We start from the raw sequence: 115,343 nt of genomic DNA, 5'->3' as shown, positions 1-115,343 counted from the left end.
TATTATCATTCAATGAAACAAATTACAATATTGCTACATTTCTAATGTTTTTATTTAAAATCAAATACATAAAAACAACGCAAGCGGAGGTGTCTGAAAGTGCCGGCCAAATGCAATGTATTTTTGTGAACTCGATCACTCTAAATCGCCATAAACCCCTGTAACCCGTCATATGATTAATAGCTTCCAGAAATAAGAGACGACGCGTCCTCTGAACGGCCTGCGGGATCGCTACCGCTGACAAGCCAACCGCTGATAAGTAAGGAACTATTCTTTATAAACAAGGAACTATGCGTGATGAACAAGAGAAAACTGGCGTTCGCTGCCCTCGTTCTTGTCCTGCTCGGTGCGGGTTATGGCTTTTATCACCACCAGCAACAGCAGGAAAAACCGTTAACGCTCTACGGCAATGTGGATATCCGCACCGTCAATCTGGCCTTCCGCGTCGGCGGCAGAGTGGCCGAGCTGCACGTTGATGAAGGCGATGCTGTGCAGGCAGGACAATCGCTGGCAACTCTGGACGCCGCACCTTATCTGAACGCACAACATCAGGCACAGGCGAACCTCGCCAGCGCGCAGGCACAGCTTCAACTGTCGCAGGAAGGCTACCGACAGGAAGAGATCGCGCAGGTGCGATCTCAGGTTGCACAGAGTCAGGCAGCCTATGATTACACCAACAGCTTCTACCAGCGTCAGCAAGGGCTGTGGGACAAACGCGCGATTTCCGCCAACATGCTCGACGACGCCAGAACGTCACGTAATCAGGCGCTTGCAACACTACAGGCCGCGAAAGACAAGCTGAGCCAGTTCGAAAGCGGTAACCGACCGCAGGAAATTGCCGCCGCGCAGGCGGCGGTGGCACAGGCCGAAGCCGGACTGGCGCAGGCGGAGCTGAATAAACAGGATGCCGAACTGCTGGCACCGTCTCCCGGCGTGATCCTCACCCGCGCCGCCGAAAAAGGCAGCATGCTGGCGGCGGGCAGTACCGTTTTCACCCTTTCACTCACTCGCCCAGTTTGGGTACGCGCCTACGTGAGCGAGAAAGATCTCGGGCGTGTCGTGCCCGGTAGCCAGATGCTGATTTACACCGATGGCCGCCCCAATCAGCCCTATCATGGCAAAGTCGGCTTTGTCTCACCTAGCGCCGAATTCACACCGAAAAGCGTCGAAACGGAAGATCTCCGCACCGATTTGGTTTATCGCCTGCGCATTGTCGTTAACGATCCCGATGATGGCTTACGGCAAGGGATGCCGGTCACGCTACGTTTTGAAGACGCAAGCACCGAGGATGCCAATCGCGCTCACGAGCCCGTTCGCCATGACTAATTCTCCCGCGCAGATCGCGTTGGACGGGCTGGAAAAACGCTTTACTGGACAGGATAAACCCGCGCTTGCCAGCCTCACCGCCGAGATACACAGCGGTGCGGTTACCGGATTGGTTGGCCCCGACGGCGCGGGTAAAACCACCCTGCTGCGCATGCTGGCCGGATTATTAACCCCCAGTAACGGAACACTGCGCGTGGCGAATCTGGATCCCATCAAAGAAGATCGTCAGCTGCATGCCATTTTGGGCTATATGCCGCAAAAATTCGGGCTGTATGAAGACCTGACGGTGATGGAAAACCTGACGCTGTATGCCGACTTGCGCGGTATCACCGGCGAAGTACGCAGAGAAACGTTCGCGCGCCTGCTGTCATTTACCGATCTGACCCGCTTTACCGACAGGCTAGCAGGCAAGCTGTCCGGCGGCATGAAACAGAAGCTGGGGCTGGCCTGTACACTGCTGGGGCAGCCTAAGATACTCCTGCTGGATGAGCCGGGCGTGGGCGTCGACCCGATCTCTCGCCGCGAACTGTGGCACATGGTGCACGAACTGGCCGACGACGGTATGTTGATCCTGTGGAGCACGTCTTATCTTGATGAGGCGGAACAGTGTCGGGATGTGCTGCTGCTGAACGAAGGTGAGCTGCTGTATCGCGGTGCGCCGCGCGATCTGACCGCACGCATGGCCGGACGCTGTATCCTGATGGATACTGGAACGCGCCGACATCGGGATGTGTTACAGGAAGCGCTGCGTCTGCCACAGGTCAGTGACGGTGTGATTCAGGGGCAATATGTCAGGCTGATGCTAAAACCCGATGCGGATCGCGCATCACTGCTCTCCGCCTTGAATCTGGGAGCAGACAGCCTGCATGACACCGATCCGCGCTTTGAAGATGCCTTTATCGACCTGCTGGGCGGCGGCCCGGCCAGTGATTCATCGCTGGCGAGCATCATGCCGCAGATTGACGTTAGCGGCGGTGAAACGGTAATTGAAGCCCAGGCGCTGACGAAAAAATTTGGCGATTTCGCGGCAACCGATCACGTCAGTTTTCAGGTGAAGCGAGGCGAAATCTTCGGCCTGCTCGGCCCGAACGGCGCGGGAAAATCGACCACCTTCAAGATGATGTGCGGCCTACTGGTACCGACTGACGGCAAAGCGCTGGTGCTCGACATGGATTTGAAAACCAGCTCCGGTAAAGCCCGCCAGCATTTGGGTTACATGGCGCAAAAGTTCTCGCTCTACGGCAACCTGACCGTCGAACAGAACCTGCGCTTTTTCTCCGGCGTCTATGGACTCAAGGGCAAGGCACAGCGCGATAAAATGGCCGGAATGACCGACGCCTTCAATTTCCAGCCCATTTATCGCCAAACGCCGGACGCCCTGCCCTTGGGGTTCAAGCAGCGGCTGGCGCTAGCCTGTGCGCTGATGCACGAACCCGACATTCTGTTTCTCGACGAACCAACCTCCGGCGTCGATCCGCTGACCCGGCGCGAGTTCTGGATACATATCAACGGTATGGTCAACCGTGGCGTCACGGTGATGGTCACCACGCACTTCATGGACGAAGCCGAATACTGCGATCGTATCGGGCTGGTGTACCGCGGCAAGCTGATCGCCAGCGGCACGCCGGACGAACTGAAGCATCAGGCGGCCAGCACACAGACGCCATCACCGACGATGGAGGAAGCGTTTATTGCGCTGATTCAGGCGTACGACGGGGAGGCGGAGCATGGCTGAACAGAATAGGTCAGAGCAAGATAAAACGAGCCAGCATGGCAGCACGCATTTTTCCACGCGTCGCCTGCGGGCGCTGTGCCTGAAAGAAACCCGCCAAATTTTGCGCGACCCCAGTAGCGGGCTGATTGCGTTCGTCATTCCGCTGCTGTTGCTGTTTATCTTTGGCTACGGCATCAATCTGGATTCCAGCCGCCTACACGTCGGTATCCTGATGGAACAGCAGAGCGAAGACGCGCGCGATCTGGCGAATACCTTCGCGGCGTCGCCGTTTATCGAGCCGACCATCAGCAATAATCGTCAGTACCTGATTCAACAGATGCAGGCCGGCAGCATTCGCGGGCTGATCGTCATCCCCACCGACTTTGCCGAACGGCTGGCGCGGCCGGGCGATCGTGCACCGATCCAGGTCATTACCGACGGTAGCGAACCCAACACGGCGAATTTTGTGCAGGGATACGCAGAAGGCATCTGGCTGCTGTGGCAACAGCAGCGGGCGGAAGATCGCGGCGAGACGTTCGAGCAGCTTTTCGACGTGCAATCGCGCTACTGGTTTAATCCGGCCGCCATCAGCCAGCATTTCATCATCCCCGGCGCGATCACCATCATCATGACGGTGATTGGTGCCATCCTCACCTCGCTGGTGATTGCCCGCGAGTGGGAGCGCGGGACGATGGAGGCGCTGCTCTCTACGCAGGTCACCCGTGCCGAGCTGCTGCTGTCCAAACTCATCCCTTATTACTTTCTTGGGATGGTCGCCATGACGCTGTGTATTCTGGTCTCCACCTTCATTATGCAGGTGCCCTATCGCGGTTCACTGATTTTGCTGTTTGTTATTAGCAGCCTGTTTCTTGCCAGCACGCTGGGCATGGGGCTGCTGATCTCCACCCTCACCCGCAACCAGTTCAACGCTGCGATGGTGGCGCTGAATGCGGCATTCCTGCCGGCCATCATGCTGTCCGGCTTTATTTTTGAAATCGACAGCATGCCGGAATTTGTCCGCGGCGTGTCGTACATCATCCCGGCGCGCTATTTTGTCAGCACGCTGCAAACGCTGTTTCTCGCGGGGAATATCGGTACGGTGCTGATGACTAACCTGCTGTTTCTCATTCTCTCCGCGCTGGTCTTTATTGGTCTGACGGCCTGGCAAACCCGTCGCAGGCTGGATTAGGGAGCGACTATGCTGCATCGTCTGTGGACGTTGATTATTAAGGAGCTGCAATCGCTGCTGCGCGATCCGCAAACGCGCTCCATTCTGGTGCTGCCCGTTATCCTTCAGGTTTCGCTGTTTCCTTTCGCCGCGACGCTCGACGTCACCAATGCGACTATTGCGATTTACAGCGAAGACAGCGGCCCTCACTCGGTAGAACTGACACAGCGCTTTGCCAAGGCCAAGTCCTTTTCCCACGTGCTGATGCTGCATAATTCGCAGGATATTGCACCGACGCTGGACAATCAGCACGCGCTTCTCATTCTGCGTTTCCCCCCGCAGTTCTCGCGCGATATCGCCAGCGGGAACAGCGCATCGCTCCAGCTTATTCTGGACGGCAGACGTTCCAACAGCGCGCAGATCGCCGCCAACGCCGTGCAGCACATCGTGCGTGATTATCAGTTGGCATTGCTAGCAGCCAGGCCGGCTCAAAGCGGCGTGAATCAGAACACGTCCAATCCAAACAACAGCGAGCTGGTAGTACGCCACTGGTATAACCCGAATCTGGACTACAAATGGTTTGTCGTGCCGTCGCTGATTGCCATGATCGCCACCATCGGCGTGCTGATTGTCACGGCGCTCTCTGTGGCACGCGAGCGGGAACAGGGTACGCTGGAACAGCTGCTGGTTTCGCCGCTATCCACCAGCCAGATATTTATTGGCAAAGCGGTACCCGCGCTGATTGTCGCCACGTTTCAGGCCACGATCGTGCTGCTGGCAGGCATACTGATTTTCCATATCCCTTTCGCCGGATCGCTGCTGCTGTTTTACACCACGATGCTTATCTATGGCCTGTCGCTGGTGGGTTTCGGTCTGCTGATTTCTTCACTCTGCTCAACGCAGCAACAGGCGTTTATCGGCGTGTTCGTCTTCCTGATGCCCGCGATTCTGCTTTCAGGCTATGTGTCACCGGTTGAGAACATGCCGATCTGGCTGCAGCACATCACCTGGGTTAACCCAATTCGTCACTTCACCGACATCACTAAGCAGATTTACCTCAAGGATGCGGATTTCAGCATTATCTGGGGCAGTCTATGGCCGCTGTTCATCATCACGCTGACCACCGGCTCGGCAGCCTACGCCATTTTTAGACGGAATATCGCGTAATAACAGGTAAGAGGGAAAGATAGGTAGGAAGCTATCTGGCGCAGGGAGTCGCGCCAGATAGATGAGCAAGAATTAACGACGATTACCGAAAATACGCAGCAGCATCAGGAACAGGTTGATGAAGTCGAGGTACAGCGTCAACGCGCCCACGATGGAGTATTTACGGAAGCTGTCTTTGTCATCAACAGACAGCTGCTCGCCGATATTTTTCAGCTTCTGGGTGTCATACGCGGTCAGACCGACAAACACCACAACACCGATATAGGTCACAGCCCACATCAACGCTTCGCTTTTCAGCCACAGGTTCACCAGCGAGGCCAGCACAATTCCGATCAGCGCCATGAACAGCATGCTGCCAAAGCCGCTCAAATCACGCTTCGTAGTGTAGCCGTACAGGCTCATCGCTCCGAACATCCCCGCCGTAATAACAAAGGTGCTGGCGATGGATTCACCGGAGTACATGATGAAAATGCTAGAGAGCGTCAGGCCCGTCAGCGCGGAATAGAGCATAAACAGCGATGTGGCGACCGTACCGCTCAGGCGCTGTACCATGCCGGAAATCACGAAGACCAGCCCCAGTTGGGCAATGATCAGACCGAAGAACGTAATCTGGCTGGAGAAAACAAAATTCAGTACGGCGGGCGTATTCGCCGCGTACCAGGAGACGAACGCCGTCAGCAGCAGGCCGCAGGTCATCCAGCCATAAACCTGTGCCATATAGGCCTGGAGACCCGTCTGCGAGCGTTCAACAATCGAACCCGAGCGTGGATATCTGTCCATGATGTTACCTTTGCATAAAGTTATCTGATTAACGCGGCGCGAACCGCCCGTTTGAGGATCGAGATTAAATATTCTCTCCCCACCATCCTTTTATCCTAACACAGAAATGGACTACCAGCGTTGCGCGGCCTGCTTATCACTGTCGCGTGATTCCACCCAGCGTTCACCTTCCGGCGTCGCTTCGCGCTTCCAGAATGGCGCGCGGGTTTTCAGGTAATCCATAATAAATTGGGCGGCATCAAACGCCGCGCTGCGGTGAGCGGCACTGACACCAACGAACACAATTTCATCGCCCGGATAGAGTGCGCCCACCCGATGAATCACGCTCACACGCGGCAGTTCCCAGCGCTCGCGAGCCAGTTCAACAATCTCCGCCAGCGCCTTTTCCGTCATGCCGGGGTAATGTTCCAGCGTCAACGCGCTGACGTTTTTCGCCAGATTGTGATTACGCACCTTACCGGTGAACGTCACGACCGCGCCGTCTTCATCACACTGCGCCAGCCACTGATATTCATCCCCTACGTTGAAGTTCTCTTCGCCGACCAGAATACGCGTCTCTGCCACGATCAACCTCCCGTTACCGGTGGGAAAAACGCCACTTCATCGCCGTCCTGTAGCGGGTGGGTCAGCTCAACCAGCGACTGGTTCACCGCGGCCAACAGCTTGCCCGACTCCAGCGCCAGCGCCCAACGTGCACCGCGTTGGCATAGCGCCTGCCGGACGTCCTCTACGGTGGCATATTCGGCAGGCAGCGACAGGCTGTCTGTCTCGATCAGTTCACGGACTTGTGCAAAAAACAGAATCTTGATCATGCTCCCTCCACGGTAAAGTCGCCGGATTTGCCGCCGCTTTTCGCCAGCAGACGCACTGGACCAATCACCATGTCTTTCTGCACGGCTTTGCACATGTCATAGATAGTCAGCGCAGCGACAGAGGCCGCTGTCAGCGCTTCCATCTCCACGCCAGTTTTCCCCGTCAGGCGACACACGGATTCAATACGAACCCGATTGTGCTCCGGCTGTGCTTCCAGCTCGACAGCAACTTTGCTCAGCAGCAGCGGATGACAAAGCGGAATCAGTTCCCAGGTGCGTTTCGCCGCCTGAATCCCAGCGATGCGCGCGGTGGCGAACACATCGCCCTTGTGGTGGCTGCCGGCAATAATCATCGCCAGCGTCTGCGGTGCCATTTCAACGAAGGCTTCCGCGCGCGCTTCGCGCACGGTTTCAACTTTGGCGGACACATCCACCATCGCGGCTTCGCCAGCGGCGTTAATGTGGGTCAATTGTGGCTTAGATGATGACATAGTGAGTAAGGCTTACCGTTAAGAGGATTTTTTCACGTGCGGATAAAAATTGCACGGCTTCTGGCGCGCATCCAGCTGTTCCTGAATGATGCGTTCCCATGCGGTTCGACAGGCACGAGTCGAACCCGGCATGGCGAAAATCACCGTCTGGTTAGCCAGACCGGCAAGCGCGCGGGATTGCAGCGTCGCCGTACCAATATCTTCGTACGACACCATGCGAAACAGCTCGCCGAAACCTTCAATTTCCCGGTCGAACAAGACGCCAATGGCTTCCGGCACCACATCCCCTGCGGTAAAGCCAGTCCCGCCATTAATCAGAATGCCCTGTACCTCGTCGCTGGCAATCCACGCCGAGACCCGCGCCCGAATCTGGTACAGGTTCTCTTTCACGATAGCGCTGTCGACAATACGGTGCCCCGCAGACTGCGCCGCTTCGCGCAGATAGTCGCCGGAGGTGTCATCTTCCGCCGTACGGCGTTCGGAAACGGTCAGAACCGCAAGATTGAGCGAAACAAATTCGCTGCTGACTTTGCTCATGTCAGGCTCCTTTAAGAATCAGTGATGTCGCGGATTAACCGCCGATAAATGACAGGTTTTGCGTGATGCCGCTATTCCCTTCATGCAGGAAGTGAGTCTGCTTTTTCGCCGACAGCCCGCCCGAGATACGCATTTTCAAATCATCGAGGTGACGATCGTCAGCCAGTAAATCGCGCAGCGGAATACCCTGTTCGCCAAAGAGACACAGATGGAGATTCCCCACGGCAGAAACCCGCAGGCGGTTGCAGCTCAGGCAGAAATCTTTCTCATACGGCATAATCAGCCCGATTTCGCCCTGATAGTCAGGATGGCTGAACACCTGTGCAGGACCGTCGCTGCGTGCGCGTTGTTGTTGCTGCCAGCCTTGTCGCAACAGTTGCTGGCGGATCACCTCGCCGGAAACGTGGTGACGGCGGAACATGTCGCCCCCTTCCCCCGTTTCCATCAGTTCAATAAAGCGTAGTTGAATCGGGCGGTGTTTAATCCAGTCGAGGAAGGTTTGCAGGCTGCCCGCGTTCACATCACGCATCAGCACCGTGTTAACTTTGACCTTGGCAAAGCCACAGTCAAAGGCGGCGTCGATGCCGTCCATCACCTGCCGGAATTTGTCCTGCCCGGTAATCGCGTGAAACTGGCGTGCATCCAGACTGTCCACGCTCACGTTCAGCGCCGTTAGCCCCGCATCACGCCACTGTGCGGCATCCCGTGCAAGGCGATAGCCGTTGGTGGTGACCGCCAGCGTACGAATCGCGGGGTTTTCACGGATGGCAGCAATGATATCGACAAAGTCACGGCGCAAAGACGGTTCACCGCCGGTGAGACGGACTTTTTCCGTCCCTAATTCGGCAAACGCGCGGCTGACGCGACGAATTTCATCGAGTGATAAAAAGCGATGCGGATTGGTGCCATTGGCCTGATAACCATCTGGCAGACAGTAGGTACAGCGAAAATTGCAGACGTCTGTGATAGACAGACGCAAATAGTAGAACTTGCGCGCAAACGCATCAGTCAGTTGACTCACCATAAACACCTTTCCAAATACGGGAGATGCAGGCATTTCTGCCTCGCACCCTGGTGACCGCGAAGGTCACGGCCAGGGCACCGTATCACGCGCAATAAGCGCATCACTTAGGCACCAAGGCTAGGAGTTTGATTCCTATCAGTTATCCGTTAAACCGCAGCGAGATAACCGGTCAAGAATCGTGATTTCATTAAGCAGTCTACTGCGAAAAAGCACAGTCAACCACTCTCAAAATCGATATATAAATAAATATATAACGAATTTTCAATATCTTATGGTGTACAGCATACGGAAAAATACGCGGCAGAAATTGTCTCAGGTCATGCCTACGTGAGGATTTTTCGCGTTTTAAGGTGAAATCAGCTACCTTAGCGACAATTCTTATACCCTAAATAATTCGAGTTTCAGGCAGGCGGCAAGAGAAGGCATCCCGATGAGCTTACTCAGGTAAGTGATTCGGGTGACAAATCTGCCGGGAGCAGATTTGAACGCTGCTTGCAGCGGCCCTTCAGGGCGAGGCCCACGATGGGCCGAGTATTTGAACGCAGCCAACGCACATGCAACTTGAAGTATGACGGGTATACACGTTATTCATATTCCTCTGGCTCATTCATAAGGTTTTCTATGCGCAATCGCACGTTGGCCGACCTCGACAGGGTTGTCGCACTCGGAGGCGGACACGGTTTAGGTCGTGTGATGTCTTCGCTCTCTTCCCTGGGTTCACGGCTAACCGGCATTGTCACGACGACAGATAACGGTGGTTCGACTGGCCGCATCCGTCGCTCTGAAGGAGGCATTGCCTGGGGCGATACCCGCAATTGCCTGAATCAACTTATTACGACGCCCAGCGTGGCATCCGCGATGTTTGAGTATCGGTTTAACGGTAACGGTGAACTTGCTGGGCACAATCTGGGTAACCTGATGCTAAAAGCGCTCGATCACCTGAGCGTGCGGCCGCTGGAAGCCATTAACCTGCTCCGTAACCTGCTCAAAGTGGATGCCTTTTTAATTCCGATGTCCGAGCATCCTGTCGATTTGATGGCAATTGATGAACAGGGCAACCCCGTTTATGGTGAAGTCGAGATCGATCAGCTGGCAGCCTTGCCGCAGGATTTGATGCTGTACCCGACGGTGCCGGCCACGCGCGAGGCGATTGATGCCATCGCAAAAGCCGACCTGATTTTGATTGGTCCCGGCAGCTTTCTGACCAGCCTGATGCCGCTACTGCTGCTGGAAGATCTGACACAGGCACTCCGCCGCACGCCCGCTCCTATGGTGTACATCGGCAATCTGGGCAATGAGCAGAGCAACCCCGCCGCCCGTCTGACGCTGGTGGAGAAGCTATCCTGGATTGAACACAAGGTAGGGAAACCCGTGGTTGATGCCGCGATCGTCGGTCCAAAAGTCGATATCAGCCAGATTGGCGACCGGCTGGTCGTACAGCAGGCACTGGCCGCAGAAGATGTTCCTCACCATCACGACCGTGAGTTACTGCGCCAGGCCATCGATCGTGCGCTACAGCTGTTGGGCTCTCAATCCCGCAGCCACGGCGTATAAGTTACACCAATCAGAATGCCTTCGGGACTCAGGAAACGCGTGACCTGCTGTCCCCAAGGCTCAAGACGGTTTTCCACCAGTAACACATAGCCTTGCGCTTTCAGCGTGCTGGTCGCCTCCACCATGTCAGCCACTTCGAACTCCAGCCAGCTTTGCGGTTCAGGAAGATCCGCAGGCCAACTTTCGTGCCCGAAACAGGACTCACTAGCCTGCGACAGCGGCCACAGCGCGAAATGCTTCACGCCATCTATCTCGTCGCTCACCAGATAGTCGCTCCCTTCCGCAACAGGCTTCAGCGGCAACTTCAGCGTATCGACATAGAGCGCATGGCTGGCAGAAAGGGATTTCACGATCGGCCCGAAACCCGCCACAAACAGCACTTCTACTCCCGGTATAGTCTGATCCATCATTGATCCTCAGCGAGTGCTTGCATCGTTAGGATACGGCGATAAATTGTGCGCGCAGTGCGTGTACTTCATCGCGCAGAGCGGCCGCCTCTTCAAATTCAAGGTTCTGCGCGTGCGTCAACATCTTGCTTTCCAACTCGCGGATTTTCAGCTCCAGCGCCTTCGGCGTCATGAGTTCATAACCTGCTGCTGGCTCTGCCGCTTTACGACTGCCACGCCCTTTACCTTTGTTCGTCGGCTTACCGAGTTGCAGGATATCGGAGATCTTCTTATTGATTCCCTGCGGCACAATCCCGTGTTCGGTGTTGTAGGCTTCCTGCTTCTCGCGGCGACGCTCCGTTTCACCAATCGCTTTCGCCATCGACGCCGTAATCCTGTCGCCGTAGAGAATGGCTTTGCCACGCAGGTTACGTGCCGCACGCCCAATCGTCTGGATCAGGGAACGTTCAGAACGCAGGAAACCCTCTTTATCGGCATCCAGAATCGCCACCAGCGACACTTCAGGCATATCCAGCCCTTCACGCAGCAGGTTGATCCCCACCAGCACGTCGAACTCGCCAAGACGTAAATCACGGATGATTTCCACACGTTCGACGGTATCGATATCCGAGTGCAGATAACGTACCCGCTCGCCGTGTTCTTCCAGATATTCAGTGAGATCTTCCGCCATTCGCTTGGTCAGCGTGGTTACCAGTACCCGTTCATTAATTGCAGCACGCAGGCGAATTTCGGAAAGCAGATCGTCCACCTGGGTTGCGACAGGTCGTACTTCGATGATCGGATCGAGCAGCCCGGTGGGACGCACCACCTGATCGATCACGTCACCGCCCGATTTTTCCAACTCATAGTTACCCGGCGTCGCAGATACATAGATCGTCTGTGGAGCCAGTGCTTCAAATTCTTCAAATTTCATCGGTCGGTTATCCAGCGCTGAAGGCAGCCGGAAACCGTATTCGACCAGCGTCTCTTTACGCGCGCGGTCGCCGCGATACATACCGCCGATCTGAGGCACGGTGACGTGGGATTCGTCAATGACCAGCAGCCCGTCCGCAGGCAGATAGTCAAACAGCGTCGGTGGCGACTCGCCAGGGCCGCGACCGGAAAGGTAGCGTGAGTAATTTTCGATACCGGAGCAGTAACCCAGTTCGTTCATCATCTCCAGATCAAACTGCGTGCGCTGGCTCAATCGCTGCTCTTCCACCAGTTTGTCATTGGCCAGCAGCACCCTTTTACGGTCGACCAGTTCAACCTTGATCTCTTCCATCGCCTGCAAAATACGCTCACGCGGCGTGACGTAGTGCGTTTTTGGATAGATGGTATAGCGCGGCACCGTCTGGAGGACGTGGCCCGTCAGCGGGTCAAACAGCGACAACCGCTCGACTTCCTCATCGAACAGTTCAACACGCAGCGCGATTTCGTCAGATTCCGCAGGGAAGATATCGATCACCTCACCGCGCACGCGGAACGTACCGCGCTGAAACGACTGATCGTTGCGGGCATACTGCAATTCGGCCAGACGTCGCAAAATAGCGCGCTGGTCAATCAGCATCCCCTGCGTCAGGTGCAGCATCATTTTCAGATAGAGATCGGGATCGCCCAGACCATAGATCGCGGATACCGAGGCCACGACGATCACATCGCGCCGCTCCAGCAGCGCTTTTGTTGCAGAAAGACGCATCTGTTCGATATGTTCGTTAACCGACGCATCTTTTTCAATAAAGGTGTCCGAGCTTGGAACGTAGGCTTCTGGCTGATAATAGTCGTAGTACGAGACGAAGTACTCGACGGCATTATCAGGAAAGAATTCTTTCATTTCGCCATACAGCTGGGCTGCCAGCGTTTTATTCGGTGCCAACATCATCGTCGGCCGATTGAGGTCGGCAATTACGTTGGCGATCGTGAACGTCTTACCTGAGCCCGTCACCCCAAGCAGCGTTTGGTGCGCTAACCCGTCTTCCAGACCCTCTTTTAAACGACGAATGGCCTCAGGCTGATCGCCTGCCGGTTTAAAGTCGGAATTCAGTGTAAATACTTTACTCATCGTTAAGCACGCTACTTATCGTTATTACCCATCGCGCAATGCGACGTTCGTGGGTGGATGCTCGGAACTTGATTTTGAATGCCAATGACATTTTGAATGCCAATGACGAAATTCGCCACCGCAATGATACTGGATATAAAAACAGCATCAAGGAAATTATCGCTGGATTGGATGATTAATCGACAAATGAATTTGCTAGCACATTCATATTCAATCTACCAGATAAAATCATCATGATTTATCCCCAGATTTGGTAAAAATGTAACATACGGGGATGACCGGTGACGTTAATTTATGCAACTACGCCCCATTGATGTTCAAGACGCTTGATTTTACTTAAGCATATGATAATAAATAGATTAGCAAAACCGTGGAGAATAGCGTCAACCTGGCGACAGGCCGCGCCAGCTCTCGGTTAGGCCGTGTTGTCTATCCATAATTCACATAGTTATCCACAGAAATGGTGGATAACTCCCACAACCCCGCATCAGCACTGAGTTAGAGAAATACCCGCTTCATTCGCGATCCCCCCTGATATGGATTTTCTTCACACTCTTTCTGTGATTTATCGCATAAGTATTAGACGGAAAAAGACTAAAAACAGCAGAGGGCTAAATTGCAACAATTCAGGCATGGCGGGGAGTTAGGGGAAAACTCAAGAAGGTTTTAGCTATTAATCGGCATAAAAATGTAGGTTTTACAGTCGTGAAACAAACGGTGGTAAAAAACAACAAAAACCGTTGCTTGATTAGACGCAGGCGAAGGGTTGCTAAAATGATTACTCCGCTAATAACCCAATATCAATATACTGCCCCAAATCATGCAACTGAAGATCCGATATATAAGGAATTTCGCCCAGCATCGGCGCGGGTAGGTGCTGTTGCAGCGTTTGCAGATACGGCTGGTGCCATTTTCCGGGTGGCGTGATGTCATTAGCAATCCAGCCGCCAAGGCGCAGGCCCGCGTGTTGAATCGCGTGGGCCGTTAGCATCGCGTGGTTGATACACCCCAGCTTGATGCCGACCACCAAAATCACGGGAAGCTGCTCCTGAACCACCCAGTCGGCAAACGTATCTTGCTCTGACAACGGCGTAAACCACCCGCCAGCGCCTTCGACCAGCAGCCAATCCGCCTGCGTTTCTAATGCCCGTAGCCCTGCGGACAACGCTGGGAGATGGATAGGCCGCAGTTCCACCGCACTGATAATGTGCGGTGACGTCGGTTCCATAAACGCCAGCGGGTTCACCGCCTGATACTCCAGCCGGACACTGCTATTAGCTTGAAGCGCCAGCGCATCGCTGTTGCGAATGCCATCGGCCGTCATTTCACAGCCGGACGCCACAGGTTTATAGCCTGCGGTACGATATCCAGCCTGATTAGCAGCCTGAAGTAACGCCGTACTCGCGACCGTTTTCCCAACCTCGGTATCCGTGCCCGTCACAAACCAGCGCTCAATCACGATAAATCACTCCATAAACCAATTGATAGCTGAGCGGGTAGCCGCCCTGTTCTTGCGGATAGTGGGCAGACAGCGCCGCCAGACGTGCCCGGCTCAATAGCCCCGGCGTACGCCCTTCGTGCAGCCAGGTCGCGCCAATCCCCTTCAGAGATTTCATCAACGTCAATACATCAGGGAAAAGGCAGACCTCACGTTCTTGTACTAAATGATGTCGATAAGGCTGACAGGCCGCGTCGATAGCGGAGAGCGGCAGAAAGCGATTGGTCCGCTGCGTGCCGTCCAGCCGCTGCCACGCCTGTGATAGTTCGCTTAAGGAGCCGTCCGCCAGCGTCGCAAACGCAATCACGCCCCCCGGCCGCGTAACCCGATACAGCTCGGCCAACGCACGCGGTAACGAATCACACCACTGCACGGCCAGATTGCTATAGCTGATGTCTACACAGCCATCCGCCAGCGGCAGGTTTTCGATATCCCCTTCCTGATAGCAGTCTGCTGCGTCCAGTTCACGGGCATACGCCAGCATGTCTACCGACAAATCCAGCGCGGTCACATAGTTACCCGCCTGACGCCAGTGGCGGCTAAAATGCCCGGTTCCGCACCCCGCATCCAGCACCTGTAGACCGCTGTGTGGCGGCATCAGCGCTAGCAGGCGTTCTCCGCTAGTACGTTGCAGCTCGGCAAAGCGATCGTAACACCCCGCAGCTCGCCCAAACGCCTGCGCAATCGCCTGCTTGTTATAGTTTTCTGTCAGCATGGTGCAATACCGTAAGCAAGCGACTGATATCATCCGGCTGATGTTCCGCCGTCAGCGTAATCCGCAGACGCGCGCTGCCGACAGGCACTGTCGGCGGGCGCATCGCACTGACCCACACGCCCTGTTCACGCAGTTGGCTCATCAGCGCCATTGCCCGCGCGTTCTCACCAACAATCAGCGGCTGAATCGCGCTCTGTGAATCCATCAGTTGATAGGAGGAGTTGGAAAAGCCCGCGCGAAACTGGGCGATGTTGCGTCGTAGCGCATCACGCCGCGCGTCGCCCTGTCGGACACCGTTGACCGCCGCGCTCAGCGCACAGGCCTGTGCGGCAGGCATCGAAGTGCTGTAAATCAAATGACGAGCGAATTGCAGGAAGTACTCGGCCAACGGTTCGGCGCACAGTACCGCCGCGCCGCTCACACCGAACGCCTTACCAAACGTGACAATCAGCAGTTCAGGCTTGACGCCCTGCTGCCAACAGCTGCCGCGACCTTCATCACCCAGCACGCCAATCCCGTGTGCATCGTCCACCATCAGCCAGGCATCGTGCGCTCGGCACAGGGCTTGTAGCGCCGACAGCGGCGCGGTATCGCCATCCATGCTGAAAACGCCTTCGGTCACCACCAGCGTCTGACCATCCGCAGGCTTTTCCAGCAGCGCTTGCAGGCTATCGACCTGATTGTGTTTAAAACGGCGCAGCGTCGCGGGCGACTGTGCAGCTGCTTCCAGCAGCGAAGCGTGGCTGAGTTTATCGGCGAAAATACGGTCTTCCGCCTGTGCCAGCGCGGCCACCACCGCCTGATTCGCGGCATAGCCGGAAATAAACAGCAGCGCACGCGGATAGCCCAGCCAGTCGGCAAGCTGATCTTCCAGCGCGGCATGGGCATCGGTATACCCCGTCACATGCCCGGAACCGCCGCTGCCAATACCGTATTGCTCAGCGCCCTGCTGCCAGGCGCGCACAATCTCTGGGTGGTGGCTCAGCCCCAGATAGTCGTTGCTGGAAAAATTCAGGTAGCCGCGATCGCCCTGCATCAGCCAGCGCCCGCTACCGCCTTGATTCACCCGTCGCACACGGTAAGCATCATCGCGCTGGCGTTGTACCAGCGCGGCGTCAATACGTTGCTGCCAGCTCATGATGCAGCACGCCTTACCCGACGGTTTGCAGGCTGGACGTCATACCGCAGCATTATAAAATTGCTCACTATCGGCATTAATCAGCTGTTCCGCCAACCGCTGCTGCTGTTGGTTATCCCCGAATTCAGTCCCCGTCTGCTGCGGATTCAGACCTAATTTGAGGAACAGCGCCAGATCTTTGTCTTCTTTCGGGTTTGGCGTGGTAAGCAGTTTGCAGCCGTAGAAAATGGAGTTCGCCCCCGCCATAAAGCACATTGCCTGCGTTTGCTCGCTCATCTGCTCGCGTCCGGCGGACAGGCGCACATAGGAAGCCGGCATCATGATGCGCGCAACGGCAATAGTCCGAATGAAATCAAATGGATCAACATCATCGTTATCCGCTAGCGGCGTGCCTTTCACCTTAACCAGCATGTTGATCGGCACGCTTTCCGGCGGCGTCGGCAGGTTAGCCAATTGCACCAGCAGCCCGGCGCGGTCGCGCACGGTTTCACCCAATCCAACGATGCCGCCCGAGCAGACTTTAATGCCCGCACCGCGCACTTTATCCAGCGTATCCAGACGCTCTTGATACGTGCGGGTGGTGATGATGCTGCCGTAAAATTCCGGCGAGGTATCGAGGTTATGGTTATAGAAATCCAGTCCGGCAGAGGCCAGACGCGCGGCCTGATCGTTGTGCAGCGTTCCCAGCGTCATACAGGTTTCCATCCCCATCGCTTTCACGCCTTGCACCATCTGTTCCAGATACGGCATGTCACGCTCGTGCGGGTTTTTCCACGCCGCGCCCATACAAAAGCGCGTCGACCCTGTGGCTTTCGCCTGACGAGCCGACTCCAGCACTTGCTCAACCTGCATCAAGCGTTCGGTATCAATACCGGTGCGATAGCGGGAGCTCTGCGGGCAATATTTACAGTCCTCAGGGCAAGAACCGGTTTTTATCGACAGTAACGTACTGACCTGTACCTGACGGGGATCAAAATGCTGACGGTGGATCTGCTGCGCTTCAAACATCAGTTCCAGAAATGGTTTATTAAATAAGTCTTGCGCTTGCTCAAGCGTCCAGTACATGCGGTCAGCCATCTCGGCATCTCCAAACTAAAAACGTTTCGCCAGTGTAAATTAACCCGATATACTGTCAACCAAATAGAGTCCATTTTGGTTTACGAAAGATCACCATGAACCCAGAAGACCTTGCTTTTGACCAGCGCCACATCTGGCACCCCTACACGTCAATGACCGAACCGCTGCCCTGCTATCCGGTCATATCAGCCAGCGGCGTAGAGCTTCAGTTGAACGACGGGCGTCGCCTGATTGACGGTATGTCGTCGTGGTGGGCAGCGATTCACGGTTACAACCATCCGGTAATCAATCAGGCGGTACAGGCTCAGCTCAGCCAGATGTCGCACGTGATGTTCGGCGGGATCACCCATCCGGCGGCGGTGACGCTGTGCCGCCAACTGGTGGATATAACGCCAGAAGCGTTGGAATGCGTATTTCTGGCGGATTCCGGCTCGGTAGCCGTCGAAGTAGCGATGAAAATGGCGCTGCAATATTGGCAGGCACGCGGTGAAGCCCGTCAGCGCTTTCTCACCCTGCGTCATGGCTATCACGGTGACACCTTCGGTGCCATGTCCGTGTGCGATCCGCAAAATTCGATGCACAGTCTGTATCAGGGCTATCTGCCTACCCACCTGTTTGTCGATGCACCGCCCTGCGCCGCGATCAACGAAGGTGGTTTTACCGACGAGTGGCAGGAAGCGGAGATCGCACCGCTACAGGCGATGCTGTCAGCGCATACTCATGAGATCGCGGCCGTGATTCTGGAACCCATCGTACAGGGTGCAGGCGGCATGCGTTTCTACCACCCGGCCTACCTGCGTCGGGTTCGGGAACTGTGCGATCAATGGGGCATTTTGCTGATTGCCGATGAGATCGCCACCGGATTTGGCCGCACCGGCAAGCTGTTTGCCTGTGAGCATGCGGGAATTTCACCCGATATTATGTGCCTGGGAAAAGCGCTGACTGGCGGTTATATGACGCTCTCCGCCACAATAACCACCCGAATAGTGGCGGAAACCATCAGCAACGGCGCGGCAGGCTGTTTTATGCACGGCCCCACATTTATGGGCAATCCGCTCGCCTGCGCGGCAGCCAACGCCAGTTTATCGATCCTGGAGGAAAACCGCTGGCAGGAGCAGGTCAAACAGATTCAACGGCAGCTGCAAGAAACCCTGCAACCCTGCGCGGATTCGCCGCTGGTGGCGAACGTTCGCGTGCTGGGCGCTATCGGCGTAGTGGAAACACGGCGTCCGGTTAATATGGCGCGGCTACAGCGCTTCTTCGTCGAGCGCGGCGTGTGGATTCGCCCCTTTGGTCGACTCATTTATCTGATGCCGCCGTTTATCATTCAGCCTGATGAACTGCGTAAGCTGACCGACGCGGTCTGTGCCGCGATTCGTGATGAACGGCTATTTGACTAACGACTATTTGGATCAATAAAGTATTTGGAACAACAAAAGCCTGGGTGCGGCACGTTTGCTGTCGCTCTCATGCTATTCATCACATCTCCCCTGCCATGAGTTGCCGCATAACGTTAGCAATGTGCGCTGTAGCACGTAAATTCCATTAGCGTTATGATAATCCCCTCAGCTAATCAGGAATTTCCCATGCGTAATACGTTCATCGTGTGCTGGCAGTATTTACGCGCTTTCGCATTGATTTATCTCTGCCTGCTGGCAGGCAATGCGGTATCCGCGTTACTTCCGTTCACTATCCCCGGCAGTATCATCGGCATGCTGGTCTTGTTCATCCTTCTCGCCTCGCAAATTCTGCCCGCGCAGTGGGTAAAACCGGGTTGCCACCTTCTTATTCGCCACATGGCGCTGCTGTTCGTCCCTATCGGCGTCGGCGTGATGAATTATTACGATCTGGTCAGCCAACAGTTTGGCCCCATCGTGGTTTCCTGCCTGATCAGTACCTTTATTGTGATGTTGGTTGTGGGTTTCAGTACCCAGATAATGCAGCGTGAACGAGCCGTGGCTGGCGATCGCACGCCGCCGAAGGATAATGAATAATGTTCAGCTATTTGTGGTGGTCACTGCCCCTCACTCTGATTGTCTTTTTCGCCGCGCGTAAACTGGCCGTGCTGACCCGAATTTCCCTGTTGAACCCGCTGCTGGTATCGATGGCGATTATTATTCCGCTGCTGCTGGTATTGAAGATTCCCTACGAGCACTATTTTCAGGGCAGCAAAGTCCTTAACGATCTGCTGCAACCGGCGGTGGTCGCGCTGGCGTTCCCGCTTTATGAACAGCTGCACCAAATTCGCGCGCGCTGGAAGTCGATCATCAGCGTGTGCTTCATCGGTAGCCTGACCGCCATTATCTCCGGCACGCTGGTGGCGCTGTGGATGGGTGCATCGCCAGAAATTGCCGCCTCGGTGCTACCGAAATCCGTCACCACGCCGATTGCGATGGCCGTCGCCAGCTCGATTGGTGGGATTCCTGCTATCAGCGCCGTCTGCGTGATTTTTGTCGGTATCCTCGGCGCAGTCTTAGGCCACAGTGTGTTCAACCGTATCGGTATTAAAACCAAAGCCGCACGTGGGCTGTCGATGGGCACCGCCTCACACGCACTTGGTACGGCACGCTGTGCGGAGGTTGATTATCAGGAAGGCGCATTCAGTTCGCTGGCGCTGGTCATCTGCGGGATCATCACGTCGCTGATTGCGCCGCTCATTTTCCCTCTGCTCTTACACGTCGCTGGCTGAATCTCGCGGGGACGGTGCGTACCTCGCTTCGCCCTGCCATAAAATTGAGATACATCTCGCATTTAACAGTTAATTTGCATTCCTTTCATTCAACAAAGAGATTTTGATCACAATTTATTGCTACTCTGCTCCCTAACATGACGTCATTGACGGGTAAAAAGAGTACGCCGATATGCATCCACGATTTGAAAACGCCTTCCAGCAATTACCTGCCAGTCTGCAAGCCGCGATCGGTCCTTTGATCGATAAACCAGATTTTGCCGCCATGCTCACCGCAGACGACGTGAATGCCGTCTGCGAAGCCAGCCAGCTAGACGCCGATGCGTTGGCCTTTGCGCTGTTGCCTCTGGCAGCGGCCTGCGCACAAGCACCTATCTCGAATTTTCAGGTTGGTGCGATTGCGCAAGGACTCAGCGGCAATTTCTACTTTGGTGCCAACATGGAGTTCAGCGCGGTTCAGTTGCAGCAAACGGTGCATGCCGAACAAAGCGCCGTCAGCCACGCCTGGATACGCAATGAGCGTGGGTTGCGGGCCGTGACCGTGAACTACACGCCATGTGGCCACTGTCGTCAGTTTATGAACGAATTACGTAATGCCGCCTCGCTGCGCATTCAATTGCCGGGTCGCCAGCCTGCCGTGCTCAGCCACTATCTGCCGGATTCCTTTGGCCCCGTCGATCTGCACATCGATACCTTGCTGATGGATGACGTCAACCACGGCGCAACCTTGCAGAATGTGAACGCGCTTGCGCGTCGGGCGCTGGATGCCGCCAACCGTAGCCACGCCCCCTATAGTAAAGCCATCAGCGGCATTGCGCTGGAAACCTCAAGTGGCAACATTTATACCGGACGCTACGCAGAAAATGCGGCATTCAACCCTAGCCTGCCGCCTTTGCAAGTCGCGTTGAATCTGATGAACCTTGCTGGCGAAGATACGTGCACCATTAAACACGCGGCTGTCGTTGAGCGTCGTAATGCAGTTGTCAGCCACTGGGCCATTTCGCAAATTATGCTGGCCGAGTTAGGCTGCACCGACATTGAACATCACTTTATTGAGGAATAACGGCAGAGGTCAGCAAAGAATTTCAGCAAAGGGAAGAGTTAGAAACGAGAGGTGAATCGATAAAGCCTGCATTTTGACTAAGATGCAAGCCATCTGTAACTATTTAAATTAACAATTCCTGTACATATTTTCTGGGTAATTTAAGATCCGCAACAGTTTTGATCGACAACACCTGAGTTTTTTCTGTTATCCGAGAGTAAAAAGTCATGGAATTAGAATACGAAAGCAAACGTCCTCTCCATATTCCCTACGCTGGCCCAATATTGCTTGAATTTCCCCTGCTGAATAAAGGCAGTGCGTTTACTGAAGAAGAACGCGCTAACTTTAACCTGCATGGTCTGCTGCCTGAAGCCGTCGAAACCATCGAAGAACAGGCAGAACGCGCCTGGCGTCAGTACCAGGAATTCAAACACGATATTGAAAAACACGTGTACCTGCGCAACATTCAGGACACCAACGAGACGCTGTTCTACCGCCTGCTGGACGGTCACCTCAGTGAGATGATGCCTATCATCTACACCCCGACCGTTGGCGAAGCCTGTGAACACTTCTCCGATATCTATCGTCGCGCACGCGGCCTGTTTATCTCCTACCCTAACCGCGCACATATCGACGATATGCTGCAAAACGCCACCAAGCAGAACGTGAAAGTCATCGTTGTGACCGACGGTGAGCGTATTCTGGGTCTGGGCGACCAGGGTATCGGCGGCATGGGGATTCCAATCGGTAAGCTGTCGCTGTACACCGCCTGTGGTGGCATCAGCCCGGCCTACACCCTGCCCGTCGTTCTGGATGTCGGCACCAACAACCCGCAGCGCCTGAACGATCCGCTGTACATGGGCTGGCGCCACCCGCGTATCACCGACGACGAATACTATTCCTTCGTTGACGAATTCATTCAGGCCGTTAAGCGCCGCTGGCCGAACGTGCTGTTGCAGTTTGAAGACTTCGCACAGAAAAACGCCACACCACTGCTGAACCGCTATCGTGATGAGATCTGTAGCTTTAACGATGACATTCAGGGCACCGCCGCCGTTGCCATCGGCAGCCTGATTGCCGCCAGCCGTGCAGCAGGGACTCAGCTACGCGATCAGACCGTTACCTTCCTGGGTGCGGGCTCCGCAGGCTGTGGTATTGCTGAGCAAATCGTCGCGCAGATGAAGTCTGAAGGGCTGAGCGAAGAAGAAGCACGCGCACGCGTCTTCATGGTTGACCGCTTCGGTCTGCTGACGGACAAACTGCCGAACCTGCTCGATTTCCAGAGCAAGCTGGTGCAGAAAAGTGAACTGCTGGCTGACTGGGATTGCAACAGCGATGCGATTTCACTGCTGGAAGTGGTACGCAATGCCAAGCCGACCATCCTGATCGGTGTATCCGGCCAGCCGGGTCTGTTCACGGAAGAAATCATCCGTGAAATGCACAAGCACTGCGCGCGTCCTATCGTGATGCCGCTGTCTAACCCGACATCCCGCGTGGAAGCCCGTCCAGAAGATATCATTCGCTGGACAGAAGGCTCAGCGCTGGTCGCCACCGGCAGTCCGTTCGCTCCGGTTAACTATCAGGGCAAAGTCTTCCCTATCGCCCAGTGCAACAACTCCTACATTTTCCCAGGTATCGGGTTAGGTGTTCTGGCGTCGGGTGCCAAGCGTATCACTGACGGCATGTTGATGGCCGCCAGCCGCGCACTGGCTGACTGCTCGCCGCTGGCGAATAACGGTGAAGGCGCTCTGCTGCCGGATCTGTCCGATATCCAGCAGGTGTCCAAGCGTATTGCTCTGGATGTGGGTAAAGCCGCACAGCTGCAAGGCGCAGCCGTAGTGACTTCAGCCGATGCATTGCAGAAGGCGATTGACCATAACTTCTGGCAACCGCAGTACCGCAGCTACAAACGCACCTCGTTCTAACTGTCTGACTGCTAAAAAGCGCGGTATTTACCGCGCTTTTTTTATCACTGCTTTTTATTCAGCTTTTCAATTTCGGGTCGAGCGCATCGCGCAGGCCATCACCCAGCAAATTAAACGCCAAGACCGTCAGAAAGATCGCCAGACTAGGGAAGATCGCGACGTGCGGGGCAATCACCATATCCGACCGCGCTTCGTTCAGCATCGCTCCCCACTCCGGCATCGGCGGCTGTGCGCCCAGCCCTAAAAATGACAGGCTGGCTGCCGTGATGATCGACATTCCAATGCGCATCGAGAAAAACACCACGATGGAAGACACCGAACCGGGCAGAATATGCCGAAAGAGGATCGTCCGGTCGCTGGCACCAATGCTGCGGGCCGATTCAATATAGGTAAGTTGCTTCAGCACCAGCGTATTGCCGCGCACCAGACGGGCGAAAGCCGGGATGCTGAAAATCGCGACGGCGACAATCACATTCGCCATCCCACTGCCCATAATCGCCACAACGGCAATCGCCAGCAGAATACCGGGGAAGGCAAACAGTACGTCGCAGAGGCGCATGATGATCCTGTCTGCCCACCCTTCGTAGTAGCCCGCCACCAGACCGAGTGTCGTACCGATAATCATCCCGACCAGCACCGAGAGAATGCCCGCCGCCAGCGAGATACGCGTCCCCATCAGGATCCGACTGAAAATATCACGCCCTAATGAATCCACCCCTAGCCAATGCGCCGCCGACGGGCCTTCATTCAGGCGGTCATAATCGAAGTAGGTCTCGGCATCATAGGGCATCAGGTACGGTGCCAGAAACGCGATCGCAATCAGCAGCAGCACAAACACACCTGCGGTGACCGCGACATGCTGCCGAAGAAAGCGCCGCCAGAATTCACGCCACGGCGTACGAACCGATTTATCCCTAATGACAGGGAGCGTCGCCAGCATAGCGTTACGTCGCCAGTGTCTCATTCCCTTTCCTTATTTATAACGAATGGCTGGGTTAATCGCGGCATACAGCATATCCACCAGCAGATTGATCAGAATAAACTCCAGCGAAAACAACAGCACTTCGGCCTGAATCACCGGATAGTCGCGCATCTCCACCGCATCCACCAGCAGCCGTCCTAGCCCCGGCCAGTTGAAGACCTTCTCCACGACGATTGAGCCACCGAGCAAGAAACCAAATTGCAGCCCCATCATCGTAACTACCGGAATCAGCGCATTGCGCAGCCCGTGTTTCACCACCACCAGCGATTCGCGCACGCCCTTTGCCCGTGCCGTACGCATATAATCTTCTTGCAAGACATCAACAAACGATGCACGGGTAAACCGCGCCATCACCGCCGCGACCGCCGCACCCAGCGTCAACGAGGGCAAAATGTAGTGTAGCCAGGTGTCTGCCCCCACCGTCGGCAGCCACCCCAGTTCGACGGAAAAAACCTGCATTAACAGCATGCCGAGCGCAAACGCAGGGAAAGAGAGACCGGAGACCGCCAGCGTCATCCCGATTCTGTCCGGCCAGCCGTTGCGCCACACGGCGGACACGATGCCGATCGCCATGCCAAAAATCACCGCCCACACCATACTGCACACCGTCAGCCAAAACGTCGGCATAAAGCGCATGGCGATCTCTTCGGTGACGGGGCGTTTCGATACGATCGACGTGCCAAAATCCCCTTGCAGGACATTAGTAAAGAAGTGCCAGAACTGGTGCGGCAGCGGTTTATCCAACCCCAAATCCTGCCGCACCATCTCAATAACAGCAGCATCCGCTTCCCGCCCGGCGGCTAAACGCGCCGGATCGCCGGGTAACAGATGAACGAACAGGAACACCAGCACCATCACAATCAGGAGCGTGGGAATCAGTCCCAGTAGTCGTTTGATAAAATAATTCAGCATGAACAGTTTTCCACAGACATGCGTCGGACTCCCTATGAGTGAACGTGTGTTGACCACTGCGGGCAGCCTCACGGCCACCCGACTCCCTGGTCATTCTTTTGCGGCGGATTATTCCGCTAGATCGGCATCCTCAAAACTGAATAAAGTATCCGGCATCACGTAGAATCCGGTCAGTTTTTTGCTGTTCGCCGACACCAGGCGCTCTGTCGCCAGGAAAATCCACGGCGCATCCGCCCAGATTTTGTCCTGAGCATCTTTGTACAGCTTCTGCTTTTCCGTCCGATCTGTCGTTTTCAGCGCATTCGCCAGATCCGCATCGACCTGCGGATTGCTGTAAAACGCCGTATTGAACTGCGCGGGTGGCCAGGAAGCTGTCGCAAACAGCGGCGACAGCGCCCAGTCGGCTTCACCCGTTGAGGCTGACCAGCCGGTGTAGAACAGGCGAACCCCCGTTTCTTTCACGCTCTTACCTTCCACTTCCGCCGCGCGCTGTCCCGCATCCATCGCCGTCACCTGCACTTTCACGCCAACCTGTGCCAGCTGTTGCTGCGTGAACTGCAAGACTTTCTGCGCTGTACTGTGGTTATGCGACGACCAGAGCGTCGTGGTGAAGCCGTCCGGGTAGCCCGCTTCTTTCAGCAGCTCACGCGCCTTGGCTGGATCGTAAGGCCACGGGTGATATTTTACTGAATAATCAATGCTGCTCGGCAGTGGCCCTTCGGCTGGCGTCGCATAGCCGGAGAACGCCACTTTAATCAGCGCCTCTTTGTTGATCGCGTAGTTCAGCGCCTCGCGTACTTTTGGGTTATCAAACGGCTTCTGCGTGACATTCATACTGATGTAGCGGTGCAGAATCGACGGCGACGCCACCAGCGCCAGCTTGTCATTTTTCTCCAGCACCTTGGCCTGCTCGAACGGTATCGGATAAGCGAACTGCGCTTCACCGGTTTGCAGCAGCGCCGCACGTGTGTTGTTATCGACGACCGGACGCCAGGTGATGCTGTCCAGTTTCGGCAACCCGGCCTTCCAGTAGCCGTTGAATTTCTCGACTTTGACAAAGTCGGTCTGATTCCAGGCCACAAAACGGTACGGGCCCGTACCGACCGGATGGAAACCAATCTCCTTGCCGTACTGCTTTAACGCCGCCGGAGAAATCATCACCGCGGCCGGGTGCGCCAGATTATTCACGAACGCGGAGAACGGCGTCTTCAGCGTAATTTTCACCGTCAGATCGTCAACCGCCTCGGTTTTGTCGATCATCTTGAACAGGTTATATCGCTTCAGGCGATTGTCAGGATTACTGGCGCGATCCAGATTCACTTTCACGGCAGCGGCATTAAAAGCCGATCCATCGTGAAATTTGACACTTGGGTGCAGCTTGATGGTATACGTCAACCCATCCGGACTCACGTCATAGCTGTCCGCCAAGACGTTCACCAGCTTCATATCTTTATCGAAGCCAAAGAGCCCCTGATAAAAGGACTTCGCCACCGTCTGCGATAGCGAATCGTTGGCATCATACGGGTCCAGGCTGGTAAACGTGGAACCCACGGCGATAACCGCATCTTTGGCTGCCCAGACGGGTGAAGTCGCCATGGCAGCGGTTACTCCTGCGGCCACTAACCAGCGCCGCTTTATCGTCATTACGCTCATGCTACGTTCTCCTTGTGAATCCCTGTCAATACGCGCCAGCTATCGGATGGTGCGCAACAAAATGCCGCTCACCGACCTGAACCAGAGGCGCCGTGATCGGCTCATCGCCAAGCGCCCGAATCGGGCTGGGTATTTCATCAACCAGCAGCACCTGCTCACGCTGGCGGCGTGAGGGATCGGCAACGGGTACTGCCGACATCAGCTTGCGGGTATAAGGATGCCGAGGCCGCTCGAATACATCTTGCCGTGAGCCGATCTCGACAATCTGCCCCATGTACATCACCGCCACGCGATGGCTAATACGCTCAACCACCGCCATATCATGTGAAATAAACAAAAATGCGATGCCGAATTCACGTTGTAGTTCCAGCATCAGGTTGATGATTTGTGCCTGAATCGACACATCCAGCGCTGATACCGCTTCATCCGCAATCACCACTTTAGGGTTCAGCGCCAGCGCTCTGGCGATGCAAACGCGCTGACGCTGGCCACCAGAAAATTCATGCGGATAGCGTCGGGCGTGCTCCGGCTCCAGCCCGACGCGCGACAGCAGCCACTCAACACGCTTTTCCGCTTCCTGCCGACGGCAAATGTTGTGCACCAGCAGCGGTTCCATAATCGAGAAACCGACCGTCAAACGAGGATCCAATGACGCATAGGGATCCTGAAAAATCAGCTGAATATCACGCCGCAGGTGCTGTAACGCAGCACCTTTCAGTTGATGGATCCGCTGACCGTTAAAGGTAATCTCGCCCTTCTGGCTTTCAACCAACTGGAGCAACGCACGGCTGGTGGTGGACTTGCCGCATCCCGATTCGCCGACCAGCGAGAGCGTTTCGCCCGGCCAGAGATCGAAGCTGACGTTTTCTACCGCATGCACCTGCCGGGTTACGCGGTTCAATAAACCAGTGCGTATAGGAAAACGCGTCACAAGATTGCTGACCTGCAAGATCGGCTCCGCCTGCGCGGGAACGGTATCCTGCGGGACATTGTCCGCAATACGTCCTGAATGTTGATCCAGCAGCGGAAATTTTTCCGGGAACGGTTGACCGCGCATAGACCCTAACGTCGGTACCGCCGCCAGCAGCCCTTGAGTATACGGATGCTGCGGTGCAGTAAAGATCTGCCCAACGCTCCCCGCTTCGACGCTTTCCCCACGGTGCATAACCAGTACACGCTCGGCCATTTCCGCCACCACGCTCATGTCATGGGTGATGAAAATCACGGCCATTTCCATTTCACGCTGTAGCACACGGATAAGTTGCAGAATTTGCGCCTGAATGGTGACATCCAGCGCGGTCGTCGGTTCATCGGCAATCAGCAGAGACGGCTTGCAGGAGAGCGCCATCGCAATCATCACCCGCTGGCGCATGCCGCCAGAAAGTTGGTGGGGATAGCGATCCAGTACGTTGCGCGCTTCTGGTATTCTGACCAGATCCAGCATGCGCAAGGTTTCTGTTCGCGCGGCGCGTCTGTCCATCCCCTGATGCAAACGAATCGACTCGGCAATCTGTTCGCCGACAGGGAAGACCGGATTCAGCGATGTCATCGGCTCCTGGAAAATCATCGCCAGATCCGCACCGCGTAACATGCGCATCGCACGCTGGCGGGCGCCGCGGAGATCCAGCACCTGCCCATCGCGGCGGCGAAACAGCATATCGCCTTGGTGAATCACGCCGCCCGCATGCTCAACCAACCGCATCAGCGCCAGCGACGTCACCGACTTACCCGACCCCGACTCTCCGACGATAGCCAGCGTTTCGCCGCGATCGACAGAGAACGTCAAATTACGCACCGCGTCGGTCCGCTGCCCCTGCTGCTCAAAATAGACACTCAGGTTGCGCACCTCCACCACCCGTTTTTCAGGCAAAATCAGTCCCGGAACAGGGGAAGATAGCGAGGCATAATGATCCTGTGTGGGCAACATGAACGGCGAATCTCCATATAAATGCGGCTGGAATCAGCGCAACGCGGTCAGGGACAAATTATCAGCGATTTTCGACTATATTTAGCGCAAGGTATGATGTAAAGCGGAAACTGAACTCGACACAGTGAAAAATTTCTTTTTATAACATTAAGTTAATTGTCATAAAGACACGCCATCAGGGGCAATATGTCCTGCAAATCCACCCACTTTTGCCCGAAATGTTTCGACTTGTGGGAAAAAAGTGACGCTTTCGCACCCATCCTTGTCGTTTGATACCTGACGGGATTCACAAGCCAACAATCCTATTCCTTGACCTGCATACATTCACCCACGTTACGAACTCTGACATAATTAATACTGGCATAGGAAACAGGTTTTCGCCTATGAACGGCGCGTTGCCGGAACACGATTCTTACTGATGAAATAAATCATATTAATGAAATCAGTCGTATTGATAAAACAAGCTGTGGAGTGAAGATGGAAAGCGTTAACGCAGGTTTACTGACTCTTGAACAAGCTCTGGAAAACATGTTTTCTCAGGTTCCTTCCCTTACCGAGACAGAGCGCGTATCCCTGTTCGACGCCGCAGGACGGATTACCGCCCATGCTATCACCTCCCCGATTAACGTCCCGCCTTTCGCCAATTCCGCGATGGATGGCTATGCCGTACGCTGTGCCGATTTGTCTACTGCTGCCTCCCTGCCGCTGGCTGGAAAAGCCTTCGCGGGCGCGCCATTCACCGGTGAATGGCCTGCGGGAACCTGCATTCGCATCATGACTGGTGCGCCGATTCCCGCAGGCGCCGACGCCGTCATCATGCAGGAACAGGCTGACGTCAGCGAGGACGGCATCCGCTTTCCACATGAGGTAAAACCCGGCCAGAATATTCGTCTGGCGGGAGAAGATATTCAGGCTGGTGCCAGCGTGTTATCCGCAGGTTGCAAGCTTGGCGTAGCGGAGCTGCCGCTGCTGGCGTCACTGGGGATTGCGCAGATTGACGTGGTGCGCTGCCTGAAAGTCGCGGTGTTTTCAACCGGTGATGAACTGCAACCCGTCGGCGAACCGCTGGCAGACGGCCAGATTTATGACACTAACCGTTTCGCCGTCCGTTTGATGCTGGAACAGCTGGGCTGCGAAGTGCACGATCTGGGGATTATCCGCGACGATCCGGCCGCGCTGCGTGCCGCGTTCCATGAGGCTGACCAGCTTGCCGATCTGGTGATTAGCAGCGGCGGCGTTTCCGTTGGCGAGGCGGATTACACCAAGCAAATGCTGGATGAACTGGGCGATATCCACTTCTGGAAGCTGGCGATCAAACCCGGTAAGCCCTTCGCCTTTGGTAAGCTGCAACACGCCTGGTTCTGCGGCCTGCCGGGGAATCCGGTTTCTGCTGCGCTGACGTTCTATCAACTGGTTCAGCCGCTGCTGGCTCGCCTGTCTGGCTATACGCAATGGCGCCTACCGCCACGGGTTCGCGTCAAAACCACCAGCGCACTGAAAAAGACGCCGGGGCGCACCGATTTCCAACGCGGCATTTTCAGCCGTAACGCGCAGGGTGAACTAGAAGTGAGAACCACCGGGCATCAGGGTTCACACGTTTTCAGCTCGTTCAGCCTCGGTAACTGCTTCATCGTACTGGAGCAAGATCGCGGTCGCGTCGCCGCTGGCGAATGGGTCGAAATCGAGCCCTTCAACACGCTGCTGGGGCACTGAGTATGTTGCCGGAGCTGAGCGATGAAGAGATGCTGCGCTACAATCGACAGATTGTGCTGCGCGGCTTTGATTTTGACGGACAGGAAAAGCTGAAGGCTTCGCGTCTGCTGATTGTCGGGCTGGGTGGGCTAGGCTGTGCCGCTGCGCAGTATCTGGCCGCGGCGGGCGTTGGCCATTTAACGCTGCTGGATTTTGACACCGTCTCTCTGTCTAACCTGCAACGTCAGGTTCTGCATCGCGATGCCCGTATCGGCATGGCGAAAGTCGAATCTGCGCGCCTGACATTATCCGATATGAATCCGCATCTTTCGCTCGATACGGTTGATGGCGATCTCGATGACGAGGCGTTGAGCGGACTGGTCAACCAACACGATGCCGTGTTGGACTGTACCGACAACGTCGCCATTCGCAACCGTCTAAACCGCATTGGCTTTCAGCTCAAGAAGCCGCTGATCTCTGGGGCGGCGATTCGGATGGAAGGCCAAATCAGCGTCTTTACCTATCAACCCAATGAACCTTGCTATCATTGTCTCAGCCGTCTGTTCGGCGCCAATGCGCTGACCTGCGTCGAGGCTGGTGTAATGTCGCCGCTGGTGGGCACCATCGGAAGCTTGCAGGCGATGGAGGCCATTAAGCTGCTGACCGGTTACGGCAGACTAGCGACAGGTCGACTGCTGATGTTCGATGCGATGACGCTGCAATTTCGCGAAATGATGCTGCCGAAAAACCCACACTGTGACGTCTGCGGCGGATCAGGCTGAAAAAGGAAAGATTGGCATCCGGCACGATAAGCCATTGAATACGGCGAAAATCAGTGACACATTATCAAGGCAAATCATCACGTAAACTGAGGAACACACCATGAGTAATGCTTTTTTGCAGTCAATCAAGGCCCGTCGTTCAATCTATGCCATCGGTAATAAGTTACCGATATCAGAAGATCAGGTTACCGCCCTCATTACCGAAGCCGTTAATGAAAGCCCCTCCTCTTTTAATTCACAAAGCTCACGCGTTGTGATTCTGTTCGGCGAACAGCATCATAAAGTGTGGGATATTGTTAAGCAGCAGTTGAAGAAAATTGTACCGGCGGACGCCTTTGCCGCAACAGAAAACAAACTGGCTTCCTTTGCCGCTGGCGCAGGTACTGTCCTGTTCTTTGAAGACACCGCCGTGATTGACGCGCTACAGGAAAAATTCGCGCTTTATGCCGATAACTTCCCGGTCTGGTCTGAACATTCAACCGGTATTGCCCAGTTTGCCGTGTGGTCTACGCTGGCGCAGGAAAAAATTGGCGCCTCACTCCAGCACTACAATCCGCTGATTGACGATGATGTTAAAGCACAGTGGAACCTGCCAGCCAGTTGGAAGCTGCGTGCTCAAATGCCATTTGGCTCAATCGAGCAGCCAGCCGGTGAGAAAACCTATATTTCCTTTGAAGAGCGTTTCCGCGTATTTAAATAATCCGCTGAATCACCCTTTATAAACAAACAGGGACACCATGCGGTGTCCCTGTTTGTTTTAGGTTCAGGTTCTAATCTGGCACTGGTGGCGCAAAAACCTGAATCGCCTTTTCTCTGATCCCGAATACCGCTGGCGTTTTGCCAATCAGTTCGCCGTCGGCATTGATATCGTGCGGCCTCGTCGTATTCAACGTCAGTTGTTTGGCGGAAAAAGCGCGAACTTTACGCCAGCGACCGTGCGTTCCCCTGCGGATAAAGGGAATCAGTGCCACCATTTCCCACCAGTGGGAAACCTCCAGGCTATACACATCCAGCAGACCATCATCGGGCGCGGCACTGTCTGCTACCGCCATGCCGCCGCCGTAGAAACGCCCATTCCCCACCGACACTTGCACGGTTCTCACCCGCTCTTTGATACCGTCATGCTCAATCTCCACGCGGAAAGGACGACTTTGCTTCAAGAGCTTAAAGGCCGCCAGCGCATAACCCAATGTGCCCCACCGTTTCTTGGATTTCGCTGACAGCCCGCGCGCCAATGCCGCCGAAAACCCAATACTGGAAACGTTAAAGAACAGATGCCCGTTGACCTCACCCAAATCAACAACACGCCTCTGCCCGTTAGCGATAACCTGCACGGCCTGCCGAATCTCTCTGGGGATCCCCACCGTACGGGCAAAATCATTCGCCGTCCCTAATGGCAGCACGCCCAACGGCAATCCGGTATCTACCAGGCCGGGTGCGGCAGAATTCAGCGTGCCATCACCACCGCCGATAATCACAAAATCCACCCGATCCGCATACGCACGTATAATGTCGCTGCACGAACCTGTGTCGTTTTCATCCGGTTCGACGATGCTGATCTGGCTTTGCTGTAATAGTTCTTTCACATAGCGTGCTGAGGAATCGCCATTCCGCGCCTGTTTATTAATCAATAAAAGCGCTGTTGGGCCTGATTCTTTCGTTGCTGAATAATGGCTCATGGTCATCCACCCAACATCATTGATTGATGAAATCTAACCATAGGGATAATCAAACCGACAAGGGAGCTTTAACAAGCCCACAATAAAATACAAAACATTACGTTCCGGCCACCTGCCGCTAATACTTCCACACAAGAACCACTATACTGAATCTCACAGACGAGCCATTTTTTGTCCAACGATACAACGCCGCCTATTTGGTGCTACAACGTAAATCCAGTAAAATATAAATCCTAATTTTTAAGGTGAAACAGTGACTTACTCACCTATCTCATCAATGATTCTCTGGGGAGATTACTTTGCAGACTGGATTCATCAATAACGCACGCTGGCTGGATAAAACACGCGCAATCATAATACTCGGTTCCATGCTGCTCACCGCCTTTCTGGTTATCAGTTGGACCAGCTATGAAGTCGCTAAAGAATCACTGGAAGAAGAGATCGAAGAAAATACCCTGCCGCTGACCAGCGATAACGTTTATTCGGAAATCCAGCAGGATTTGTTAAAGCCTATCTTTATTTCATCTCTGATGGCGCACGATACCTTTTTGCGTGACTGGGTACTAAAAAATGAAAGCGATCCGCAGGCTCTATTCCGCTATCTGAAAGAGATCGATCGCCGCTTCAACACTGTATTTTCTTTTTTCATCTCTGATAAAACGGGGCTTTATTACGATCAGCAACGCATCCTAAAAACCGTCTCAGAAACATCCCCCGACGATCAATGGTATTTCCAACACAAAGCCCTATCGGATGACATGCCCTACGTTGTCGATCTCCGCGTCGATCCTGAAGAACGCACTCGTCTGGACATCTTCATCAACCATAAAGTCATGGATTATGAAGACAATTTTATTGGTATTACCGGCGTAGGCATCCCAGTTGATCGCGTTAAACATCTTATTGAAAAATACGAGCAGCGCTATAACCGGACCATCTATTTCATTGATAAAGAAGGTAACATTACGCTGCATGGAGAAAACTACGCGCGCCCGCTGCAAATTCAGGAACAACAAGGACTAAACCGGATCGCAACCGCGATTTTAACCGCCCCTGGCGGCGCTTATGAATATCAGTCAAACGGGGAACATATCTTCCTCAACACCCGACTCATCCCTGAATTCGGCTGGTATTTGATGGTAGAGCAAACCAGTCACCCCAGTGAAAAACGGCTGTTCACCACGCTGCTTAAAAATCTGGGTATCAGCACATTCGTCAGCGTCCTTTTCCTATTCCTGCTGTGGTTGACGATTGGCGGATATCAACGCCGTCTGGAACAGATGGCAACGACCGATAAATTAACCGGCCTGATGAACCGTCAGGCATTTGATTATTTATTTCGCCGTCTCGGGTCGAAAAATGCCTTACAGCACAAGCCACTCTCCATTATTCTGATTGATATTGACCACTTCAAAAAAATCAATGACAAGTACGGCCACAACGTCGGGGATTTGGTTTTAAGAGAGGTTTCCTCTACCTTGTCGACCAACACTCGCTCTAGCGATCAATCCTGCCGTTGGGGAGGTGAGGAATTCGTGATTTTACTCGACGATTGCGATATCAACGCCGCGCAGCAGCGTGCCGAAGCCCTACGCCACAGCATTGAAATAACGCACCTCCCTTACCGTGAAGGGATAATTCAGGTAACAGTCAGCTGCGGCGTTGCTGAATATCGGGCAGGCGAGACACTGAGTATGCTGATTAACCGCGCCGATATCGCGCTCTATCAGGCAAAACAGCAAGGGCGTAATCAGGTGGTGAGTGCTGCACAATAGCGCGCCATCAATAAAAAGGTAACGGGGAGCGCTATGTCTCCCCGTTATTTCATCCGAATCGTCGAACAGGCTTTTCAGCCATTAAATACCATCATCTTTCGTCTGCACCCAAAACGCATGCACCAACCCAGGAAAATAACCTAACAACGTCAGAATAATGTTCAGAATAAATGCCCCACCGATGCCTTTCCCCAATAACACGCCCAACGGTGGCAGGAGAATAGTCAGTACAATACGCCAAAATCCCATATCAACCTCCGTAACGTGATGATTCCTTATGAAAGTAGTTCAGCGCACAGGATTTGTCAGTACGGAACGAGATCATTGAGAGTAATCTTTGCTGAGTCGTTCCCCCATCACATGTGCACCTGCATGCAGGTGCCGACTCACAGAGGATCAATAATGAAAAAGCGAGCCATTGTTCTTTTTGCTCTACTGCCCATCACTCAAGCCGCCGCCACAGACTGTGGCAACGCCAACACACAGCTGGAGATGAGCCAGTGTGCTGCTAATGAATATAAAAAAGTGGATGGCGAGCTTAATCGGCTTTATCAGGATGTCGTAAAACGCCTGGTGATTGAAGAACACAAGGCGTTGCTCAAGTCAGCGCAGAGAAAATGGATCGCGTACCGCGACGCTGACTGTGAGTTTCAGACCTTCCCGACAACCGGAGGATCGGTGCATGGCATGGTGTATTCCCAGTGCCTGACGCAGAAAACCGCCGAGCGCGTAGAAGAATTCAAAGGCATGCTACGTTGTGAAGAAGGGGATTTGAGCTGTCCGCTTTAAGCCACTGCCAAGTGTGGAAAGCGTCACAGACTAAACGCGGGGTAAGTGTTTGAATAGCGGTGGAGAGACGGGGGGATTTGAACCCCCGGTCGCGTTGCCCTACTCCAGTTTTCGAGACTGGCCGTTCAGCCGCTCCGGCATCTCTCCGTTTAGCAGTTGCCATGATGCCTACTTTTACGGCATGTTAACAGCACCCGCCCTCGCCTTTAAATTCAAGTGACGACTGAACGAGCAATAACAATGATTAAATGGCCGTGGAAAAACACTCAACCTCAGGTGCAGACGCTTGAACACTGGCAAGCTGCGATTTCCATCCCGCTTCTCGCGCCTTTAAGCGACGAAGAGCTCCAGCAACTGGTCGCCCTTGCCGATCAGTTTCTGAAGCAAAAGCGCCTGATTCCGTTGCAGGAGCTGGTGTTGACGGACATCATGCAGCAGCGCATCGCCCTGCTGTTTTCCCTGCCGGTGCTGTCGCTGGGAATGGATGCGCTGGATGGCTTCCATGAAGTTCTGATTTACCCCGGCCCGTTTATTGTTGAGGAAGAGTGGCAGGATGACATCGGGCTCGTGCATAAGGGGAAAATGGTGCAATCCGGCCAAAGCTGGGATCAGGGACCGATTGTCCTCAACTGGCAGGAAGTGCAGGATTCCTTCGACCTCTCCGGTTTCAACCTCATCATTCATGAAGTCGCGCACAAGCTGGACATCCGCAGCAGCGGCGAAGCGACGGGCGTCCCCCTGATTCCACTGCGTGAGATTGCTGCGTGGGAACAGCATCTGCACGGCGCGATGGATGCCTTGCAGGAAGAAATCGATCTGGTGGGCGAAGATGCTGCCAGCATGGATCCCTACGCCGTCCACGATCCGGCAGAGTGCTTTGCGGTGCTGTCGGAATACTTCTTCAGCGCCCCCGAACTTCTCGAAGAGCGTTTCCCCGATCTGTACCGCTGCTTCCAAAAGTTCTATCGGCAGGATCCGCTCGCCCGTCTAAAAAGCTGGCAAAGCAGCACCAATTACCGTGCGCCATCCATTTACTAACTCATAAAAAAACAGCGAATTGTACACAGCCTAAACAGTCAGACGATAAAGCTGATTTTGCCGTTGACAGTACCGCGGGTGGCAGATATCATCCGCCCCGTTCACACGATTCCTCTGTAGTTCAGTCGGTAGAACGGCGGACTGTTAATCCGTATGTCACTGGTTCGAGTCCAGTCAGAGGAGCCAAATTTAGAAAATCCCGCTTAAGGCAACTTAAGCGGGATTTTTGTTTTTATCACTTTATTCAATACCTTCACATGCAAAAGTCTTTTCGGTGCACATTCTGTTTTCCCTCCGCATCGAGAGAATCTGGTGGTCAGATTCGGGGTCAAGTTGGTTCGATGACGGAGTGACCCCCAAATGTCTCTTAACGACTCAAAAATCCGCAACGTAAAACCATCAGCAAAAACCTTCAACGTTTCCGATTCACACGGCCTGTATCTTCACGTTAAACCTACTGATGTTATGCCGAACAACAAAACCAAAACCGCTCTCATCAGGCTGTTTGACCGTATCAGGACTGTAGTAAGGAACGGAATTTCGGTTCCGTTTTATGCGAAAAACCGGGAGATGTTTCTCTTCCGCACGATAGACGGACTTGAACAGGCTCCCATCAGCCACGATTAAAGGCATACCTGTTTAACAGCATAGAAAGACACGTCAGAACCCGTCGATGAGGAAGTCTATTGCCGCCTTTACCTGAGTACGGTACTGCGACGCATCACAAAACACTGCACCCAGAGCCTGGAGAGGAATACTTGCCAGCTCGTGGGTCATTACGGCGTATTCTTTGCCGTCCGTCAGCCTGACGACGGGGACAAGGCGATCCGGTCGGCGGCCTGCCGGATACTTTTCAATAGGGAGCAATGGGATCACTATCCGACGATTCAATTGCCCAATAATATCGCTCGTGACATCGAGCAACAGCGGGTAAACGACGCTTTTCCCGGTATTACCGTATACTGTGAATTGCATGCTTAAAACATCCTGTATTCATCACTGAAACAGCCGTTTTCATCATGAAAACGATTTAATGCGTCGATAGCCTCCCTGTTTTCTTCCTGCCATTTTTTCGCTTCATGACGGCGAAGCTCCGCATCCAGTGCGGTTGACAGAATAGCACTCAGGTTCATACCCGCTTCACGCGCTCTTACTAGTAAGGCACGCTCTACTGTCATGGTCACGCTCTGCGTGTTGCGCTGTTTCGCGGTCATGGTTTCTCTCTTGTATGAAATACGTGTGAATTACACGGCACAATACACTTATCATAACACCAAAAACAGGCACTATTAGGTAACGATTCGCTTTTGAGGCGGTGCTGGCTGCTTTGAAAACATAGCGCTTGTCGTTTTTCAGCGCCTGGAGCCATGAGGCAATATAGCTTTCATGCTGCACCTCTCCGACAATCCCCAAATCCGCCATCAGAAAAGCACTTCCCAGCTCCGCCACTAATTCCTCCTCCGCATAATCTGCACTGTAAAATTTCCCTTTCATTTCAAGGTTAAGTCGTTTTTTACCACCGCTCCAGTGAACCAACTCATGCAGTCCGGTAGCGTAGAAATTAGCTGCATCTGAAAACAGATGGCGCTCTGGTAACCAGACTTCATCGGTTGAGGGTCTGAAAAAGGCGTTTTGTCCTTTCTCAATGATGTTTGCGCCGCTCTTCTGGAACAGATTTTCAGCCTCCGGCAACGGGTCAAAGGTTGCTTCTGGGCTGACTGTTTCAGTTGTCAGCGGAAGGCCATCAATTTGTTCAACATTGAACACATTGAAGGTTTTCAGCATCGGGATCTGGTTGATGTCACCGTCTTCGTTTTCTTTCTCTAAGGTTGTGTAGAAAATGGCTGTCGTGCCGTGTTCACCTTTTCGAACCTGCCCACCTACTGCCTGCGCCTGTTTGTAGGTCATCCAACGTGAATCACCGAAGCCCTGTTCTGACGCACTGCACCACAACAGCATGATATTCATTCTGCTATACGCGATACCGGTTGCGAAATTGGAAGGCAACCCAGACATGCCCGGCACTCGTTGCCAAGGGCAAGACCACGGTTTTACACCGGCTTCAAGCGCTGCAATGATGTTGTTGGTGACAGCCTGATAAATATCGGTTTTGGCTTTAGAAAATTTCGTTTTTGAGGAGCCTGACTGCTCCAGCGGGGATACGCTGGTCGCCGCTGCGGCGTTAGGGGCGCTAGTCTGGGTATGCAGGGAAATCGTCATGGTTTTTTCTCCGTCAGTGGTGTGATTTTCGTCTTCGTATCGCCTGACGGTTCGCTTTCCCCGCATCGCTCCGGCACGCAAGGGCGCAGCATGCGTGCCATTTACCCTTGCGGGACGAGTTGTGTTGGGAAACGATTAGCCGGAAGCTGATACGAGGAACGAAAAACACGCGGGAGAAAAAACTGACCTTGCATAGCCGGGCGTAGCGCCCCTTGCTCTGCAACGGTGAAATGGGTTTGGAAGTTGAATTTGGCGGTGTTATTTTGATAAATAAGGGATGTTGTCGGTACAATTATCAGGCGTTCTTGATGTAACCAGATTACCAACGCCTCATTGCTCTATCACTCAGGTCGTTTATTGTATCGTTTTTGCTCTGGCGACGTGTAAAACAGTCGTGTTCATGTTTTGACAAAGCCAGATACTGCGAACGCCTCCAGGACTAATATCCATACCGTACCAGCCTTCATTTTTAGGGCGACTTATTGTTGATCCAGATGGGGATACGCAATAGAAAATTGCACGATCGTATTCTCAATGCTGATCACTGTGTAATTTTGTGCCTCAGATTAGACGTCTATTGCTGTTTAAGTCCGTTGCTTCTGCAAGCCCACTTTTCATTGAAATAAGGCAGACACTACTCTGGTACTAGTCTTTCTGCCGGAGTTCGCCACTTCAGTAGACACTCAACCACAGAATCCTCCGATAAGAGCTGGCGAACCAGTTGCAGGCGTTCCATTGCCTGTGCCTTTTGTTGCTCATCAAGCATTGCCGCATCTGACTCTGCTTCATGCAAAAACTGCTCCATTTGTTTGTCTTCAGCCCACCGGGCCATTATGGACTTCAACTCGGTACGACTGGCGTTGTACGCTTCCTCTTCCCGACGCATCCGCTCCTTTTCCAAATATATGACGTGTTCCCGTTCACGCTGAATGCGCCACTCCTCGGCTTTGATTTTGGCATCTTCTAACTGCTTTGAAATTAGCGGAACAGCTTCCTGTATCGCCGAAATCATCTTAGGAATTTGGCTAATCAACCCACACTGTTTTGTTTGCCGAAACTGAACCAGCCATTCTGCGGAAGAATAAGGCGAGTAAAGTTGCAATAGAAACCGCCCGGTGGGCAGCGTATGCTTCGCCACATGTAGAAAAGGATCGCTATTTTTCCCACGTAGCCATTTCCCCACCTGTTCGTCATAAACATAGCGATTTTTGATTTTCTTCGCAGGAACATATTCTGTCATTTCGGCAAGGTTAAACGCGAAGAATATATCCCCGACACAAATAATACTTGGTGTATAAGGGCGCCATAAATTGTCCCAGCGATATCCCCCCGCTTTTGGCTCTTCCTTAATATCAATATCCGCACGATCCAGCCTTTCTCCCTGAGCATCCAGTGTTACCCGGTAGCCTTGTTTCCCCAAAGCATCAAAAAATCGACTCAGGAACTTTATTGCGCTATCAAACCCCGTATCAGAAACATTGAGATCCAGTAATTTCTTTTTTGCAGGTTTATAATAGCCATCTTCTGTAACCGAGGAGACTGGCAGATACGTTTTGAGATCATTTATTAATCCATAGCCATTACCCGTAATAGAAACTTGCTTTCGGATTATTAGAGACGCTGGTTTTGATTCTATAATGGCTGGGGGACGCACTGTTGGGCTGTCATTCTCATGTACCTTTACCGTCTTACATTTTTTCAGAGCAGGCAGTCTGGGAATTGCAGGTGCAGTCCCTGTCGTTACCGCTTTCCAGTAACCGGCAAGCGGTCTGGGGATACACAGATCGCTGCATCGTTTGGCCAGTAGTTCGACGCTGATGCCATAGAGAACAGCTATACGTTCCGCAGGTTCGCGCCAAACCAGATGGTACAGGGTTTCCCGATCCTTAGGCAAAGTCTGTACGGCATTGTGTGGATTAATATCTGACATTGCGTCTCCTTTCTTTGGATGATATTACAGGACTCTTTGCCTATTGGTGTTCGATAAATCGGGTTTTGCGCATAGCGATCTCCTTAACGGGATATAATCAGTATGTCGGAAGATCTCTAAAAGTGAATGGTTCGGTTTAGCGGGATACTTACATAGCCTGCAGGGGGAATTTTCAGTTATTTGACCGATGCCCAATCTCGATCATTTTAGCCACAATCCTGTCCAGTTCCTCATTACTCAGCGCCAACTGGGCCGCCATGTAGAAGAGGATGTGTGGTGACATTGCGCGCGGGTTCTCGCCGCCGGTGTATTTACGCCACTGGCTATTGCTGGCCACGCCAGCAAGATCCGCCATCCGCGTACCAGTATAGGCAAGGCTCTCTTTTCAGCTCGTAACATCGGGATATCTGGAGCACAGCGGCTGCGCGAGTTTGGTTGCGCTGTTGACTCCGTAAGGCGAATGGATGACCCTATTATCTCGCGAAAGAGCCCCCGGGAATGATTAAAAATAAATCACTTTGCGCCCCTACTAGTAATCATTAATCAACCCCTTCTCAAACTCCCCACCGTTCTTGCTGAATCTTTTCACCAAGTGATAATCTCCTCCTTCTTCTAGAACTGGCGGCAAGTCATTGTCAACAACAATGATTTGGAAGCGCCTATTTCCTGCTCGAGCCTTGCTCACCAAACCAAGGAGTTGCTTAAATATATTGTTGTAGAGGACTGGGTCTGAGAGGGCTGAGTCATCATCCTTTCTTCCTCTTCGTCCGATATTTTGACCAGGTGTGTCTACCATCAGGAAAGTAGGGAGATTTCCGGCAGTAGAGAGTAAATACTCCATCCTAGATACAAATCCTCCGATAGATGTGATGGTTCTTACGCCGCCGGAAGTTGTGTTGTAATAACTTATATCGCGAAAGTGAGGAATGAATTTATCATTTACATATACTTCATGTACGTTTTGAAGTCCGCTATTGGAAATGTATTTTTTAAATATGCCGCTCAAGCTAGACACTACATCATCAAGTCCCGTGAGTCCGTCTTCCACCGATTTTATATTGCGCTTTAGTGCAAAAATGACTGAGTTTTTATCGTGAATTCCTTTTGATATATCAGAATATTTGTTGTTGATCGCCAAGTCTCTTTTGGCCGAAGCGATGCTAACCTTTACCTCGACCTTTGCACGTTCAAGCGCTTCGATAGAGGATAAAAGAGCAGATATGTTCTCTATGTTAAATTTGTCGAAGTCAACAGTTAACGTGCCTAGTCTCTTTGATACCTCAGTTTCTTTGCCCATAAGCTCTATCTTTTTAGACCAAATACTTTCTAGTGCTACGTGCACTCCAGCAAGTCTATTCTTAATCGACTTTATTTCTGCTTCTATATCGCTATCACTAAGTTGAGGGGACGCTAAGCTGATCTCACTAGAGCAAAGTGGGCAAGGAAGGGTAGTATCTATAATGTTGCGATTAGATATAGAGGTTCTTGTAAGTTTGGATATATTTAGAGACTCCAGATCGCTCTGGTATGTATTCTTTAGGTTGGAAAAATTCTTATGTTGTTTCTCTGATTCTAGACGATCTGACTTCAAATGAGAAAGGCTTGATCTCATCTGCACGATTTCGCGCGCCATTTCAAGGGAAACAGCGCTGGAGAACTCATAGTCTGCCTTTAACTTTTCCGCACTTTGTTCCAGTTCGCTAAGGGCAAGCTCTTTTGAAGTGATAAGATTATCACTATCGCTCTGTCCTTTGGGGGTGATATTTACGTCACATAAAAATTTTGAGATGGTAGTTTCAGAAGCTTGCAGGTGGTGTAGAGCTTGTGTCTCCATCTGTAGCTCTTTGTTCAGCAGGGCTAACTTGTCGTCGTGAATGTTGTAAACAAACTTCTGAACTTCAATGTTTTTATTGAACACTGTGGGATTGCCGTAATTCAATAAGCTATCAGCGCCAACTTTTGTTTGTTTTAGGTACATTAATTTCATCAAGTCACGGAAACTGAGTCGATCAGAGTTTGCCTCATCACGGTACCGAGACTCTTTGATGCTTACTTTAGGAATCCCTAGAGCATCCAAAATAAAATCAGAAATCCAGCCGTCGGGAAGTGATTTTTGCGAGTCGGCAGATAAAAGCATTGGGTATGTCGTCAGGATTAATGAATAGGGAACTCGATATGCCTTCACAGGAGCCGATGAGTCTAAAATAGGCCGTTCGAAGGTGATTACATTACCGTTAAGGTCTACCTCTAAGTATGCGGTTCTACCTTTAGCCAAAATCTCACCATATGTGAGGGTGTCATTACTTCCTCCCAGGCAGTAATCAATCAGATTCAGAATACTGGATTTACCACAGTCCATGTCCCCCCAAATCAGATTTATACCATCTTCAAATGTTGCCTCATACGAGGTATCCATTCCGTGGATAACAATTTTATTCACAAAGATATAAGGGCTGTTTTCCGCATTCATTTGCTAAAAACTCCTTTATAAAGCACGCTGAGAGACTTGCTCACCAGCGGCTTGAGTAAGCCTATATTAATTTGCCAAGTGGGTGGGGCTATCATTGCTTCGGCAAACTTTTTATTAGTCGATGCGACGAGAAAATCATCTCCCTCGCGTGTAATTTCTAAGTAGCCTTCGCTTTCTAACACTAAAATACTTTTCAAAAAATCCTGATAATCCTGGAATGCGCCGTAGCCAATATTGCTTGAGTACAGAACTTCTTTATAAGGTGCCACCTTCGAAACTCGCTCAAATTTCACGAGAAACTCATGAAATGACTTTGGATTTCTTACCAAAAAATCGAAGAAAGCCGCTTTTTTGATGGATAAAATTTTCTCACCTTTTCTGTTAAATCCTAAAATGCTAACGATCAGCCAGCACCGATAAAGACGCACAAAAAACTCTTCGCGATAATCTATTATCGAAGACATGATGACCTCTACATTTTTGCCAAGATATCTTGGACTCCAATTTTGTCAGACCAAGTAACTTGGTTGGTTAGTTTGTTTGCCAATTGATGAAGTAGTCCCTTCTTGTGCATAAAGTTAATGTAGTTCACGCCACTAACAAGAACTTTAGAATCTTGCTCCAATAGTAGGTCATGTACTTTAGCAAAGACCTCGTTTGCCTCGAGCTTGCTAGAATGTGCGTTGTAGGATTGTTGGTATAGAGAAAGAACCTTCGTCTGCAGGTCTTGTAGAGTTATCCGGTCCTTTTTATCTGCAGCTTTAGTTATTATCTCTGCGTGAAAGAATGATCCTTTAGCGTCATCAATCCCTTTTTCACCTACGTCCGATAAGATCATTTTAATAACAAATATCTCTTTCTCGTATGAGTTTGATTCCGGTTGGAATACTGTTGTCGCTAACTCGGACATTGTAAAATCATAAGCTCGGCTTTTTAGGAATTTAGCTGCCTGAGCACAAACAAAATCATTAGGGTCAGATGGTTTGCAAATGGATATATGGTCATGATCAACCACAAATTTATCTGATTTTTTTACAGTAAACGGCAAAGCACTAACCTCGTCGACGCATTCATCATGCAGTGCAATATAGTACTGCGCTTTGGGGAGGCTCTCTTTTGTATCTATCCAAGCATTGTTTAGTGCATCGCTATACGCATTTAATGGCTGAAGCTCTTTGGCATTAAGATTGAATGAACCCAGCAAATATCCAGCAATAGATCCTTTGTGAGGTACTGCGAGAGATAGATAACCAATTGGCTCAGGTGTATCTCCTTTTTCATGGTTTAAAATATAGTCTTTAACGATCAGTCCTCCCAAGCTGTGAGCAATAAATATGACACTGTCATAGCTATTTAGATTGGTCCTGACATAGGTACTTAGCAGTTCACTAATTCGTCTAATGGGTTGGTTCTTCTTGACTTTCCCTGAGCCGAAACCGACTAAACCGAGCAGCCTAACCACCGTAGCAGAATCAAACAAACTGGCAATCTTCGTATAGTAATCAAATTCATAAAAATCATAAGCTTGATCGATTTCATAATCAGCACTTAGAAAGTCCGAAAAACTAACTCCGTTGTTATTCTTCCAAGTCCCTTCGCCTCCTGTGAACCCGTGTACAAAAACTACGCAACTTTTCTTCATGTTTACTCCGTGTCGCTAGGGAATTTCTCTAGGGGTAAATCTAACGATTAAGAAAAAATGGGTATATTTATTGTGTATTGGAAGTATTAAGCCCCTTTTTCCTCTTTATCTAAAGTAACTTACAAGCAATTCCAGCATACTTCAATTGTCAAAACACAAATTTCAGTTTCACAAAGGCTTCCCTTTGCGCGTAACCAAGTAAAACAGTTTTTTTGGTCCATTTAGAAGAAAAATGCTAGGCAAATGAATCATCGCCCAAGAGAGGTTCTGTTGTAAGTACACCCGTTTTAGTTTCACGCACCTTCTGCGATTTCTGGGGTTTTGACCTTGGCCCAAAATCAATGCAGTGCTGAACTAGAGATCTTCATCTTTCTTCCCGAGACTCCGGATGAATTCTGTCGGAGTCATGTTATTTAGCGAGGAATGAGTCCTTTCATGATTATATTCCATTCTCCACTGGTCGAGTTTTTCTTGCCCGTCCTCCAACGAAAGAAACCAGTGAATGTTAAGACACTCATCCCGCAGGCTACCGTTAAATGATTCAATAAATGCATTATCTGTCGGTTTTCCAGGCCAGGAGAAATCCATTGTCACGTTATTTTCATAGGCCCATTTATCCAAGTTTTTCGAGACAAACTCACTCCCGTTATCTGTCTGGATACGCTTTGGCAGGCGGTTACTATTGCATTCAGCCAGTCAGCGCTCTGTAATTTCCCGTGCTTCACTCGGCGTTCTGAACAGATAAAAATCCAGTATTTCTGTCCTGTACATACGGTTGAACCGTTCGATACCCTGAATCACTTAAAGTGTAACTCTCCGGGTTCGAATGACTATATATGGCACTGAGCCGAGAGTTAAACCTCTTTGGACACAGTTTCACATAGGATAGACATCTTCGACGTTCCCTCTAGCTACGCTTCATTTTCAGTGAGTACAATAGTAACGATCGCCCATGCCGCGGAAAGCTCAACCCAGATTCATGTAAACCACAACTATTGGTGGTCATTCTGGTGGTCTTGACAGAAAGCGAATTCAAGTTTAGCTTATTTATCAGCCGGTTACCAGCAAAGACGCTCCCAACCAGGAGCCAAATTTAGAAAATCCCGCTTAAGGCAACTTAAGCGGGATTTTTTGTTTTTATCACTTAATTCAATAAATTCATGTGAAAAGCATTCCGGTTCGCGTTAACCCGGTCCTTCACTGCCGGCCGCCAGCAGGGGAACCAGCACATCACTGATAGGAACGGGAATGCCGTGAGCGTGGCCGTAGCGCTGTATCACGCCGTTACGGATATCCCACTCCATCGGGCGATTGGCCTGACGGTCAGCGAGAATAGATGTGCCTAAATCGGCAGGCGCACGCTGAAAATTATCCACGATTTCCTGCGCAACCCCATCGTCCAGCACGGCCCCCTCGGCACGGGCGACAGTAAGACACTCGCGCAGATACGCCAGAGCCAGCGCTTTGATATCCTCACGCGAAAACATTCCGGCGCGGCGATTCGCTAGCACCATCAGGCCTGCGACCGCATTTTGCAGCAGTTTTCGCCATGCGACGGATAGAAAATCCGCAGACAGCTCAACCGCACAGCACGTGCCGTTCAGCGCATCAATCACCCGTTTTGCCTGTGGGACATCCGGCAACGTCAGACGCGGTTTGGCGCGCAGCCAGACTGAAGCATCCGGCTCGCGCTGAGCCGGAAACCAGACCACGGAAGGCAACACCGTTGCTCCATTGACCCAAGGTTCAAGCTGGGCTTTCTGCTCGACGCCGTTTTGCAGAGCGCAGACCACCGTATTTTCATCGCATAACGCACTCAGCCACCCGGCGCTGTCGACGTTTTGGGTGGTTTTCACCGCGACAAAAACCAGATTGAAAGGATGGTCGATCGCCGTCGGATCGCTTAACACCGGACCTGGTACAACAATTTCTCCCCCATCGTGACGCAAAAGTAACTTTGAATGTGCGGAACGCCCGCAAAGTAGCGGCGTGCGGCCCACTTCATGCAGTGCCGCAGCGATGGTCGTACCAATCGCACCAGGCCCAATCAGCGCAATAGCCGGATAGTCAGACATCGGTAGCTCTCCTGATTCGCTTAACCCATAATCAGTGCGCCGGCGACAATCACCACGCACGCCAGTATTTTTCTTAACGTCAACACTTCGCCGAAAAATCAATAACCGAGATAGATATCAGCCCCTATCTGACGATGAAGCGGTGATGTTTACCCAGCCAGAGAAGCATGCCGGGTTCTGGATTAATCATTGCCAGTTCATCCGTTTCTTTATGCGTATTGACCCGTACTGCTCCAGAGCGAATTAGCCTCCGCAGTTCAGAGCGGCTCATGTCGGCAAGCGCCTGACTACAAATATCAATCAGTGCCAGCGGTGCTTGCCCATCAACGATGAGTGGAAGATGGTCCTCTTCGGTGGGATTATGGCGCTGAAATACCCGCTCAAAATGTTTGCCAGCAGCATCAGCGGCCTCCGCGTCATGGTAGATACCCACTATCTGGTGTGCCAGATCCTTTTTAATAAGAATGGGATTTTTTCCCCGTTCCATCTGCTCTCTGACCTCAATGATATATTCTGCTGAAACATTCGTGGCCAGGCTGAAATAACTGATAATAAGCTGATCGGGTAACGACATGATCTTCCCATACATATCTTCAGGGCTATCCGTTAATGCGATGTAGTTCCCTTTCGATTTACTCATCTTATCTCTGCCGTCCAGTCCCTCAAGCAGAGGCATCGTGATGACCGACTGCCCCCCACTTCCGAAAGACTCCTGCAGCATTCGTCCTACCATGTTATTAAAGAGTTGATCCGTGCCACCAAGCTCAATGTCCGCGTTGATCATCACAGAGTCATAGCCTTGAAGGATCGGATACAGAAGCTCATGCAGATGGATAGGTGAAGATGCGGCATACCGCGTTTTAAAATCATCACGCTGCATCATTTGCGCTAGCGTGACGCGGGAAACCAGACCAAGAATTTCAGAAAAGGGCATTTTTCTAAACCAGTCCGAATTGCGACGAAGCTGTATATGCGAAGTATCAATAATTCGGCCGAGTTGATCGAGATAGGTCTGACTATTAAGAGCGATTTGCTTTTCACTTAATGGCGGGCGCAGCTTGTTACGGCCTGTTGGATCGCCAATAGAGGCAGTAAAGTCGCCAATGATAATGACAATATCGTGACCGGCATCCTGAAATTGTTTTAATTTGCGCAATACCACAGCGTGCCCGAGGTGAAGATCGGGTGCGGTAGGGTCAAACCCAAGCTTAATGATAAGCTTGCGATTCTCTTTTTCGGCCAGCTCAAGCTTCTTTTCAAGCCCATTAGAGGGCTCCATGATGGCAATGTTTGAAGCTAAGACGTCAATATTATTATTCGTTTTCATTGATATTCTCAGTTAAGTTAACAAACATTTAACGACTATTGGCGCGTATTTCTGTCAAACCAGAATGGTTGCCTATGCCGACCAACAGCATCCTCCCGCCAATCTTACCCCCGCGACTCAGGCAGTAATATTGACAAAGTCACGCAAAAAGTAGGGATATTCGATATTTTCGGCAATGTGGCTTTAAAGGATTGTTGGAGGTCAATACAAAATGGCAGAACCTGTTGCGAACCGCTTTATTAAACCCTAACGTGAGCATTATTCTTCACCCGTTGGGTATTCATTGTTTTGATTGACGAGGGAAAATGGAACGCTTGTTTGTCTACGGGACGCTGCGTCCGGGTCACGAAAATGCCTATATTCTGGAAAACATCGGTGGAGACTGGCTGCCGGGTTACGTGACTGGCACGTTTTATGAGCGTGGCTGGGGCGCTGCCGCGGATTTTCCGGGGATCGTGCTGGATGATCACGGGCTACGCGTCAACGGTTACCTGTTTTTGTCTACTAATCTTGAGGCGCATTGGCCAATGCTGGATGAGTTTGAAGACGGCTACGATCGCGTTGAGGTTGTGGTTACGACAGCGGAAGACCAGCAGGTTACGGCATGGGTTTATCAGTTACAGCCACAGACAGGCAAGTACGCGGGATAGATAAACGACGCTCCCAGCCCTAATCTGCCCCCGCAGAGACCACATTTAAAAATCCCGCGTCAGGAAACTGCGGCGGGATTTCTGTTTTTAGCATCTTATGACGGCCAGCCAAGACGGGAAACGGACACAACCACACTCACCTTGCATCCTTTTCAACATGCCCTCAACAAGCGTTATTCATTGCCCCATTGATTCAGGAACGTTGCGATCTCATCAATACGAAACTCGTCGATACCGGCTTTACTGGCCATCTCTTTCTGAGCCTCTTCACTGATCTCTTCGTTATTCATTAAGCGGGTGAGCAGCAGTTGGAAATAGTGCGCCAGAGCGTCACGTTCTGACTCGCTCACCGGCTTTGCCGATTCAGTCGAATACTCATCCGTGATGTCATAAAATTTAAGCGGTATTTCATTGTTCATCAGTCGTTCCCAAGGGTTAAGGTCTATGTCCGTTGATGCTTGCATCATCTGGCCTGAATAATACCATTTCTATGTCGTTTTTCTGTCATCCGTGTGGGACAAGGAGTCAGACGAGGACAGTGTAGCCTCTTAAACGCGAAAGGCAGTGTGAGCGTTTCCGTTTTAGCCTTACCATGAAGTTATGCAGCCAGCCACACCTAACCAATTGAATTTAAAATGTAAAAACCATGTAGCCGAGACCACTGCAACAACGCTACTCTAGGCCATACACCAAGTCATGAAGATGGCTCATGTCTATTGAAATTAAATCACTTTTACTCACGCAATGACTCTGGCATAAATTGTGCACTACTATAGACAAGATGAAACCTGCAAAATTATAAGACCTGAAAACCTTGGAAAAACAAGCAATAAATTCAGGTTTTATATCAAGAATTAGGATGCTAGATCGCGATGAATAAAAATTTTACCTTTACGATTAAGAACACGTGTTTCGATGAAAATTATAACCCCTCCGAAAACACGCGTATCACGACCAACTTTGCGAACCTGGCGAGAGGAAAGAACCGCCAAGAGAACTTGCGCAACGCCTTAACGATGATTGACAATCGTTTCAATTCTCTGGCGAGTTGGGATAACCCCAAAGGGGATCGTTATTCTGTCGAACTTGATATCATTTCCGTTGAGGTTGATATAGAAGGCAATGGCGACAGCTTCCCAGTTATTGAAATATTGAAAACCAATATTGTTGATAAAAAAACTAACGAGCGCATTGAAGGCATAGTAGGAAATAATTTCTCCTCCTACGTGCGAGATTATGATTTTAGCGTATTGCTGTCAGATCATAATAAGAATCACCCCGGATTTAGCACCCCCGATAGCTTTGGCGTCCTACATGGCAATCTATTTAAATGCTTCGTAAATTCAGATTGTTACAAAGAGAGCTTTAGTAAAGCGCCGGTTATATGCCTGAGTGTTTCAAGTAAAAACACCTATCATCGGACTGGAAATCAGCATCCTGTGTTAGGCGTCGAATACCAGCAAGATGAATATTCATTGACCGATCAATACTTCCATAAAATGGGATTGCAGGCTCGCTATTTTATGCCGCCAAATAGTGTCGCGCCTTTAGCTTTCTATTTTTCTGGTGACTTACTGAGTGATTACACGAATCTTGAGCTGATCAGTACCATCGCCACGATGGAGACTTTTCAAAAGATTTACCGACCTGAGATTTACAATGCGAACTCCGCAGCAGGCCAGTGTTATCAGCCAAGCCTGAATCATCAGGATCATTCATTCACTCAAATTGTTTACGATAGAGAAGAACGTAGCCTGTTGGCTATCGAGCAGGGAAAGTTTACTGAGAAAAACTTCATCAAACCATACCAAGCTATTCTTGAGCAATGGTCTGCTAATTACGTTCTTTGATTAACCAAACACACAAGGTCATCGATTATTATGAAAATATTGTTACCCACCTCCACTGCTGGCAGCTTACCGAAACCTTCTTGGCTGGCGCAGCCTGAGACCCTTTGGTCCCCTTGGAAATTGCAAGGCGAGGAACTGATTGAGGGCAAACAAGACGCGCTACGTTTGAGCCTCGCGGATCAACAGCAGGCAGGCATTGATATTGTCAGTGATGGTGAGCAAACGCGCCAACATTTTGTCACGACGTTTATTGAGCACCTCAGCGGTGTTGATTTCGAGAAACGTGAGATCGTTAAAATTCGTAATCGCTATGACGCGAGTGTGCCGACAGTCATTGGTGCGGTGGTTCGCCAAAAACCCGTTTTTGTTGAAGACGCCAAATTTTTACGTCAGCAAACCACAAAACCCATTAAATGGGCCCTGCCTGGTCCCATGACGATGATCGATACACTCTATGATAGCCACTATAAAAGTCGCGAAAAACTCGCCTGGGAATTCGCCAAAATTCTTAATCAAGAAGCCAAAGAGTTAGAGGCTGCGGGTGTCGACATTATCCAGTTTGATGAGCCCGCCTTTAATGTCTTTTTTGATGAGGTGAATGATTGGGGTATTGCCGCTTTAGAAAGAGCCGTTGAAGGGCTTAAATGTGAAACTGCGGTGCATATTTGCTACGGCTATGGCATCAAAGCCAATACCGACTGGAAAAAGACGCTGGGGTCCGAGTGGCGGCAATATGAAGAGATTTTCCCTAAGCTGCAAAAATCTGCTATCGATATCATTTCACTGGAATGTCAGAACTCTCGTGTTCCCATGGATCTGATTGAACTCATTCGCGGTAAAAAAGTGATGGTCGGTGCCATTGACGTGGCAACCAATACCATTGAGACACCAGAAGAAGTCGCCGATACGTTACGAAAAGCCCTTCAGTTTGTGGATGCCGACAAGCTCTATCCGTCCACCAACTGTGGCATGACTCCCTTATCTCGTCGCGTCGCAAGAGGCAAGCTCAATGCGTTAAGTGCGGGCGCGGAAATCGTCCGAAGAGAACTCTTGGCTAAATAACGTCGCCAAGTAGTCAATCACTTGAAGCGAGTTCAGTCCGAGTTGAGCGATACATAAGCCTTAATGAAAAGCCCGTAAGGGCTTTTCATCTATATACGCATCGGCAAAACGTTAATTACCACATCAAGTCATCAGGCACTTTAAAATCAGCGTACGGATCGTCTTCGTCTTGCTCTTCCTGACTCAACGCACTATTTAATACAATACTGCTCGCATCTCGCTGTGCAATTTTATCGGCTACGATCGCGGGAATAATCGCATATTCACTCTCGCCGTTTCCATCAACCACCAAACGAGCAATAGCAAGGCGACCGCTAATCAGCTGAGCCTGCGTCAGCTTATCCACAGTTATTTTTTTAATTAAATTATTATCTGTGAAGTTAAAACCAATATCGCCTTTTGAAATATTGATTCTATTCATTTCAATAAGCTGCTTCACCTGAGCTTTATACTCTTTAGATAAAGCTGCTTGTTTTTGTTGTTCGCTTAACTGTTTATCACGCTCAAGCTGTGCTTTTTTATTTTCTTCCACAGCCTCTCTTGCTTCACGAGCCTGAACGCGTGATTTTTTCGCCGTTCTTTGGACTTTGGCCATTTTTTTGCTGGTCACTAATCCCGCTTTTAGCATCTGCTCTTGTAAGGTGAGCTTTGTCATCTTCGTTCCTAAACCCGTTAAATAATATGTGGGATTATACCCTAAATAATTCGAGTTGCGTGAAGGCGGCAACCGAGCGAATCCCCAGGAGCTTACTCAGGTAAGTAACCGGGTGAGTAAGGACAAATCGGCTTAGCCGATTTGAACGCCGCTTGCGGCGGCCCTTTAGGGCGAGGCTCAATGATGAGCCGAGTATTGCCAACGCACAAGCAGCTTGAAGTATGACGGATATATACCTGTAATTTTTGAGGCTGCACTAGGTTGCAGAGGCAGATCGCTGTGTGGAGTGAGTTTGGAGGGGTCTGGCAGAAACAATGCCGAAATTCTGCTTATGAGTGGCGCAGAGATTTCGGCACAGGGTCAGTCCGAATGATTTCAGACCTTGAGCATTTTCACCGTGGCATCCACGTCGATCTCATCTTCCGAGAAGATTAACGTCGTTCCCTGGAAGGTAGTGATGGCCAGTTTTTTCAGGGAGCGCATGTCACCAGGTTGAGTAGCTGACTTCGGCCTGATGCTCCCCATCAGTGCGCCCACAGACAGCACCGTATTTTCTTTATCAATGCGAATATCAGCAGGTACTTCTTCGCTGTAAACCAGATAAGATTTGATCGACGTGAGCTTAATGCGCTCGCCCGCGATATAGATGTATTTGCTTTCCGGTACCACTTTCACAGCATAAGCTGACAACCCCTTGTTATTCGTCGTGGGTTCAAAAGTGACCGCCGCATCTTTCTTAATCAGATCAGGGTTGGCGACCTTAATCACATGAAAATAACGGTTATCGCCGTTTTCATCTTTGATAAATCCAAAGCCTTTATCTTTAAACCAGGTTGTGATCGTTCCGTTCATCGCCATTGTCGCCTACTTAATCGTTTATCTACTCAGTTTTTGCAGCGCGCAGTGTAAAGCACAATGCCTGTGCAGACTACGTCTTTGGGTTAAGTTTTGATGATAAATTTTTGGTCTGCGGGGGAGCACAGGCCAACGCTAAGATTAACTATAGCACTCAGGTTAAACGGCAGGCATTCAGACGGTGTTGACGGAAAGATATGTGACTTTTATTTTAAATATTAATGAATTACTAGCAAATACAGCCCACTAAGGGAACCACATCTAGAACGGCAGACACTGCAACGTATCTGCCTTTTCATTTTTATCGTCGTACAACCTTCCGATACAACTATTCGCTATTACCATTTTTGTTGGTAAACGTGATTTGATAGCATCTTGCCCAAATTGGTGTTCTTGGCACAAAAAAGTAGCCAATTGAATTATCTATTTTTCACCCAGATGAAACTCTGATTCGTCCAGACGAAACTCTTCGTCAATCCCAAGTTTCTTCATAATGACAGGCAAAACTTGATGGATGAGTCTCATTCCAACTAGTAGCTCATTCATATATATATCTGGGTGTATCCGAGATGAATTAAAACCGAGACTCTCTGCTTCTGCTTCATGCCCTAAAGCATCATGAGAGTTATAAATCATCCCCAATAGTTCAGCGCCTAAAGGAGCACCTGCACGAAATGCTTTTTCTTTAACAAAACTCAACCATTCTTCGTAATCTTTTATGATTCGAGATCTGAACACTCCGAATTTCGGTGCAAACTGTGGGTCTACGCTAATCTTGCAGGCTGCAAGTGACATAAGGCATGGCTCAATATTATCGGCTGGTGTATCGAAAAAGCTCAATTCTTCATCATTGATTAAGTGTTCGACATATGCGGCATAAAACCCATAAACATCATTGAGCGATTTGTAGATTTTATAAATGATCGAGGCATGAGGACTATTTTCGATCAAATCCCAGAATTCATTATCATCTGCTTCTTCATCTTGGTAATCGACATCTAACTCCTGAGGAAACACCTTCGGTATCGTTACACCCATTTCTCGAAGTACATAGAAAGTATTGCAACATAGTACTCCCATATCATCATTTAATGGCTCTGTAGAATATCCAGTCTCAGAGCTTTCATTTGCGCTATCAGCAAGATAGTGAATAAGCTTCTCCCATTTTGCGGCGCTATCAAGCGAACCAGCCCAAAGTACGAATTCTGGATCGTAATGCTTGATATTCACTATCGCCTGGAGCTTTTCTTCCATTTCCAGAGACATGTATTCACCTTTTTTCCATTTGCTAATTTGCGCAGGTGAAACTTTAAGACGTACGGCGAGTTCCTTCTGACTACAAGATAAGGTATCCAAAGCCAATTGTATGAAAGCATCACTCTTCATTTCAGTGCCCTTTTCAAATCAGATTAATTTAGTTAATCATGGAGGATAATTAGTAAATTTCATTTTAATGATATTTACTTAATTTACAATAATTTTAACTAAATACTGCGTTATGGGTACTTTCACTAGTGTTGCACTAGTTATCAACATCAGAAAATTCGAGCACTTAACTTAAAAGTAGCGGGATATCTTGTTTAAATTAAAGGTGTGGAATTTCAATAAAATGCAGAGAGTACAGAGTTTGGAGCTCTTCAGGACAGGCGAACTGCTGCTCGGCATAACATGTTTTCTCATGCAGAAAGATCTACTTTTAAGGAGGGTGCTCAAGAAACGCGACCTTACCTCAGCACTGAGCAACGGGAAAAGTCCGCATAAAAAACATTCCCGATGCCCATACCCTCAGCATCGGGAAATATCCATTTAACTAATATCACCACCGTTAGTAGCAATCACTTTCTGATACCAATGGAACGATTTCTTCTTATAGCGGTTGCCGCTGCCGGAAATCGTGTCATCCAGTTCGACGTAGATAAAGCCGTAGCGTTTGCTCATCTCGCCGGTAGACATGCTGACTAGATCGATGCAGCCCCACGGGGTATATCCCATCAGTTCGACGCCATCGGCAATCGCATCTGCCATTGCTTCGATGTGCTGACGCAGATAGTTGATGCGATAGTCATCAGCGATGTAGCGATCTTCATCCGGCTTATCCACTGCGCCCAAACCGTTTTCGACGATAAACAGCGGTTTTTCGTAGCGGTCATACAGTTGGTTGAGCGCAATGCGCAGCCCCACCGGATCAATTTCCCAACCCCACTCACTGGCTTCCAGGAACGGATTACGCGCCCCACCCAGCAGGTTGCCGTGGGCTGCCGCCGCATCCGGGTCAGTTTTGTAGGTGGTGGAAGACATGTAATAACTGAAGCCGATATAGTCAACAGTGTGCTGTTTAATCAGCTCCAGATCTCCCGGCTGAATATCCAGCGTGACGCCCAGCGACTGCCACAGGCTTTTCGCGTAGTAGGGATATTTCCCGCCCGCCTGCACGTCCGCACAGTAGAAGTTAAATGACTGCGTCTCTTTCAGCGCCGCCAACTGATTGATGGGGTTACAGTCATAGGCGTAGTTAGTGGCAAACAGGATCATGCAGCCGATCTGAATCTGCGGATTGGTCTCATGCGCAATTTTCACCGCCAGACTACTGGCGACAAACTGGTTATGCCACGCCTGAAATTTGGCCTGTGGCTCCAGCGCACCAGTTTGCACCGTAAGCCCCTGACTCATGATCGGGAAGTGCGCAGCACCGTTGATCTCGTTAAAGGTCATCCAGTACTTCACTTTATGGCCGAAGCGCTCCAGCACCGTACGAGAAAAACGCTCGAAGTGGCCGATTAACTCACGGTTTTTCCAGCCGCCAAAGACGGTGGCAAGATGCAGCGGCATCTCATAGTGAGAGATCGTAATCACGGGCTCAATGCCGTGAGCGATGCAGGTATCAATCACCTGTTCGTAATGACTCAGCCCCGCTTCGTTGGGCTCCAGCTCAACGCCGTTCGGGTAGATGCGCGTCCAGGCAATGGAGAAGCGATAGCATTTGAAGCCCATCTCGGCAAACAACGCAATATCTTCACGGAAGCGATGATAGTGATCGATGCCTTTATGGTTAGGATAGGTGTAGCGCTGCTCATCCAGCGTGAAGTCAAACGCGTCGGAAGCCACGATGTTTAAACGCGCTTTACCGCCGGGAATGGCGTCAACAATCGACAACCCTTTACCGTCAATATTGTAGGCCCCTTCGACCTGATTCGCGGCGGTAGCCCCACCCCACATAAAGCCGTGCGGAAATCTTTCGCTCATGGCACTTATCCTTTATCGATGATGATTATTTAATGTCGTGGGTCTGCCTGACGTTGACTTGATTCAGCGCGGCCCGAATGGCAGAAATTCTAGAGGAAAAGCGAGGGCATGAACAGAAATAAGAAACCGGTTGCATATCCGGTGCGCGCGGGTCTTCTCGCATAAGAAAATCCGCCACGGCCAGCGGATTACACGTTATTTCTTCGTCTTCTGAGGTACTTTTCTAGTGGCTGAATGGCTGGTTTTCTCACGGATCTGACCTCTTCGGTGTGTGGTCTCAACGAGCTTCCTGAACGTCGGACACTCCATATGCGATGGCGCAGAACAGTCGGCAACGTGCCGCAGCGTGTCGCGCAATATCTTCAACTCATGGATTTGCCGATCGATTTCATCGGCCTTCTTATGCAGCGCGATGCGGGGCAAATCCGGCATCCCATCCTTGTTAAACATGCCGGCGATTTCTTGCAGTGAGAACCCCGCCGATTTTCCCATCGTAATCAACCTGAGTTGCAGCAGCACATCGGCAGGAAACTGCCGCCGAAGCCCATGTCGGAATACCGAAGTTATTAGCCCAATTTCCTCGTAATAACGCAGCGCCGAAGGCTTGATTCCACTCTTCTCCGCGATTTCGCCTATATCCAGAAATTTCATGCTTGACCTCAAGTCGACTTTAATTTGTAGCATGCTCTGGAACCCACATTCTGACAAGGATAAAAAATGACAATTAACCAACCGGGCGAACCAGAGCAGGCTAAATCGGGGGTCACCCTCACACTGGCACTCGCAATATTGTCTGCCTCGCTAGGAACAAGTATTGCCAATATCGCCCTTCCGACGCTGACAGCAGTATTTTCTGCGCCCTTCGCGCAGGTGCAGGCCGTCGTCATCGCCTATCTTGCGGGCATGGCGCTTTCGGTTGTGATCGCGGGTCGCCTTGGCGATCGCTATGGACTGAAGCCCGTTTTCATTGCAGGTCTTGGACTTTTCGCCCTTGCTTCGCTGCTGTGTGCCATTGCCCCCCATCTGTGGCAACTTATCGCGGCAAGAGCACTTCAGGGGAGCGGTGCGGCCTTCCTGATGGCACTCGGCATGGCACTGCTGAGGCAGACGGCTGGGGAGAAGCATGTCGGTCGAGCGATGGGAATATTGGGAACGGTATCCGCACTGGGTACCGCACTTGGCCCTTCTGCTGGCGGCTTCCTGCTTGCGATCGCAGGATGGCGTAGCCTGTTCTGGATACAAATTCCGCTGGTCACGATCGTTCTGTTCATGGCTTTTACCCTACTGCCAGCCACGCCGGTGAAAGAAAAAGCTGCGCTATCAGGAGGATCGCCTTTGCGGAACACCACGCTGTGGCCGAATCTCACGATCAATGCGGCTGTCACCGCCATTATCATGACGACGTTAATCGTCGGCCCCTACTACCTTGGTCTGGGTCTTGGACTGAAGGAAACGCTGGTGGGACTGGTGATGGCGATTGGCCCTGCCGTTGCGACCTTTAGCGGGATTCCATCAGGGCGACTGGTCGATACCTGGGGATTTAAACGGGCTCTTACCGCCGGTCTCTCTCTTGTAGTAACTGGCACCTTCATGCTGGCGATCTTGCCCAATCTGCTCGGTGTCACGGGATACATTCTTGCCATTGTTGTCCTGACGCCCGGCTATCAGCTCTTTCAGGCGGCCAACAACACAGCTACCCTTGCCGAGGTTCTGGGAAACCAGCGCGGTACCGTCTCTGGTCTGCTTAACCTGTCGCGCAATATTGGGTTGATCGCCGGTGCCTCAATCATGGGACAGGTCTTCGCCCTGGGGGTCGGCACGGAAGATTTTACCCATGCCGCCCCCGCTTCCCTCGCGAATGGCATGCAGCTGACCTTCTTTCTGGCTGGAGGTATGGCGCTTGTTGCCATCGCATTTGCTTACCTGCCACGGTGGAAGCAGGTTGCCCAATAATCTGTGGGTCTGTTTTCAGGTTACAGGCACACACTAGTCTAGACGCATTTCATTTCGTGCTAATTCCCGGCGCCATGTTGATGAATTGATCATCCAGTAATTGATCGAACATAAACGTGGCTAATGCTTCACGGGATAACGTCATGGTGTGTTTGGTCTTGCCATAAAGCCCCACATTAAGGTGGCCCGATGCAGGATGGTTATTAAGAAAGGCGACGCGAACCAACGTCCACTCTAATTCCGAGGCGCGGATTGTTTTTGCGAGAGCAATAATGTCCTGATAAGCGCTCGCCATCATTATTTTGATCAACCATGCAGGAAACCGAATTTTCCAGTCCGAACCATCATCCGGGTCAGCCGCCGTTCCGGTCGATATCGCAATCAGGCGGGTGACATTTTCCTGTTTCATCACCGTAATAATGGATTGCATCGCTCGGGTAATCGGTAACGCGTTGGGGTGCTTCAACGCGGTTGGGCCAAGCGCGGACAACACGGCATCTGCGCCCTGAATCGCATTTTTCAGCGTGTCTTTGTCGGTCAATTCGCCGCGAATAACACGGACGTTTGGATCGTCAAATAAAGAACCTGTGCGCGCAAACACCGTCAGTTCTATTCCGCGCTTCAGGCCTTCGGAAATCAAATAACGCCCTGTTTTCCCCGTCGCACCAAACAGTGTCACTTTCATGTTGCTCCCTTATATCTTGATAAAATGTGAAAGGCCAAAAAGAGCGAAGCTTCAGATCAGTACGTACCCCCCTTCTCGCTACTCGTCAGATGGTGTTCTGTGTCGATATCGCCATAAGGCGAAGGGATCTCACGCGCAGCATTTTGGGTAGCAAAGGACGCTATCAACAATACGAGCCCTAGCCCTGCCGGTAAGGCACCGCCAGACTTACGTACGCCAATGTGCGCAATAGCCGAAAGAAGCAGATGAAAGAACATGCCCGCATAGGCCAGATCGCTGAGCGGCACGCTAATGCGAGAGAGGATGGTAGCGACAGCGAGGATCTTCACTGCGGTGAGGATCGGCACAAGATAACCGGGATAACCAAAGTTAATGATCGTCTGGCGGACCCACTCCCTTTTGGTGAGGTATATCGTCGCTGAGGCGATATACAGCAGTGACAACAGTGCGGTACTGATCCAGTAAATGTAGTGTGCTTGCATGACATTTCCTCAAGGGTGTTTTCCAACGTTGGTGCAGAATGTCTGCTAACATGAATTACCGCAAGTAGGATGAAATAGTGATGGTTAGTATGGAAAACAAGACTAATGGCAATCCTGAGATCAACATGCATGAGGAAATGCGCCGGGCATTTGGGCTGCTGGCAGGCAAGTGGAAGCTAGAAATTATGTGGCTGCTCAATCAACGGATTTATCGCTTCGGAGAGCTCCGAAAAGCGATCCCCGGCATTACGCAACACATGCTGACGGCCCAACTGCGCGAGCTAGAAACGGACGGTCTGGTATCTCGCACCGTTTTCGCGGAAGTCCCTCCACGCGTCGAGTATGAAATTACGGATAAGGCTCGCGGGCTTGGGCCGACCATGCAGGCGTTAACCGCATGGTGGATGGAATACGGCCAAACTGTGCCCGTCAAACCTGCTGCGCGGGGACGCACAGCCAGGCCAAAATCGCAGGAAAAGTAATACCTTGAGCGCCCCTTACTGCTGGCGAGAGGCAGTCTTGGCCAGTTCAGATAATACGGCGGTCGCCTCATCTAAACGCTCAGGGACGAGTTTGTAGAACACCCAATTTTTGATGCGTTTCGATGTGACAATCCCGGCTTTCGAGAGATATTGAAGATGGCCGGTGACGGTTGGCTGGCTCAGGCCGATCTTCTCAGTGATAAAACCGACACAGACCCCATCGTTAACCAGATCCCCGTCCTGCTGTTCTGGGAAGTGTGCACGGGGATCGGCCAGCCATTCCAGAATGATGAGCCGTTGCTCATTGCCGAGCGCTCGCAGCAAATCGGCCGTTGTCGTCACATGCTTGTTCATATAGCCAAATACCTATATAGTCGTTTCCATATACAGCTGAGTGGAGAATACTATGACAAGCAAACACCAAAGGGCAACCGACTCTGTAACGTTGAAGGATATTTACGCCGCCTCTCAGCAGATCAAGGGAACAATAAGCAGGACACCGCTGGATCATTCGCCACCGCTATCCGCCCTTGTTGGGGCGGAAATCCGACTCAAAATGGAAAACCTCCAGCAGACCGGTAGCTTTAAGCTTCGTGGTGCGGCAAACGTTCTTGCCAATCTGAATGCAGAACAGCGCCGCGCTGGCGTTATTGCCCCCACAGCAGGAAATCATGGATTAGGGCTCGCCTATGCCGGGCAGGTCGCGGGCATCCCCGTAACCATCTTTTTGCCACGCGCGGCAGACCCCATGAAGGTCGCAGCCATGAAAGGTTGTGGCGCGCATATTACGTTCTTTGATGATATCGAAGAAGCGAGGCAGGCGGCTATCGCAGCGGCGCAGCAGTCAGGAGCCACCTTCGTTTCTGCCTACGACAACCCGCATATGATTGCAGGCGGTGGCACTGTCGGTCTTGAAATCATGGAAGACTGGATGGATGCAGAGATTATTCTGGTGAACATCGGCGGCGGCGGGCTCATCTCAGGGATCGCAACAGCGGCCAAAGCAATCAACCCTGCTATCGAAGTGTGGGGCATACAAAGTGAAGCGAGCCCGACGTTCGCCCGCTGGAAAGAAGCAGGTGAAGCGATTCCCGTCGATCTGGCACCTTCAATCGCCGAGGGCGTGAGTGGCTATATAGAACCCAGCGCGATGACCTGGCCGCTGGTTCGCGATCGTGTCGATCGCGTGCTCACCGTCTCAGAAGACGAAATCAAAGCAGCGATGCTATCAATGCTCGATCTGCATCGCCATGTTGTCGAGCCTTCAGGGGTGCCTGCTGTCGCAGGCGCCATTCGCTACGCGCAGGAAATTGGCGGACGCAAAACCGTCTGCGTCATCACCGGCAGGAATATTTCGAGTTCACGCTATCTCACACTGCTTAATGACGCGGTAACCCGAGTGGAAAAATAGGGCAAGTCACCTCTTTGCTACCATACAAGATGGGGCGTTACAGCGTGAAGCCGTAGTGAGAGCCGTCCGGCAGTTCAACATCAAGACGTAGTTTACTGCCGGTCGCCTCAACATAGCGTTTGAGTGTGGAAAGTTTCAGATCGCGACCGGGTTTCTCCATTACCGCCACGGTCGGCTGTTTTAATCCAAGCACCTGCGCCATTTCCACTTGCGTTTTTTGCACCCTCTCACGCAGTTCGGCGAGGTGAATATTGAGTAACATGTCTGCCGCTATAGCGTGAGCATCAACGACGACGTCTGGTTTTTCATCCGTAAGAAGCTGTTCAAGCGTTCTGCCCATAGCATTACCCCTTCTTCTCTGATTTTTTCAGATACTTTGTGAATTCCCGATCAGCAAGCGCGATCATCTCATCATAAAAGCGCTTTTCATTGCCGGACTTATTCCCCGCACAGAGGAGAATCCCCGTGCGATGTGGGTTAAAGGCAAAAAATGCCCGTATTGGCATCCCTCGACTCTGAATACGCAATTCTTTCATGTTGCTATACCGGGAACCTTTGACCGTATCAGCATAAGGCCTGGATAACATTGGACCTTTTTCCCGTAACACGATAAGTGCTGCAAGCACATATGCGCGATCCCTATCGTTTAATGTGCTGAACCAGCTATCAAACACGTCCGTTGTTTCAATTTTCCACACTGGGCCACCTCTAATATAGCTCAAATGCTATATAGGTTAAAAGCTATAATGTGAATAATGACGTGATAACAAACGACATGCACCGACATAACTAAAGAAGCCGAAGCGGCATTCCAGATTTACGATGCAAGTGAAATGACATGCTGGCCTCATGCGAACAAAGTCGCACAATGCCGTGATATGTAGATTGGGTCGATGTGGCGATACAATCCGCTAAAATTCTGCGTCTTTTGCGCTAACGCTTTACCACTAGCAAGTAAATTCTGACGACGATCCGCATATTGATCAGCCCCCTCAGCAATGTGCGGATCTCGTGTTATATCAATATGCAGTAGAGATAGAACAGAACGGTATCAGCGAGCCGCGTGAGTTTGTTATGGTATTGACTTAACTCGCTCTCTTTTCATGCATAAGGAGTTTTTGAATGGCTACCTCCCCAACGTATGTGCCGCCAAAAGTCTGGCAGCCCGCTTCTTCCGGCGGTGCTTTTGCCAATATTAACCGCCCGATAGCCGGACCAACGCACGAAAAAGCGCTGCCCGTTGGCAAACATCCGCTTCAGCTTTATTCGCTGGCGACGCCAAACGGCGTGAAAGTGACAATCATGCTGGAAGAGTTGCTGGCGCTGGGCCATTCAGGTGCAGAGTACGACGCTTGGCTGATTAAAATTGGTGATGGAGATCAGTTCTCCAGCGGGTTTGTCGACGTCAACCCGAACTCCAAAATCCCGGCACTGCTTGACCAAAGCGGCGAGAAGCCAATTCGCGTATTCGAGTCCGGTTCCATTCTGGTGTATCTGGCTGAGAAATTTGGTGCGCTGCTGCCGAGCGACCTCGCCACACGTACGGAAACCCTGAACTGGCTCTTCTGGCAGATGGGTTCCGCCCCTTACGTTGGCGGCGGATTCGGCCATTTCTACGCCTACGCGCCGGAAAAGTTTGAATACCCGATCAACCGCTTCACGATGGAAACCAAGCGTCAGTTGGATGTGCTCAACCGCCAACTGGCAGAGAACCGCTATCTGGCCGGCGACAGCTATACGATTGCCGATATTGCGGTTTGGCCGTGGTACGGTGGGCTGGTACAAAACACGCTTTACTCTGCTGGAGAGTTCCTGTCCGTACACGAATATGAGCATGTGATTCGTTGGGCTGACGAGATTGCCGCCCGTCCAGCAGTGATCCGTGGCCGCAAGGTCAATCGCACCTGGGGTGAAGAGTCTGAGCAGGTCGCCGAGCGCCATCAGGCATCTGATTTGGATTAATCTTCTGCCGCCAGATCAATACTGGTCGTATTCAACGACTAAAAAAATCGGCCTCTGCCCTCTCCCGTCAAGGAGGAGGCAAAGGCCGAATAGGGTAATACGCGCGCTTGACTAATTAGCGGCGTTTCACTTTATTCAGTACCGTCTGAATCGCCGTCGACAGTTCATTGATCTCGAATTTCGCGACGTAAGCATCTGCGCCAACATTGCGTACGTGATCTTCGTTCGCGCTACCGGACAGTGAAGAGTGAATCACCACTGGGATATTCTTCAGGTATTCTTCACGCTTGATGTTTCTTGTCAGCGTAAAGCCGTCCATTTCCGGCATTTCCAAATCGGTCAGGACCATTGAGATCTTATCCGAGATAGGTCGGCCTTCCGACTGTGCTTCTAGCGCAATTTGTCGAATCTTGTTCCAGGCATCCTGTCCAGTGATGTGCATACTAAACGGAATGCCCATCTGGGTTAGCCCCTGCTCAAGCAGCGAACGAGCGACTTTGGAATCTTCCGCCACAATCGCAATCGCACCTGGCGTATAAGGGTAAATTTTCTCTTCTGCGTTCTTGAGCTTGGTTTCGCGATCGCCAGGAATGATATCAAACAGAATCTGTTCAACATCCAGCACCAGCGCCAGACGGTTGCTGTCTTTGTCGTTATCAAGACGCGCGATACTTGTGATATAGGAGCTGCTCACGCCCGCTTCAGCGGCCAGAACCTGGCTCCATTCCAGACGAACGATATCGTCGACTGACTCCACGGCGAATGCCTGCGTACTACGTGCATACTCCGTGATAAGGAGAATGTTCAGGCCAGTTTCTGATGAACTGCCGACTACGGCAGGAAGATCGATAACGGGAATGATTTGTCCACGAATGTTGACCATACCCAGCATCGGCGATTTCATGCCAGCCGCTTTGGTCAGCGTAGGCATCGGCACTATTTCACGCAGTTTAAACACGTTGATGCCAAACAGCTCAGATTTGCCACCTTCAGGTGATTTGCCCAGCTGGAATAATAAGAGTTCAAATTTATTAGCAGAGGTGAGGTTTGTTCTCTCATCAATTTCTTTTTGAAAATTATCCATGCTTTCCTCAGTGCGAGTCATTGTCATTATAGGTATACCGTAACCAGGCAACATTCGAGATGTGAGCAAACAGGAACCAACATCCGACCGCTCCACTGTACGTGATAGTCGTGTTCTTCAATCTTATCCAGCGTCAAACGTAAATATTTTTTAAGTGTGTCAACCTTATCATCCAACGATGCTAATCATCGGACCAGTAGACGGATATCAGCCCTCTTCAGTATAACAGTCGGCTAGCATCCTTAAGGTGCAGATAACATTCCCTGAATCATTAATATCGGCAGAATTTGCCAACACCTTATCCCAAATCGTGACAGAAATGTTGCCTGAGAAGAAAACCTCACACCTCTCTTGACACCGCAGTCAGAAAAAACTAAAAACATACCGTACGGTTCAGTTTTATAAAAAGTACGCATGCCGACACTTACGTATAGCAACAGTGATGGTGCTCTGGCACCTCAGCAGTTGGCGTGACTGGACGTCGTGTGGCTAAGGCTGCGTGTTATCACGCTATTTCGCGGTTCTCTTTACAGGATTCTCATATGTTCACATTATCCCGGGTTGCACGTCCTACCATATTGGCTCTGGCTGTCGTACTCGCGGGCTGCGCGAGTAATCCCCCCGTGCGCTACAGCGGCATCGCATCGTTTTCGCAATTGGCGCAAAACTCAGGTGAGCACGCGGATCGCATTCCTTACCGCTACACCACGCCCGTCGACTGGACGCAATACACTCACATCATCATCGACCCAGTCAGCATTTATCAGGGCAGCGATAACCAGTTTAAGGACATGTCACAGCAGGACAAGCAGTCGCTGGCCGCCTATATGCAGGATACGTTCAGTAAAACCTTGCGCTCCCGTTTCAACGAAGTGACCTCGCCAGCCCCCGGCACATTGCGGCTGAAACTGACGCTGGCGGGTGCCGATACCACGACGCCCGTTGCCGGTACGTTTACCAAATTCGATCTGGCTGGCGGGCCATACAACATCGTGCAGTCCATCCGTGGCAAAGAAGGTCTGCTCAACGGTTCAGTGAACTATGCCGTTGAAATTTATGATGCGACGACCAACAAACTGCTCAATGCCTATGTCGCGAAGCAGTATCCGAACGCCATGAACGTCAGCGCCAGCGTGGGTGCACTGAGCGCCGCAGAGGTCGGTATCGATAAAGCGGCGCAAGAACTGGCTGACATGCTGAAGTAAGCGAAAAACGACTATCACGGTGCGGAACAGCATGATGACAATCTATCCCCACTTAATTATCTGTCCGCACTGCGACAGCGTGCATCATTACCGGGCGTTAAACCCCGGTGAGGCGGCACGCTGCACACGCTGTCAGGCCACACTTTATCGTTCAGGCTGGATGAATATCGGGCATCGGCTGGCGCTGATACAAACAGCAGCCGTCCTGTTTTTTATCGCCAATATCTATCCGGTACTGAGCGTCAGTTTCCATGCGCTACAGAATACGGCCACGCTGTGGCAAGCGGCGCTCGCGCTGGCTAACGGGGCGACCTTGCCGCTGGCGATAGGCTGTCTTTTTCTCCTGATTATTGCCCCGTTTCTGCAAATCATGCTGACTGGCTGGGTACTGATGTTCGCCAACCAAGGCCGCTGCGCCCCCGGTTTTATCTCCGTGATGAAGATACTGCTGTGGCTTCGTCCCTGGAGCATGTTGGAGATTGCGACGCTGGGTTTTCTAATCGCCGCCATCAAGCTTTCCGGCTTTATGCAGGTCATGCCGGGAGCGGGCTGCTGGGCGATGGCCGCGCTGATGTTGCTGCTCGTCGTCGTCAACAGTCTGGATCTGCGCCCGCTGTGGTCGCTGGTGCCCACGGACAGCAACCGCAGCGTGGTCAGCCATGAAAAGTAATCTGTCCGCCCAGCCGTTGCCGTTGGTCGCCTGCCCGGTATGCGGGCTCGTCTGCCAGCATGATGCCGACACGCATGACGCGGCACGTTGCCCACGCTGCCAGTCGCGGTTGACATCTTCCCATAAGGACAGCACCACGTTCTCTTCCGCGTTACTGGTCGCCGCCCTGATTTTCTACATTCCCGCGAACGTGTTACCCGTGATGTACATCCGTTTTTTCGGGCTGGGGAACGAAAGCACCATCTTAAGCGGCGTGATGGATTTCTGGCACAGCGGCGATTACGGCATCGCCCTGCTGATCTTTACTGCCAGCATTGTCATCCCCTGTATGAAATTTCTGATTCTCGGCCTGCTGCTCGTTATGTCTCGCCAAAAAAGCAGTAAAGCGATGGCCGAACGCGCGGCACTGTATCGGCTAACGGAATGGGTGGGTTACTGGTCCATGCTGGATGTCGTCGTCATTGCCGCCATCTCTGCACTCGTCAGATTTCCGCCGCTGAGTGAAGCGGAACCTCGCAGCGGCATTCTTTTTTTTGGGCTGGTGGTGATACTGACCATGCTATCGGCCATGAGCTATGACCCGCGTCTTATCTGGAAAGGTGACAAGAAATGATCCACGAACAACCCGGCGAGCCGGTGATTATCCGCCAACGCTGGCGAATCTCATTAATCTGGCTGGTACCAGCACTCGCCATGCTAACGGGGCTCGCCATGCTGATTCACACCTGGTCGGACACCGGGCCGGAAATCGTGATTTCCTTTCAGAGTGCAAGCGGTCTTGAAGCGGGTCGCACCGTCGTCAAATATAAAGACGTCGTGGTAGGCAGTGTAAAAGACATCTCGCTGAGTCAGGACAGTCAGCAGGTTCTCGTCACGGTACAGCTCAATAAAAATGCGGAAAATCTGGCGCATACCGATAGTCGTTTTTGGGTGGTTCGTCCACGCGTCGCCATCAACGGCGTGACGGGCATCGATACTCTGCTTTCCGGCGCTTACATCGGAGCTGATAAAGGCGAATCGACTCAGGGAGAAACTCGCTTTATCGGTTTAGAGTCGCCGCCCGCGGTGATTAACGGCATGCCGGGCAGCCGTTTTGTCATCCAAGCGGACGATCTCGGATCGCTGGATAGTGGTTCGCCGGTTTACTACCGCCGCATCCCCGTCGGCCGTGTCGCGTCTTACCAGTTGAATCGCGATGGGCGCGGCGTTCAGCTTCAGGTTTTCATTGATGCGCCCTACGACCGATTTGTTACGCCAAATACCCGCTTCTGGAATGCCAGCGGCGTGGATCTCTCGGTGGACGCCAACGGTTTTCGTCTCAGAACACAAACCCTCGCGGCCGTTATGGCTGGCGGTATTGCGTTTTCCACGCCCGATCTGGACAACGCGATTGCCCGACCGGAACCGCTGACCACCTATAAGCTGGCGAACGATCGGGAATCGGCCCTGTCACCACCGGATGGCCCGCCTACTCCCTTCAAACTCCGCTTTGACCGCTCGCTGCACGGTCTGGAGGTCGGTGCCCCCGTTGAATTCTCCAGCGTCAAAATCGGCTACGTGACCGCCATTGAGTTGGATTACAGTAAAACGGGCTATCGCTTTCCAACCGTCGTCAGCATTGACGTGTTTCCTAACCGGCTCGGCAACGTGCTGGATAAGTTACCTAAACAGGCGATGTCGCTCGAGCAGCAAACGGCTGAGTTTACGCGCGATCTGGTTGAACACGGTCTGCGTGCTCAAGTGGCACCGAGCAATTTGCTGACCGGACAGCTTTATATCTCACTTGATTTTGTGCCCGATGCGGCAAAGACACCGTTTGATCTCAACGCCCGCCCGTTAGTGCTGCCCACCGTCGATGGGGGATTCGATCGGTTACAAACGCAGATGGCGAGCATCATCGGCAAGATCGATAACCTGCCGCTGGATGAGATTGGCCGCAACATGAACACCACGCTGGTAGAAACCAATAAAGCGCTGCGACAGGTTAACGGACAAACATTGCCAGAGGCCAATCGGCTGATGAAACAAATGCAGCAGGCTACACGCCGCGCACAGGATGTTCTGGAAGAGGATTCGCCACTGCAACTGGGCATCACGCAGTCACTACAGGAAATTCAGCGCACCTTACGCGCCCTGCGCAGTCTGGCCGAGCAGATTGACCGTCATCCGGAGTCGCTGCTGCAAGGGCGACCAAGTGATTCATCGTCGGCAGCATTGAACCACGGTCCCCTTTCCCGAGAAGGATCTTCAAGATGAAACGAGTGGCATTATTCTTATCGCTTACCGTTATGGCGTTGCTGAGCGCCTGCTCGTCGCCTCAGGTGCGTTACCACACGCTGCTGACGCCTGCTGCAACTCTCTCCTTTATGACAAACACAACACATGCAGCACCCTTTTTTATCGATGTGCTGCCCGTTGGTATACCCGCACAGCTTGATACGTCGCAGCTCGTTATTCGACAGGGTGATAGCGGTGCCGTCGTGCTGGATAACGACCGTTGGCTCAGCCCGCTGAGTGAGGAAATCCGTACCGCGCTTTCTGCCGATCTGACGCGGCGTCTCAACACGCAGGATGTTTCAGGCTTGGTGCGTTCGGCAGACACGCCGGTAGTCAGAATTCAGCTTCAGGTTCGGCGATTTGATAGCTGGCCCGGCCAATCGGTGACGTTCGACGCAGACTGGAGCCTAAGCGCCGTTGGAAAAGAAGATGAACGCGCACGGTTGATCTGTCGCAGCCAGTTTATCGAGCCGTCGGCGAACAGTGATACCGCCATGCTGCACGCTCAGCAGCAGGCCGTCACGCGGCTAGCGGAGCAAATCGCCGCAACGGCGACTCGCTGGATGCCGAATCGCCAAGGCACCTGCTCTACGCCGCCGCACCGGCCATAAACATACTGACCGCATCCCCGACAATCTCGCGGATGCGTTCGAGGCTTATTGGCTGTAAATGACGGTAGAATATGCGGTCATCGATTTCTGCCGTCAGCAGCGCCAAAAACTGTAACGCCCGCAAACGTGGGTTTCCGGGTTTCAATTCCTGCCGTGCTATCGCCGCCGCCATTAGCTCGGACAGCTTATCGACGTTCTCTTTCGGGCCAGAATCATAAAACAGCGACCCAATATCGGAATGCCCGGCCTCTGCCACCACCATCCGATAAATCGCCATCGCGCTACTATCGTTGGTCAACACGTAGAGAATGCGTTCGCCGAAGCGCGTCAGCTGCACGTCCAGCGTTTCGGCTGCCAGCGTGTCTGTCATCAGCTCCGCCGTTGCCTCGGACAGATGCATGGTCGCATGTTCACGAACGACAGCTGTAAACAGTTCTTCTTTGGTTGAAAAATAGCCATACAGCGTCGCCTTGGAACCACCGACCCGCTTCGCCAGCTCATTCATGGTGGCGCGTTCATAGCCCATTTCCTGAAAAAGCAGCGCCGCTGTTTTCACGATGGCCTCACGGCGAGCCTTAGTGCGGACTTTCATCACCACTCCTGCCAGCCGATGCTGACGAGCAAAATAGGATTCGATATAGCAATATTATCAAAACATTAGCCTCGCCGCCGCCTCTTTACACAAAGCCGCATTGCAGCCTGTAACAACGGGAGAAGGACGAGAAAGACATGACGATGAACAGCAAAGGACGATGGGGGTTGATAAGCGAAAACGGATTATTTACTATCCAGCTCCGAATGACGGGATCCCTGTTTTTAGGGCGCGTGGTTTGATACCACACACCCTAAATTCAGTAGACGGAACAGGAACAAAATTATGGGTAATTCCCTGGGTTGGCAAATCAATTTGTAACAATTTTTTTAAAATTTACTTTCTTGAATTTTTTTATAAATTGTCCTGTTCATGAAAAAATTATAAGTGATATCATGGGGTAACAGTAGTTAGACTTAGGTATAGGTCAGCACTATACTTTTAGGATGCCATCTATATCATGGGTACTTTCTTGCTTTTATTGAGGCCGTTACATGTCTGTATTTTGCTCTGACAATGAAATTATCAATAACACGATAAAAAGCTATCTCGGCCGAAAGTTAAAGCAGTATGGCGACCTGAAATACGCCTACATGATCATGAACAAGAAGAACCCCTCTCAGGTTGTGATCATCTCAAATTACCCGCAGGAATGGGTTAATACCTATAAAGAAAATAACTATCAGCATATCGATCCAGTTATTTTAACGGCGATAAATAAAGTCTCGCCGTTCTCCTGGGAAGACAACATCGTTATTAACTCTAAGCTGAAGTTTTCCAAGATTTTTAATCTGTCAAAAGAGTACGATATTGTTAATGGCTACACCTTTGTCTTGCATGACAACAATAATCATCTGGCAGCGCTATCAATTATGTTTGAAGAACACGCGCCAACGGATATGGAAAATATTGTTGAGGAAAACAAAGACAAACTGCAAATGCTGCTCATTGCCGTTCATGAGAAAATCACCACGCTTTACAAAGAGATGACGCAAAGCCCTCAAAGCAAAAAGCAAGGTGACAAAGAGATTTTCTCCCAGCGCGAAAACGAAATTCTGTACTGGGCCAGCATGGGAAAAACCTACCCGGAAATTGCGCTGATTCTGGATATCAAAATCAGCACCGTGAAGTTTCACATTGGTAATGTGGTGAAAAAACTGGGCGTGCTGAATGCCAAACACGCCATCAGGCTGGGCGTAGAATTACAGCTCATCAAGCCGGAACCGTTATAATCCCATCAAGTCTATCTCCCCTCTACATGCACCTTAAGGTGGGATAGGCGCTTACTCTTCTGCTGCGCGTTCCACAACGCGCGATAACGGCCTTCAGCACGCAGTAATTCATTATGTGTTCCCTGCTGGGAAATCCCCCCATTCTCGACAACCAGAATTCGATGTGCGCCCACAATTGTCGATAGCCGATGTGCGATGACAATCACCGTCTTGTCCTGAACCAGCCGGTCAATCGCCCGCTGTACGGCGAGCTCGCTTTCGGTATCCAACGCCGCCGTCGGTTCGTCCAGAATCACAATCGGCGCGTCCTTCAATAAGGCTCGCGCAATCGAAATACGCTGCCGCTCGCCGCCGGATAATCTGCCACCGATATCGCCCAGTCGCGTTTGCCATCCCTGCGGCAGCCGCTGAATAAAGTCCAGACACTGTGCAGCGGCGGCAGCCCGCTCGATCTCTGCGTCGCTGGCATCCGGGCGTGCCATCCGAATGTTTGCCAGCACTGAATCATCAAACAGATAGACATCCTGAAACACCACGGAAATCAGCTTATTCAATTCACGCGTTGGAATGCAGCGGATATCCACGCCGCCGATACACACGCGCCCATGTTGCGGATCTGCATGACGCATGAGCAGTCGCGTTATCGTCGTTTTCCCCGAGCCAGACGGCCCGACCAACGCCGTCATCCCCTTGTCCGGCAGCGCGATATCTACCCTATCGAGCACCGCCTCAGCCTTGTCCGCATAGCGAAAACTCACCTGTTCGAACGTAATCGCATACGTCGTCGGCATCTCGACAGGCTGGTGTACGGGAAGCGGTTCAATCGCCAGCAAATCGTCAATGCGATGCAGCGCCGTATCAATCAGTTCCAGCACGGCCGTATAGCTGACAAACGTCGCCAGCGGTTCAGAGAAACGCACAGTGATCACCATCATCGCGGCGACGATAGCAACATCCCATGCGCCTACCACAACGCCGCTGATACCCAAAATCAGCACACCTTGCAGGCCCAACTCCACGACGCTAGTAACCACTGCGCCGGGTTTCGCACCGCTGCGGTGAGCCGACGTCTGTATCTGCTGTAGATGCTGAAAACGCTGACGCAGCGCCGATGTACGTTCAGCCTGCTGACAGCTGGTTCTCAGCACGGCGAGCCCCTGTACATATTCCACAATGTCGGCGCTGGTTTGCTGATTCGCCTCCGCCAGCGCCTGCATCGTGCGGGCAAATGCCGGCCGCCGCCAGCGATAAAGCAGCGCGATAGCAGGAAAGATCAGCAGCAGGCTCACGCCCAATCGCCATTCCACCATCAGCATGACGAGCGCTATCACGACAGGCGTCACGATAGCCAACAGCAGTTGGTTTATTATCGCCAGCATATAGTTCAGGTTCTCATCCACGCTGCCCAACAGCAGCGCGTTGATATCCCCCGCCCGCGCGGACTGGAGCGTGGTTAGCGGCATACTCCGCAGCTGTTCCCCCAGACGCATACGTAGCTCATGGGTCGCCGTCGCAAGCTGCCCACGGTATTCAAACCCTTGCCCATACCAGCGCAGCACCAGCGTCAGCGGGCTCAGGAGTGTCATGAGCGCCAGCCAGATCGCTATCTCGCGGGAAGCCTCAACGTGGGTGAACGCCGACAACAGCGGAAACAGGCACGCCAGCGCCAGCCCCTGCGTCATCGCCGCCGCCAGCAGGCTCAGGCAACACCGACGGAACCGTCGAGACTGTGAACCCGTCACCCGCTCCAGTTGACGATACGTGTGCCACCACGCAGATAGCCGCGTCGTTATGGCGGAATGGCTTATGGAGGAACAGTTTTCGTTCATCACGCGCGATCTCCTGACTGCCCGTTGCTCGACGATGTGCTGCCTAGCGCCCAGTTCTGCGCCTGCTCATAGTGTCGCCACAGTTCGCTATAGCGGCCTCGTGCCGCCAGCAGCACGTCATGACGACCTGATTCGCTCAGCCGTCCATGGTCGAAGACCACGATCTGGTCAGCATCGCGGATCGTCGACAGACGGTGCGCCACCATGATGACCGTCTTACCCTGCATTAAGACGCCAAGCGCCGCCAGCAGCGCCGCCTCGTTTTCCGGGTCGGCAAAGGCCGTCGGTTCGTCCAGCACCAGAATCGGCCGGTTATGCAACAGCGCCCGCGCAATGGCGATACGCTGGCGCTGTCCGCCGGACAGGAACTGGCCGCGCTCACCGGCCAGCGTGTCGTAACCCTGCGGCAACGCCATGATAAAATCGTGTGCCTGTGCCGCCGTCGCGGCGGCAATCACCTCTTCCATGCTTTTTTCAGGCAAGCCGAGTCGGATGTTATTAGCGATGGTGTCCGCAAACAGGAATGACTCCTGAAAAACAAACGACACCTGCTGCATGAGCGTGGCGGTTTTCATCTGCCGGATATCAACGCCGCCAATCAAAATGCGCCCGGCCGTCACATCCCAAAAGCGGGGAATGAGCCGCGCCACGGTGGTTTTCCCTGCGCCAGACGCCCCCACCAGCGCCGTCACCGATCCTGCTGGTACCTGAAAACTGACATCCTCCAGCACCCAGTCGCTCGCGTGCTGGTCGTAGCGGAAACTGACTTGCTCAAAGCTCACACTGGCATCGGCAGGCAAGACATCGCTTTCCGCTTCCGACAGAGGCGACAATGCCAGCACGTCCTGAATCCGGCTGATACTCAATCGGGTTTTCGTCACCATATGGTTCAGCGCCATCATCGGCATGACGGCCTCCGCCATGCCATTACCGAGCAGCAGCACCGCGACCCACAGGCTGAAATCAAGATCGCCAGAGTGATAGAAACCGTAGGCCACCCAGCACAGCACCAGCAGCGTTGGAAGCGGGTTAAGCACGGCAAAGGAGAAACGCGCCGAGAACCCCGCCTGCTGATACCAGCGCGTAAGCACGTCCAGATAATTTTCCAGCGCCTGCTGGTAGCGCCCAAACGTTGAGGCACCCGTATCGAAGGTGCGCACCACCGGCATCGCCTGCACAAATTCGATCACGGCGGTACTGACGTCTTCCCGCGCCTGGTTATAGCGCTGGTTCATCTCACCGGCATTGCGCATCGCCAGCATCAGCACCACGGCACCGATGACCAGCACCAGCAAGGCGGCCAGTGCTAAACGCCAGTCTAACCAGAACAGTAACGCCCCCGTGCACAGCGGTGCCACAACGGCACGGGCATAGAGCGGCGTGCTGTCCGCTACAAACAGGTGAAGCGCTTTTACATCATCCTGAACGATCTTCGCCAGCGAACCGGTACCCAGACGCTGCAACTCACCCAGCGGGATCCGCGCCAGCTGTTCCGCCAGCGCGCTGCGAATCTGATTTTCCAGCCGAAACGCGGCGTAGTGAGACTGATTAAAGGCCAGCAGACGCAGCAGATAGCTGGCGCACAAGCACAGCACGGCCCCGCTGATCGTAAGTAACGGCCATGACGCGGGTTGCACAATCAGCAGTTGGATACTCCACGCCAGAAAAAGCAGAAATGCGATGCCAGCCAGAACCGATAGCCCCGACAGGCACATCGCCAAACGAATTTGCCCGCGTACGGGGTACATAATGTGCCAGGCACGGTTCTGTGGCGTAGAAGGCGGCGCGGCAGCGGATGAACCGCCCTCAACAGCGGAATGTGGCATAGTTGTTCTCTTTTCTCCTTCCCGCACAGTCGCTTATCTGCAAGACAAGCAAATCAACTCGACGACGGCAATAAAGTCAGGAATAATAACTATTCTCAATTGCGTATCTACCCGATTCGAGCCGATTTCTACCCGAATCGGTACGGGTTTCTGTCATCAACTGCGGTGCGATGATCGTCCGATGACCAGATCGTCCGATAACCGCAACCCGTATCTTCAGGAGTCTGTCCATTGAATGCCTCCCCACTGAAAGCCGCCAGCGAGCCTGAAGTCACCATTTCAAATTTGATCGCTGAACTGCACGTCATGCGGCCGGATACCGGTGCGGACTGTAGCCTGCTGCGCGCCACGCTTCAGGAGGGGCTGGATATTCTGGTGTGGCGCGGGAAGTTCCGGCAGCCGACAACCATGCATTTGCATGACGACTGGGGACGCATCAATTTTTCTTGTTCGTTGCAGGGCGATTCGCAATTCTCGCTGAAAGGCGATCGGGGACGGGAACATGTGCTGAAGCAAGGATCGGGCTGCATTAGCTATACCCCGGACTGTCAGGGCACGTCGTCCTATGCCGGACAGTTTGAAAGCGTCACGGTATCGCTGAGCCCTGAACTACTGGCTAACTGGGTGCCGGATCTCACCGGTAACCTGCAACAGCAGTTGGATTCCGGCCGACTCTGCACCCACTGCGACTGCAATGCCGAGATGCGGGCGACCGCTCAGGTATTGAGCCACGCGTTGTCCAGCCTGACGCACCCACAGCAGGCCGGTGAAAACCGTCATGCCCCGCTGTGGCTGCTGGGGCAAAGCATGATTCTGGTTAGCCTCGCCGTCGCCGGACATGCCGACACGATTCCCCAACAGGACACGCTCAGCCTGGCCGATCGGCAAAAGCTGCTGCGGGCCAAAGATCTGCTGCTGGCGGATCTGTCACAGGCCCCCACTATCGCCATGCTGTCCAGAGAAACCGGATTAAGCGTACTCAAACTGAAACGCGGATTCCGTCAGCTCTTCAATAACAGCATCTATGGGTTATTTCAGGCCGAACGTATGCACGAAGCGCGGCGTCGGCTGTTTGTCACGGGCGCGCCCGTGATGGTGGTTGCCACCGATCTGGGCTACGCCAACGCCAGCCACTTTAGTGCCGCCTTCCAAAAGCAGTTCGGCGTTACGCCTTCCGCTTTCAAGCGTCTGAACATTTAGTCGTTCTCCAACGCTACCGTTCATCCCGATACGGGTACAAATAGACTGGATTCGGGTAGCGCTGCAACAGCGAATGATTATCATTTTCTCCATAATAAGCCGGAGAAACCGCCATGCCCGATTCCATTGCAACGCCACATCCTTTCCTTGATACGCATGCCTATTTTGTCGTCGCCACTTCGCTTGAAGCGCTGGCGATCACGCTGCTGGATCGCGACAAACCATGACGCACAATTCGATGACACGCTATCTGCCCTATTGGTGTTTCTACCTCCATCAGGGCATGATCACCGCCCTCATTATGCAGGGCGTGGCGGGCTATTTTCGCCACGCTGGGTTGGATCTTGCGCAGCTAAGTTGGTTGTCGCTAACCTTTCTGCCGTGGATTGCTAAATGCCTGTGGGCACCGTGGGGCGAGCGTCACGCGCTTCCTCTGCGCGGCAATCCCTATTTAGGCAGTCTGGTGCTGCTCCAGATCGCGATAGCGGCAACGCTGGTTGTGATTGGCGTCATCTCCCCCGAGCACTCTGTCCTCACTATTATCATTGCGCTGATGCTGCTGGCGCTGCTCTCCGCCAGCCACGATATCTATGCCGACGGCATCACGATCTGCACCACCAACGCGTCCAGCCGCGCGCTGGCGAATACCGCACAGGTCGGCGGCAGCTATCTGGGTATTCTGTTCGGCTCTTATGCGTTCCTGAGTATTGCGGAACAGGCAGGATGGCGAGGCGGCTTCTTCGCGCTGGCGGGGCTGTCGCTGCTGATGCTCATCCTGCCGCTGCGCTATATCCGGCAATCCCCTATCCAGCACAGCCATACTCAGGATCGTCAGAGTCAACAAGCCGCACGCCCGACGCTAAATCGTCTGACGTTTAAAGCGCTCTGGCCAGTATTAGCCTTCACGGCCATTTTCTATCTGGCGATGCGCGGCATGATGGCGCTACAGACCGTCATGTTGATCGACAGACAGCTTAGCCTGGGCCAACTGGGCATCGTCATGACCGTGTACAGCACCGCCGTCAGCGGCGTAGGAATTGTGCTCGCTAATGTCCTGATTCGACGTGTGGGTGCACTGCGCTGTCTGTTGCCTGTCATGGTTGTGCACGCCCTGTTAGCCATTGTGCTGGCCGTCGGCTACCCGCTGTACCCGTTGAACGCCTGGATCGCGCTCTTTGGCGTGGTCAATCTGGCTGCCGCCATCGGGTTTGTCACGCTATACAACGTTCTGATGGGCCTAGTCAGACCGCATCAGCCCGCTTCCGACTATGCGCTGTTTCAATCCACCGATGCCGCCGTCGCCATGATCGTGTCGATTGCTGCGCTCCAGTTAGCCCATCACACGAATTACCAGACCACGCTGGGCGTGCTGGCCTGCTTCGCCGTCGCCAGCCTGTGGCCCGCCAAGCGGCTATCTCTGCGCTTTTCCCGCCTATTTTCAGAGGGGATTCCCTCGGCTACAGCAGGCCAGCGGGGACAGGATTAAGGCAGGGAAAACACGCGGAAATCTGTTGTATTCGGGTTGAAATAGACCCGATACGGGTAGCTCAAAAAATGCAAACGATTATCATTTAACCTTCGTCATTCTCTGTCTCACACGCTTCCCTTATCGTAATAAAGCGCGTCGTGATGAAAGCCGTTAAGTTGACAGCGATTTTAGTCTTTTCAGGGATTTAATAATGAAAATAATGCGTCTTTATCCGCTCGCCTTAACCGGCGTGTTTCTCTCTTCCTGCGCCTTTGCCGCTCAGGACGATACGCTTGTTGTCACCGCCAGCAAACAGTCGCCCTATTCCGCCTCGGCCAATAACGTCTCTTCCACCGTCGTGACGGCACCGGAGCTGAAAGATGCTGGCGTGACCAGCACCGACAAGCTGACTCGCGTGATGCCCGGCCTGAACCTCGGCAATAACGGTAGCCTGCTGTTCCCCTCCATCTCACTGCGCGGCGTGTCTTCCGCCCAGGATTTCTACAGCCCGGCCGTGACGGTCTACGTGGACGGCGTACCACAGCTCGCCACCAACACCGTGCAAGCCCTCTCCGATGTGGAGAGTATCGAAATGCTGCGAGGCCCACAGGGAACGCTGTACGGTAAAAGCGCACAGGGCGGCATTATCAACATCGTGACTCAGCAGCCGGACAGCACACCGCGTGGCTATGTCGAAGGTGGCGTCGCCAGCCGCGACGGCTATCACGGCAAAATAAACCTTAGCGGCCCCATTCAGGATGGCCTGCTGTACGGTAGCGTTACGCTGCTGCGTCAGGTCGATTCAGGCGCGATGACCAATCCTGCCACAGGCAGCGATAATCTCGGTGGGACAAAATCCAGCGTCGGGAACCTTAGGCTGCGACTGGCCCCGATGGTCAGCCGTGGGAAACCAGTCTGGCACTGACGGAAGACTGTACGCGCGCCACGCAGGATACCTATCTGCCGTTTGGCGATGCTAAAAATCGGACACTGGAGATCGCCGCGGGCGCCCCCGATCCGACATTACGCCGCTGCACGCACAGCCAGTCGCTCAGCGGAAAATACACCACCGATAACTGGATCTTTAGCCTGATCGGCGCGTGGCAGCAGCAAAATTACGACCGCACCTTCCCGAACAGTACGCTGATGGCCGACATGCCGGAACGCTGGAATCAGGACGTGCAGGAACTGCGTGCCGCGACACACGGTGCAGGCCGCACGGTGGATATGGTGTTCGGTCTTTACCGACAGAACACGCGTGAAAAACTCGATCTGACCTACAGCACGGCAGGTGCTCCGTTCATGAAGAGCAATGCCAATACGTCGTCGGAGACCTTAGCCGCCTACAGCGATCTGACCTGGCATCTGACTGACCGTATCGATCTGGGCGGCGGGCTGCGCGTGTCGCACGATAGAGCCGAAACCCGTTACAACCAGCAGTTCTCCGGCATGAACGTGGGCGACCGCAATAGCGTCGATGACGATCAGGTGCTGGGACAGCTCTCCGCCAGCTATCTGCTGAATAATGACTGGCGTGTCTATACCCGCGTCGCGCAGGGCTACAAGCCAACCGGCTTTAACTATTCACCTGCCGCCGGCACGCAGGCCATTCCGTATAGTGCGGAGAAATCGATTAACTATGAAATCGGCTCGCGCTATCAGAGCGGCGATGTGCAGCTTCAGGGCGCGGTGTTCCACACCCACACGCGTGATATGCAGCTGTATTCCGGCCCGGTCGGTATGCAAACGCTCAGCAACGCAGGTAGCGCCGACGCCAGCGGCATAGAGATGATGCTGAAGTGGCAGTTCGTTCCCAACTGGTCATGGGATATCAACGGCACCTATGTCCGTTCTGAATTTACCGGCGACAGTGAGAGCTATCAGGATAAACGCGTGCCCTTCGTCCCGCGCTACGGTGCCGGCACCAGCCTGAACGGATTGATTGATACCTCGTTTGGCGCGTTAATGCCGCGTCTGGCCTTCAACGTGGTAGGTCCGCACTACTTCGACGGCGACAATGCATTGCGTCAGGGCACCTATACCACGACCGACCTGCGCCTCAGTTGGCAGGCTACCGACCGGGTGAATATCGCTGGCTATGTGGATAACGTTTTCGACCGCCGCTACCGTACCTTTGGCTTCATGAGCGGTACATCGGGCTATGCGCAAGTCAACGAAGGCCGAACCGTTGGCGTAGACGTGCGGGTAGATTTATTCTGATTTTGTTCTGACTTCGGTCATGACACATTCATAGCATAACGGCCTGCCGGGATAATTTTCTGTCATCCCGCAGGCCGTTTCCTCTTACCGTGCATACCTCTTACCGCTGATTCCCTTACAATCCGTTACCGATTAGGCTTTCGCCTTTTCCGCTAGGTCATATTAATGACATCGCTCCTGCACCATACTGACCCTCGCCACTTTCTCATGATCCGTTTACCCTGATGTTTTGCGCCAGCTGCATTCTGCCGGAGATCCATCATGACGCGTAATAAGCTCCTTCTCCTTCTGATTCCCGTTGTCATCTTGCTGATTGCCGTGCTGTGGTGGTCGTTCGGCCGAGGAAACAGCAATGCACTGTGGGAGATCGTCAGCGAACAATGCGTGCCCAATCAGCAGCGCAACGGCAAACCGGCCCCTTGTCTGGAGGTTAATCTGGCAGAAGGCTACGTGCTCTTCGATGACAGAAACGGTCCCTATCACGACCTGCTGCTCCCAACGGATAAAATCAGCGGCATCGAGAGCCCTGAACTCTTGCAGCCAGGTATACCCAATTTCTTCGAGCAGGCCTGGGCGCGCCGCGGTCGCCTCACCAACGAGGCAGGTAAACCGATCAGAGATGACTATCTGTCGCTGGCGATTAATTCACGCTATGGCCGCACGCAAAACCAGCTGCATATCCACATTGCCTGTCTGCGCCCAGAAATTTATCAAACGTTGAATCAGCAATTCCCGACGCTTTCTGGCGACTGGAAAGTGCTGCCAGTCAAAATCAACGGGCACGTCTATCTGGCAAAAACGCTCACGGCGAACGAACTGACGCAAAGCGATCCGTTCAAAACGCTCGATCGCTACGCCCAGCAGCGGGATGAATCTATCGGCAAATACGGGCTCGCGATGGTCTCCACGCCAGCAGGCGAAAAGGTACTCCTCGCCAGCGGTCTTGACGTGTTCAATATGAGTCTCGGGTCCGTGGAAGAAATTCAGGATTTTTCCTGTGCGCTGGCGAAATAGCCGCTGACCGCGTCAGACAGCGGCCTGCGTGCGCTGGAGGCCTATAGCAATCAATTCGCTATAAGTTATGAATTTTTGTTCATTGCGTTGCCAGCCGACCTCCGCCTAAAAAGTGGGGAAAATCGATACGGTAGGTAGCTGCAACATGCATCTGGATTTACGGCAATTACGCAATTTTCTTGCACTGGCCGAACATGGGAGTTTTGTACAGGCCGCAGAGGCCGTCTGCCTGTCACAATCGGCATTCAGCCGCAGCATTCAGGCGCTGGAACAAACGATGGGACATCCGCTTATTGACCGTCAGAGCCGCCGTTTTGCGCTGACGTGGCAGGGCAATACGCTGCTGCCGTTTGCGCGGCGTATGCAGGAGCTGTCCTGGGAATTAATGACCGACATGCGGCAGATCAGCGAGGCGCAGGAAGGCGAGCTGACGTTTGGCTGCGGCCCCGCACCGTCGACCACGCTGATTCCCAAGTCCGTCGCGCATTTCCATGCCCTTCGTCCGCGCGCCAGAGTCACCTACAGCGTGGATAACTGGCAGTCCCTACGTGAGCGACTGCTGGCCGACGAGTGGCCTTTTATCGTTGCCGATACCTGGCAGGCCGAAATGGAAACCAACCTCCACGTACAGCCATTAAGCCAGCAACGCTGCTTCTTTATCTGCCATTCCTCGCATCCGCTGGCGCAGCAGGAAAACGTGACGCCGGACGATCTCCTGCGCTTTCCGCTCGCCTCCCCTTTTATGCCCGTTGGCATGCGCAAGGTGCTCGCGGCGTTAACGCGTCAGCCCGATTATCGGCCACAGATTCAGTGTGACCATATCTATTCCGTCTTCAGCATCCTGCGACACACGCAGGCCATCAGCTTCGCCAGTGAAGATGGCTTTGCGCTGGGGCGATTAAGCCATCAGTTGGTAGAAATTCCGCTGACGGGCACGCCGCCGGAATGGGGAAATATGCAAACCCGCTTCGGTATTGTCACCTGTTTGCAAAGAACGCTGCCACCGCTGGCTGAGCTGATGATCGAAAGCATACTGGCGCAGGACAGGCTGCGCTCACCGGCTCCGGCACTGCCGACCCTGTGAGCGCATTCGTGATTATTTCACCGGATTACCGCTGGCGTCATACACCGCCCAGTTCGATTCCAGCCCTTTGGCTTTCAGCGCCCGGTCAACAAACTGGCCGGCAAACCAGTCGCTGGCCGAGAACGTGTTGCGAATCAACCCGGCAGCTTTCGCCCGCTCGATGCTGTCCTGCAAGCTGCTGAGCAGGAATGGATCGAGACGCGGCGAACTTTGGAAAGGGAGATCTTCCGCTTTCAGCTCTTCCTGAAAAATCGCCTGCGGAATCTGACTTTGCTCAGCCATCAACGCGGTGTATTCCGGCAGGTGCTGCGCATCGCCGATCCACTGCGCATTGTCCACCAGCACATTCACCAGTTGCTGCGTCGTGCCCGGATAACGGTCGATAAAGTCCTGCGTCGCCAGCACGGCCGCCTGCGTGGTGTTCGGCCAGCCCAGCGCCCGGCTGGTGGTCACAATATTGATGCCCTGCTTACGCAACGCCAGCAGAGAGACGCCGCCCCACACCGCATCCACGCGCCTGGCCGCCAGCGCCGCTTTGCCCGCCGTCCAGTCCAGATTGATCACCCGCACATCGCGCTCGTTTAGCCCGACGCTTTTAATCGCACGCTCAAACGACAGCTGATCGGCCGTCCCCTTGTAGACCGCAATCCGCTTGCCGCGTAGGTCTTCAATGCGCTGAATGCCCGATTCCGGTGTCGCCGCCAGATAAGAATTAGAACCGCGTGACCCGACCAGCACCCGCGTTGACAGGCTCCCCGAACGACCGATAATCGCCGCCAGATCGCCCAGATACACCACATCCAGCTGCTTGTTTGCCAGCGCCTCATTCACCGCTGGGCCCGCCCCTTTAAAGAACGACCAGTGAATTTTAATACCCTGCGGCTCAAATTCCTTCTCCAACTGTTGGCGAATATGCGCCAACCCCAGCGGCCCGCGAATAAAGGGTTTGCTGCCTGCGCTCTGGTCCGGCAAACCAATGCGAATCTCCGTCGGCTTCTGTGCATCCTGCGGGGCGGCGTCGTTTGCCTGAACGGTGGAAACGAGCGCAGCCCCCATCAACAGGGCGGTACTTAATACCTTCATCCCCAAGCGCCAGCGGGAAGACACTGTTATCGGCGAAGCGGTGATCAACAGGGTGGCTTGTTGCATACGGTTTTCCTTAATAATTCGTTTCATCTGTCATGAAACTAGCGAACCGTCGGCGTCAGGCTTAAATAACATTTACAGGTTTGTTCAGCGGAAAAAAGCATAAATCAGGGCTGGCGGGCTCGGACTACGCATATGCATTTATTGCACGGCGACCATCGCTTTATTGCATTGGCGTTCAACGTCGAAACCTGTTTTTTATTCCCTATTCATCCAACTGCGATGGTTTTCGGAAATAAAATGAATAAGTCGATACCGCTGAAAAAAACCGCGATCGCCTGGCCTTCTCTGCCGATAGCGCGGGTCTATTCTCTTGCCGTGCCACTAGTCGTGTCGCTTGTCGTACCACTAATCGTGCCACTGGCAGTGCTGGCCCTGTGGTATATCAGCACCCACTACGGTTGGATGCCCGCCCAGATTCTCCCGGCTCCCGATGTCGTCGCTAAAACTGCCGTCGAACTCTGGCACAACGATCTCCTGCCGCAGCTCTTTATCAGCCTGCAACGGTTGGCTAGCGGCCTGCTGGCAGGCGTTCTTGCAGGGACGCTACTTGGGGCACTGATGGGCGCCTCGCGCCGCGCCGAACACCTGCTGCACCCAACGGTATACGCGCTGGCACAAATTCCAACGCTGGGCTGGATCCCGCTGTTTATGGTGCTGTTCGGCATTGATGATGGTTTAAAGCTCGCAGTCATCATCAAGGCCGTGATTATCCCTGTGACGCTGCATACGCAAACGGGCGTGCGCAACGTGCCGCATGCGCTACAGGAAGTCGCTCGCACGCTGCGCTTGCCGTGGCATCAGCGCCTCATCAAATTAACGTTGCCCGCCGCGCTCCCCACCTGGTTAACTGGCTTACGGCTGGCGCTCTCGCAGGCGTGGGTATCGCTAATCGTGGTCGAACTGCTGGCGTCGTCTCAGGGCATTGGCTATCTGTTGGTGTGGGGACGCCAGCTGTTTCAACTGGATATTGTGTTTGTCTGTATCGCCGTCATCGGGCTGGCGGGGCTGACGATGGAGTGGACAATCAATCAACTGGAACGCCGTCTGGTCTTTTGGCCACACCCGCCGCTCAGTCGCTTAACTACCGCACCATCTCGCCGCTTATCCGCGCTGGTTTTACCCTTTCTGCTTCTGCTGCTCTGGCAACAGGCCAGCCGTTTTGGCTGGATCGAGCCGCTGCTGCTGCCACCGCCCGCTGATGTGTGGCATATGCTGCTGCAAGGCGTGCGTGACGGTTCACTCACCGAGGCGATGCAGGCCAGCCTGACCCGTGCGCTCGCTGGTGCGATAGCTGGTATTGCCGCAGGCCTCGTGTGCGGCGTGCTGCTGGGGCTGAATGCCACCAGCGATACCCTCTTTACCCCTACGGTCGCGACGCTGCGCCAGATCGCGCTATTTGCTTGGCTACCGCTGCTGACTGCCTGGGTTGGCAACGACGAAGCCGGGAAAATCACGTTTGTCGCGCTGGCCTCATTCTTCCCCATGCTGGTGGCCAGTCATCGCGGTATTCGCCTGCGTTCTCAGGCGTTACAGGAAGTCGCACAGGTATTGCAACTCCGTCTCTGGACCCGCCTGCGGGTGCTGATTATGCCGGGTGCCGCACCTGCGATCTTCGCCGGTTTACGTCTGTCGCTGATTTACGCCTGGCTTGGCACCATCGGTGCGGAATATTTCATGTCATCCGGCACCGGGATCGGCAGCCTGATGATCAACGCCCAGCAGCTGCTGGATATGCCCTTGATTATCAGCGGCATGCTGTTGATTGGATTAACGGGCGCGGTGCTCGACCGCGTCGGATTAGGTCTGGAACAGCGGATGACGCGCTGGCGTTCCGCAGGAGAAATCGCATGACATCCACACCCCTTGACGTATCACCGCCGGTGGTGCAGTTCGATCGACTTCGTAAACAGTTTCGCGTACAGGGCGAGGCACTGACAGTGATTGAAGATTTTTCACTGTCGATTCACAGCGGTGAACTGGTGGCGATTGTCGGCAGCAGCGGCTGCGGCAAATCCACGCTGCTGCGCATGCTGGTCGGCCTGGACAACGACTATCAGGGACGCGTGCTGGTCGAAGGGAAAACCGTGCGCGGTATCGGACGTGAGCGCGGCATGGTGTTTCAGGAACCGCGCCTGTTTCCGTGGCTGACGGTGCGACAAAACATCGCACTCGGGCTGGCGAATGAAGCCATCGACGACAAAGAACGGAAGCGCCTGATCGACCACTTTATTCAGCTCGTGCATTTGCAGGATTTTGCTGATGCCCTGCCCGCTCAGCTTTCCGGCGGCATGGCACAGCGTGTGGCTATCGCACGCGGGCTCGTCGCAAATCCACGCATCCTGATGCTGGACGAGCCTTTTGGCGCATTGGATGCGTTAACCCGCCAGCAGATGCAGCAGGAGCTGCGCCGCATTCATCAGGCGGAGGGCACCACGACGCTGCTGGTCACCCACGACGTCGAGGAAGCGGTCTATCTCGCCGATCGCGTCGTCGTGCTGGCCCCGCGCCCGGGACGTATCCGCCAGATTGCGACGATTTCGCTGCCGCATCCGCGCCAGCGTGACAATAAGGCCTTTCACCAGCAGTGCAGCGAGCTGCTCGCCTTGCTGACGCAGCCTGCCGATACGGCGGCCCTCTCTTCTCTGAACACGTAAATACTGGAGCACTATTATGGGACACCCTTCCGTCTACCCGACCGGCACAACGATTTACAACCCGGAAAAAGCCTGGGGCGGCTACACCGTCTTTCAGGCGCTGGAACGTGGCGCGGTACTGGTGGATATGAACGGCACCGAACTGCGCCTGTGGGAAGGCCTGCACGGCTTCCCCAACAAAATCCTGCCCGGCGGTTACATCCTCGGGCACAGCGGCGAACGCGACTCGCGCTACGGCATGCAGGACATGGTCGATCTGATTCAGGTGGACTGGGACGGCAACGTCGTGTGGAAATTCAACGGCTATGAGCACATTACCGATCCTGACCTTCCGCCAGAATGGATGGCGCGCGTCCATCATGACTACCAGCGCAGCGGTAATCCGGTAGGCTATTACGCACCGGGGCAGGAACCTCAGTCGATTGGCGGCAACACGCTATTGCTGGCGCATACCAACCTGCACAATGAACGCATTAGCGACAAACTGCTGCTCGACGACACCATCATCGAAGTGGACTGGGAGGGCAATCTTTTGTGGGAATGGCGATGCAGCGACCATTTCGATGAGCTGGGCTTTGATGACGACGCGAAAACCGCGCTGTACAACAACCCTAACCTGCGCAAAAGCGGCGGCGGGATGGGCGACTGGATGCATATCAACTCAATGTCGGCACTCGGCCCCAATCCGTGGTTCGATCAGGGCGATACCCGTTTCCACCCGGATAACATCATCTGGGACGCGCGCGAATCCAACATCATCGCCATCATCGACAAGCAGAGCGGCAATATCGTCTGGCAGCTTGGTCCGAATTACAACACACCGGAACTCAAACACATTGGCTGGATTATCGGCCAGCATCACGCGCATATGATCCCTGCCGGCTTGCCGGGCGCGGGCAATATTCTGGTGTTTGATAACGGCGGTTGGGCAGGCTACGGCGCGCCCAACCCGGCATCGGCTGACGGCGTGAAAAACGCCTGGCGTGACTATTCCCGCGTGCTGGAAATCAACCCGATAACGCTGGATATTGTCTGGCGCTATTCACCGTACGAAGCGGGCATCCCGCACCCGACCGACGCCTTCCGTTTTTACAGCCCGTACATCAGCAATATCCAACGTCTGCCGAACGGCAATACGCTGATTAACGAAGGGGCCAATGGTCGACTGTTTGAAGTGACCGTCGATCACGAAATTGTCTGGGAGTTTATTTCCCCCTACTGGGGCAAGACGGTGAATACCAACATGCTGTACCGCGCCTACCGCGTGCCCTACGAGTGGGTGCCACAGCTACCGCGCCCAAAGGAAACTCCGGTGCTCGCCCCCGACAACACCCAGCTACGTCAACCCGGTGCCGCCGCTCCCGGCTTCGCCAGCGTGGTTCGCATCGACGGCACACGCCCCTACAAAAAGGGCGGCGATGCCCTGTGCGTCGCGACCGACAGTGAAGACCTCAAGCGCAGTCCGAAGCTCTTTGCCGTCGACCGCGAGCGTTTTGCTCCGCTGACCGCCGACGACTGGCCTGAGCTGGCAACCCAACCTGATCCACAGCTGCTGTTGGTCGGCGCTGAACGCTGCGTCCACTGCAAAAGCCTCTACCGCCAGTTAGAAGCGATTCTGGGTAATGAGGAATACCGACAACTACCCAGTAATTATCTGGACGCCGATCATCACATTGCGCTAGCGGAGCAATTGGCGGTCAGGACGCTACCGACCCTGCTATGGCTCGTCAATGGTGAAGAACAGGCTCGCCTGAGCGGCGCACAGCAGCCCGAACGCCTGCGCCAGTGGCTGGCCGCACAGCAGATCTAAACCTCACACCTTAACGCGATCTCGCTCCCGGTGAGATCGCGTCGTTACTTTCATTTCTCACTTTTCTTGCGTACATCCTTCCATACCGACGCAGTCGTCCTCCGCGCTTCTTCCCTGCACATATCTGCTTCTTTTACCATTGCCTACAGATTATTCAGGGACGGAAAAACAGCATGGCCGCGCATGATGCGATTTTTAAACAGTTTCTCAGCGATCCAGCCGTCGCAAAGGATTTCTTCGCCATCCATCTGCCAGAAGAAATCAGGACTATCTGCGATTTCAGCTCGCTACAACTGCAATCGGCCTCTTTTGTTGACGAGGAATTACGCGCAAGAATATCGGATATGCTGTACTCAATTCAGACCACCGCAGGGCAAGGTTATATCTATTGTGTGATTGAGCATCAGAGTCGCCCAGAAAAGCTGATGCCATTTCGCCTGCTGCGCTACGCGCTGGCGGCCATGCAGCAACATCTCTCTCAAGGCCACGATACATTGCCGCTCGTCGTTCCTTTGCTGTTTTATCACGGCCAGCGTAGCCCTTATCCCTATACGCTGCGCTGGCTCGATGGTTTTGCTGACGCTATTCAGGCTGAGAAACTCTACAACGCCTCCTTTCCTTTGGTTGACCTCACGGTGATACCGGATGAGGATATCAAGACGCATCGCCGCGTGGCGCTGTTGGAACTGGTACAAAAACACATCCGCACGCGAGATATGCTGGAACTGGCGCAGGATATCGGGCTATTATTTGAGCGCTGGCAGGTACCGCTGCCGCAAAAAAGAGCGATACTGTTTTACATCGCGCGGAGCGGCAACACCTCAATGCCAGCAGAGTTTATTGAGGCCGTCGCACAGTCTCTGTCAACGGATCGGGAGGCGATCATGACTATCGCACAGCAGCTTGAGAAAATCGGGTTTGAAAAAGGCATCAAGTATGGCATGCAGCAGGGGATACAGCATGGTATGGCACAAGGTATGAAAGCCAGTGCTCGAAACATTGCTCATCAGCTTCTGCTTAGCGGCATGGAACCTGCTCAGGTTTGTCAGATTACTCAGTTGAGCGCGGCGGAACTGGCACAGCTGGTTGATTCACCGAATGACTAGGCTCTAAAGATAGTCGCGCTTCCCTGCGATTATTCTCCCCTCCCTGTCTCACCATCGACGCGGTCGACTAAGAGCGCGTTGATGCGCCAATTTATACGTTCTGGATCACATTTCCTTTGCATCACCTTGTTGTATTTTGTTATGTTATTACATATCGATTTACACTGACCCTATACATTATCCATGATCAACTGGAACAGACACACAGACGCCATTCTTCAGGTAGAGAATCTGAGCCTGTCTATTGGTGGTGAAACCAAAGTCAGTGATATCAGCTTTACGCTGTTTGCGGGTGAACGTGTCTGTTTACTCGGCGCATCCGGTTCAGGCAAATCCCTCACCGCTAAAGCAGTAATCGGCACACCGCCGCCGGGCTGCCAGGTTAGCGGCAGTATTCGAGTGAATAGCGAAGAGGTCAGTCAGCTGAAAGCGCTGGCACGCCCACCTGTTAGCCGGGTATCCGCTGTATTCCAGGACTCCGCAACGGCGCTCAATCCCCTCATGCCGTTGGGAAAACAGCTGTCTCTGGCGTTGAAAACCACCTCTTCCGCTGAGCTTTCTGCCCTTCTGGCTGCTATGAAACTGGATGATATTCCCAACCTGCTGCAACGCTATCCTGCCGAATTATCCGGCGGTCAGCGCCAGCGCATTTGTATTACCCTTGCGCTGCTCGGCAAGACGCGCCTGCTGGTGGCCGACGAACCCACAACCGCGCTTGATGTCATGACCCAGCAGCAGGTATTGCAGGTCTTACAGGAACGTAGCGTGCAGCCAGATGCTCCCGCCCTGCTGTTTATTACGCATGATATCGCCGTTGCCGCCCAGCTCTGCCAACGTGGCCTAGTGATGGAAAACGGGCGAGTCATTGAATCTGGCAGTATGCAGCAACTACTGAATGCACCACAGCAGCCGTATACCCGCAGTCTGGTTGCTGCTGCTCGTCGCGCTGACACGCTTTTATCTGACAGTGTGTTACTGACGACGAAGGAACTGCCTTCACGCGTTGCCGGAGCACTCGCCGGATGAACCATCACCTGCATGCGGTTCCCTCACCGTTTTTAAGTCTTGAGCACGTCAGCCGTTATCGCCAGACGTCACGTTTGCCGTGGCAAAAGGCCGATCCCGTCAGTGCGATTTTTCACGACCTGTCGCTGAACCTGCAACAGCACGAACGCGTCGGGCTGGTTGGTGCATCAGGCTGTGGCAAATCCACGCTGCTAAAAACCCTGCTCGCGCTTGAAGCGCCGGAGAGTGGCGCGGTGTACTGCGACGGCAACGTGATTAAGCCCGGTTCGGTGCGTTCGCTGCTCTGGTATCGCCGCCGCGTTCAGTACATTCCGCAGGATCCGGCAGGCTCGCTCGCGCCACGTCAGCGCGTCGCCGATCTCCTCATCGAGCCGCTGAAGCGACTCCGCCCTGATGAGATCCGTCACGCTGATAGAAATCGTTCTGCCCGACTGAGCGAAGTCATGGATCAGGTAGGACTGAGCGTCACGCTTCTGGATAAGGTCGCCGGACAGCTTTCCGGAGGACAGGCACAGCGCGTTGCGCTGGCGCGAGCGTTGATTGTTCGACCCGAGTTTTTATTGGCGGACGAGCCTGTCAGCGGTCTGGATTTGCCGCTGCGCGAACAGATTAAAGCCCTGCTTCAACAGGTCACCGAACAAAACAACATGGGCTTGCTGATGGTCTCGCACGACATTTCCATGCTCGCCGGGCTGTGCGACAGAATGCTGGTCATGGACGGCGGACGCATTATTGAAGATCGCCCCACCGCAGAGGTGCTGGCTTCGCCGCAGCAGGCACACACAGCCCATCTGTTGCAGGCCGTACCCGCGCTATCGACGTCAGGCTATTAGCTCGCTGAAAACGCGCTTTTTACCATAAAATATCGCATCAATAACACATTCCCCGTCACGGGCTTTTTATAACGGATCATGACATGTCAGACCTTACCGCCAACCACGCCCCACGGCCTTATCCCCCGTTGCTTCTGGGTAGCCAGCTTGTTTTCAACATTGGCTTTTATGCCGTCGTGCCGTTTCTGGCAATTTTCCTGCGCGACGACATGCTGCTTTCCGGCTGGGCCATCGGGCTGGTGATTGGTTTACGCACCTTTTCTCAGCAGGGCATGTTTTTAGTCGGCGGTGCGCTGGCTGACCGCTTCGGTGCACGCGTGACCATCCTGTGCGGCTGCGTTGTGCGTATCAGCGGCTATCTCCTGCTGGCATTAGGCGACTCGCTGTGGCCGATCATCCTCGGTGCCTGTCTAACCGGTGTCGGCGGTGCCCTGTTCTCTCCCGCCATTGAAGCGCTGATGGCACAGGCCGGTACGCAAAGTGAAAAAGAGGGAAAACGTAGCCGCTCCGAGTGGTTCGCCCTGTTTGCCATTTGCGGCGAGTTAGGCGCAGTGCTGGGGCCGTTACTCGGTTCGGTGCTGGCGGGATACGGATTCCAGCGCGTGGCGCTAGCCGGTGCGGGCGTGTTTGTGATTGCACTCATCATTCTGTTTTTCAACCTGCCGCCAACGCAGCGCAATCGGGGCGAATTACAGATTGCTCCGTGGTGGGAAACCTTCCGCCAGCGCCGCTTTGTCGCGTTCATCATCGCCTACAGCGCTTACCTGTTCAGCTACAACCAGCTCTATCTGGCACTGCCGGTTGAACTACATCGCTCCGGCAGCAGCGAGAAAGATCTCGGTCCGCTGTTTGTCCTCGCTTCTCTGCTGGTAATTGGATTACAGCTCCCGTTGGCACGTTTCGCCCGCCGGGTTGGCGCGGCGCGCATGCTGCCATTGGGTTTCGCGCTGCTGGCCGCGTCATTCTTTAGCGTCGCGCTGTTTGCCTCCAGCACGCCGCCTGACGGGTGGCAGCGCCTGCTTCCCGCTATCTCGCTGATTACCCTGCTGACGCTGGGGCAGATGCTGATCGTTCCTGTCGGGATGGACCTTATTCCGCGCTTTGCCAACAACCAGAATTTGGGTGCGCACTATGGCGCGCTGGCGTCGATGGGCGGCATCGCCGTTCTCGTCGGCAACTTTGTACTCGGCAGCCAGCTTGACCGCGCGCTGACGCCGTCGCCACAGGCCGCCATTCCGTGGGTGCTGCTCGCCGCCGTGCCGTTGTGCAGTTCGCTGGCGATGATGGTCATCTGCCGCCCGTTTAAATCCGCTTCAACCGTGAATGAATAAGGACAGATTGATGAATATGCGTAATCGCCTGTGGCCCGTTTCTGGCTTGCTATCAGCCACGCTGCTGCTTTCAGGCTGCTTCAACGAGCCGGAGGAAAATCACACCTCGCATCATGACGGTCGAATCAAACTGGCGATGCTTCAGCCGCCGCGCTCCGGCCTGACGCCGCTGAGCGATGATGCCTTTAAGCTGTCGCGTTGGAGCACGGCAGAAACGCTGGTGGTACTCGACAAACTCGGCGAAGCCCAGCCTGCGCTAGCGACAAAATGGCAGCAGATCGATGATAAATCCTGGCGTTTTGAACTGCGCCCGAACGTCCATTTTCACGATAACACCGCCTTAAACGCCGCCACGGTAGTGAATGCGCTCACCGTGGCCTCCACCGCCGCCCCCAAACCGCGCATTCTGGACGGCGTGCAGTTAACGGTGAAAGCCGATGGCGATAACGCCGTCGTTGTCTCCACCGCTAAACCGGATCCGCTGCTGCCACAGCGTTTATCCAGCCCACAGTTGGCGATTCTCTCCACCGCGGCATACGGTAAAAATGGCGTCGTCAATCCGATCAACACCGGAAGTGGCCCATTCGTTCTGCGTACCGTCACCGGCACCAGCAGCGCGGTATTGGATAGATTCGACGGTTACTGGGGTGAGAAAGCACAGGCCAGCGGTATCGACGTCAGCTTTGTGTCCGACGGCGCGGCGCGTGCCGCTGCATTACGTACCGGCACGGCTGATATTGTCGAAGCCATTCCGGTTTCTCAGGCACCGTTGCTGGATCAATCGCTGGTGCATGAAGTTCCGATGCCGCGCACCAATACACTATATCTGAATACGCGCCATGGCGTGATGCAAGATCCCGCGATGCGTGCAGCCGTGCGCGATGCGATCAATCGCCAACAGCTGGTGGATAACGTGTATGAGAAGCGCGCCGATATCGCGCAGGGTCTGTTAGGTCCAGCCCTGCCGTGGGCCGCGCAACTGCGTCAGCCAGTAGCGAGCCCAGTCAAAGCCAGTAAGCCTGCGGGTGCCACCATTACGCTGGCAACCTTCAGCGATCGCGCCGAACTGCCTGAAGTGGCGGTCTATCTGGCACAGCAGCTCACTGCCGCTGGATTTACGGTAAAGCAGGTGGTGCGTGAATATTCACAGATCGAGTCCGACGCGCTAGCTGGCAAGTTTGACGCCTTTATCTTATCGCGCGCGACGGTGCTGGATTCCGGCGATCCGGTCGCTTATCTATACAGCGACTTCGCCTGCGAAGGGTCATTCAATATCGCTCAGCTGTGCCGACCAGAGATCGATCAGGCGCTGCAAAAAGCAGCCTCGATTCCTGCTGGCGAAGCTCGCCGTCAGGCCATCATGCAGGCAGAAAACCTAATTCTTGCCAGCGATGCCGCGATCCCAATGCTGCATGAGCGCGTGATTCAAGGTGAAAGCGCACAGGTAAAAGACGCACTGCGCGACCCGCGTGAACGCACGCTGATTAACTCAGCCACGCATATTGTTATATGCGCAAAGTAACAGATAGCGCACCCGCAACCAGAAAGATGACGAGTTTATGAGCGAATCGCTGTATTGCCGCACCTGTGCAACCATCAACCAGACGCAACGCCCGCGATACGGCGTGCTGATCCCGCTGTTTTCGCGGCTGCTGACGCTGGCGGGGATTGTGGTGCTGATTGGTATGCTGCCGTGGTTATCCGGCCAGGATCCGGCGCTGGCGCTGCTACGCGCCCGTTCCGGCGAGCAGGAAGCGACGGCAGAAACGCTAAACGCGATTCGTCACTCTCTGGGGCTGGATCAAGGCCCGCTGCAATTGCTGTTGAACTGGCTGACTGGCCTGTTGCACGGCGATGCAGGCAACTCCTGGGTTTCTGGTCGGCCGGTCCTTCCGGGGATGTTGCAAGCGGCGGGCGTCTCGCTCACGCTAATGGCGTCCTCGGCGCTGGTGGCCTTCACGCTGGCTGCCGTGCTGTGCGCCCCTACCTTTCGGCAGGGATTGCGCGGTCAGGTTCATCGTTCAGGCGGTTTGTTCGCCGCCTTGTTTACCGCACTGCCCGAATTCCTACTGGCGTCGTTTCTGCTAATCGTCGGTGCCGTCTGGCTACAGTGGTTCCCACCCTATGGCTGGCTGGGCTTGCACTACGCGGTGCTGCCGTCGCTGGCGCTCGGTATTCCTGCTGGCGGTTACCTTGGCCGGATTATTGCCGATGCACTCTCCGCTACCTTTAGCGAAAACTGGCTCACTACCTGGAGCGTGGCGGGCGTGAACCGTCGTCATATCGCACTGGCCGTGCTGAAACGCACGTTGCCCAGCGTGATGCCGCTAGTCGGGCTGGTGCTGGTCTCGCTAACTGGCGGTGCTATCGCCGTCGAAAAAGTGTTCGCGATTCCCGGTTTGGGACGTGCAACGCTGGGGGCAGCGGCTGCGCAGGATCTGCCCGCCTTGCAGATCGGCGTGCTGATTCTCTTGCTCATCGCCTCGCTGGCTGGCATCGCCGCCAGCGGTGTGCGGCTGCTGATTCTCGGACGCGCGCTGCGGAGCGGCGCGATGCCCGTACCGGAAGAGAGCGGTAGCCCCGCGTCTCGTCATGCCATCTGGTTGCCGATTATCTGCGTGCTGCTGCTGGCGCTTCTGTTGCTGGCTGGTCTGCCGCGCGATCCCTATACTTCTGCCTTTCTGCGCCTGCAACCGCCGTCGTTCCTGCTGCCTTTTGGCGCGGATGCGATGGGGCGTGATTTGCTGGCACGCGTCGCACACGGTACGTTAAATACCTGTCTGTTGGCGCTGGCGGTGTCGCTGGCCTGTCTGGCGATTGGCCTGTTGGTTGGACTCTTTCCGCGCCTGCTCACCGGCCCGATTGAAGTGACTAACGCCCTGCCACCAGTCATTGCGGGGCTGCTGGTTGCTGCGGTCAATGGCCCGACGGCAACGGGCGCGGCGATTGCCGTGATTGCCGTCAGTTGGGCACCGCTCGCAGCCCACACAGCGGCGCTGGTCGCCGAAATCAATGCGCGCCCTTATATTCGGATGCTGCCGATTCTCGGCGTCGGTCCGATACGGCGCAGCCTGTTCTATATTCTGCCCGCGCTGATTGGCCCGCTTTTCCGTCACGCTATGCTGAAACTGCCTGGCATCGCGCTGGCGCTGGCCTCGCTCGGCTTTTTAGGTCTGGGCGCCTCACCGCCGACGCCGGAATGGGGACGCGTGCTGGCTGAAGGGATCCCGTATATCGAACGTGCCTTCTGGGGCGTGCTGGCACCGGCGGCGGCACTCGGCGTGCTGTCGATACTCGCGGTGAGCGCAGCGAACCTCTCCGGTCGCCACAAGCACTAATCTATTATGGGACACAGCCTAAGCACCCGCTTCTCTCCACGTTCACAGCCCTGCCAGATTTCACGATGGCGGGGCTGCGCATCTTCAGTTACGCTGTGAGCTAACCTCTGCCGAAGTACAAAATTGAATATACCCTAAATAATTCGAGTTTCAGGAAGGCGGCAAGGGAAGGCATCCCGATGAGCTTACTCAGGTAAGTGATTCGGGTGACTAAACGTAGCCAACGCACATGCAACTTGAAGTATGACGGGTATGGTGTAGAGCGTGATTAAAGGAGAGAGTATGCACAACAGCGGATCCCACGTCAGTCTTACCGTCACTCAGACTCTGGATAAACTGGAAGCGCTGTATGATGAGGCCGTCTCAGCACTGCGCGATGCCATCGGGGACTTCATCAATGATGGCACGCTGCCTGATGCCAACGCACGCGCGGCGGGGCTATTTGCCTACCCTGCCCTGCGCGTTAGCTGGAGTGGCAATTCAACCGGCCATCCACGCCATCGCGCCTATGGGCGTTTTACCCATCCCGGCAGCTACTCCACCACCGTTACCCGCCCGGCATTTCTACGCGCTTATCTGGCGGAACAGCTGGCGCTGCTGGAAGGCGATTATGACGTCACCATCGAGGTTAGCCCGTCACAGCAGGAAATCCCGTTCCCCTACGTGCTCGACGGTTCCGACCTGATTCTTGACCGTTCGATGAGTGCTGGTATCGCCAAGCATTTCCCTACGACAGAGCTGTCGCAGATTGGGGACGAGACGGCGGATGGGCTGTTTCACGCCACCACCACATCGCCGCTGTCGCACTTCGACGCGCTGCGTACCGATTTCTCGCTGGCGCGGCTTCGCCACTACACTGGCACGCCGGTGGAACATATTCAGCCGTTCATCCTCTTCACCAACTACACGCGCTATGTCGATGAGTTTGTACGCTGGGCCTGTGCGCAGATTGCCGATCCCGATAGCCCGTATGAGGCGCTGTCCTGCGCGGGCGGTATTTACATCACCGCCGAGACGCCTAATCCCGAGCAGACGGTGTCCGATCTGGCCTGGAAGAACCACCAGATGCCGGCTTATCATCTGATTCCCCGTCAGGGCAAAGGAATTACGATGGTCAACATTGGCGTCGGGCCATCCAACGCGAAAACCATCTGCGATCACCTCGCGGTGATGCGTCCACATGCCTGGCTGATGATCGGCCACTGTGGCGGCCTGCGCGAAAGCCAGTCCATCGGTGATTATGTGCTGGCGCATGCTTACCTGCGTGACGATCACGTACTGGACGCCGTTTTGCCGCCGGATATCCCGATTCCCAGCATCGCCGAGGTGCAGCGCGCGCTGTACGACGCCACCAAGATGGTCAGCGGTATGCCGGGGGAAGAAGTCAAACAGCGCCTGCGTACCGGCACGGTTGTCACCACTGATGACCGCAACTGGGAGCTACGCTATGCGGCCTCTGCCCTGCGGTTTAACCTCAGTCGCGCCGTCGCGGTAGATATGGAAAGTGCGACGATTGCCGCGCAGGGGTATCGCTTCCGTGTCCCTTACGGCACGCTGCTGTGCGTTTCAGATAAGCCGTTGCACGGTGAAATCAAGCTGCCGGGGCAGGCAAACCGTTTCTATGAAGGGGCGATTTCGGAGCATTTGCAGATTGGCATCTGCGCTATCGATCTGCTGCGGGCGGAAAGCGATAAGCTGCACTCGCGTAAGCTGCGCACCTTTAACGAGCCACCGTTCCGTTAATCGAACGACATTGTTCAGACAGCCGACCCCATTCGGACGGTCGGCTGCTCTGGCGCGGCCAAATACGTTATGTTATAACAGACCAAATTCCATAGCGGATAAGCCCGATGAAAAAAGGTCTGTCAGTTCTGTTTCTTTCCCTCGTCGCGACACAAGCCTCGGCGTTTCAGGCTAAGATAGCTCAGTCTACTGAGACTGGATTGCGCAATATCGATGAGGTTAAGCGCACCTTTTCTGGTTTTACGCCAATGGGGCTGGAAACCATTCACCCCGGCCAGTGCGATGCAACCTCCGTTAACGGCTGTGGTTGCCCATTTTGCACCCAGTTGCGGCTCATTGGTCGCTAGGTTGTAGGTGGCATAGCAAAAGCGCCACATCCGTGGCGCTTGCTTACTACCAGTAAATTGCGTCAATTAATCTCAGGATGCTGTTCGGTCAGCCGTTTTCTTTTCTTCTCCAGCTCGGCGATTTGCTCATCAATCTCTTCTATTTTCTGCTCAATATTGTCGTACTGTTCCTGCAACAGTTCTTTGGCTTCCGTCCGATCCGATGCCGCTGGCGTGGCGCCTTTCAGCGGCTGGTTAGCGGTTTCACGCATCGACATCCCGGTAATCAAGCCGATCAGCCCAATCACCATCAGGTAGTACGCCGGCATATATAAGTTACCGGTAGACTCCACCAGCCACGCCGCCGCCGTTGGCGTAAAGCCCGCAATCAGCACGGAAACGTTAAATGAGGTCGCCAGCGCGCTATAGCGAATATGCGTAGGGAACAAGGCAGGAAGCGTTGAAGCCATCACGCCCGTGAAAGAGTTCAGCAGTACGGCCAGCATCAGTAATCCGCAGAAAATCAGCCCAATCACATCGCTGTTAATCAAAATAAAGCTGGGCACCGACAGCAGCAGCAGCCCAATACTGCCGCAAATAATAAACGGCTTGCGCCCATAGCGGTCGCTCATCAGCCCCATCACCGGCTGCACAAACAGCATCCCGATCATGACGGCGATAATAATCATCACCCCATGATCTTCCGAGTAATTCAGGCTGTGTGAAAGGTAGCTCGGCATATAGGTCAACAGCATGTAATAGGTGACATTGGTGGTAATCACCATCCCAATACACACCAGCAGACCTCTCCATTGCTTAGTCACAATTTCACGCAGAGAAATCTTCGGTGGAGATTGGATGCTGTCTTTTGATTCTTTATCAATCTTGTCAACGTGCTGTTGGAATGTCGGCGTTTCCTCCAGCGCATGGCGCAAATAAATCCCGATTAATCCGAGCGGTGCGGCAATAAAGAACGGAATACGCCATCCCCATTCCAGAAAACTCTCTTCTCCCACGATGGAAGAAATTAACACCACGACGCCTGCCCCCATTACGAACCCGGCAATAGAACCGAAATCCAGCCAGCTCCCTAAAAAGCCGCGTCGTCTGTCCGGGGAATATTCGGCAACGAAAATCGCTGCACCGGTATATTCTCCCCCGACGGAGAATCCCTGCGCCAGTTTCGCCAACAGCAGTAATATCGGTGCCCAAATACCAATCGACTCATAGGACGGAATCAAGCCGATACAGAATGTACTCACCGACATGATAATAATGGTGATCGACAGGACTTTCTGGCGACCAAATTTATCTCCCATCGCACCAAAGAATATCCCGCCGAGTGGCCTAACCAAAAAGGGAACCGAGAACGTTGCCAGCGCGGCGATCATTTGTACGCCGGGATCGGCTCCGGGGAAAAAGACCTGTCCGAGCGCATACGCCACAAAGCCATATACGCCAAAATCAAACCACTCCATCGCATTACCCAGTGCGGCAGCGGTAATGGCTTTTTTGAGTCTGGCATTATCAATAATGGTAATGTCCTGAATTTTCATCGGTTCAATTTTTTTCTTTTTTAATCTCATTCTTTTTTCCTTTGCTTAAAAAGCGACCCTTTATTAAAAATACAACGCTCACTTTCATGCACAGGGAACCACCCGACTGCGCGCTGAAAAATGAACAACTTATTGGTCGCAATATTCATTACACGTTGATACTGCTGGATGAAGTATAGAAGAATTTGGACAAAAGCTCGGATTCAGGAACCGCATGCCGAAATAACGCACGGGAATATAATCAAAGGAAAATAATGGTAAATAGTTATGACAAAATCATCACATTAATGCCAGTAGGGTATTTTTACTTACGCGAAGTAATCATTTTCGGGTTGCGGTTAAAATAGCGTGTAAATGCCAGACTGAAATTAGCGGGGTGCCGATAGCCAACTTGCCAGGCAGTCTGCGCCACCTGGAATCCCTGTTCCAGTAGCTGATGCGCTCGCTCCATCCGCATCCGCAATAGCATCTGACCCGGCGTGGTCGCAAAGCAGCGATGAAACCCGAGTTTAAGTCTGGATTCACTCATTCCCGCCTGAGTCGCAATGCAGGCCAGCGTCAGCGGTTCAGCCAGATGTTCACGCATCCAGCAACATACCTGCTCCAATTGCTGCCGTTCCTGTGGGTGAATAGCGCCGCGCTTCTCTTCCGGTTGCAGGAAGTGACGATACTGCGCCAGCAGGCTTAAGGCATGGATATGGCGATTTAGCGGATCGCTATCACCGCACAGCGCATTGACGTGAACCTGACTGGCCGCAGAGACGGGCGTAAATGCGCGCTGCTGTACCCCATCATCGTTGAACAACTGCTCGGCACAGTCCGCGCCAAAATAGCGCGTCGCCGCCGTTTTCCCCACCAGCAGCCGTAGCTGATCGACCTGCTGCTGCGCCTGATAATGGCGCTCGCCCACGCTGGCACCAAACGTCGTAATCGTGACATGCTGCTGGCGAAACCAGATCGATGAACCGCCGCAATCGTAATAAGCAGACTCCCCTGCCAGCGCAAACGTCATAACCAGCATCGGCTGCGAGTGCGGGTTCTGCGTTTCCTCCACCAAGGCACGACGCGGGCGATATTGCGAACGAGCTAGCGACAGATCCGTATCAATACGGCTGAAATCCGACCAGCATTCGCCAATGCCGTCCGGCAGTATTCGACGCGAATCAGCACGATTCACCTCACTCATCCGACACCGATCGCCCGATGATAATCCCTCTCGCACCTGCTGCTGTCTTTGCGCCATCTTCCCCCCGCCGTTTCGCATATGAAAAACGCCGCCTCGCATAACAATGAACATAATAACGATTCTCATTTATAGATAGCATATTCCCTATCGACTGACCATCAATGGGAAAAACCACTTATGAATCCATTAGAGACGTTATGGCAACTTGCCGCCAGCAGCGTGAAGGTGGATGCCTTATATCTGGCGCTGGAACAGCAGATTTTCGACAGGCTGGAAGAGGTCACTACACCGAAACAGTTGGCGGAAGCGCTGGGCTGGCAGCCGGATAAAACCGGTTTTCTGCTTGAACTGCTGTGGAGCATGCAGCTATTGACGCGTCATCACGACGGCTATCGCACCGCTCCGGCCTGCGCCGCCGTGCTCTGTCACAGCAGTTCACGTTTTCTGGGCGACGCCTGGCGTTTTCGCCTGACCAGCCTGCGTCAGTTTGGTCAGGGGCTCGGCGACGGTATGCATCAGCCGCTGCTGACGCAGTTGAGCGAGTTGCCACGCGATGCGGCGTGGGCCAGCGCCGCGGAACAGCAAATCGCTCAGGAACAGCGGGCGATAACGGCTGACCGTGCCGAGCAGCTTATCTCCGGCCTGCCGGATTTCCCGCAAATCAAACACGTTCTCGATCTGGGCGGCGGCCCCGGCTGGGTGGCGATTACGCTGGCGCTGCGTCACGCTCAGATCTCCGGTACGGTGTATGATCTGCCGCAAACCGCCGCCGTGGCACAACGCAATATCGACGCTGCCGGATTATCCGCACGTCTGTCGGCGCAAAGCGGCGCATTGTCCAGCGAGAAATACGATCTGATCTGGAGTTCCTCGTTCCTGCATTTTGTCGAGGACATCCCCGCCATGCTGACCATGCTCCACGATACTCTGGCACCGGAGGGCACGCTGGTTCTGGCACAGGCGGAAATTGCCGAAGCGCCGGAGGATGCCGCACCGGTTCTGCCGTTCTACCTGCCGATGCAAATGAGTGGACGCCACGTCACGCGGGAAGGTCAACTGACGCAGTGGCTACTGGCTGCCGACTTTAGCTCTGTCGAAACCCACCGTCATCAGCCATTTCCCATGGCACCGCTGAATGTGCTGATCGCCCGTAAAGGCCATTGAGTCATGTCGAAAAATCGTGTCGGGAACCGGATAAAAAAAGCCAGTCAGTAAGGTCTGACTGGCTTTCGGAATGAACATAATGGGGTGCTGCGTGTTTCCGTCTCGTTTTTCACTCTACCGCATATTCCTTCATTTTATTTTCGTCAGGCATGGTGCCATTGAGTTTCTTGAGCACTTCCTTCGCTTCTTTCAACACTCGGGCACATTGCTCGCGCGTGATGGTAAGCGGTGGCTCAATCCTGACCGATTTGGCATTATTCAAGGTGCCCGCAACCAGAACATTACGTTGAAACAGCTCTTTCGCGAAGGCATAGCCGATCTCGTTTTTCCTGAACTCGATAGCCTGTAACAGCCCCATTCCTCGTGCTTCGATAATCAATTGAGGATACTCAGCCGCCAGTTGCCGTAAGCCCTGTAATAAATATTCCCCCTGTATGGCCGCCTGTTCCGGCAGATTCTTCGTCAGCAACTCATTGACCGTCGCCAGCGCCGCCGCACAAGCCAGCGGATTGCCGCCAAACGTGGTCGTATGCAGGAACGGATTTTCAAACAGCACGGAAAATACCTCTTCCGTCGCCACCGTGGCACCGATCGGCATCACGCCGCCGCCCAGCGCCTTCGCCAGACACAGAATGTCAGGCTGCACGCCATAATGCTCACAGGCGAACATCTTGCCCGTGCGCCCCATGCCGGTTTGCACCTCATCCAGAATCAGCAATGCCCCGACCTCATCGCATAATGCTTTGACCGCAGGCAAGTAATTTTCCGGTGGCACAATCACGCCGCCTTCTCCCTGAATAGGTTCAAGGATGATGGCAGCCACGTCATCGCCGGTCTTCTGGCACTGCTCAACCTGCTTGCGCATGGCGCTGATGTCACCAAAAGCAACATGATGGAAGCCGGGTAACAGCGGCATGAAAGGACGACGAAATGCGGGTTTGGCGGTGGCGGAAAGTGCGCCCAGCGATTTCCCGTGGAAGGCACCTGTCGCGGCGATAAAGGTATATTTACCGCGCGGTGACTGGTAGGCCTTCGCCAGCTTTAAAGCCGCCTCAACCGATTCCGTTCCGCTATTGCAGAAGAAGCTGTATTTCAGATCGCCTGGCGTCAGCGCCGCCAGCGTTTTTGCCAGTAATCCCCGCAGCGGGTCGAGCAATTCCTGACTGTGCAGCGGTTGTCTGGCGAGCTGGCGCTCAACGGCAGCAATGACGTTAGGGTTACGATGCCCAACGTTAAAAATGCCGTAACCACCGAGGCAGTCCAGATATTCATTCCCTTGGGTATCAATCAGCGTATTCGGGCCGCTGGCGCGCCATTCGACTGCGCCGTAATCGCCGCCGGTAGTGACAGATTTTCGGTACTCCAGAAAACCTGGGTTGACGTATTCACGAAAACAACTCAAAACTTCTCGATTCAGTGCCGCCATGTCATCGTGGGATAGCGTGTCACTATGAATCCAATGCAGTGCCTGCTGAGTACACTCTAGCGGGTTAAGGTGGGCGTTTGATCTGGACAAAATGCGCTCCTTGAAAACGGACATCACGCGATGCCACTTTAATTAATGCACATAACACGCCAGTCGCCCGCCCCAAATCAAAATAAAATACAAAAACGCGATCTAATCCAAAAATTCAGTAGATGATTTGAACTAAATACGAATGGATGGAATTAATAACCAACAAGAATGGCAAATGCCAGTATGAAAAAAATCAAAGTAACGTGTGATGCCCTGCTTTTGCCCAGCGCGCCCTTTTTTGGGGCACGCCGAGGCTGGACAAACGCGCTATATCATTGCCTGCTTCTCGTGCAGGACAAACAGAATCCCTGAGCAGACCGAAGATCCTCAGTGCCGGATCATGATATGGCGCACGATGGTGTAATCCTCAAGACCGTACATCGACATATCCTTGCCGTAGCCAGATAGCTTCTGTCCGCCGTGTGGCATTTCGCTCACCAGCATGAAGTGGGTGTTTACCCAGGTACAGCCGTACTGAAGGCACGCAGCCAGACGGTGCGCCCGCCCGATATCGCGCGTCCAGACCGACGAGGCCAGCCCGTAATGCGAGGCATTAGCCCAGCCAATCACCTGCGCTTCATCGTCAAATGGCGTGATGGAGATAACCGGCCCAAACACCTCTTTCTGGACGATTTCGTCTTCCTGCTTTGCCCCCGCCAGCACCGTAGGCTGGAAGTAGAATCCCTGCCCTTTTACCCGCTCGCCACCGGTCACCACCGTAATGTGCGGTAACGCTTTGGCGCGTTCGACAAAGCCAATCACGCGTTCCAGCTGCGGCTCGGTAATCAATGGCCCCAGCTCGGTGGTTTCATCGTGTGGATCGCCCATTTTCAGCGTCGCCACCGCTTTTCCTAATGCTTCTACGACCTCATCGTAAATCGCACGTTGGACATACAGCCGACAGGCAGCGGTACAATCCTGCCCCGCATTGTAAAAACCGAAACTGCGGATCCCATCAACCACCTGATCGATATCAGCATCGTCGAAGACAATCACTGGTGCTTTGCCACCCAGCTCCATATGCGTCCGTTTTACGCTCGCGGCGGTATGCGACAGAATATGCGCGCCAGTCGCAATCGAACCGGTCAGCGACACCATATTCACTTTCTCATGTCCCGTTAGCGCATCGCCGATATCCGCTCCACGCCCGAACACAATATTCACCACGCCAACAGGCAGTATCTCCGCCAGCAGATGCGCCAGATAGAATGTAGTCAGCGGGGTTTGCTCCGCCGGTTTCAACACCACACAGTTTCCCGCCGCCAGCGCCGGTGCCAGTTTCCACGACGCCATCATCAGCGGGTAATTCCACGGGGCGATGGACGCCACCACGCCAACTGGATCGCGCCGGATCATTGAGGTGTGCCCTTCGAGATACTCTCCCGCCGCCGAACCGCTCAGACAGCGCGCCGCGCCGGCAAAAAAGCGAAACACATCGGCGACCGCAGGCACTTCATCATTCAGAGCCGCATGGTAGGGCTTACCGCAGTTCAGCGATTCAAGCTCGGCAAACGTCTCGGCGTTTTCCTCGATGGCATCGGCAATCTGTAGTAGCAGCGTCGCACGCGTTTTCGGCGTGGTCTGGCCCCAGTGTGCAAAAGCGGACTCCGCGGCCAGCACGGCTGCATCAACCTGGTGCAGATCGGCCTGCGCAATGGCGGCAATTTGCTCTCCTGTGGCAGGATTAAATACCGCTAACGCCTCGCCTTTCCCCGCGACCAGCTTGCCTTCTATGAGTAATTTATCGTGCATACATTTTCCTTACAGAGAGAAAACCATCTTGTTTTTCATCACTATCTGCAAAATGTCTGTGCAAAAAACCTGCCACGTTGCGCTACCTGTCGCGCCGTTCTGCAACCCGCGGCATTACACTAGGGCGCGCTGCCCGATGCTTTCTGCGTCTGCGTGGCGGCCTGTCTGGCTTCTTCCGCCAGCGCTTCAATCTCTTCTTCCGTCAACTGCTCTGATGCCTCATGCACCTTTGCCAGCCCTTCGCTGACCGTCACGGCTTTAGGATCCTGCTCTGAGTCCTTCGTAGTCATCTCTGTATCTCCTGATTAAATAATAAGCCAGCAAAGATAAGTGTAGTCGATGGCGAGAATCCGCCAATCTGAAGAAGATTTAACTCTGCTTTCCGGTTCGTCATATGTGATAATAATTATCAATTACATTAAATTTATTATTCAGGGCCTTACCCCGTCGATATCAACGGACAGGATCGCTATGGAGAGCGCCGTGGCAAGGGAAAGGGGTTCTGTTGCCGCAGAGTCGGCGGGAAGGTCACCTGACGGGACGTTGGCATGTCAGAGTCTGAACTCAGAATGCTGTTCAACCACTATGCAGAGCGGTTAGAACGCTATCTCAATCATAAACTGCGCGACCCTCAGGCAGCGGCAGATCTGGTGCAAGAGAGTTTTTTACGGTTGGCACAACGGCTGGAACAGCAAGATGATGTAGACGACAAGAAGGCGTATCTCTATAAGACAGCAAATAATTTGCTGCTTGATCATGTCCGCCACCAGCAGCGCTGGCAGATGGCGACATCCGTTGACGACGCGGAGGCGACGCTGGAATACCTGCCGGATGCCGCACCCCAGCTCGATCAAACGGCCATCGCCCAGCAGGAGCTGGAACGTCTGGCAAACGTACTGGCGACGCTGCCTGAACGCACGCAGTTGATATTTCATCTGCATCGGTTTGAACACATGACGCAGGCGCAAATTGCTCAGCAGTTGGAGATTTCCCTCAGCACTGTTGAGAAGCATCTTGCCATGACGCTGAATGCAATGATGACGATCCGCGCCTCGTGAAACGCGTCGCACATCGTGAAATAATCACAAATTATTTACGGGTTTATTGCCGCCAGACGTCTACGTATTTAGAGACCCTACACACTCCAGGCCTACAACATGAACGATTATCCCCCTGAAATCCTACAGCAGGCAGCACGATGGGCCATCCGTTTGGCCGAAGCGCCGCTGGACGATGAACAGGAACTGACATTCCAACACTGGCTGGCGCAGGATCCGCGCCATTGTCACGCGTTGGAACAGGCAGGGAGGCTCTGGCACGGGCTCGGATCACTCAGCGCCGAGCAAAAACAGGTGCTGCAACCACAGCCGCCGGCAACCTTTCTCATCAGGCGTGTTAATCGCGCAACACAGTGGAAAATCGCCGCCTTGCTGCTACTGGGTTTCAGTCTCGGCGCGACGTGGATTTCCGACGGCATTCTCATGCTGCGCTCGGATTATCATGCGGCGCATCAGGTCAAACACGTTACGCTGCCGGACGGCAGTGAAGTCGATATGGATGCGGGCAGCGCCATTTCGCTCGCCTATACGCCGCAAGAACGACGCGTCACGCTGCTGCAAGGTTCCGCCTGGTTCACCGTCGCCCCAACGACTGCACAGGAAAAGCGCCCTTTCCTGGTTGATGCTGCATCGGGCACCACACAGGCGCTGGGCACGCAGTTCATCGTGCAAAACTCCTCACAGACCACGACCGTCGGCGTGGTGGAGCACAGCGTTCAGGTCACGGCAAACGGGCAAACACTGCGGCTTGATGAGCAACAGGCGGCACGCTACACCGAACAAGGGATGACTCGTCTCCCCGACTGGAATAGCCGCGAGCGCGGCGACTGGCGACGCGGCCTGCTGATCTTCGATCAACAACCTCTGGCTATCGTGATCTCACGTATCAATCAGTATCGATCGGGGACGATCGTCATCCCTACATCAGCCCTGCGTCAGCGTCAGGTTAGCGGCATTTTTTCGCTGAACGAGCTGGATGGCGCGCTGCAAACCATTGCCACCGAACTGGGTGCCAAAACCGTTTCACTCCCCGGCGTCACGGTTCTGTACTAATTCTTTCTCCCACCTGTCTTCCCCACTCTTGCCACGCCGCTCAGGCGTGGTAATCACGCATAAATTCCCTTTACGTTCACAAGGCCGCAACGCGCCGGAGAAAAAAATTTAAATATTTTTTTACGGGTTCTGTCATCTCAGCCGTCTTCATATTTAGGTAATGATTTTTATTATCATTTTCATTAAGAAAAAGAGGGCCAATTATCCCTTTATTTATTAATGCTTATTGATGATTTAACAGATGGCAGACCAGGCGAAAAATGTTTAAAAGAACACAACAGCAAGACAGCCGCTTGTTACAACGTAATCCACTTTCTCTTGCCGTCGGCATCGCACTGTCGTTGTCTGGCTCGCTCCACTATGCGCAAGCAGAAACGCAGGCCGCCAGCGTTCAGGAGGCGGCTCGTCAAAGCGCCGCCTTTTCCATCGGCGCGCAGCCGTTGAGCAGCGCGTTGCTGCGTTTCACCGAACAGGCGGGGTTACAGGTCTTTTTTGCCGACGTTAAACTGGAAAATATGCAGGCCGTTGCGCTTCAAGGGCGCTTCACGCCAGAACAAGGGCTGCGCAGGCTGATCGGCACTAATCCGGTCGATTTCCAGATCGGCAGCAATGGCGTCATTACCCTGCGCCCTCGTCCAGTCAACGTCGATACGGCCAAAATAGACGACGTCATGACAGTTCGCGCATTTACCGTCGCCAATCCCGGCGACTGGATCTACGAACAGCCGCGCGCGATCAGCGTTATTTCACGCGAACAGATGGATAACCGCCCTTCCCGCCACGCCGCCGATCTGCTGGAGCAGTCCGCTGGCGTTTACTCCAGCGTCAGCCAGCAGGACCCGTCGCTGTCGGTCAACATCCGCGGCATACAGGATTTCGGTCGCGTGAATATGAACATCGACGGCGTGCGGCAGAATTTTCAAAAAACCGGCTACGGCCAGCGCAATGGACAGATGTATATCGATTCAGAGCTGCTCTCTGGCGCAACGATTGAAAAAGGCGCGACAAACGTGATGGGCAGCGCGGGTACATTGGGCGGCGTCGCTACATTTAATACCGTCAGCGCTCAAGATTTTCTCGCTCCGGGTAAAGAACTGGGCGGAAAACTGCACGCCAGCACGGGCGACAACGGAACGCATTTTATCGGCAGCGGCGTGCTCGCACTGGGTAACGAAACTGGCGATATTCTGGTCGGTGCCAGCGAACGTCATCTGGGCGACTACTGGCCGGGTAATGATGGCAACCTCGGTAATATCCGTATCCCCGGCAATTCAAATAATTACGAAGAATGGGCCAATAACTTAAAGCATCAAAAAGTGGCCAACGCAGCTTACACCATGCGCTCGCGGCTGGCGAAAATCGGCTGGAATCTGCCAGCTAATCAGCGCTTCCAGCTCAGCTATATGCAAACGCAAACCTCTTCTGAAAATGCCGGGACGTTGTCCAACCTTTCCAATACCGAACTGGGTTGGAAGGCTAGCGGGCACAGCGAAATTATGGCGCGCAGTACCGCGCTGGATTACAGCCTGAAACCGGACAACCAGCGCTGGCTGGATTTTAAGGCCAAGATTTATTACGCCGATACCAATAACGACACCGACAACTATGCTACCTCTAATAACAGCGCCTATCACGAGAGCACGCGGTTACGCACCTACGGGGCGCAAGCGCAGAATACCTCGACGCTGTGGCAGCAGGGCGCGCACGATCTGAAAGCCGACTACGGGCTGGACTTCTATTACGACAAGATCACCACAGACAGCAGCAATAGCACAGCCAGTAACGCGACCCCGGAAGGGAACCGTGCGATGGCCAGCCTGTTCGCGAATCTGAATTACGCGTACGACGAGTGGGTAACGCTGCAAGGTGGCCTGCGTTACGATCGCTACCGGTTACGCGGCACCACCAGCATCAGCTATCGGGAAATCCCCTATACCGTTACGGACCCCTGCACTGAACGGTCGATCGCGCTCTGCTCGCCGTTCGTGACTACCACGCAGGATTGGAATGTCGATGACGAGCACGGCAAACTATCCCCCACGCTGTTTGCTGGTGTCCGCCCCGGCGTTGAATGGCTACAGCTGTACACCAGCTATGGTCTATCCTGGCGTCCGCCGTCAGTCAGCGAAACCTTTGCTAACGGCAGCTACAGCGCGGGCAATTATTACCTGTATCCGAACCCCAATCTCAAGCCGGAGCGTTCCCGTGCCTGGGAGATCGGATTCAATATTCAGCAGCCCGACCTGCTCGTCGACGGCGACAGGCTGGTCACCAAGGTGTCCTATTTCGACACCAAGATAAATAACTACATCAGCCTGAATGGTGCCCGCACCAAACCCGGCTATAACGGCGATTCCCTCAGCAACTCTGTGTTCCAGAACAATCTGGCGAAGAGCCGCTTCCGCGGTATGGAATACCAGCTTAATTACGACGCGGGCTTTCTGTATGTCGATGCCACCTACACCCACATGATCGGCAATAACGATTTCTGTGCGCCAATGGCCTGGATGGGTGGCGTCACGACCGTAGGCGGCACCAGAAGAAACTACTACTCCACACCTGTCGATACCACGGCCAGTGATTTCACTTGCCAAAAAACGCTGTTACTCAGCAACGCCGCCTATCTGCCGGGCGACCGTGGTTCCGTCACGCTGGGGACGCGCGTCTTCGACCGCAAGCTGGATATGGGCGTCACGATGCGTTTTGCTCCCGGCTATCAGGACGCTGCCGCGCCAGCCAACTCCGCCTATTTAGCCGACTGGCCCAAGTATGAAGTTTACGATCTGTACGCCAGCTATCGTCTGACTGACAGCCTGACGGTACGTGGTTCCGTCGAGAATATCGCTAACCGTACTTACATCGTGAGCTATGGCGAATCACTGGGCTACACGCCAAGCCGGGGAAGAACGGTGCAGGCTGGCGTGGAGTACCGATTCTAATTTCTCTGTTTCTCCACGCGGGAGACAGGAAAACAAAGGGGATGGGATGGCTCATCCTCTTTTACGACAGACACGGATGACCGTGCCTGTAGATCGTTAGTTAATGAGGAATCTATCATGAGTTTTGCAATTACCTACGATGCCTACTATGCCAATTACAGCATTGCCAGCTACCTGACTGAATGGTCTGCAGCATTTGGCGACGTTAATCATACCGCGGGTAATACACAAGTCGGTGGCAATAATACCGGGGGCTTTTACGGCGGCGACACCTTTATAGACGGTACTCAGTATGCGATCACGAGTGCGCAGAACGACTTTTCTGCACTTATTGCAGGCGGCGATCTGAACTATAGCCTCTTCACCCCTCCTGCCCACACGCTGTACGGCGATCTGGACACTCTGTCCTTCGGCAATGTCCTGCAAGGCGGCACCACCGCGGGCACCACGTACTCACTCGTTGAGCCGGAAGTGACCTTCAGCGGGCTGGATCTCTCCACGGACGTTGCCAACCTGACCGTTAGCGATCGCGGCGTGGTGCATGACGTGATTTACGGTCTGATGGGCGGTCAGGTTCAGCCGCTGCTGGATGCGCTGGCTAATGCAGGTATCGATATTAATGCGAGCCTGGATAGCCTGAGCTTCGCCACCGCGACCGCCGATGCTGCGCTTTCTGCCGATACCGTGGTTGACGTCGTTGGCGTCGCCGAAACGGCCGATCTGCTGGCGGCATAAGAAAACGGCTAAAAGATGACGCTTTTAGCCGTTTGAGTGAACACCGTCGCGGTACGGAGAGAACATCTGAACCGCGACGGTCTAGTGAGTGTAATAACCGTTGGCAAACCGCGTCAATAGCGGGACGGCTAACCGCTTCCCCTCTTCCACCTTGTGGGTACACCACGGTGAGAACGATGGCACTTTATTGAAGAAGGAACATTCCATGCCCGCATCCCATCCGGCGTCATCAGGCCGGGAGATTATTGACGCGCTGGCCGCCTACCGTCAGGGATTTTGGGGAATTGGCCTGTTCAGCGCTGTCATCAACCTGCTGATGCTGGCACCAGCGATCTATATGCTTCAGGTTTATGATCGCGTACTGCCTTCCAGCAGCACCATGACGCTGGCGATGCTGACGATCATCATGCTGGGTCTGTTTTTACTGATGGGATTACTGGAATGGATACGCAGCGCCGTAGTGATCCGCCTCGGTACGCAGATGGATATGCGCCTGAATCAACGTATCTACAATGCAGCGTTTGAAAGCAATCTCAAAAACGGCACGGCAGGAGCCGGACAAGCCTTAAACGATCTGACCGCCCTGCGCCAGTTCGCCACCGGGAACGCGCTGTTCGCCTTCTTTGATGCGCCGTGGTTTCCGGTTTATCTTCTGGTGATCTTCTTACTTCATCCCTGGCTGGGCGTGATGGCGCTGGCGGGGGCTGTCATACTGATTGTGCTGGCCTGGCTGAATCAAAAACTCACGCGTGAACCCTTGGCCTTAGCCGCACAAAATACCGTTCAGGCGACGCAGCAGGCTAACGCCAACCTGCGTAACGCCGATGCTATCGAAGCGATGGGGATGCTGCCTGCGATGCGTGAACGCTGGCTGACGCAGCATAACGCGTTTCTCTATTATCAGAACGTTGCCAGCGAAAAAAGCGCCAACATTACCTCGCTGACGAAAAGCACCCGACTGGCGCTCCAGTCGCTGATGCTGGGGCTGGGCGCGCTGCTGGCCGTCAACGGCGATATCACGCCCGGTATGATGATTGCCGGTTCCATTTTGGTGAGCCGCGTACTCAGCCCGATCGATCAGATCATTGGTGTCTGGAAACAGTGGATGCAGGCGCGTCTCGCCTGGCAGCGTGTCAATATCTTGCTCGACAACCATCCGGCGCGCCCTGCTGGCATGGCGTTGCCCGCCCCCGAGGGTAAACTTCAGGTGGAACAGCTCAGCGCCAACGCACCCAACACGCGCACGCCCATACTCGCCAATATCACGTTTGAACTAGCTCCCGGCGATGTGCTCGGCGTTTTAGGCCCGTCGGGTTCCGGTAAGTCCACCCTCGCCCGCCTGCTGGTTGCCGCCATGCCCGCTCTTGGTGGCAAAGTCAGGCTGGACGGCGCAGACATGCACCAGTGGGACAAAAGCGATTTAGGTCGCTTCGTCGGCTATCTGCCGCAGGATGTCCAGCTTTTCAGCGGGACGATTGCCGAAAACATCGCCCGTTTCACTCAGCCGGATGCAGAAAAGATCGTTGCTGCTGCCATCACGGCAGGCGTTCACGAGATGATTCTGCGGCTGCCGCAGGGCTACGATACGCCACTGGGCGAAGGCGGTGCCGGGCTGTCCGGCGGTCAGAAACAACGCGTCGCCCTCGCCAGAGCCATTTACAACCAGCCGCGCCTGATTGTGATGGATGAACCGAATGCCAGTCTGGATGACGACGGCGAGAAAGCCTTATTGGCCGCGATTGCCGCGCAGCAGGAAGCCCAAAGCACGCAGGTGCTGATCACGCATAAACCCGCCCTGTTGTCCTGCGCCAATAAGCTGTTAGTCCTGCGCGCCGGACAGATCCAGTATTTCGGCGCAACCGAGCAGGTGTTGAAAGAGTTACAGCGTGCCAAGCCCGCCAATCCTTCTCTTACCAAGCCGGTGACGACCCCCGCCAGCGCCAAACCCGCACCGGTTAAAACAGCCGACGCCGCAAATGCCTTTACCCCAAAAGAACCCGGTTCATCCGGGCTGAGTATGGTGTACAGCGCGCCAACGCCGCGCCGAGCCGCACCGGATAAATGAGGCTCAGCGCATTGATAACGCACGCCTGCCGTCAGAACAGCATCATGGAAAGAAGAGGATAACCATGTCCGCGTTACGCGAAGTCACATCACAGCCGACAACCCCCCTCCATCCGGTGGCGGATAACGTCGCGGCGATGCCGTTACACACCGACGCCGGACGCTATTTGAAGTACGGTCTCTGGCTGGTGCTTATCGGCTTTGGTGGTCTACTGCTGTGGGCCGGCATGGCACCGCTGGATAAAGGCGTCGGCGTATCCGGTCGGGTCATCGTCGCAGATAACCGCAAAGCGGTGCAACCCGTCAGTAGCGGACGCATCGCCTCGCTCACCGTGCGGGACGGCGACCGTGTGCAAGCCGGGCAAGTCCTTGCCACGTTGGACCAAACGCCCTCTCAGGCACAGCGTGATAATCTCGTCACTCAGCTTCAGGAAGCGCACGCAGGCGAAACGCGTCTACTGGCGGAACGCGACGATCTGAATACGATCGCCTTCCCTGCCCCCACCGAGCAACACAGCACCGTCACGCAACAAATTCAGATTGCCCAACAGCAGCTCTTCATCAGCCGTCGTGCAGCGCTGCAACAGGAACGCGCCGCGATACAGGCCGCCATCATCGGGGCAAAGGCGCAGTCGCAGGGTTCACAGGCGCTGCTGGCCAGCAGCCAAACGCAATTTCAGATTATCAGCGAACAGCTACGCGGGCTGCGTCCGCTGGCGCAGGAAGGCTATATCGCCCGTAACCGTCTGCTGGACGTCGAGCGGCAAGCCGCCCAACTGGCGGGCGCGATCGCGCAGGAACGGAATAATCAGGTACAGCTCCAGCAGCAGGTTGTCGAGTTGGAGCAAAAGATCCAACAGCGCCAGAATGAATACCAGAAAGAAGTGCGCGCCCAGCTCGCCGATACCCAGCGTTCCATTCAGGATCTCACCCAGCGGCTGAAAACGGCGGAGTATGAACTTCAGCACACGCACATTCGCGCCCCCGCCAGCGGCACGATAGTCGGGCTGGCGCTGCACACCGAAGGCGGCGTAGTGAATAGCGGGCAGATGCTGATGGAGATTGTTCCCGAGGGACAACCGCTATTGATTGACGCACAGCTACCTATCGAACTGGTGGACAGAGTCAGCAACGGGCTGCCAGTCGAGCTGCTGTTTTCTGCTTTCAACCAAAGCACGACCCCGCGTATTTCCGGCGTTGTCGCCCTGATCGGTGCCGACCAGCTCGTCGAGCAGCAGACCGGAAAACCCTATTACGCACTGCGTATCCACGTTGATGAACAAGGTAAGCAACAGCTCGCCGGGCTGGACGTGCGTCCCGGCATGCCGGTACAAGCCTTTATTCGTACCGGGGAGCGCTCCCTGCTCAACTATCTGTTTAAACCGCTTTCCGACCGCCTGCATCTGGCATTGACCGAGGAGTAATCATGCTGCGCCTTTCATCCGTTTATCGCGCGGCGATCCGCTCCAGCTATGCCGTCCCGTTTGTTCTCACGCTGCTCTACAGCGCACCAAGTCAGGCATTGGGATTAATGGAAGCCTGGCAGCAGGCGCTGACGCACGACCCAGCCTTTCAGGCCGCCGTGCACGCGCGCAATGCCGACAGCGAAGAGAAGAACATCGGGCGCGCTGGGCTGCTGCCAAAAGTCACCTATGACTACAGCCAGTCCCGTAACGACTCTACGGTGACGGCGGGTGGGCAACAATCAGAGCGGGATTACACCAGCCGTGCGTCCAGTTTTTCCATGCAACAGCCGCTGATCGACTACGCGGCATGGTCGCGCTATCAGCAGGGCGAAGCCAGCGCCGTGCTGGCCGACGAACAGCTGCGCGATGCCAGCCAGCAGTTGCTGGTACGTCTATTTCAGGCTTATACCAACGTGCTGTTTAGTCGCGAGCAGATTGCGCTGGTTCAGGCACAGCAGCGCGCTTATCGCGAGCAATATCAGTTGAATCAACGCCTCTTCCAGCAGGGAGAAGGCACCCGCACCGATATGCTGGAAACCGAAGCGCGGGTTAATCTGACGGAGGCGCAGCTCATCGAAGCGCAGGACAATCTGGATATCAGCCTGCGTGAGCTGGAAACGCTGTTGGGAATGCCCGTTGGCGTGGATCAGCTTGCAGCGCTAACGCCACGCTTCACGCCGCAGCCGCTTAAACCGGCGGGCTATCAGCACTGGCAATCGCTGGCGCTGCGCCACAACGCACAGCTATTAGCGCTAAACCAGTCGCTGGCCGTAGCGAAATACGGCATTGAGCGTAATCGAGCAGGTCACCTGCCACAGGTCACGCTGGTCGCCAGCACACGTAATACGCAGTCAGATACCGAAAACAGCTACAACCAGAAATACGATACGCGGTCGATTGGTATCCGCGTCAGCGTACCGATTTTTGCTGGCGGCGGCGTCTCTGCCGCAACGCGTCAGGCAAAAGAGCGCTATCAGCAAACCGCGCGGGAAAAGGACGAACAGACGGCGACAATCCAGACGGAACTGCGTCGCCAGTTTAATCTGGTCACCAGCAGTCAGGCGAAAATCCGCGCCTATGAACTGACGGAAAAGTCTGCGCTGGCGCTGGTCACCGCCACACAGAAGAGCGTTCAGGGCGGGGAACGTGTGAATCTTGACGTGCTGAATGCCGAACAGCAGCTTTACGGCGCACGGCGCGATCTGACCGAAGCGCGTTATACCTGGCTGACGGCCTGGCTACAGCTGCGTTACTACGCCGGTACGCTGGATGAACAGACGCTGCGGCAGTTAGCGACCTATTTCGTACATAATTAGCGGCATAAGTTCGGAAAACGATAGAGAATATTACGCCGTGGCCGGTATTCGGCCACGCTCAGTTTAGAAAGGAAAATAACTGACATCCATATATTCTAAAATATTTATAAAAAAAATATATTAATAACCAATCACACTATAAAAGGTGCCTTTCTTCGCACCCGATGTAAAAATAACAGAAAGTCAGTCAGCTATATTCCTGACGTGAATAGCAGTGTCGCAGCAGCCCTTTTTATTTCTCGGCTATTCCGCAGCGGCCTGACGTTGACTTCATTATCAAAAAGGGATTCGTTTTATCATTTTTAAACTAATCATTTAAAAACAACACAATATGCAAAAATACCTCATTGGGGGTATCCAAAGTGACATTAAGGTAGGATTTTTTATGGCAATCATTAACGAAAATAAAAAACAGAACAACATTGAGCACAACAAAATAAGAACGAAAATTTAATCACTTTTAAAAATTCCCACCCAATCATTAACAAACACACCAACTGGCGCTCAACCCAACCATTAATAAATTAAAATTACACTTAAATAACTAAAGAAACCAGAGAGACGCAATTATTGCGAGCGAGATCTTTTATTTTCAGTAAATAGCGCAAAGGTAAAAATTAAT

General features: G+C 53.6%; 101 protein-coding genes, 2 tRNA genes, 3 pseudogenes and 1 riboswitch. Of the genes and pseudogenes, 55 read left to right on the top strand and 51 right to left on the bottom strand.

What is annotated here, in order from left to right; genetic code table 11:
• Positions 1-297 precede the first annotated feature (297 nt).
• From hlyD to BJJ97_RS13170, 4 genes are read left to right on the top strand one after another with little or no spacing between them, the layout of a single operon-like run.
• A complete protein-coding gene (gene hlyD / locus BJJ97_RS13185) occupies positions 298-1,326 on the top strand; it encodes a secretion protein HlyD (protein ID WP_095994231.1) in 1,029 nt (342 codons plus the stop codon).
• Positions 1,319-3,061: an ATP-binding cassette domain-containing protein gene (locus tag BJJ97_RS13180; protein WP_095994230.1), complete on the top strand. Its 1,743-nt coding sequence runs from the start codon at positions 1,319-1,321 to the stop codon at positions 3,059-3,061. Before hlyD ends, BJJ97_RS13180 begins: the two co-directional genes overlap by 8 nt.
• The gene (locus BJJ97_RS13175; RefSeq protein WP_095994229.1) at positions 3,054-4,229 is read left to right on the top strand and encodes an ABC transporter permease; all 1,176 of its coding nucleotides are present in this window, start codon (positions 3,054-3,056) and stop codon (positions 4,227-4,229) included. The genes BJJ97_RS13180 and BJJ97_RS13175 overlap by 8 nt, the downstream gene beginning before the upstream one ends.
• A 9-nt stretch (positions 4,230-4,238) precedes the next feature.
• Positions 4,239-5,375, top strand: coding sequence for an ABC transporter permease (locus BJJ97_RS13170; protein ID WP_095994228.1), 1,137 nt, complete (start codon positions 4,239-4,241; stop codon positions 5,373-5,375).
• Positions 5,376-5,447: 72 nt separating this feature from the next.
• Here the strand turns inward: BJJ97_RS13170 and BJJ97_RS13165 are convergent, their stop codons facing one another.
• The 6 genes from BJJ97_RS13165 to moaA all read right to left on the bottom strand — a co-directional run bounded on the left by BJJ97_RS13165 (position 5,448) and on the right by moaA (position 9,019).
• Positions 5,448-6,155 carry a Bax inhibitor-1/YccA family protein gene (locus BJJ97_RS13165; protein WP_095699095.1) on the bottom strand — a complete coding sequence of 236 codons (708 nt, stop codon included), beginning with the start codon at positions 6,153-6,155 and terminating at the stop codon, positions 5,448-5,450.
• A 111-nt stretch (positions 6,156-6,266) separates the two neighbouring features.
• Positions 6,267-6,719 carry a molybdopterin synthase catalytic subunit MoaE gene (moaE, locus tag BJJ97_RS13160; protein WP_039512532.1) on the bottom strand — a complete coding sequence of 151 codons (453 nt, stop codon included), beginning with the start codon at positions 6,717-6,719 and terminating at the stop codon, positions 6,267-6,269.
• 2 nt (positions 6,720-6,721) lie between these two features.
• Positions 6,722-6,967, bottom strand: coding sequence for a molybdopterin synthase sulfur carrier subunit (moaD, locus tag BJJ97_RS13155; RefSeq protein ID WP_010280925.1), 246 nt, complete (start codon positions 6,965-6,967; stop codon positions 6,722-6,724).
• Positions 6,964-7,458, bottom strand: coding sequence for a cyclic pyranopterin monophosphate synthase MoaC (gene moaC / locus BJJ97_RS13150; RefSeq protein WP_095994227.1), 495 nt, complete (start codon positions 7,456-7,458; stop codon positions 6,964-6,966). The genes moaD and moaC overlap by 4 nt, the downstream gene beginning before the upstream one ends.
• Positions 7,459-7,476: 18 nt before the next feature.
• Positions 7,477-7,995: a molybdenum cofactor biosynthesis protein B gene (gene moaB / locus BJJ97_RS13145; RefSeq protein ID WP_039316017.1), complete on the bottom strand. Its 519-nt coding sequence runs from the start codon at positions 7,993-7,995 to the stop codon at positions 7,477-7,479.
• Positions 7,996-8,029: 34 nt separating this feature from the next.
• Positions 8,030-9,019, bottom strand: a complete 990-nt coding sequence (gene moaA / locus BJJ97_RS13140) for a GTP 3',8-cyclase MoaA (RefSeq protein WP_095994226.1) — start codon at positions 9,017-9,019, stop codon at positions 8,030-8,032.
• Positions 9,007-9,155, bottom strand: a riboswitch (molybdenum cofactor riboswitch). It overlaps the preceding gene by 13 nt.
• A gap of 485 nt (positions 9,156-9,640) precedes the next feature.
• Here moaA and yvcK point away from each other — a divergent pair.
• Positions 9,641-10,573, top strand: a complete 933-nt coding sequence (yvcK, locus tag BJJ97_RS13130; RefSeq protein ID WP_039484424.1) for a uridine diphosphate-N-acetylglucosamine-binding protein YvcK — start codon at positions 9,641-9,643, stop codon at positions 10,571-10,573.
• On the opposite strand, the gene BJJ97_RS13125 is transcribed toward yvcK, so the two are convergent.
• The 6 genes from BJJ97_RS13125 to bioB form a co-directional block, all read right to left on the bottom strand.
• Complete coding sequence (locus BJJ97_RS13125; protein ID WP_095994224.1) at positions 10,549-10,980, bottom strand: VOC family protein; 432 nt, start codon at positions 10,978-10,980, stop codon at positions 10,549-10,551. The genes yvcK and BJJ97_RS13125 overlap by 25 nt on opposite strands.
• A gap of 28 nt (positions 10,981-11,008) precedes the next feature.
• Complete coding sequence (gene uvrB, locus BJJ97_RS13120; RefSeq protein ID WP_095994223.1) at positions 11,009-13,021, bottom strand: excinuclease ABC subunit UvrB; 2,013 nt, start codon at positions 13,019-13,021, stop codon at positions 11,009-11,011.
• A gap of 778 nt (positions 13,022-13,799) precedes the next feature.
• Positions 13,800-14,480: a dethiobiotin synthase gene (gene bioD / locus BJJ97_RS13115; protein WP_095994222.1), complete on the bottom strand. Its 681-nt coding sequence runs from the start codon at positions 14,478-14,480 to the stop codon at positions 13,800-13,802.
• A complete protein-coding gene (bioC, locus tag BJJ97_RS13110; RefSeq protein ID WP_095994221.1) occupies positions 14,473-15,234 on the bottom strand; it encodes a malonyl-ACP O-methyltransferase BioC in 762 nt (253 codons plus the stop codon). The genes bioD and bioC overlap by 8 nt, the downstream gene beginning before the upstream one ends.
• Positions 15,215-16,372 carry an 8-amino-7-oxononanoate synthase gene (gene bioF, locus BJJ97_RS13105; protein WP_095994220.1) on the bottom strand — a complete coding sequence of 386 codons (1,158 nt, stop codon included), beginning with the start codon at positions 16,370-16,372 and terminating at the stop codon, positions 15,215-15,217. The genes bioC and bioF overlap by 20 nt, the downstream gene beginning before the upstream one ends.
• 39 nt (positions 16,373-16,411) lie before the next feature.
• Complete coding sequence (gene bioB / locus BJJ97_RS13100; RefSeq protein WP_039484473.1) at positions 16,412-17,449, bottom strand: biotin synthase BioB; 1,038 nt, start codon at positions 17,447-17,449, stop codon at positions 16,412-16,414.
• 95 nt (positions 17,450-17,544) lie between these two features.
• On the opposite strand from bioB, the gene bioA reads away from it, so the two are divergent.
• The 5 genes from bioA to BJJ97_RS13075 all read left to right on the top strand — a co-directional run bounded on the left by bioA (position 17,545) and on the right by BJJ97_RS13075 (position 23,105).
• Positions 17,545-18,849: an adenosylmethionine--8-amino-7-oxononanoate transaminase gene (gene bioA, locus BJJ97_RS13095; RefSeq protein ID WP_095994219.1), complete on the top strand. Its 1,305-nt coding sequence runs from the start codon at positions 17,545-17,547 to the stop codon at positions 18,847-18,849.
• A 186-nt stretch (positions 18,850-19,035) separates the two neighbouring features.
• Positions 19,036-19,443 carry a CidA/LrgA family protein gene (locus tag BJJ97_RS13090; RefSeq protein ID WP_014914903.1) on the top strand — a complete coding sequence of 136 codons (408 nt, stop codon included), beginning with the start codon at positions 19,036-19,038 and terminating at the stop codon, positions 19,441-19,443.
• A complete protein-coding gene (locus tag BJJ97_RS13085; RefSeq protein WP_010280886.1) occupies positions 19,443-20,138 on the top strand; it encodes a CidB/LrgB family autolysis modulator in 696 nt (231 codons plus the stop codon). Before BJJ97_RS13090 ends, BJJ97_RS13085 begins: the two co-directional genes overlap by 1 nt.
• Before the next feature lie 172 nt (positions 20,139-20,310).
• Complete coding sequence (gene cdd / locus BJJ97_RS13080; protein ID WP_095994218.1) at positions 20,311-21,201, top strand: cytidine deaminase; 891 nt, start codon at positions 20,311-20,313, stop codon at positions 21,199-21,201.
• A 206-nt stretch (positions 21,202-21,407) separates the two neighbouring features.
• Positions 21,408-23,105 (top strand): NAD-dependent malic enzyme, encoded by a 1,698-nt coding sequence (locus BJJ97_RS13075; RefSeq protein ID WP_095994217.1) that lies wholly within the window; start codon positions 21,408-21,410, stop codon positions 23,103-23,105.
• 58 nt (positions 23,106-23,163) lie between these two features.
• Here the strand turns inward: BJJ97_RS13075 and gsiD are convergent, their stop codons facing one another.
• The 4 genes from gsiD to BJJ97_RS13055 all read right to left on the bottom strand — a co-directional run bounded on the left by gsiD (position 23,164) and on the right by BJJ97_RS13055 (position 28,579).
• A complete protein-coding gene (gene gsiD, locus BJJ97_RS13070) occupies positions 23,164-24,069 on the bottom strand; it encodes a glutathione ABC transporter permease GsiD (protein WP_095699074.1) in 906 nt (301 codons plus the stop codon).
• Positions 24,070-24,078: 9 nt separating this feature from the next.
• Positions 24,079-24,999 carry a glutathione ABC transporter permease GsiC gene (gene gsiC / locus BJJ97_RS13065; protein ID WP_039480114.1) on the bottom strand — a complete coding sequence of 307 codons (921 nt, stop codon included), beginning with the start codon at positions 24,997-24,999 and terminating at the stop codon, positions 24,079-24,081.
• 108 nt (positions 25,000-25,107) lie between these two features.
• On the bottom strand, positions 25,108-26,652 hold the full coding sequence (gene gsiB / locus BJJ97_RS13060; RefSeq protein ID WP_193438337.1) for a glutathione ABC transporter substrate-binding protein GsiB: 1,545 nt from the start codon (positions 26,650-26,652) through the stop codon (positions 25,108-25,110).
• 25 nt (positions 26,653-26,677) lie between these two features.
• Complete coding sequence (locus BJJ97_RS13055) at positions 26,678-28,579, bottom strand: dipeptide ABC transporter ATP-binding protein (RefSeq protein ID WP_095994216.1); 1,902 nt, start codon at positions 28,577-28,579, stop codon at positions 26,678-26,680.
• 477 nt (positions 28,580-29,056) lie between these two features.
• Between BJJ97_RS13055 and moeA the strand changes: the two genes are divergently transcribed.
• The 3 genes from moeA (at position 29,057) to BJJ97_RS13040 (ending at position 31,753) form a co-directional block, all read left to right on the top strand.
• The gene (moeA, locus tag BJJ97_RS13050; protein ID WP_095994215.1) at positions 29,057-30,292 is read left to right on the top strand and encodes a molybdopterin molybdotransferase MoeA; all 1,236 of its coding nucleotides are present in this window, start codon (positions 29,057-29,059) and stop codon (positions 30,290-30,292) included.
• 2 nt (positions 30,293-30,294) lie between these two features.
• A complete protein-coding gene (moeB, locus tag BJJ97_RS13045) occupies positions 30,295-31,053 on the top strand; it encodes a molybdopterin-synthase adenylyltransferase MoeB (RefSeq protein WP_095994214.1) in 759 nt (252 codons plus the stop codon).
• A gap of 100 nt (positions 31,054-31,153) precedes the next feature.
• Positions 31,154-31,753: a nitroreductase family protein gene (locus tag BJJ97_RS13040; RefSeq protein ID WP_095994213.1), complete on the top strand. Its 600-nt coding sequence runs from the start codon at positions 31,154-31,156 to the stop codon at positions 31,751-31,753.
• Positions 31,754-31,823: 70 nt separating this feature from the next.
• Here the strand turns inward: BJJ97_RS13040 and BJJ97_RS13035 are convergent, their stop codons facing one another.
• Positions 31,824-32,738, bottom strand: a complete 915-nt coding sequence (locus BJJ97_RS13035; protein ID WP_095994212.1) for a lipid kinase — start codon at positions 32,736-32,738, stop codon at positions 31,824-31,826.
• Between the two features lie 293 nt (positions 32,739-33,031).
• Here BJJ97_RS13035 and BJJ97_RS13030 point away from each other — a divergent pair, with 293 nt between their 5' ends.
• Positions 33,032-34,507: a sensor domain-containing diguanylate cyclase gene (locus BJJ97_RS13030; RefSeq protein ID WP_095994211.1), complete on the top strand. Its 1,476-nt coding sequence runs from the start codon at positions 33,032-33,034 to the stop codon at positions 34,505-34,507.
• Between the two features lie 81 nt (positions 34,508-34,588).
• On the opposite strand, the gene BJJ97_RS13025 is transcribed toward BJJ97_RS13030, so the two are convergent.
• Positions 34,589-34,756 (bottom strand): YqaE/Pmp3 family membrane protein, encoded by a 168-nt coding sequence (locus BJJ97_RS13025; protein WP_010280855.1) that lies wholly within the window; start codon positions 34,754-34,756, stop codon positions 34,589-34,591.
• A gap of 153 nt (positions 34,757-34,909) precedes the next feature.
• Between BJJ97_RS13025 and BJJ97_RS13020 the strand changes: the two genes are divergently transcribed.
• Complete coding sequence (locus BJJ97_RS13020; RefSeq protein ID WP_095994210.1) at positions 34,910-35,296, top strand: lysozyme inhibitor LprI family protein; 387 nt, start codon at positions 34,910-34,912, stop codon at positions 35,294-35,296.
• Between the two features lie 60 nt (positions 35,297-35,356).
• On the opposite strand, the gene BJJ97_RS13015 is transcribed toward BJJ97_RS13020, so the two are convergent.
• Positions 35,357-35,443 (bottom strand) — tRNA-Ser (locus BJJ97_RS13015).
• 93 nt (positions 35,444-35,536) lie between these two features.
• Here BJJ97_RS13015 and mtfA point away from each other — a divergent pair.
• The 3 genes from mtfA (at position 35,537) to BJJ97_RS22195 (ending at position 36,961) form a co-directional block, all read left to right on the top strand.
• Positions 35,537-36,334: a DgsA anti-repressor MtfA gene (mtfA, locus tag BJJ97_RS13010; RefSeq protein WP_095994209.1), complete on the top strand. Its 798-nt coding sequence runs from the start codon at positions 35,537-35,539 to the stop codon at positions 36,332-36,334.
• 110 nt (positions 36,335-36,444) lie between these two features.
• A tRNA-Asn gene (locus BJJ97_RS13005) sits at positions 36,445-36,520 on the top strand.
• 174 nt (positions 36,521-36,694) lie between these two features.
• Complete coding sequence (locus tag BJJ97_RS22195; protein ID WP_193438336.1) at positions 36,695-36,961, top strand: Arm DNA-binding domain-containing protein; 267 nt, start codon at positions 36,695-36,697, stop codon at positions 36,959-36,961.
• Positions 36,962-36,994: 33 nt separating this feature from the next.
• Here BJJ97_RS22195 and BJJ97_RS12995 read toward each other — a convergent pair whose 3' ends face one another.
• The 11 genes and pseudogenes from BJJ97_RS12995 to tyrS form a co-directional block, all read right to left on the bottom strand.
• Positions 36,995-37,309, bottom strand: a complete 315-nt coding sequence (locus BJJ97_RS12995) for a CcdB family protein (RefSeq protein WP_095994208.1) — start codon at positions 37,307-37,309, stop codon at positions 36,995-36,997.
• 2 nt (positions 37,310-37,311) lie between these two features.
• Complete coding sequence (locus tag BJJ97_RS12990) at positions 37,312-37,548, bottom strand: type II toxin-antitoxin system CcdA family antitoxin (protein ID WP_095994207.1); 237 nt, start codon at positions 37,546-37,548, stop codon at positions 37,312-37,314.
• 73 nt (positions 37,549-37,621) lie between these two features.
• Positions 37,622-38,554 (bottom strand): annotated as a pseudogene (locus BJJ97_RS12985) (ArdC family protein); the annotation flags it as partial.
• 634 nt (positions 38,555-39,188) lie between these two features.
• On the bottom strand, positions 39,189-40,484 hold the full coding sequence (locus BJJ97_RS12980) for a hypothetical protein (protein ID WP_095994206.1): 1,296 nt from the start codon (positions 40,482-40,484) through the stop codon (positions 39,189-39,191).
• 172 nt (positions 40,485-40,656) lie between these two features.
• Positions 40,657-40,839: a hypothetical protein gene (locus BJJ97_RS12975; RefSeq protein WP_227003523.1), complete on the bottom strand. Its 183-nt coding sequence runs from the start codon at positions 40,837-40,839 to the stop codon at positions 40,657-40,659.
• Positions 40,840-41,013: 174 nt separating this feature from the next.
• A complete protein-coding gene (locus BJJ97_RS12970; protein WP_095994205.1) occupies positions 41,014-42,954 on the bottom strand; it encodes an ATP-binding protein in 1,941 nt (646 codons plus the stop codon).
• On the bottom strand, positions 42,951-43,418 hold the full coding sequence (locus tag BJJ97_RS12965) for a hypothetical protein (protein ID WP_095994204.1): 468 nt from the start codon (positions 43,416-43,418) through the stop codon (positions 42,951-42,953). Before BJJ97_RS12965 ends, BJJ97_RS12970 begins: the two co-directional genes overlap by 4 nt.
• A gap of 8 nt (positions 43,419-43,426) precedes the next feature.
• Positions 43,427-44,596 (bottom strand): ABC-three component system protein, encoded by a 1,170-nt coding sequence (locus tag BJJ97_RS12960; protein ID WP_095994203.1) that lies wholly within the window; start codon positions 44,594-44,596, stop codon positions 43,427-43,429.
• Between the two features lie 354 nt (positions 44,597-44,950).
• Positions 44,951-45,271, bottom strand: a pseudogene (locus tag BJJ97_RS12955) (integrase core domain-containing protein); the annotation flags it as partial.
• 509 nt (positions 45,272-45,780) lie between these two features.
• Positions 45,781-46,671 carry an oxidoreductase gene (locus BJJ97_RS12950; RefSeq protein ID WP_095994202.1) on the bottom strand — a complete coding sequence of 297 codons (891 nt, stop codon included), beginning with the start codon at positions 46,669-46,671 and terminating at the stop codon, positions 45,781-45,783.
• 124 nt (positions 46,672-46,795) lie between these two features.
• Complete coding sequence (tyrS, locus tag BJJ97_RS12945; RefSeq protein WP_095994201.1) at positions 46,796-47,998, bottom strand: tyrosine--tRNA ligase; 1,203 nt, start codon at positions 47,996-47,998, stop codon at positions 46,796-46,798.
• A 305-nt stretch (positions 47,999-48,303) separates the two neighbouring features.
• Here tyrS and BJJ97_RS12940 point away from each other — a divergent pair, with 305 nt between their 5' ends.
• The gene (locus BJJ97_RS12940; RefSeq protein WP_095994200.1) at positions 48,304-48,648 is read left to right on the top strand and encodes a gamma-glutamylcyclotransferase family protein; all 345 of its coding nucleotides are present in this window, start codon (positions 48,304-48,306) and stop codon (positions 48,646-48,648) included.
• Positions 48,649-48,821: 173 nt separating this feature from the next.
• On the opposite strand, the gene BJJ97_RS12935 is transcribed toward BJJ97_RS12940, so the two are convergent.
• Positions 48,822-49,067 (bottom strand): YmjA family protein, encoded by a 246-nt coding sequence (locus BJJ97_RS12935; RefSeq protein WP_095994199.1) that lies wholly within the window; start codon positions 49,065-49,067, stop codon positions 48,822-48,824.
• Positions 49,068-49,520: 453 nt separating this feature from the next.
• Here BJJ97_RS12935 and BJJ97_RS12930 point away from each other — a divergent pair, with 453 nt between their 5' ends.
• Together BJJ97_RS12930 and BJJ97_RS12925 are read left to right on the top strand one after the other, a co-directional pair.
• Positions 49,521-50,498, top strand: coding sequence for a DUF1852 domain-containing protein (locus BJJ97_RS12930; RefSeq protein ID WP_095994198.1), 978 nt, complete (start codon positions 49,521-49,523; stop codon positions 50,496-50,498).
• Positions 50,499-50,528: 30 nt separating this feature from the next.
• Positions 50,529-51,560, top strand: a complete 1,032-nt coding sequence (locus tag BJJ97_RS12925) for a methionine synthase (RefSeq protein WP_039484394.1) — start codon at positions 50,529-50,531, stop codon at positions 51,558-51,560.
• 115 nt (positions 51,561-51,675) lie between these two features.
• On the opposite strand, the gene BJJ97_RS12920 is transcribed toward BJJ97_RS12925, so the two are convergent.
• From BJJ97_RS12920 to BJJ97_RS12900, 5 genes are all read right to left on the bottom strand, one after another.
• Positions 51,676-52,215: a DUF2058 domain-containing protein gene (locus BJJ97_RS12920; protein ID WP_095994197.1), complete on the bottom strand. Its 540-nt coding sequence runs from the start codon at positions 52,213-52,215 to the stop codon at positions 51,676-51,678.
• Positions 52,216-52,590: 375 nt separating this feature from the next.
• Positions 52,591-53,073 (bottom strand): cold-shock protein, encoded by a 483-nt coding sequence (locus BJJ97_RS12915; protein ID WP_039484390.1) that lies wholly within the window; start codon positions 53,071-53,073, stop codon positions 52,591-52,593.
• Positions 53,074-53,493: 420 nt separating this feature from the next.
• Complete coding sequence (locus BJJ97_RS12910) at positions 53,494-54,456, bottom strand: helix-turn-helix domain-containing protein (protein WP_095994196.1); 963 nt, start codon at positions 54,454-54,456, stop codon at positions 53,494-53,496.
• 420 nt (positions 54,457-54,876) lie between these two features.
• Positions 54,877-56,313: a glycoside hydrolase family 1 protein gene (locus tag BJJ97_RS12905; protein ID WP_095994195.1), complete on the bottom strand. Its 1,437-nt coding sequence runs from the start codon at positions 56,311-56,313 to the stop codon at positions 54,877-54,879.
• 195 nt (positions 56,314-56,508) lie between these two features.
• On the bottom strand, positions 56,509-56,964 hold the full coding sequence (locus BJJ97_RS12900) for a helix-turn-helix domain-containing protein (RefSeq protein WP_095995371.1): 456 nt from the start codon (positions 56,962-56,964) through the stop codon (positions 56,509-56,511).
• 66 nt (positions 56,965-57,030) lie between these two features.
• Between BJJ97_RS12900 and BJJ97_RS12895 the strand changes: the two genes are divergently transcribed.
• Positions 57,031-58,266 carry an MFS transporter gene (locus tag BJJ97_RS12895; protein ID WP_095994194.1) on the top strand — a complete coding sequence of 412 codons (1,236 nt, stop codon included), beginning with the start codon at positions 57,031-57,033 and terminating at the stop codon, positions 58,264-58,266.
• Positions 58,267-58,315: 49 nt separating this feature from the next.
• Here the strand turns inward: BJJ97_RS12895 and BJJ97_RS12890 are convergent, their stop codons facing one another.
• Both BJJ97_RS12890 and BJJ97_RS12885 read right to left on the bottom strand, forming a co-directional pair.
• On the bottom strand, positions 58,316-58,951 hold the full coding sequence (locus tag BJJ97_RS12890; RefSeq protein ID WP_095994193.1) for an NAD(P)-dependent oxidoreductase: 636 nt from the start codon (positions 58,949-58,951) through the stop codon (positions 58,316-58,318).
• A 56-nt stretch (positions 58,952-59,007) separates the two neighbouring features.
• A complete protein-coding gene (locus BJJ97_RS12885) occupies positions 59,008-59,433 on the bottom strand; it encodes a DoxX family protein (RefSeq protein ID WP_095994192.1) in 426 nt (141 codons plus the stop codon).
• Positions 59,434-59,522: 89 nt separating this feature from the next.
• On the opposite strand from BJJ97_RS12885, the gene BJJ97_RS12880 reads away from it, so the two are divergent.
• Positions 59,523-59,915 (top strand): winged helix-turn-helix transcriptional regulator, encoded by a 393-nt coding sequence (locus BJJ97_RS12880; protein WP_095995370.1) that lies wholly within the window; start codon positions 59,523-59,525, stop codon positions 59,913-59,915.
• 15 nt (positions 59,916-59,930) lie between these two features.
• On the opposite strand, the gene BJJ97_RS12875 is transcribed toward BJJ97_RS12880, so the two are convergent.
• Complete coding sequence (locus BJJ97_RS12875) at positions 59,931-60,269, bottom strand: ArsR/SmtB family transcription factor (RefSeq protein ID WP_095994191.1); 339 nt, start codon at positions 60,267-60,269, stop codon at positions 59,931-59,933.
• Positions 60,270-60,321: 52 nt separating this feature from the next.
• On the opposite strand from BJJ97_RS12875, the gene BJJ97_RS12870 reads away from it, so the two are divergent.
• On the top strand, positions 60,322-61,326 hold the full coding sequence (locus BJJ97_RS12870) for a threonine ammonia-lyase (protein WP_095994190.1): 1,005 nt from the start codon (positions 60,322-60,324) through the stop codon (positions 61,324-61,326).
• A gap of 37 nt (positions 61,327-61,363) precedes the next feature.
• On the opposite strand, the gene BJJ97_RS12865 is transcribed toward BJJ97_RS12870, so the two are convergent.
• Both BJJ97_RS12865 and BJJ97_RS12860 read right to left on the bottom strand, forming a co-directional pair.
• Positions 61,364-61,666, bottom strand: a complete 303-nt coding sequence (locus BJJ97_RS12865; RefSeq protein WP_095994189.1) for a helix-turn-helix domain-containing protein — start codon at positions 61,664-61,666, stop codon at positions 61,364-61,366.
• A gap of 4 nt (positions 61,667-61,670) precedes the next feature.
• The gene (locus BJJ97_RS12860; RefSeq protein ID WP_095994188.1) at positions 61,671-62,024 is read right to left on the bottom strand and encodes a type II toxin-antitoxin system RelE/ParE family toxin; all 354 of its coding nucleotides are present in this window, start codon (positions 62,022-62,024) and stop codon (positions 61,671-61,673) included.
• Between the two features lie 424 nt (positions 62,025-62,448).
• Between BJJ97_RS12860 and yghU the strand changes: the two genes are divergently transcribed.
• Positions 62,449-63,288 carry a glutathione-dependent disulfide-bond oxidoreductase gene (yghU, locus tag BJJ97_RS12855; RefSeq protein ID WP_095994187.1) on the top strand — a complete coding sequence of 280 codons (840 nt, stop codon included), beginning with the start codon at positions 62,449-62,451 and terminating at the stop codon, positions 63,286-63,288.
• Between the two features lie 115 nt (positions 63,289-63,403).
• Here yghU and BJJ97_RS12850 read toward each other — a convergent pair whose 3' ends face one another.
• Positions 63,404-64,372 carry a chemotaxis protein gene (locus BJJ97_RS12850; protein ID WP_095699050.1) on the bottom strand — a complete coding sequence of 323 codons (969 nt, stop codon included), beginning with the start codon at positions 64,370-64,372 and terminating at the stop codon, positions 63,404-63,406.
• Positions 64,373-64,914: 542 nt separating this feature from the next.
• Between BJJ97_RS12850 and BJJ97_RS12845 the strand changes: the two genes are divergently transcribed.
• Genes BJJ97_RS12845 through BJJ97_RS12825 form a run of 5 tightly spaced genes read left to right on the top strand, consistent with a single transcriptional unit; the run spans position 64,915 to position 69,135 of the window.
• A complete protein-coding gene (locus tag BJJ97_RS12845; protein ID WP_095994186.1) occupies positions 64,915-65,577 on the top strand; it encodes a DUF3313 domain-containing protein in 663 nt (220 codons plus the stop codon).
• A 34-nt stretch (positions 65,578-65,611) separates the two neighbouring features.
• A complete protein-coding gene (locus BJJ97_RS12840; protein WP_193438370.1) occupies positions 65,612-66,247 on the top strand; it encodes a paraquat-inducible protein A in 636 nt (211 codons plus the stop codon).
• Positions 66,237-66,860, top strand: coding sequence for a paraquat-inducible protein A (locus BJJ97_RS12835; protein WP_095994184.1), 624 nt, complete (start codon positions 66,237-66,239; stop codon positions 66,858-66,860). The genes BJJ97_RS12840 and BJJ97_RS12835 overlap by 11 nt, the downstream gene beginning before the upstream one ends.
• Positions 66,857-68,503, top strand: coding sequence for a PqiB family protein (locus BJJ97_RS12830; RefSeq protein ID WP_095994183.1), 1,647 nt, complete (start codon positions 66,857-66,859; stop codon positions 68,501-68,503). Before BJJ97_RS12835 ends, BJJ97_RS12830 begins: the two co-directional genes overlap by 4 nt.
• On the top strand, positions 68,500-69,135 hold the full coding sequence (locus BJJ97_RS12825) for a PqiC family protein (protein ID WP_095994182.1): 636 nt from the start codon (positions 68,500-68,502) through the stop codon (positions 69,133-69,135). Before BJJ97_RS12830 ends, BJJ97_RS12825 begins: the two co-directional genes overlap by 4 nt.
• On the opposite strand, the gene BJJ97_RS12820 is transcribed toward BJJ97_RS12825, so the two are convergent.
• Entirely contained in the window at positions 69,113-69,727 is a 615-nt protein-coding gene (locus BJJ97_RS12820; protein WP_095994181.1) for a TetR/AcrR family transcriptional regulator, read from the bottom strand. The genes BJJ97_RS12825 and BJJ97_RS12820 overlap by 23 nt on opposite strands.
• A 494-nt stretch (positions 69,728-70,221) precedes the next feature.
• Here BJJ97_RS12820 and BJJ97_RS12815 point away from each other — a divergent pair, with 494 nt between their 5' ends.
• On the top strand, positions 70,222-70,959 hold the full coding sequence (locus BJJ97_RS12815) for a LuxR family transcriptional regulator (protein WP_095699043.1): 738 nt from the start codon (positions 70,222-70,224) through the stop codon (positions 70,957-70,959).
• 11 nt (positions 70,960-70,970) lie between these two features.
• On the opposite strand, the gene BJJ97_RS12810 is transcribed toward BJJ97_RS12815, so the two are convergent.
• Both BJJ97_RS12810 and BJJ97_RS12805 read right to left on the bottom strand, forming a co-directional pair.
• Positions 70,971-72,788: an ABC transporter ATP-binding protein gene (locus BJJ97_RS12810; protein WP_095994180.1), complete on the bottom strand. Its 1,818-nt coding sequence runs from the start codon at positions 72,786-72,788 to the stop codon at positions 70,971-70,973.
• On the bottom strand, positions 72,788-74,614 hold the full coding sequence (locus tag BJJ97_RS12805; RefSeq protein WP_095994179.1) for an ABC transporter ATP-binding protein: 1,827 nt from the start codon (positions 74,612-74,614) through the stop codon (positions 72,788-72,790). Before BJJ97_RS12805 ends, BJJ97_RS12810 begins: the two co-directional genes overlap by 1 nt.
• 231 nt (positions 74,615-74,845) lie before the next feature.
• On the opposite strand from BJJ97_RS12805, the gene BJJ97_RS12800 reads away from it, so the two are divergent.
• From BJJ97_RS12800 to BJJ97_RS12780, 5 genes and pseudogenes are all read left to right on the top strand, one after another.
• Positions 74,846-75,814, top strand: a complete 969-nt coding sequence (locus BJJ97_RS12800; protein WP_095994178.1) for a helix-turn-helix transcriptional regulator — start codon at positions 74,846-74,848, stop codon at positions 75,812-75,814.
• A 223-nt stretch (positions 75,815-76,037) separates the two neighbouring features.
• Positions 76,038-77,300: an MFS transporter gene (locus BJJ97_RS12795; protein ID WP_095994177.1), complete on the top strand. Its 1,263-nt coding sequence runs from the start codon at positions 76,038-76,040 to the stop codon at positions 77,298-77,300.
• Positions 77,301-77,493: 193 nt separating this feature from the next.
• Positions 77,494-79,502: pseudogene (locus BJJ97_RS12790) on the top strand (TonB-dependent siderophore receptor).
• Positions 79,503-79,763: 261 nt separating this feature from the next.
• Positions 79,764-80,516, top strand: a complete 753-nt coding sequence (locus tag BJJ97_RS12785) for a CDP-diacylglycerol diphosphatase (protein ID WP_095994176.1) — start codon at positions 79,764-79,766, stop codon at positions 80,514-80,516.
• A 145-nt stretch (positions 80,517-80,661) separates the two neighbouring features.
• Complete coding sequence (locus BJJ97_RS12780; RefSeq protein ID WP_095994175.1) at positions 80,662-81,600, top strand: LysR family transcriptional regulator; 939 nt, start codon at positions 80,662-80,664, stop codon at positions 81,598-81,600.
• 12 nt (positions 81,601-81,612) lie between these two features.
• Here BJJ97_RS12780 and BJJ97_RS12775 read toward each other — a convergent pair whose 3' ends face one another.
• A complete protein-coding gene (locus BJJ97_RS12775) occupies positions 81,613-82,749 on the bottom strand; it encodes an ABC transporter substrate-binding protein (protein ID WP_095994174.1) in 1,137 nt (378 codons plus the stop codon).
• A 237-nt stretch (positions 82,750-82,986) separates the two neighbouring features.
• Here BJJ97_RS12775 and BJJ97_RS12770 point away from each other — a divergent pair, with 237 nt between their 5' ends.
• The 11 genes from BJJ97_RS12770 (at position 82,987) to BJJ97_RS12720 (ending at position 96,937) form a co-directional block, all read left to right on the top strand.
• The gene (locus tag BJJ97_RS12770) at positions 82,987-84,600 is read left to right on the top strand and encodes an ABC transporter permease (protein WP_095995369.1); all 1,614 of its coding nucleotides are present in this window, start codon (positions 82,987-82,989) and stop codon (positions 84,598-84,600) included.
• Positions 84,597-85,403: an ABC transporter ATP-binding protein gene (locus BJJ97_RS12765; RefSeq protein WP_095994173.1), complete on the top strand. Its 807-nt coding sequence runs from the start codon at positions 84,597-84,599 to the stop codon at positions 85,401-85,403. Before BJJ97_RS12770 ends, BJJ97_RS12765 begins: the two co-directional genes overlap by 4 nt.
• Positions 85,404-85,419: 16 nt before the next feature.
• A complete protein-coding gene (locus BJJ97_RS12760; RefSeq protein ID WP_095994172.1) occupies positions 85,420-87,213 on the top strand; it encodes an aryl-sulfate sulfotransferase in 1,794 nt (597 codons plus the stop codon).
• A 173-nt stretch (positions 87,214-87,386) separates the two neighbouring features.
• On the top strand, positions 87,387-88,319 hold the full coding sequence (locus tag BJJ97_RS12755; RefSeq protein WP_095994171.1) for an Rpn family recombination-promoting nuclease/putative transposase: 933 nt from the start codon (positions 87,387-87,389) through the stop codon (positions 88,317-88,319).
• 183 nt (positions 88,320-88,502) lie between these two features.
• Positions 88,503-89,345, top strand: coding sequence for an ATP-binding cassette domain-containing protein (locus BJJ97_RS12750; RefSeq protein ID WP_193438335.1), 843 nt, complete (start codon positions 88,503-88,505; stop codon positions 89,343-89,345).
• A complete protein-coding gene (locus BJJ97_RS12745) occupies positions 89,342-90,178 on the top strand; it encodes an ABC transporter ATP-binding protein (RefSeq protein ID WP_095994170.1) in 837 nt (278 codons plus the stop codon). The genes BJJ97_RS12750 and BJJ97_RS12745 overlap by 4 nt, the downstream gene beginning before the upstream one ends.
• A gap of 83 nt (positions 90,179-90,261) precedes the next feature.
• Positions 90,262-91,509 (top strand): MDR family MFS transporter, encoded by a 1,248-nt coding sequence (locus tag BJJ97_RS12740; protein ID WP_095994169.1) that lies wholly within the window; start codon positions 90,262-90,264, stop codon positions 91,507-91,509.
• A gap of 10 nt (positions 91,510-91,519) precedes the next feature.
• The gene (locus BJJ97_RS12735) at positions 91,520-93,031 is read left to right on the top strand and encodes an ABC transporter substrate-binding protein (RefSeq protein WP_095994168.1); all 1,512 of its coding nucleotides are present in this window, start codon (positions 91,520-91,522) and stop codon (positions 93,029-93,031) included.
• A gap of 37 nt (positions 93,032-93,068) precedes the next feature.
• On the top strand, positions 93,069-94,847 hold the full coding sequence (locus BJJ97_RS12730; protein WP_095994167.1) for an ABC transporter permease subunit: 1,779 nt from the start codon (positions 93,069-93,071) through the stop codon (positions 94,845-94,847).
• 282 nt (positions 94,848-95,129) lie between these two features.
• Positions 95,130-96,590 carry an AMP nucleosidase gene (locus BJJ97_RS12725; RefSeq protein ID WP_095994166.1) on the top strand — a complete coding sequence of 487 codons (1,461 nt, stop codon included), beginning with the start codon at positions 95,130-95,132 and terminating at the stop codon, positions 96,588-96,590.
• Between the two features lie 107 nt (positions 96,591-96,697).
• Positions 96,698-96,937 carry a hypothetical protein gene (locus tag BJJ97_RS12720; RefSeq protein WP_095994165.1) on the top strand — a complete coding sequence of 80 codons (240 nt, stop codon included), beginning with the start codon at positions 96,698-96,700 and terminating at the stop codon, positions 96,935-96,937.
• A 62-nt stretch (positions 96,938-96,999) separates the two neighbouring features.
• Here BJJ97_RS12720 and proP read toward each other — a convergent pair whose 3' ends face one another.
• A complete protein-coding gene (gene proP / locus BJJ97_RS12715; RefSeq protein WP_095699026.1) occupies positions 97,000-98,502 on the bottom strand; it encodes a glycine betaine/L-proline transporter ProP in 1,503 nt (500 codons plus the stop codon).
• A 274-nt stretch (positions 98,503-98,776) separates the two neighbouring features.
• Complete coding sequence (locus BJJ97_RS12710) at positions 98,777-99,769, bottom strand: AraC family transcriptional regulator (protein ID WP_193438334.1); 993 nt, start codon at positions 99,767-99,769, stop codon at positions 98,777-98,779.
• A 66-nt stretch (positions 99,770-99,835) separates the two neighbouring features.
• On the opposite strand from BJJ97_RS12710, the gene BJJ97_RS12705 reads away from it, so the two are divergent.
• Positions 99,836-100,822: a class I SAM-dependent methyltransferase gene (locus BJJ97_RS12705; protein ID WP_095994163.1), complete on the top strand. Its 987-nt coding sequence runs from the start codon at positions 99,836-99,838 to the stop codon at positions 100,820-100,822.
• Positions 100,823-100,931: 109 nt separating this feature from the next.
• Here BJJ97_RS12705 and ygjG read toward each other — a convergent pair whose 3' ends face one another.
• The 3 genes from ygjG to BJJ97_RS22140 form a co-directional block, all read right to left on the bottom strand.
• Entirely contained in the window at positions 100,932-102,338 is a 1,407-nt protein-coding gene (gene ygjG, locus BJJ97_RS12700; protein WP_227003520.1) for a putrescine aminotransferase, read from the bottom strand.
• 327 nt (positions 102,339-102,665) lie between these two features.
• Complete coding sequence (patD, locus tag BJJ97_RS12695) at positions 102,666-104,090, bottom strand: aminobutyraldehyde dehydrogenase (RefSeq protein WP_095994161.1); 1,425 nt, start codon at positions 104,088-104,090, stop codon at positions 102,666-102,668.
• Positions 104,091-104,209: 119 nt separating this feature from the next.
• Positions 104,210-104,380: a hypothetical protein gene (locus BJJ97_RS22140; RefSeq protein ID WP_167385198.1), complete on the bottom strand. Its 171-nt coding sequence runs from the start codon at positions 104,378-104,380 to the stop codon at positions 104,210-104,212.
• Positions 104,381-104,638: 258 nt separating this feature from the next.
• Between BJJ97_RS22140 and BJJ97_RS12690 the strand changes: the two genes are divergently transcribed.
• From BJJ97_RS12690 to BJJ97_RS12660, 7 genes are all read left to right on the top strand, one after another.
• Positions 104,639-105,148: an RNA polymerase sigma factor gene (locus BJJ97_RS12690; protein WP_095994160.1), complete on the top strand. Its 510-nt coding sequence runs from the start codon at positions 104,639-104,641 to the stop codon at positions 105,146-105,148.
• Positions 105,149-105,247: 99 nt separating this feature from the next.
• Positions 105,248-106,201: a FecR family protein gene (locus BJJ97_RS12685; protein ID WP_095994159.1), complete on the top strand. Its 954-nt coding sequence runs from the start codon at positions 105,248-105,250 to the stop codon at positions 106,199-106,201.
• 260 nt (positions 106,202-106,461) lie between these two features.
• Positions 106,462-109,140: a TonB-dependent receptor gene (locus tag BJJ97_RS12680; RefSeq protein WP_095994158.1), complete on the top strand. Its 2,679-nt coding sequence runs from the start codon at positions 106,462-106,464 to the stop codon at positions 109,138-109,140.
• A 117-nt stretch (positions 109,141-109,257) separates the two neighbouring features.
• Positions 109,258-109,875, top strand: a complete 618-nt coding sequence (locus tag BJJ97_RS12675; protein WP_095994157.1) for a heme acquisition protein HasA — start codon at positions 109,258-109,260, stop codon at positions 109,873-109,875.
• A gap of 205 nt (positions 109,876-110,080) precedes the next feature.
• Positions 110,081-111,940 carry a type I secretion system permease/ATPase gene (locus BJJ97_RS12670; protein WP_095994156.1) on the top strand — a complete coding sequence of 620 codons (1,860 nt, stop codon included), beginning with the start codon at positions 110,081-110,083 and terminating at the stop codon, positions 111,938-111,940.
• Positions 111,941-112,004: 64 nt separating this feature from the next.
• Positions 112,005-113,363 carry an HlyD family type I secretion periplasmic adaptor subunit gene (locus tag BJJ97_RS12665; RefSeq protein ID WP_095994155.1) on the top strand — a complete coding sequence of 453 codons (1,359 nt, stop codon included), beginning with the start codon at positions 112,005-112,007 and terminating at the stop codon, positions 113,361-113,363.
• Positions 113,364-113,365: 2 nt separating this feature from the next.
• Positions 113,366-114,721 (top strand): TolC family outer membrane protein, encoded by a 1,356-nt coding sequence (locus BJJ97_RS12660; protein ID WP_095994154.1) that lies wholly within the window; start codon positions 113,366-113,368, stop codon positions 114,719-114,721.
• Positions 114,722-115,343 lie beyond the last annotated feature (622 nt).

Origin of the sequence: Pectobacterium polaris (genome assembly GCF_002307355.1) — a bacterium.
GTDB lineage: Bacteria > Pseudomonadota > Gammaproteobacteria > Enterobacterales > Enterobacteriaceae > Pectobacterium > Pectobacterium polare.
This window is presented reverse-complemented; position numbering and strand designations above follow the sequence as displayed.

Excerpts from the sequence above, each read along its gene's own strand:
- hlyD (WP_095994231.1), top strand. The coding sequence starts at position 298 with ATGAACAAGAGAAAACTGGCGTTCGCTGCCCTCGTTCTTGTCCTGCTC.
- BJJ97_RS13180 (WP_095994230.1), top strand. The coding sequence starts at position 1,319 with ATGACTAATTCTCCCGCGCAGATCGCGTTGGACGGGCTGGAAAAACGC.
- BJJ97_RS13175 (WP_095994229.1), top strand. The coding sequence starts at position 3,054 with ATGGCTGAACAGAATAGGTCAGAGCAAGATAAAACGAGCCAGCATGGC.
- BJJ97_RS13170 (WP_095994228.1), top strand. The coding sequence starts at position 4,239 with ATGCTGCATCGTCTGTGGACGTTGATTATTAAGGAGCTGCAATCGCTG.
- BJJ97_RS13165 (WP_095699095.1), bottom strand. The coding sequence starts at position 6,155 with ATGGACAGATATCCACGCTCGGGTTCGATTGTTGAACGCTCGCAGACG.
- moaD (WP_010280925.1), bottom strand. The coding sequence starts at position 6,967 with ATGATCAAGATTCTGTTTTTTGCACAAGTCCGTGAACTGATCGAGACA.
- moaC (WP_095994227.1), bottom strand. The coding sequence starts at position 7,458 with ATGTCATCATCTAAGCCACAATTGACCCACATTAACGCCGCTGGCGAA.
- moaB (WP_039316017.1), bottom strand. The coding sequence starts at position 7,995 with ATGAGCAAAGTCAGCAGCGAATTTGTTTCGCTCAATCTTGCGGTTCTG.
- moaA (WP_095994226.1), bottom strand. The coding sequence starts at position 9,019 with ATGGTGAGTCAACTGACTGATGCGTTTGCGCGCAAGTTCTACTATTTG.
- yvcK (WP_039484424.1), top strand. The coding sequence starts at position 9,641 with ATGCGCAATCGCACGTTGGCCGACCTCGACAGGGTTGTCGCACTCGGA.
- BJJ97_RS13125 (WP_095994224.1), bottom strand. The coding sequence starts at position 10,980 with ATGGATCAGACTATACCGGGAGTAGAAGTGCTGTTTGTGGCGGGTTTC.
- uvrB (WP_095994223.1), bottom strand. The coding sequence starts at position 13,021 with ATGAGTAAAGTATTTACACTGAATTCCGACTTTAAACCGGCAGGCGAT.
- bioC (WP_095994221.1), bottom strand. The coding sequence starts at position 15,234 with ATGCTGACAGAAAACTATAACAAGCAGGCGATTGCGCAGGCGTTTGGG.
- bioF (WP_095994220.1), bottom strand. The coding sequence starts at position 16,372 with ATGAGCTGGCAGCAACGTATTGACGCCGCGCTGGTACAACGCCAGCGC.
- bioB (WP_039484473.1), bottom strand. The coding sequence starts at position 17,449 with ATGGCTGACCGCATGTACTGGACGCTTGAGCAAGCGCAAGACTTATTT.
- bioA (WP_095994219.1), top strand. The coding sequence starts at position 17,545 with ATGAACCCAGAAGACCTTGCTTTTGACCAGCGCCACATCTGGCACCCC.
- BJJ97_RS13090 (WP_014914903.1), top strand. The coding sequence starts at position 19,036 with ATGCGTAATACGTTCATCGTGTGCTGGCAGTATTTACGCGCTTTCGCA.
- BJJ97_RS13085 (WP_010280886.1), top strand. The coding sequence starts at position 19,443 with ATGTTCAGCTATTTGTGGTGGTCACTGCCCCTCACTCTGATTGTCTTT.
- cdd (WP_095994218.1), top strand. The coding sequence starts at position 20,311 with ATGCATCCACGATTTGAAAACGCCTTCCAGCAATTACCTGCCAGTCTG.
- BJJ97_RS13075 (WP_095994217.1), top strand. The coding sequence starts at position 21,408 with ATGGAATTAGAATACGAAAGCAAACGTCCTCTCCATATTCCCTACGCT.
- gsiD (WP_095699074.1), bottom strand. The coding sequence starts at position 24,069 with ATGAGACACTGGCGACGTAACGCTATGCTGGCGACGCTCCCTGTCATT.
- gsiC (WP_039480114.1), bottom strand. The coding sequence starts at position 24,999 with ATGCTGAATTATTTTATCAAACGACTACTGGGACTGATTCCCACGCTC.
- gsiB (WP_193438337.1), bottom strand. The coding sequence starts at position 26,652 with ATGAGCGTAATGACGATAAAGCGGCGCTGGTTAGTGGCCGCAGGAGTA.
- BJJ97_RS13055 (WP_095994216.1), bottom strand. The coding sequence starts at position 28,579 with ATGTTGCCCACACAGGATCATTATGCCTCGCTATCTTCCCCTGTTCCG.
- moeA (WP_095994215.1), top strand. The coding sequence starts at position 29,057 with ATGGAAAGCGTTAACGCAGGTTTACTGACTCTTGAACAAGCTCTGGAA.
- moeB (WP_095994214.1), top strand. The coding sequence starts at position 30,295 with ATGTTGCCGGAGCTGAGCGATGAAGAGATGCTGCGCTACAATCGACAG.
- BJJ97_RS13040 (WP_095994213.1), top strand. The coding sequence starts at position 31,154 with ATGAGTAATGCTTTTTTGCAGTCAATCAAGGCCCGTCGTTCAATCTAT.
- BJJ97_RS13035 (WP_095994212.1), bottom strand. The coding sequence starts at position 32,738 with ATGACCATGAGCCATTATTCAGCAACGAAAGAATCAGGCCCAACAGCG.
- BJJ97_RS13025 (WP_010280855.1), bottom strand. The coding sequence starts at position 34,756 with ATGGGATTTTGGCGTATTGTACTGACTATTCTCCTGCCACCGTTGGGC.
- BJJ97_RS13020 (WP_095994210.1), top strand. The coding sequence starts at position 34,910 with ATGAAAAAGCGAGCCATTGTTCTTTTTGCTCTACTGCCCATCACTCAA.
- mtfA (WP_095994209.1), top strand. The coding sequence starts at position 35,537 with ATGATTAAATGGCCGTGGAAAAACACTCAACCTCAGGTGCAGACGCTT.
- BJJ97_RS22195 (WP_193438336.1), top strand. The coding sequence starts at position 36,695 with ATGTCTCTTAACGACTCAAAAATCCGCAACGTAAAACCATCAGCAAAA.
- BJJ97_RS12995 (WP_095994208.1), bottom strand. The coding sequence starts at position 37,309 with ATGCAATTCACAGTATACGGTAATACCGGGAAAAGCGTCGTTTACCCG.
- BJJ97_RS12990 (WP_095994207.1), bottom strand. The coding sequence starts at position 37,548 with ATGACCGCGAAACAGCGCAACACGCAGAGCGTGACCATGACAGTAGAG.
- BJJ97_RS12980 (WP_095994206.1), bottom strand. The coding sequence starts at position 40,484 with ATGTCAGATATTAATCCACACAATGCCGTACAGACTTTGCCTAAGGAT.
- BJJ97_RS12975 (WP_227003523.1), bottom strand. The coding sequence starts at position 40,839 with ATGGCGGATCTTGCTGGCGTGGCCAGCAATAGCCAGTGGCGTAAATAC.
- BJJ97_RS12970 (WP_095994205.1), bottom strand. The coding sequence starts at position 42,954 with ATGAATGCGGAAAACAGCCCTTATATCTTTGTGAATAAAATTGTTATC.
- BJJ97_RS12965 (WP_095994204.1), bottom strand. The coding sequence starts at position 43,418 with ATGTCTTCGATAATAGATTATCGCGAAGAGTTTTTTGTGCGTCTTTAT.
- BJJ97_RS12960 (WP_095994203.1), bottom strand. The coding sequence starts at position 44,596 with ATGAAGAAAAGTTGCGTAGTTTTTGTACACGGGTTCACAGGAGGCGAA.
- BJJ97_RS12950 (WP_095994202.1), bottom strand. The coding sequence starts at position 46,671 with ATGTCTGACTATCCGGCTATTGCGCTGATTGGGCCTGGTGCGATTGGT.
- tyrS (WP_095994201.1), bottom strand. The coding sequence starts at position 47,998 with ATGAAAACGAATAATAATATTGACGTCTTAGCTTCAAACATTGCCATC.
- BJJ97_RS12940 (WP_095994200.1), top strand. The coding sequence starts at position 48,304 with ATGGAACGCTTGTTTGTCTACGGGACGCTGCGTCCGGGTCACGAAAAT.
- BJJ97_RS12935 (WP_095994199.1), bottom strand. The coding sequence starts at position 49,067 with ATGAACAATGAAATACCGCTTAAATTTTATGACATCACGGATGAGTAT.
- BJJ97_RS12930 (WP_095994198.1), top strand. The coding sequence starts at position 49,521 with ATGAATAAAAATTTTACCTTTACGATTAAGAACACGTGTTTCGATGAA.
- BJJ97_RS12925 (WP_039484394.1), top strand. The coding sequence starts at position 50,529 with ATGAAAATATTGTTACCCACCTCCACTGCTGGCAGCTTACCGAAACCT.
- BJJ97_RS12920 (WP_095994197.1), bottom strand. The coding sequence starts at position 52,215 with ATGACAAAGCTCACCTTACAAGAGCAGATGCTAAAAGCGGGATTAGTG.
- BJJ97_RS12915 (WP_039484390.1), bottom strand. The coding sequence starts at position 53,073 with ATGGCGATGAACGGAACGATCACAACCTGGTTTAAAGATAAAGGCTTT.
- BJJ97_RS12910 (WP_095994196.1), bottom strand. The coding sequence starts at position 54,456 with ATGAAGAGTGATGCTTTCATACAATTGGCTTTGGATACCTTATCTTGT.
- BJJ97_RS12905 (WP_095994195.1), bottom strand. The coding sequence starts at position 56,313 with ATGAGCGAAAGATTTCCGCACGGCTTTATGTGGGGTGGGGCTACCGCC.
- BJJ97_RS12900 (WP_095995371.1), bottom strand. The coding sequence starts at position 56,964 with ATGAAATTTCTGGATATAGGCGAAATCGCGGAGAAGAGTGGAATCAAG.
- BJJ97_RS12895 (WP_095994194.1), top strand. The coding sequence starts at position 57,031 with ATGACAATTAACCAACCGGGCGAACCAGAGCAGGCTAAATCGGGGGTC.
- BJJ97_RS12890 (WP_095994193.1), bottom strand. The coding sequence starts at position 58,951 with ATGAAAGTGACACTGTTTGGTGCGACGGGGAAAACAGGGCGTTATTTG.
- BJJ97_RS12885 (WP_095994192.1), bottom strand. The coding sequence starts at position 59,433 with ATGCAAGCACACTACATTTACTGGATCAGTACCGCACTGTTGTCACTG.
- BJJ97_RS12880 (WP_095995370.1), top strand. The coding sequence starts at position 59,523 with ATGGAAAACAAGACTAATGGCAATCCTGAGATCAACATGCATGAGGAA.
- BJJ97_RS12875 (WP_095994191.1), bottom strand. The coding sequence starts at position 60,269 with ATGAACAAGCATGTGACGACAACGGCCGATTTGCTGCGAGCGCTCGGC.
- BJJ97_RS12870 (WP_095994190.1), top strand. The coding sequence starts at position 60,322 with ATGACAAGCAAACACCAAAGGGCAACCGACTCTGTAACGTTGAAGGAT.
- BJJ97_RS12865 (WP_095994189.1), bottom strand. The coding sequence starts at position 61,666 with ATGGGCAGAACGCTTGAACAGCTTCTTACGGATGAAAAACCAGACGTC.
- yghU (WP_095994187.1), top strand. The coding sequence starts at position 62,449 with ATGGCTACCTCCCCAACGTATGTGCCGCCAAAAGTCTGGCAGCCCGCT.
- BJJ97_RS12850 (WP_095699050.1), bottom strand. The coding sequence starts at position 64,372 with ATGGATAATTTTCAAAAAGAAATTGATGAGAGAACAAACCTCACCTCT.
- BJJ97_RS12845 (WP_095994186.1), top strand. The coding sequence starts at position 64,915 with ATGTTCACATTATCCCGGGTTGCACGTCCTACCATATTGGCTCTGGCT.
- BJJ97_RS12840 (WP_193438370.1), top strand. The coding sequence starts at position 65,612 with ATGACAATCTATCCCCACTTAATTATCTGTCCGCACTGCGACAGCGTG.
- BJJ97_RS12835 (WP_095994184.1), top strand. The coding sequence starts at position 66,237 with ATGAAAAGTAATCTGTCCGCCCAGCCGTTGCCGTTGGTCGCCTGCCCG.
- BJJ97_RS12830 (WP_095994183.1), top strand. The coding sequence starts at position 66,857 with ATGATCCACGAACAACCCGGCGAGCCGGTGATTATCCGCCAACGCTGG.
- BJJ97_RS12825 (WP_095994182.1), top strand. The coding sequence starts at position 68,500 with ATGAAACGAGTGGCATTATTCTTATCGCTTACCGTTATGGCGTTGCTG.
- BJJ97_RS12820 (WP_095994181.1), bottom strand. The coding sequence starts at position 69,727 with ATGAAAGTCCGCACTAAGGCTCGCCGTGAGGCCATCGTGAAAACAGCG.
- BJJ97_RS12815 (WP_095699043.1), top strand. The coding sequence starts at position 70,222 with ATGTCTGTATTTTGCTCTGACAATGAAATTATCAATAACACGATAAAA.
- BJJ97_RS12810 (WP_095994180.1), bottom strand. The coding sequence starts at position 72,788 with ATGAACGAAAACTGTTCCTCCATAAGCCATTCCGCCATAACGACGCGG.
- BJJ97_RS12805 (WP_095994179.1), bottom strand. The coding sequence starts at position 74,614 with ATGCCACATTCCGCTGTTGAGGGCGGTTCATCCGCTGCCGCGCCGCCT.
- BJJ97_RS12795 (WP_095994177.1), top strand. The coding sequence starts at position 76,038 with ATGACGCACAATTCGATGACACGCTATCTGCCCTATTGGTGTTTCTAC.
- BJJ97_RS12785 (WP_095994176.1), top strand. The coding sequence starts at position 79,764 with ATGACGCGTAATAAGCTCCTTCTCCTTCTGATTCCCGTTGTCATCTTG.
- BJJ97_RS12780 (WP_095994175.1), top strand. The coding sequence starts at position 80,662 with ATGCATCTGGATTTACGGCAATTACGCAATTTTCTTGCACTGGCCGAA.
- BJJ97_RS12775 (WP_095994174.1), bottom strand. The coding sequence starts at position 82,749 with ATGCAACAAGCCACCCTGTTGATCACCGCTTCGCCGATAACAGTGTCT.
- BJJ97_RS12770 (WP_095995369.1), top strand. The coding sequence starts at position 82,987 with ATGAATAAGTCGATACCGCTGAAAAAAACCGCGATCGCCTGGCCTTCT.
- BJJ97_RS12765 (WP_095994173.1), top strand. The coding sequence starts at position 84,597 with ATGACATCCACACCCCTTGACGTATCACCGCCGGTGGTGCAGTTCGAT.
- BJJ97_RS12760 (WP_095994172.1), top strand. The coding sequence starts at position 85,420 with ATGGGACACCCTTCCGTCTACCCGACCGGCACAACGATTTACAACCCG.
- BJJ97_RS12755 (WP_095994171.1), top strand. The coding sequence starts at position 87,387 with ATGGCCGCGCATGATGCGATTTTTAAACAGTTTCTCAGCGATCCAGCC.
- BJJ97_RS12750 (WP_193438335.1), top strand. The coding sequence starts at position 88,503 with ATGATCAACTGGAACAGACACACAGACGCCATTCTTCAGGTAGAGAAT.
- BJJ97_RS12745 (WP_095994170.1), top strand. The coding sequence starts at position 89,342 with ATGAACCATCACCTGCATGCGGTTCCCTCACCGTTTTTAAGTCTTGAG.
- BJJ97_RS12740 (WP_095994169.1), top strand. The coding sequence starts at position 90,262 with ATGTCAGACCTTACCGCCAACCACGCCCCACGGCCTTATCCCCCGTTG.
- BJJ97_RS12735 (WP_095994168.1), top strand. The coding sequence starts at position 91,520 with ATGAATATGCGTAATCGCCTGTGGCCCGTTTCTGGCTTGCTATCAGCC.
- BJJ97_RS12730 (WP_095994167.1), top strand. The coding sequence starts at position 93,069 with ATGAGCGAATCGCTGTATTGCCGCACCTGTGCAACCATCAACCAGACG.
- BJJ97_RS12725 (WP_095994166.1), top strand. The coding sequence starts at position 95,130 with ATGCACAACAGCGGATCCCACGTCAGTCTTACCGTCACTCAGACTCTG.
- BJJ97_RS12720 (WP_095994165.1), top strand. The coding sequence starts at position 96,698 with ATGAAAAAAGGTCTGTCAGTTCTGTTTCTTTCCCTCGTCGCGACACAA.
- proP (WP_095699026.1), bottom strand. The coding sequence starts at position 98,502 with ATGAGATTAAAAAAGAAAAAAATTGAACCGATGAAAATTCAGGACATT.
- BJJ97_RS12710 (WP_193438334.1), bottom strand. The coding sequence starts at position 99,769 with ATGTTCATTGTTATGCGAGGCGGCGTTTTTCATATGCGAAACGGCGGG.
- BJJ97_RS12705 (WP_095994163.1), top strand. The coding sequence starts at position 99,836 with ATGAATCCATTAGAGACGTTATGGCAACTTGCCGCCAGCAGCGTGAAG.
- patD (WP_095994161.1), bottom strand. The coding sequence starts at position 104,090 with ATGCACGATAAATTACTCATAGAAGGCAAGCTGGTCGCGGGGAAAGGC.
- BJJ97_RS22140 (WP_167385198.1), bottom strand. The coding sequence starts at position 104,380 with ATGACTACGAAGGACTCAGAGCAGGATCCTAAAGCCGTGACGGTCAGC.
- BJJ97_RS12690 (WP_095994160.1), top strand. The coding sequence starts at position 104,639 with ATGTCAGAGTCTGAACTCAGAATGCTGTTCAACCACTATGCAGAGCGG.
- BJJ97_RS12685 (WP_095994159.1), top strand. The coding sequence starts at position 105,248 with ATGAACGATTATCCCCCTGAAATCCTACAGCAGGCAGCACGATGGGCC.
- BJJ97_RS12680 (WP_095994158.1), top strand. The coding sequence starts at position 106,462 with ATGTTTAAAAGAACACAACAGCAAGACAGCCGCTTGTTACAACGTAAT.
- BJJ97_RS12675 (WP_095994157.1), top strand. The coding sequence starts at position 109,258 with ATGAGTTTTGCAATTACCTACGATGCCTACTATGCCAATTACAGCATT.
- BJJ97_RS12670 (WP_095994156.1), top strand. The coding sequence starts at position 110,081 with ATGCCCGCATCCCATCCGGCGTCATCAGGCCGGGAGATTATTGACGCG.
- BJJ97_RS12665 (WP_095994155.1), top strand. The coding sequence starts at position 112,005 with ATGTCCGCGTTACGCGAAGTCACATCACAGCCGACAACCCCCCTCCAT.
- BJJ97_RS12660 (WP_095994154.1), top strand. The coding sequence starts at position 113,366 with ATGCTGCGCCTTTCATCCGTTTATCGCGCGGCGATCCGCTCCAGCTAT.